Origin of the sequence: Rhodoferax sp. OV413 (genome assembly GCF_900104385.1) — a bacterium.
GTDB lineage: Bacteria > Pseudomonadota > Gammaproteobacteria > Burkholderiales > Burkholderiaceae_C > Rhodoferax_B.
The window spans coordinates 1,301,544-1,415,376 of sequence record NZ_FNJA01000001.1; the positions used below are offsets into that span (position 1 = coordinate 1,301,544).

A 113,833-nucleotide genomic window follows, 5' to 3' on the forward strand; every position below is an offset into this window, starting at 1 on the left:
CTCGCGCATATTAAATAAGCGCCAGAGGCACTTTTTCTATAAATTCCCCACCGCCTCAGGCCCCGCTGGCGCTGTGCGCGGCGCGCTCCACCAGATGGTCCACCATGCGCCGCACCGCCGGCTGCAGCCCATCCAGGTTCTGGAAGCACACGGCAAACTGGCGCTGGGCCCAGCTATCGGTCAACGGAATCACGTGTAGGCCCAGCAAGGCGGCAAATGGCCCGCCCACCTCCACCGGCACCACGCTGACCCCCAGGTTCGCCGCCACCCCCCGAAAAGCCGCGTCGAAGTTGGACACCACCACCCGGTACGACACGGTGCGGTCGGCCCGCGCCGCCGCCCGTTGCAGCATGGTGTGCACCGCCGTGGAGGGCGGCAAACCCACGTACTCGTAATCCAGCGTCTGCTCGAAGCGCAGGGACTTGCGCTGCGCCAGCGGATGATCAGGGTGCACGGCCAGCGCCAGCCGGTCTGTGCGGTAGGGCCGGTGCTGCAGCCCGTCCAGGTCCACGCTGTCCCAGCACACGCCCACCGACGCGCTGCCCTCGCGCACCAGGCGCACCAGGTCGCGCGACAGCCGCTCTTCGATATCCACCTTGATGTTGCGGTTGGCGGGCTCGCGCATGAACACCGCAATATCGTCCAGCAAGGACTCGGCAATCGCCGAGGCACTGGCAACCAGGCGCACATGGCCCTTCACCCCGCTGCCGAATGCCGCCACGTCGGTAGCGATGCGCTCCATGGTGAACAGCACATTGCGCGCGTGCTCCAGTAGCGTCACGCCGGCCGCCGTGGGCTGCACGCCGCGCCGGCCGCGCATCAGCAAGGGCGTGCCCAGGTCGGCCTCCAGCTGGCTGATGCGCTTGCTCACCGCCGAGGGTTCGATGTGTTCGTGCTCGGCCGCGCGGGCCATGTTCTGGTGGTCGCACACCGCCACAAACAGGCGCAGGGTCTTCAGGTCAAGGTCACGCATGGCGCCATGATGGCATGTTTTTGACATTCCAGTTTGGACACTCCGGTGTTCCAAAATGCCACTGGATAGTTTGAACGGCATGTCTAAAAATACCGCCAGAGCCAGCCTACTGGCGATTAGGAGACAACCATGCCCACCTTCCCATCCAGCGCCGTGGTCCGCGAAGTCGGTCTGCGCGATGGCCTGCAAAGCATACAAACCATCCTGCCCACGCCCCTCAAGCAGGCATGGATACGCCAGGCCTACGCTGCCGGTCAGCGCGAGATCGAAGTCGGCTCCTTCGTGCCTGCCCGGCTGCTGCCGCAGCTGGCCGACACCGCCGAGCTGCTGGCCTACGCCCAGACCCTGCCCGGCCTGCGCGCCTCGGTACTGGTGCCGAATCTGCGCGGCGCCGAGAGCGCCATCGCCCAGGCTGCGCACCTGATGATCGTGCCCTTGTCCGCCAGCCATATGCACAGCCAGGCCAACCTGCGCAAGACGCCCGACAAGGTGGTGGCCGAGGTGGCCCGCATCCGCGCGGCCCGCGATGCGGCGGGCAGCAAAACCCTGATCGAAGGCGGCGTGGGCACGGCCTTTGGCTGCACCCTGCAAGGCCGGGTTGAGCCCGCCGAAGTGCTGCGCCTGATGCAGGCCTTGCTGGACGCCGGCGCCGACCGCGTGAGCATCGCCGACACCGTGGGCTATGCCGACCCGCGCCAGGTCAGCGAACTGTTCGAGCAGGCGCTGAAGATCGCCGGCGACCGCTTTTGCTGCGGCCACTTCCACGATACCCGCGGCCTGGCGCTGGCCAATGTGTATGCCGCGCTGTCGCTGGGCGTGCAGCGCTTCGATGCCTCGCTGGCCGGCATCGGCGGCTGCCCGCACGCGCCCGGCGCCAGCGGCAATGCCGCCACCGAAGACCTGGCCTACATGCTGGCCAGCATGCGCGTGGACACCGGGATCAACCTGCAGCAACTGTTGAAACTGCGCGCCCAGGTCAGCGAATGGCTGGCCGGCGAAACCACCCACGGTGCGCTATGGCGCGCCGGCCTACCCAAAACCTTTCTGGAAACGACTGTATGACCCCCCTCCCCCTCGCGGGCATCCGCGTCATCGAATTCACCCACATGGTGATGGGCCCGACCTGCGGCATGATCCTGGCCGACCTGGGCGCCGAGGTCATCAAGATCGAGCCCCCGGGCGGCGACAAGACCCGCAATCTGCCGGGCCTGGGCATAGGCTTCTTCCGCAGCTTCAACCGCAACAAGAAAAGCGTGGTGCTGGACATCACCACGCCAGAGGGCCAGGCCACGGCCAAGGAGCTGGCGGCGCAATGCGATGTGGTGCTGGAGAACTTCCGCCCCGGCCTGATGAACAAGCTGGGCCTGAACTACGCCAGCCTGTCGACCCTTAACCCGCGGCTGATCTATGCCTCGCACAAGGGCTTCTTGCCCGGCCCCTACGAGAACCGGCTGGCGCTGGACGAGGTGGTGCAGATGATGGGCGGCCTGTCGTACATGACCGGGCCCGAAGGCCGGCCGCTGCGCGCCGGCACCTCGGTCAACGACATCATGGGCGGCATGTTTGGCGCCATCGGCATCCTGGCCGCACTGCGCGAGCGCGACAGCACCGGCAAGGGCCAGGAGATACAGAGCGCCCTGTTCGAGAACTGCGTGTTCCTCAGCGCCCAGCACATGCAGCAGTTCCTGATGACCCAGGAGCCGCCGCCGCCCATGCCCTCACGCGTCTCGGCCTGGAGCGTCTACGACGTGTTCACCCTGGCCAACGGCGAGCAGCTGTTCATAGGCGCGGTCAGCGAAAAGCAATGGCTGACCCTGTGCGATGTGCTCGAACGCCCCGATCTGGCCCGCGAACCGGCCTTCCTGACCAACGCCCAGCGCGTCGCCGTGCGCCCGGTCCTGCTGCAGCGGCTGGGCGAAATCTTGCAGCACCACGTTGCCGCCGAGCTGTCGCCCAAGCTGGAAGCGGCAGGCATTCCCTACGCGCCCATCATGCGGCCCGACCAGCTGGTCAACGACCCGCATCTCAAGGCCAGCGGCGGATTGGTACCTATGCAGACCGACGACGGCGGCAGCACCGAAGTGGTCTTGCTACCGCTGACCCTGGGTGGCCGCCGCCCCGGCGTGCGCATGCCGCTGGCGGCTATCGGCGAGCACACCAATGAAGTGCTGGGACAGCTACGCGGTCTATGAGCACATAAAAACACATGACAAAGGAGACAAACCCATGAACCCCACTCTGTCCCGCCGCGCCGCCCTGGCGCTGATCGCCTCGTCCTGCAGCCTGCCCACCTGGTCGCAAAGCGTGCCCGACAAGCCTTTGCGCGTGATTCTGCCCATAGGCGCAGGCTCGGGCGTGGATGCGATTGCACGGGCCGCGGTGTCGGCCCTCACCAAGGCCCTTGGCGGCCAGGCGGTGGTGATCGAAAACCTACCGGGTGCCGGTGGCATCACGGGCGCATCGGCGCTGGCCAAGGCCGCGCCCGACGGCCTGACCATCGGCCTGGTATCCAACAACCATGTGATCAACCCCAGCGTGTTCAAGAAGCTGCCCTACGACACCCTGGGCGACTTTACCCCCATCAGCGTGATGGGCTCAACGCCGTTCGTGCTGGTGGTGAACCCGGCCAAGGTGGCGGCCCACAACGTCAAGGAACTGGTGGCCCTGCTGAAAGCCAAGCCCGACGCCTACAACTACGCTTCCTCGGGCAATGGCACGGTGATCCACCTGGCTGGTGAGATGTTTGTCGACGAAGCCCAGGTGAAGATCCGCCACATCCCCTACAAGGGCACGGGCCCGATGGTGACCGACCTGATCGGCGGCCAGGTCGAGATGGGTGTTGTGGCCCTGCCCGCCGTACAGGCCCACCTGAAAAGCGGCGCGCTGCGGGCCATCGGCCTGTGCGGCAGCACGCGCACCCCGGCCGCCCCCGACATCCCGACGATTGCCGAGCAAGGCCTGCCCAACTACAGCATAGAAGGCTGGTTTGCAGTGGTCGGCCCGGCCAAGCTGCCCGCCGACCAGGTCAAACGCATCCACGACGCCTTTGTGGCCGCCTACACCTCACCCGAGGTCAAGGAAGCCATGGCCAAGCAAGGCAATGTGATCAACCCCACGACACCCGAAGCCGCGGTCCAGTATTTCCGTACAGAGATGGCGCGCTATGCGGTGCTGGCCAAAAAATCTGGTATCACCCTGGACTGAACTACAAGGACCACCATGCCCATCTACAGCCTAGGCCCCCACATCCCCGACATTGCCGCCAGCGCCTTCGTGGCCGCGGAAGCCACCCTCGTCGGACAGGTCAGCCTGGGCGAGCACAGCAGCGTCTGGTTTGGCGCGGTGATCCGCGCCGACAACGAACCCATCCGCATAGGCGCATCCAGCAATGTGCAGGAAGGCGCGGTGCTGCACGCCGACCCCGGCTTCCCGCTGACCGTGGGCGAACGCGTCACCGTAGGCCACCAGGCCATGCTGCACGGCTGCACCATCGGCGATGGTGCGCTGATCGGCATCCAGGCCGTGGTACTGAATGGCGCCATCATCGGCCAGCACTGCCTGGTCGGCGCCGGCGCGGTGGTCACCGAGGGCAAGGTGTTCCCCGACCGCTCGCTGATTTTGGGTGCGCCGGCCAAGGTGGTGCGCACGCTGAGCGACGAAGACGTGGCGAATCTGGAACGCGGTGCCGCCGGTTACGTGCAGCGCGCGGCCACATTCCGCACCGAGCTGAAACGCCTTGCCTAGCCAGCGCTGAAAACCTGCGCAGATACAAAAATCAGCGCAGCAAGTTGCATTAAAACTGCGCACGCTTTGCGAAATGATTGCGCCATCTATTTCTTCAAGGACACACACCGTGGCAGACCTATTCGACAACCCCATGGGCCTGATGGGCTTTGAATTCGTGGAATTCGCATCGCCCACCCCCGGCGTGCTGGAACCGGTGTTCGAACGCATGGGCTTCACCTTGGTGGCCAAGCACCGCTCCAAGGACGTGGTGCTGTACCGCCAGGGCGAGATCAACTTCATCGTCAACCGCGAACCCAAGAGCGTGGCTGGCTACTTTGCCGCCGAGCACGGCCCCAGCGCCTGCGGCATGGCCTTTCGGGTCAAGGATTCGCACCATGCCTACAAACGTGCGCTGGAACTCGGTGCCCAGCCGATCGAGCTCAACCCCGGCCCGATGGAGCTGAACCTGCCGGCCATCAAAGGCATAGGCGGCGCGCCGCTGTACCTGATCGACCGGTTTGAGGACGGCAAATCCATCTACGACATCGACTTCGACTTCATCGACGGCGTGGACCGGCATCCCGTAGGCCATGGCCTGCAGCTGATCGACCATCTGACGCACAACGTCTACCGCGGCCGCATGGCTTTCTGGGCCGGCTTCTACGAGCGCCTGTTCAACTTCCGCGAGATCCGCTTCTTCGATATCAAGGGCGAATACACCGGCCTGACCTCCAAGGCGCTGACCGCACCGGACGGCAAGATCCGCATCCCGCTGAACGAGGAGTCGCGCCAGGGCGGCGGCCAGATCGAAGAGTATTTGATGAAGTTCAACGGCGAAGGCATACAGCACATCGCCTTGATCTGCGACGACTTGCTGGGCACGGTGGACAAACTGGCCCTGGCCGGCGTGCCGCTGATGACAGCCCCCAACGAGGTGTACTACGAGATGCTCGACGGCCGCCTGCCCGGCCATGGCCAGCCGGTGGCCGAACTGCAGACCCGCGGCATCCTGATGGACGGCTCCACGGAGGGCGGCACGCCACGCCTGCTGTTGCAAATCTTCTCGCAAACCCAGCTGGGCCCGGTGTTCTTCGAGTTCATCCAGCGCAAAGGCGACGAAGGCTTTGGCGAAGGCAACTTCAAGGCGCTGTTCGAATCCATCGAGCGCGACCAGGTGCAACGCGGCGTACTGCAAACCGCTTGAGCCCTGCGGTGGTAGCCGGTTTTTTTAAGCCAAACAAGCCTCTAGCGCAAACAAAACCTGCGCTGGTAGCTATTAAAAAAGTAGCGCCTTACTACGCTGCCACATAGCCCAGCCGCCGCGATATGTCGGCGGCGGCTTGGCGCACTGCCACGGCCATCGTCGAATCCCAGTCCGCGTCAAAATTATCCGCATGGCCCAGCGCTGTGATCACCAGGGCTACATGGCCCTCGTGGTCAAAAGCCGCCGCGCCAAAGGCGTTCACACTGGGCACCGGCCGGCCCAGCGCACGGGTCACGCCATGCGCTTGCACCTCCTCGCTGGCCGAGCGCAGCTCCCGGTCCAGATGCTGGGCACCCAGCAGGTCCGCCGGGCTGAACTGCCCCATCGGCCCGGCCAGGGCTTCTTCCAGGATTTTCCGCGGCAATGCGGCTGCGAATGCGCGGCCGGTGGCCGTGCCCAGCACCGACATCACGGTGCCGGCCCGCATGTTCACATGCAGCGGCTGGCGCGCTTCGATCATGCGCACCACGGTCGGCCCCATATTGCCCCACAGGGCAATGATCACGCTTTGGTCAGTGCTGGCGGCCAGCCGCTCGGCCACCGGCACCGCCACCTTGATCGGGTCCAGCTGGTGCAGGCAGGTCAGCCCCAGCTGCAGCGCGGCCGGCCCCAGCGCGTAGCGGCCGGTGCCCAGGTCTTGCTCGATCAAGCCCAGCTTGCCAAAGCTGACCAGGTAGGGATGCGCCCGTGCGGCCGGCAGGCCGGCCCCGGCAGCCAAGTCTTTCAAGGTCATCGCACTGGGATGCGCCGCCAGCGTCAACAGCAGGCGTCCACCCACCTCGACCGACTGCACAGCGCGCTGGGCCTTGGCGTCGGGTAGGTCCGCGGTGGTATCTGCAGGAGGTTTGGAAAGCGGTTTTTTCATGCGTTGCTAAGAAAACAAAGTGTGTGGCTGGGCGGCATTGTGATTGGATTTTGCAACGCCCCTATGCCGATACGCAAATGACAAATGCATTTGACAAAGACAAATTTAAAAATAAAATTGCAAACTGATTTGCTCTAAGCAAACTTTCAATCATTGGAGACACCATGGCAAGCCTTTCCTTCGTATCCCGCGCCAGCCGCGCACTGGGCGCAGCAGCGCTGACTTTATGCACCCTGGGCGCTCTGGCACAGGACGGCAAACCCGTCGAATGGGTGCTCGGCTACGCGCCCGGAGGCGGCTCCGACGTGCTGGCCCGCTCACTGGCCGAAAGCATGGGCAAAAGCCTGGGCCAGCCGATCATCATCGTCAACAAACCCGGTGCCGCTACCAATATCGCAGCAGACTACGCAGCCAAGGCGCGCGATACCGAGCACACCATCCTCACAGCCGACTTCGCCACCCTGGCCGCCAACCCGGCCCTGTTCTCCAAACTGAGCTACAACGCCGAACGCGACTTCGCACCCATCGGGCTGCTGGGCCGCTTCCCCATGATCCTGGTGGTCGCGCCCAATGTGCCGGCCAAGAACTGGAAGGAGTTCCTGGCCTGGGCGCAGTCCCATGCCGAAGGCACCAACTACGCATCGGCCGGCATGGGCAGCCCGCACCATCTGGCGGTGGAGATGCTGGGCGACGCGGCCAAGCTCAAACTGACCCATGTGGCCTACCGCGGCGCAGCGCCTGCGGTGCAGGACGTGATCGGCGGCCAAGTGCCGTTCATGTTCATCGACTCGGCCGTCGGCTATCCGTTCATCGCCGCGGGCAAACTCAAGGCGATTGGCGTGGCCAGCCCCACACGCATCAAGACCATGGCCGAGATCCCTACCCTGGCCGAGCAAGGTCTGCCCAAGTTCGAGGCCTGGGCTTGGCAAGGCTTGGTAGCACCGGTGGCGGCTAAACCCGAGACCGTCGCCCGCTACAGCCGCGCACTGCAAGAGGCCCTGGCCAGTACGGCGATCAAGGCCCGCTTCCAGGCGCTGGGCGTCGAAGCCACCCCTGGCACACCGGGCCAGATGACCGCCTATGTGACAGCAGAACGCGAACGCTGGGGCCGCCTGATCCGCGCCAACAGCATCAAACTGGACTAAGGAACCCTGATGGAAACCGCTTTGCAGTACCAAGCCGGCTTCGGCAACAGCTTCGCCACCGAAGCCCTGGCCGGAGCCCTGCCGGTGGGCCGCAACTCGCCCCAGCGCTGCGCCTACGGCCTGTATGCCGAGCAGCTGACAGGCTCGGCATTTACCGCGCCGCGCGCCGAGAACCGCCGCTCCTGGCTGTACCGCATCCGCCCCTCGGCCATGCACACGCCGTTCCAGCCCCTGGCGGCCGCCGCCATGCGCAGCGACTTCGGCCCCACCCCACCGAACCAGCTGCGCTGGAACCCGCTGCCCGTGCTGCAGCAGCCTACCGACTTTGTCGACGGCCTGGTCTGCATGGCGGGCAATGGCGACCCGCATGCGCAGACCGGCAGCGCCATCTACCTGTATGCGGCCAACCGCTCCATGCAGCAACGGGTGTTCTACAGCGCCGACGGCGAGCTGCTGGTCGTGCTGCAGCAGGGCCGGCAGCGCTTCGTTACCGAACTCGGCGTGATCGAGGCCGAGCCGCAGGAAATCGTGGTGATTCCACGCGGCGTGCGTTTCAAAGTGGAGCTGCTGGACGCCGAGGCGCGTGGCTACATTTGCGAGAACTTTGGCGCCAACTTCCGCCTGCCGGACCTGGGCCCGATAGGCTCGAACGGCCTGGCGAATGCACGCGACTTTCTGACGCCGGTGGCCGCCTATGAAGACGTGGACCGCCCGCACGAACTGGTCGCCAAATTCATGGGCCAGCTATGGGCCGCGCAGATGGCGCATTCGCCGCTGGACGTGGTGGCCTGGCACGGCAATTACGCGCCCTACAAGTACGACCTGCGGCGCTTCAACGCCATAGGCTCGATCAGCTACGACCACCCGGACCCATCGATCTTTCTGGTGCTGCATTCGGCCAGTGACACGCCGGGCGTCAGCAATATCGACTTCGTGATCTTTCCACCGCGCATCCTGGCGATGCAGGACACCTTCCGCCCGCCCTGGTTCCACCGCAACATTGCCAGCGAATTCATGGGCCTGGTGCACGGCGCCTACGACGCCAAGGCCGATGGCTTTGTGCCCGGCGGCAGCAGCCTGCACAACTGCATGACCGGCCACGGCCCGGATGCCGAGACCTTCGAGAAAGCCAGCACCGCCGACATCTCCCAGCCGCACGTGATCACCGACACCATGGCCTTCATGTTCGAGACCCGTTGCGTGCTGCGCCCCACCCTGCAAGCCCTGGCCTCGCCGTCGCTGCAAACCGACTACCACCAATGCTGGCAAGGCCTGCAAAAACACTTTCACCCGGAACAGCTATGACGACCATCGACGCCACCCACGCCCCCACCTTGCAAAGCTGGGTCGCCTCCGCCAACGACCCGGCCAGCGACTTCCCACTGCAAAACCTGCCCTTCGGCCGCTTCCGGCTGGAGGAAGACGCCGACTGGCGCATAGGCGTGGCCATCGGCGACCAGGTGCTGGACCTGCGCGCCGCCGGCCTGATCGACAGCCACGACATGAACCGGCTGATGCGCCTGCTGCCCGAAGCCCGGCGCAGCCTGCGCCATGCCATGGTCGAGGGTTTGCGCGAAGGCAGCCCACAGCAGGCCAAGTTCCAGGCTGCGCTGCATGCCCAGGCCAATGTCGAGCTGGGCCTGCCTTGCGAGATCGGCGACTACACCGACTTCTACACCAGCATCCACCACGCCACCACCATCGGCAAGCAGCTGCGCCCCGACAACCCGCTGTTGCCCAACTACAAATGGGTGCCCATCGGCTACCACGGCCGGGCCTCCAGCATCCAGCCCAGCGGCACCAGCTTCCACCGACCGAACGGCCAGACCAAGGCGCCCGACCAGGACGTGCCCAGCTTCGGCCCGTGCCGCCGGCTCGACTACGAGCTGGAACTCGGCCTGGTGGTGGGCCGCCCGAATCCGCTGGGCCAGCCGATCGCCATGGCCCAGGCCGAAGACCATGTGTTCGGCGTCGCCCTGTTCAACGACTGGAGCGCGCGCGATGTGCAGGGCTGGGAATACCAGCCGCTGGGCCCGTTCCTGTCGAAGAACTTCGCCAGCACGCTGTCGCCCTGGGTGGTGACGATGGATGCGCTGGCCCCGTTCCGCGCGCCGTTCAGCCGGCCCGAGGGCGATCCAGAACCCTTGAATTACCTGGTATCGCCCGCCAATACTGCGCAGGGTGCTATCGATATTGAACTGGAGGTGTGGCTGCAGACGGCACAGATGCGGGCTGCCGGCCATGCGGGCGACAAGCTGTCGCAGTCCAACTACCGCGACGCCTACTGGACCGTGGCCCAGCTGGTCGCACACCACACGGTGAACGGCTGCAATCTGCGCGCCGGTGATCTGTTTGGTACCGGCACGCTGTCGGGCCCCAAGCCCGAGCAAGGTGGTTCGCTGATGGAACTCAGCACCGGCGGTAAAAAGCCCTTCACGCTGAGCAGCGGCGAAACCCGCACCTACCTGGAAGACGGCGACACGGTGATCCTGCGCGGCTACTGCGTGCGCGAAGGCTTCCGGCGCATCGGCTTTGGCGAATGCCGGGGCACGGTGCTGCCGGCGGTGCAGATCTGAGGCTGCCATGCTGGTCCTGCACACCTACTTCCGCAGCTCGGCGTCCTACCGGGTGCGGATTGCGCTGGAGCTAAAAGGCCTGGCCTACCAGTCCGTGCCGGTACACATGCTGCGCGACGGGGGTGAGCAACACGCGCCCGCCTTTGCCGCGCTGAACCCGGCCGAGCTGGTGCCGGTGCTGGTTGATGGCGATGTCACCCTGAGCCAGTCGCTACCCATCATCGAGTACCTGGACGAGCTGCATCCGACACCGCCGCTGCTGCCGGCCGATGCGGCTGGCCGGGCCCGGGTGCGGGCCATCGCCCAGGCCATCGCCTGCGAAATCCATCCGCTGAACAATCTGCGCGTCATGCAGTACCTGGAGACCACGCTGGGGGTGGCGGTCGAGGCCAGGCGCACCTGGTACGCGCACTGGATCGCACTGGGCTTCAAGACGGTGGAGGCGATGCTGCAGCAGAGCAGTGGCGTGTACTGCCATGGCGATACGCCGACCCTGGCCGATTGCTGCCTGGTGCCACAGCTGTACAACGCCGAGCGCTTCCACGTGGCGCTGGATGCGTATCCGCTGGTGCGGCGTATAGGAGAGGCCTGCCGGCAGCTGCCGACCTTTCAACGCGCTGCACCGGAGGTGCAGGCCGACGCGGCTTAGGCCGTGGCGAGCGCCGTGCGGCGCACCTTGCGCACATTGAAGGCGCTGGCGATCAGCACCGCCTGCACCAGGGCCAGGCCGACCAGCACACCCGCGTACTGGTGGTGGTCCATCAAGGTACCGAACACCAGGGGCGACAGCGCCTGGCCGATGTCCAGCCCCGAATACACCACGCCGTAGACGCGGCCGGTGGAATTGGCCGGTGTGGCGCGCTTGACGATCAGGTCACGCGACGGGCCACCGGTGCCGGCCGAAAAACCCATCAGGCCGAAGAACACCGGCACCGCCCAGGCTGGCACATCGGCCAGCGCCAGCACCAGGGCCAGCGACGCCGCCACGCCAAAACCTATGCCGACGATACGTTCGCAACGCGTCGGGTCCGACGCCAGAAAGCCGCCCAGCACCATGCCACCCGAGCTGCAGACCATGTAGATGGTCAGGCACATGGCCACCATGGCCAGGGGCACGTTGTGCAGCTGGCGCGCGGCCTCGGGCGCAAAGGCCTGCACCACGCTCAGGGCAATGGCGTAGAAAAAGAAGAAGCCAAAGCACATCCATACCGCCGGGATGCGCATGAAGCCGAAGCTGCCGCCCTCCATCACCGGGGCGCCGGCTTTGGCCACCGGCATGGCGGGCAAGGCCAGCTTGTCGCGGTTGATCCACAGCACCGCCAGCACCGCAAACGCCAAGGTGCCGGCCGAGGCCAGCGCGGTGCGCCAGGAGAACGCCAGGGCAATTGGCACCAGCATGGCCGGCGCCAGCGCCCAGCCCAGGCTGCCGGTGATGCCGTGCACGCTGTACGCATGGCCCAAGCGCGGTGCGCTGATCTTGCGGTTCAGCAAGGTGTAGTCCACCGGGTGGAACACGCCGTTGCCAATGCCCGCCACCACCGAGAACGCCGCCAGCATCGCGTAGCTATGGCTAGCCGAAAAGCCAAACGCCGCCAAGCCCAGCAGCGCCAGGCCGCCGAACAGGATGGGCCGCGGGCCGAACTTGTCGACCACAAAGCCCGAGGCCATCTGCACCGCGCAGGAGACCACGAAGAAGATCGACATCAGAAAGCCGAGTTCGGCGTAGCTGGCGTTGAAGTCGTCCTTCAGCCAGGGGAACAGTGGCGCCAGCAGCAGCTGGCTGAAATGGCTGATCATGTGTGCGCCGCCGACCAGGCCGATCACGCCGGCCTCCTGGCGCAGGCTGACGGGATTGGCAGTGGGGAGAGGGATGCTTGATGTGCTCATGCAGCTATCGTAGTATCGGCCTGCCATTTCCGGAATACGGCAAAAAGACAGTTTTCAGCGAATTTCAGCCAAACCAGCATGGTCCGCACATCCGTCCTCAAATTCACCGAACTGGAGAGCGCCGACAACTTCGCGCCGACGCCGCAGCGCCCGCTGCGCTGCCGTGCGCGTTCGCTGCCGGTGGACACCCATTTCGAGCCGCACCAGCACGCCTGGTCGCAGCTGGCCTACTGCGACCGCGGCCTGATGCAGGTGACCGCCATCGACCACGGGCAGCACAGCAGCTTCATCGTGCCGCCCTCGCGCGCGGTGTGGATTCCGGCGAATCTGCCGCATGCCGTGACCCTGTTGGAGAACGCCCATCTGCGCACCCTGTACATGGACGTGTCGGCCACGCCGCCCGGCTGGACCGGCTGCCGCACCCTGGTGGTGTCGAGCTTTCTGCGCGAGTTGATCCATGCGCTGGAAGACACCCAGCCCGGGCCACGCGAGGACGCGCTAATCTTGCTGACCCTGCATGAGGTCACCTGCGCCGACACCCACAACCTGCGCATCGCCCTGCCGCAGGACAAACGGCTGCGCGCACTGTGCGACGCGGTGCTGCGCGAGCCGTCCCGGCAGGCCACGCTGGCCGAATGGGCCGCGGACTTCGGCGCCAGCGAGCGCACGGTAGCTCGGCTGTTCCGCGACGAGCTGGGCACCAGCTATCTGCAATGGCGCCAGCAGGCGGTGCTGGCCCACGCCCTGCCCTTGCTGGCGCGTGGCGTGCCGGTGAGCCAGGTGGCAGCAGACTGCGGCTACGCCAGCGACAGCGCGTTTGCTGCCATGTTCAAAGCCGCCATGGGCCAGTCGCCCAGCCAGTTCCAGGGCGCGGCCCTGAAATTTATGAAAAACAAGGCTCCAGCGCAGTTTTAATCTGTGCGAGTAGCTATCAAATCCATAGTGAATCAGGCGTTAAAAAGCCCGCACGGAGCGGGCTTTTTGCACAGGCGAAACCCGGATCAGGCGACGGGGTTGCGCAAGCGGATGTGCAGTTCGCGCAGCTGCTTCTCGTCCACGGTCGAAGGCGCTTGCGTCAGCAAGTCCTGCGCGCGCTGGGTCTTGGGGAAGGCAATCACGTCGCGGATGGACTCGGCGCCGGTCATCAGCGTCACGATGCGGTCCAGGCCGAAAGCCAGGCCGCCGTGCGGGGGCGCGCCGTACTGCAGGGCGTCCAGCAGGAAGCCGAATTTGTCTTGGGCTTCTTCGGGCGTGATCTTCAGTGCGTCGAAAACCTTCTGCTGCACGTCGGCGCGGTGGATACGGACCGAGCCGCCACCCATTTCCCAGCCGTTCAGCACCATGTCGTAGCCCTTGGAGATGCACTTCTCCGGCGCAGTGACCATCCAGTCTTCGTGGCCGTCTTTGGGCGCGGTAAACGGGTGGTGCGTGGCGGTGTAGCGCTGTGCGTCTTCGTCGAACTCGAACATCGGGAAGTCGACCACCCACATTGGGCGCCAGCCTTTTTCGAACAGGCCGTTCTTCTTGCCGAACTCGCTGTGGCCGATCTTGATACGCAGCGCACCGATCGCGTCGTTGACGATCTTGGCCTTGTCGGCGCCAAAGAAGATCAGGTCGCCATCTTGCGCGCCGGTGCGGGCCAGCACTTCGGCCAGGGCCTTGTCGTGGATGTTCTTGACGATCGGGCTTTGCAGGCCGTCGCGGCCCTTGGCCAGCTCGTTGACCTTGATGTAGGCCAGGCCCTTGGCACCATAGATCTTGACGAACTCGGTATAGCCGTCGATGTCGCTGCGGCTCAGGCCGCCGACCTCCTTGGCGCCTCCGGGCACGCGCAGGCCGACCACGCGGCCGTTCTTCATCGTCGCGGCACCCGAGAACACCTTGAAGTCCACATCGGCCATCACGTCGGTGAGTTCGGTAAATTCGAGCTTGACGCGCAAATCGGGCTTGTCGGAGCCGTAGCGGTGCGCGGCTTCCTGGAAGGTCATGACCGGGAACTCGCCCAGGTCCACGCCCAGGGTGTTCTTGAACACGGTGATGATCATGCCCTGGAACATATCGCGGATTTCCTGTTCGGTAAGGAACGAGGTTTCGATATCGATCTGGGTGAATTCAGGCTGGCGGTCGGCGCGCAGGTCTTCGTCACGGAAGCACTTGGTGATCTGGTAGTAACGGTCGTAGCCGGCCACCATCAGCAGCTGCTTGAACAGCTGCGGGCTTTGCGGCAGCGCGAAGAACATGCCTTCGTGCACGCGGCTGGGCACCAGGTAGTCGCGCGCGCCTTCGGGCGTGGACTTGCCGAGCATCGGGGTTTCGATGTCGATGAAACCGTGCGTGTCCAGAAACTTGCGCACTTCCATGGCCACGCGGTAGCGCAGCATCAGGTTGTTTTGCATGTAGGGACGGCGCAGGTCCAGCACGCGGTGCGTCAGGCGGGTGGTTTCCGACAGGTTGTCATCGTCCAGCTGGAACGGGGGCGTGACCGAGGGGTTCAGCACCACCAGTTCGTGGCACAGAATTTCGATCTTGCCGCTTTTCAGGTTGTCGTTGACCGTGCCTTCGGGGCGCGCGCGCACCAGGCCCTTGATCTGCACGCAGAACTCGTTACGCAGGGTCTCAGACACGGCGAACATCTCGGCGCGGTCCGGGTCGCACACCACTTGCACATAGCCTTCACGGTCGCGCAAGTCGACAAAAATCACGCCACCGTGGTCACGGCGGCGGTTGACCCAACCGCAAAGGGTGACAGTCTGGCCCAGCAGGGCTTCGGTCACAAGACCGCAGTAGGTGGTACGCATTTGAGATTGCATGGCTATCGATTTCTGGCGCCGCTAAGGGGCGCAAAGGTTAACAAAGACGGCGGTGCCGGTGCGGCCCGCCAATACACATAAGTTTTTAGGAGTTTTGAGGCAGCTTGGCGGGGTGCGGTGCAACACCGTTAGGCACCACCACGCCCATGGAGACGATGTACTTCAGCGCCTCGTCCACACTCATCCGCAGTTCCACGCACTCGCTGGCGCGCAGCATGACGAAGTAGCCGCCGGTCGGGTTCGGCGTGGTCGGCACATAGACCGTCAGGTATTCGCCCTGCAGATAGTTGGCGGTATCGCCACCGGGCACGCCGGTCACGAAAGCAATCGTCCAGACGCCTTCGCGCGGCCACTGCACCAGCACCGCTTTGCGGAAAGCATTGCCGTTTTCGGAAAACAAGGTGTCGGACACCTGCTTCACGCCCGAGTAGATTGAGCTGACGATAGGAATACGGTGCAGCAGCAGATTCCACCAGTCAACCAGCTTGCGGCCCACAAAATTGCTGGCCACCGCGCCCACGATCAGCAGCGAGCCAAAAGCCAGCAGCACGCCGAAACCGGGGAGGTGGAAACCCAGCAGCTTGTCGGGGTGCCAGCTGGACGGCAGGATCAACAGGGTTTGGTCCAGCGTACTGATCACCCATTCCAGCACCCAGACGGTGATGGCCACGGGGACAATCACCAACAGGCCGGACAACAGCCATTTGCGGATAGCAGCCATCATGAATCAGGTCGCCGAGCCGGTGCCGCTGGAAGGAGCCGGCGCGGGCGCGGGGGCAGCTACGGCCGGCGCAGGCGCCGAGCTGCTGTCGGAAGACTTGGCAGCTCCGGCGTCGGTGGATGCGGCGGGCTTACCGTCGTCCACCTTGGGCGCGGGTGTGGTGGTAGCGGCTGCGCCACCGCCCTTGAAGTCGGTCACATACCAGCCCGAGCCCTTGAGCTGAAAACCGGCGGCGGTGACTTGTTTCTTGAATGCGGCGGCACCGCAAACGGGGCAGTCGGTCAGCGGCGCATCAGACATTTTCTGCAATACGTCTTTGCTGTGCCCGCAAGACTCGCATTTATAAGCGTAGATAGGCATGGCGTGGAAGGCTCGGGTTGAAGTCGCAAAACCTACGATTATAGTTTGACCGGGTAAAAACCCGGTCGGCACTAGAACAGGAACGGGGATAAGAAAAGCAGGCGCATCACCAGCAGCCCCAGGCCGAAACCAATCGCACCGAACACCAGGCCATGCAGCAGCCGGTTGGTACGCCGGTGTTCGAGCAGCAGCTCTTCCAGCAGCTTGCGCTGGTCGCCGCCACGGTCGGCCGCGCCCTGCTTCAAGAAATCGACCAGCAGGCGCGGCAGCTCGGGTAGCAGCTTGGCATAGCGTGGCGCCTCGTTTTTCAGCTGCTCGATGAAGGCCTTGGGGCCGATCTGCTCCAGCATCCACTTTTCCAGGAAGGGCTTGGCGGTGTTCCACAGGTCCAGCTCGGGGTCGAGTTCGCGGCCCAGGCCCTCGATATTCAGCAGGGTTTTCTGCAGCAGCACCAGCTGCGGCTGGATCTCGACCTGGAAGCGGCGCGAGGTCTGGAACAGGCGCATCAGGATGATGCCAAGCGAGATTTCCTTCAGCGGACGGTCGAAAACCGGCTCGCAGCAGGCGCGGATGGCAGCTTCCAGCTCGTCGACGCGGGTATTCGCGGGCACCCAGCCGGATTCGATGTGCAGCTCGGCGACGCGCTTGTAGTCGCGCCGGAAGAAGGCGGTGAAGTTCTGCGCCAGATACTCTTTGTCGAACTCGGTCAGGGTGCCGACGATGCCGAAGTCCAGCGAGATGTAGCGGCCAAAGGTGGCCGGCTCCACAGACACCTGGATATTGCCCGGGTGCATGTCGGCATGGAAGAAGCCGTCGCGGAACACCTGGGTGAAGAAGATGGTCACACCGTCGCGGGCCAGCTTTTGAAAGTCAACGCCCGCGGCGCGCAGCCGCTCGGTCTGGCTGATGGGAATGCCGGTCATGCGTTCCATCACGATGACCTCGGTGGCACAGTAGTCCCAGAACATCTCGGGGATCAGCACCAGGTTCAGCCCGTCCATATTGCGCCGCAGCTGCGCCGCGCTGGAGGCTTCGCGCACCAGGTCCAGCTCGTCGTGCAGGTATTTATCGAACTCGGCCACCACCTCCATGGGCTTCAGACGCTTGCCATCGGCCGACAGGCCTTGCACCCACCCAGCCATGGTGCGCATCAACCCCAGGTCGCTCTCGATAGCCGGCAGCATGCCGGGGCGCAGCACCTTGACTGCCACGTCGCGCAGGCGGCCGTTGCGGTCTTTCAGTACCGCAAAGTGCACCTGGGCGATGGACGCGCTGGCCACCGGCGTGTGGTCAAAGCTCTCAAAGATGTCGCCCACCGATTTGCGGAACGCGCGCTCGATGGTGGCGACCGCCACGGCCGATGGAAACGGCGGCACACGGTCCTGCAAACGGGCCAGCTCGTCGGCGATGTCGGGCGGCAGCAGGTCACGCCGGGTCGACAGCACCTGGCCGAACTTCACAAAGATCGGCCCTAGGCGCTCCAGCGCCTCGCGCAAGCGCACGCCGCGCGGCGCATCCAGCTTGCGGCCTACCGACAGCACGCGGGCCAGCACCCCCAGCCAGGGTTTCTGGAAGCTGGTCAGTACCAGCTCATCCAGCCCGTAGCGCAGTACGATCCAAACGATGTAGGCGCCGCGAAAAATCCGGCTCATGCGGGTGCCTTGTCGGCACCGGGACGCTGGCCTACGAACTGGCGCAGGGTCGCCGCGGCGCTGCGGACCACATTGCCCACGGTATGGGCGGCCGTGTCGCCCACCAGCTTCGACAGGTCTTCTTCCAGATCCCAGCGCACGTGGTCGACCAGCCAATTGACCTCGGCCGCCAGCTGCACATCGCCCTCGATGCGCACACCCGGCTTATCGGCCCGCAGGGCTTGCTGGGCCAACGCCAAGGGCGAGGTTTCGGTGATGGTCAAGGTAAGGTCGGCGCGCATGCCGGGAGTGGCCCGGTCCAGCAGGCCGGCGGGTGTAGCCACCAGGGACATGTGGAAGCTGCGCCACTGCACCAGAACCACACTGCCCTTTTGACGGACCAGGCGGGTCATGGCTTCAGGTTCTTGCTGCAGCACATGGTTGAGCAGCAGCACAACGCGGTTTTGCACCTCGTCCACAACCCAGGGTGGCGGCTGCAGCGTGGCGCTGGCGCGGTTGAAAAGGTCTTCGAGCAAAGAAAAGGGGGACTGTGTTGCCATAGTCCCCCATTATCCGGGATAGTTTCTCGACCTCGGGACGCAAGCGTCCTTGACCAATCGCTATTGCAGGGCTTGGACCCCAGCGACCAGCCAGCCGCTGCCGCCGTTCTTCGGTTTGGTCATGTTCCAGACTTCGCGGAACGGGCTCGGGCCGGCGGATGGCTCTTCGCGGATCATTCCGGAGAACTCGACGCTGGCCATGTAGTCGTTGCCCAGGTCTTCAATGCCCAGCAGCTTGGCTTCCAGCATCACCACGTCGGTCTTGTTGACCTGGCCGCCGGTATGGGTTTCGCGTTCGGTCAGTTGGGACTGGATCTCGCCCAGCATCGTGTCGGTCATCATCGCCCGCAGCGACGAAATGTCCGAACGGTCCCAGGCGGATTGCAGGGTGATGAAATTGTTCTTCGCGGCCTTCAGGAAGCCTTCGGAATCAAAGCCTGCGGGCACACCCCAGCTCTGCCCACCAGCCAGTGCCGAGCCGATCATCGAACCCGATGCGGCGCCATCCAAAGGCAGGGAATTGGTGCGCTCGAACGGACGGGCCGATGCGTCGTTGCCCACGTTTTCCACCCGGTAGGCGGGCGCTGTGGCCGGCGCCGCAGGGCTGGCCCCCTGGAAGGCGAACGGGCTATTGCCGGACGCTGACGCGCCGGTATTCTTGCGCGACCGCATGAACCAGCTGAACAAGACCATACCCACCAACACCACCAGGGCAATCAGCATGAACTGGCCCATGGCCGCGCCCAAGCCCAAGGAGCTGGCCAACCAGGCCAGGCCCAGGCCTGCAGCCAGGCCGCCGAGCATCGCACCCCAGGGGCGCTTGGGCGCCGCCGCAGCGGGTGCGGCCGTCGCCGGCTTGGCGGCGGCGTTGTTGGCGTTTTGGGCCGGTGCAGCAGGTGCTGCGGGAGCCGCCTGGCGCTGGGTCACATTGCTGGACTGCTGCCCGATGGATTTACCTCCACCCATGCGGCGTGCCGCTTCGGCATCGAAGCCCGCGCCCAAGGCGATGGTGGCCGCCAAAACTATTGCCCAGAATTTCATGGTATCTCCGTGTATTTATAAAGTATTAGACGCCAGGACCATCAGCACTTGATGCCAACGTGCAGCGCCACCATGCCACCGGTAAGGTTGTGGTAGTCCACATGGCCGAAGCCCGCGGCCTGCATCATGGTCTTCAGTTCCTTCTGGCCGGGGTGCATGCGGATCGACTCGGCCAGATAGCGGTAGCTGGCGTCGTCGCCTGCCACCAGCTTGCCCAGCTGCGGCAACACCTTGAACGAATACCAGTCGTAGGCCTTCTCCAGCGGCTGGGCGACCTTGGAAAACTCCAGCACCAGCAGCTTGCCGCCAGGCTTGAGCACCCGGCACATCTCGGCCAGGGCCACATCCTTGTGGGTCATATTGCGCAGGCCAAAGGCCACGCTGACGCGGTCAAACGACGCGTCTTCAAACGGCAGCTTCTCGGCATCGCAGACCATAGTCGGCAGCACCACGCCGGCATCTAGCAGGCGATCGCGGCCCGTACGCAGCATGGCTTCGTTGATGTCGGTATGCACCACGCGGCCACTGGCGCCGACCTTCTTGGCAAAGGCCATGGACAGGTCGCCGGTACCCCCGGCAATGTCCAGCACCTGGTGGCCTTCGCGGATATCGGCGACCAGCACGGTGTAGGCCTTCCAGGCGCGGTGCAGACCTGCCGACATCAGGTCGTTCATCAGATCGTATTTGGAAGCGACCGAGTCGAACACACCGCGCACATGGCGGGCTTTATCGCTCTCGTCGACCGACTGGAAACCAAAATGGGTAGTGCTCATGTTTTTTATACTAAGTCAGAAAGCTGACGCCGGGCACCGACAACCCTGCTCAGCCATGGGAGATTCAAAGAAAAAGGGCTTCTGGCGCACATTCCACCTGCGCCAGTAGCTATTTTATCTATAGCAGGCAGCTTAGTGGCTACCGCAGCCGTGCGCGGCCTTGCCCGGCATGGGGGCGTCGCGGTCGACGCCGGCGGCCGCCAGGCGGGCTTCGTAGTCAGCCCACAACTTCTGCTCTTGCGAACCCAGGAAGTACAGGTAGTCCCAGGTGAAGATGCCGGTGCTGTGGCCGTCGGAGAACGTGGGCTGCACGCCGTAGTTGCCTACCGGCTCCAGGCCCACCAGGGTGACTTCGCGCATGCCGGTCTGCAGGGTTTCCTGGCCCGGGCCGTGGCCTTGCACTTCGGCCGAAGGCGAATATACGCGCATCAACTCGAACGGAATGCGAAAGCTGGCGCCGTCCGAGAACGTGACTTCCAGCACCCGCGACTGGCCATGTACCGTGATGTCTTCCGGCGTCGGCGCGCCTTTGGTCAAGCCGGCCATCAGACCAACACCCGCTCAATACCACCGTTATTGGCTTGCGCCACATAGGTCGGCAGCCACTGGTCACCCAGGATCTGGTTCGCCATTTCGACCACGATGTAGTCGGCTTCCAGCAGGCCGTTCTGCAGGTCGTTGCCGTAGCGGCTCAGGCCTTGCAAGCAGCTGGGGCAGCTGGTCAGGATCTTCAGGTTGTCCTGCGGGCCCACCTGGCCGGACTCGCGCAGCGCGGTCTCGGACTTGCGCAGCTCTTCTTCCTTGCGGAAGCGGATTTGCGTGGAGATGTCGGGCCGGGTCACGCCCAGCGTACCGGACTCGCCGCAGCAGCGCTTGCTCTCGGTGACCTGGTCGCCCAGCAGCGCCTTCACCGTCTTCATCGGCTCCTGCAGCTTCATCGGCGTATGGCAGGGATCGTGGTACAGATAAGTACCGCCATTGTTCAAGGTGATGCCCTTTTCCAGCAGGTATTCGTGGATGTCGATGATGCGGCAACCGGGGAAGATCTTGTCGAACTCGTAGCCCTGCAGCTGGTCGTAGCAGGTGCCACAGCTGACCACCACGGTCTTGATGTCCAGGTAGTTCAGCGTGTTCGCCACACGGTGGAACAGTACCCGGTTGTCGGTGATGATCTTGTCGGCCTTGTCGAACTGGCCGCTGCCCTTTTGCGGGTAGCCGCAGCACAGGTAGCCGGGTGGCAGCACGGTCTGCACGCCGGCGTGCCAGAGCATGGCCTGCGTCGCCAGGCCGACCTGGCTGAAGAGACGCTCGGAGCCGCAGCCGGGGAAGTAAAACACCGCTTCCGACTCGCTGGTGGTGGCCACCGGATTGCGGATGATCGGCACGTAGTCCTTGTCCTCGATATCCAGCAGCGCGCGCGCCGTCTTCTTCGGCAGATTGCCCGGCATCTTCTTGTTGATGAAGTGGATCACCTGCTCTTTGATCGGCGCGGTGCCCAGGCTGGCGCGCGGCGCGGCGGTCTGCTTCTTGGCCGCGGGGCGCAGCAGGTCGTTGGCCAGGCGCTGGACCTTGAAGCCCACGTCGACCATGGCTGAGCGTACGAACTTGATGGTCTCGGGGTTGGTCGCGTTCAGGAAGAACATGGCCGCGGCATTGCCGGGGCGGAAGCTCTTTTTGCCCATCTTGCGCAGCAGGTTGCGCATGTTCATGGTCACGTCGCCGAAGTCGATCTTCACCGGGCACGGCGTCAGGCATTTGTGGCACACCGTGCAATGGTCGGCCACGTCCTCAAACTGCTCCCAATGCTTGATGGACACACCACGGCGGGTCTGCTCTTCGTACAGAAAAGCCTCGACCAGCAGCGAGGTGGCCAGGATCTTGTTGCGCGGGCTGTACAGCAGGTTGGCGCGCGGCACGTGGGTGGCGCACACCGGCTTGCATTTGCCGCAGCGCAGGCAGTCCTTCATGCTGTCGGCAATGGCGCCGATATCGCTCTGCTGCATGATCAGCGACTCGTGCCCCATCAACCCGAAGCTCGGGGTGTAGGCATTGGTCAAATCAGCGTCTAGCGCAATTCCCGCCTGCGCATGCAGCTGCGAATTTCGTAGCAACTTGCCTTTGTTGAAACGGCCTTCGGGGTCGATGCGTTGCTTGTAGTCGGTGAACGGCTGCATCTCGGCGTCGCTCAAAAACTCCAGCTTGGTGATGCCGATGCCGTGCTCGCCCGAGATCACGCCGTCCAGGCTGCGGGCCAGCGCCATGATGCGTTTCACCGCCTCGTGCGCGGTCTGCAGCATCTCGTAGTTGTCGCTGTTGACCGGCAGATTGGTGTGCACATTGCCGTCGCCGGCGTGCATGTGCAAGGCCACCCAGACCCGGCCCTTGAGCACCGTCTTGTGGATGGCGGTGCACTCGTCCAGGATGCCCTTGAAGCCAGCGCCGGTGAAGATGTTTTGCAGCTGGGCGCGAATCTGCGTCTTCCAGCTGGCGCGCAGGCTGTGGTCCTGCAGCTGGGGGAACAGGGTTTCCACGCCGTCCAGCCAGCCCTGCCACAAGGCGCGGGTCTCGGCGACCAGGCTCTGGGCCTGCACCACACGCTCTTCCAACAGCTCGGGGGACGGCACATCACCGTCTTCGTCGCCCTTGCCCAGCGGCAAGTTGCCGCGGCTGAAGAACTCTTGCAGTGCGTCGCACAGCTCCAGCTTGTTCTTCAGGCTGAGCTCGATGTTGATGCGCTCGATGCCATCGGTGTACTCGGCCATGCGCGGCAGCGGGATCACCACGTCTTCATTGATCTTGAAGGCGTTAGTGTGGCGGCTGATGGCGGCGGTCTTCTTCCGGTCCAGCCAGAATTTCTTGCGCGCCTCGGGGCTGATGGCGATAAAGCCTTCGCCGCTGCGCGAATTGGCGATGCGCACCACTTCACTGGTGGCGCGGGCCACGTCGTCGGCGTTGTCGCCTGCAATGTCGCCAAACAAGGCCATCTTGGGCAGGCCGCCGCGCTTGGACTTGGTGGTGTAGCCCACGGCCTTCAGGTAGCGGTCGTCCAGATGCTCGAGGCCCGCCAGCAACACGCCAGTGCGCTTTTGCTCGGCGAACATGAAGTCCTTGATCTCGACGATGCTGGGCACGGCATTCTTGGCGTCGCCAAAGAATTCCAGGCAGACAGTACGGGTGTGCGCCGGCATGCGGTGCACCACCCAGCGGCCGCTGGTGATCAGGCCGTCGCAGCCCTCTTTCTGGATGCCGGGCAGGCCGCTGAGGAACTTGTCGGTCACGTCCTTGCCCAGGCCTTCCTTGCGGAAGGTGCGGCCCGGGATGTCCAGGCGCTCGGTGCGGATCTTGGTCTTGCCGTCGGCTTCAAAGTACTGCAGCTCGAAGCTGGCCACTTCCACATCATGGATCTTGCCCAGGTTGTGGTTCAGGCGGGTGACTTCCAGCCACTGCGCGTCGGGCGTGACCATGCGCCAGGAGGCAAGGTTGTCCAGCGCCGTGCCCCAGAGCACGGCTTTCTTGCCGCCCGCATTCATGGCGATATTGCCGCCGATGCACGAAGCCTCGGCCGAAGTCGGATCGACCGCAAACACATAACCACCGCGCTCGGCTGCATCGGCCACGCGCTGGGTCACCACGCCGGCTTCGCTGTAGATGGTGGCCACCGGGTGGTCGACGCCGGGCAGAGTCACCATCTCCACCTCGGTCATGGCTTCGAGCTTTTCGGTGTTGATGACCGCGCTGTTCCAGGTCAACGGGATCGCGCCGCCGGTGTAGCCGGTGCCGCCGCCGCGCGGGATGATGGTCAGGCCAAGTTCGATGCAGCCTTTGACCAGGCCGGCCATTTCGGCCTCGGTGTCGGGGGTCAGCACCACGAACGGGTATTCGACGCGCCAGTCGGTGGCGTCGGTCACATGGCTGACGCGGCTCAGGCCGTCAAACTTGATGTTGTCCTTGGCGGTGAGCTTGCCCAGGACGCGCGCGGTCTTGCGGCGCAGATCCGCCACCTGGGTGAAAGTCTTGCCGAACTGGTCGACCGCGGCAGTGGCCGCCACCAGCAGCTCACCTACCAGCGCATCGCGTTCGCTATTGGCATCCGGCTTGCGGCGCTTGCCGACTTCGTCCAGCCGGTGGTGCAAGGCATCCACCAGCTGCTTGCGGCGTTTCGGGTTGTCCAGCAGGTCATCCTGCAGATAGGGATTGCGTTGCACCACCCAGATATCGCCCAGCACCTCGTACAGCATGCGGGCCGAACGGCCGGTTCGGCGCTCCTGGCGCAATCCATTCAGAACATCCCAGGCGCGCGCGCCCAGTAGGCGGATGACGATCTCACGGTCGGAAAACGAGGTGTAGTTGTACGGAATTTCGCGCAGGCGCACGGCTTCAGGGGCCTGCGCCAGCAGGGTGGACAACGCGGTGGGAGCATTCATGGAGAAATAACCTGGGGTGGGCAGCTGCGCCCATGGGCCTGGGAAGACAGATCGGGTAGCAATTTTAGGGCAGCGGACTTTCACCCCGCCGACAGCAGGTTGTCGGAAAGCGACGGCTCAATTAAAACAAGACGCGGCTGCGGATGGTGCCTGGCACGTGGGCCAGCTTTTCCAAGGCCAAATCAGAGGACGCAGCGTCGATATCGATCACCACGTAGCCAATCTTCTCGTTGGTCTGCAAGAACTGGGCAGCGATATTGATCTGGTTGTCGGTAAACACCTGGTTCACCGCCGACAGCACGCCCGGCACGTTGTGGTGGATGTGCAGCAAACGGTGCTTGCCCGAATGGCTGGACAAAGCGACTTCGGGGAAGTTGACCGACGAGGTGGAGGTGCCGTTGTCGCTGTACTTGACCAGCTTTTCCGCCACTTCCAGGCCGATATTGGCCTGCGCCTCCATGGTGGAGCCGCCGACGTGTGGGGTCAAGATCACGTTGTCCAGACCGCGCAAGGGCGACTGGAATTCATCCTTGTTGCTGCGCGGCTCCTCGGGGAATACGTCGATGGCGGCACCCAGCAGTTTCTTGGCTTTCAGGGCTGCAGCCAGGGCTTCGATATCCACCACCGTGCCGCGGGCGGCGTTGATCAGGATGCCGCCCTGCTTCATGGCCGCGATCTCGGCCGGGCCGATCATCCACTGGGTAGCCGCGGTTTCGGGCACATGCAACGTGACGATGTCGCTCTGGCCCAGCAGGTCGTGCAAGTTGCCCACCTGGCGCGCGTTGCCCAGCGGCAGCTTGGTCACCACGTCATAGAAGCAAACCTGCATGCCCAACGCCTCGGCCAGCACCGACAACTGGGTGCCGATGGAGCCGTAGCCGACGATGCCCAGGGTTTTGCCGCGGATCTCAAATGAATTCTCAGCCGACTTGAGCCAGCCGCCCCGATGCGCGACCGCGCTTTTCTCGGGGATGCCGCGCAGCAGCAAGATCGCCTCGGCCAGCACCAGCTCGGCGACCGAGCGGGTATTGGAAAACGGCGCGTTGAACACCGCAATGCCGCGTTCGCGGGCGGCTTCCAGGTCGACCTGGTTGGTGCCGATGCAGAAGCAGCCTACGGCGACCAGCTTGCTGGCGTGGGCAAACACCTCCGCGGTCAGCTGGGTGCGCGAGCGGATGCCTATGAAATGCGCGTCGGCGATCTTTTCCTTCAACTGCTCTTCGGGCAAAGCGCCAGGCAAGCTCTCGATCTGGGAGTAGCCGGCACTGCGCAGCACCTCCAGCGCGGAAGGGTGCACCCCCTCTAATAAGAGAAACTTGATCTTGCTTTTGTCCAGAGAAGTCTTGCGCATGCGGTGCCCGGCGTCAGAGGTGGAAAGGGGAAACAAGCTCCCCCAAGGGACGGCGATCCTAGCATGCTGCAACGCAGCAAACGGCACCCGCCAAGCACAGCATTGCTTACGTCAGGGGTTTAAGCACTCGCGCCCAAAACGCGGCGAAACGCATCAAAACGCATCCATACGAACGGGTTTTCCCGCTGGTGGACTTGTCAGCTAAGCGACAAAATTTCACTGTTCTGTCATAGCGTCCACCTAGCATCAGCCCTTTTGTCAACCGTTCTCCCAGGAGTTTCCATGCAAATCAACCGCTTGGCATTGGCTGCCGCCATCGCCGCAGCCACCGCCTTTTCTGCCCAGGCACAAACCGAGATCCAGTGGTGGCACTCCATGAATTCCGTCAACGGCGAATGGGTCAACGACCTGGCCAAGGACTTCAACGCCAGCCAGAAAGACTACAAGATCGTGCCAACCTACAAGGGCCAGTACGACGAATCGATGACCGCTGCGATTGCCGCCTTCCGCGCCGGCAATGCGCCGCACATCCTGCAGGTGTTTGAAGTGGGCACGGCCACCATGATGGCCAGCAAAAAAGCCATCATGCCGGTCGGCCAGATGATGAAGGACGCAGGCGAGAAGTTCGACCCCGCCGCCTACATCCCCGCCGTGGCCAGCTACTACACAGCGGCCAATGGCCAGATGATGAGCTTCCCGTTCAATAGCTCGACCACCGTGTTCTATTACAACAAGGACGCGTTCAAGGCTGCCGGCCTGGACCCCGAAAAGGCCCCCGGCACCTGGCCTGAAGTCGCCCTGGCCGCGGCCAAGCTGAAAGCCAGCGGCCACAAATGCCCGTTGACCCTGGCCTGGCAAGGCTGGACCCAGCTGGAGAGCTTCTCCACCTGGCACAACGTCGAGTTCGCCACCAAGGCCAACGGCCTGGGCGGCATGGACGCCCGCATGAAGATCAACTCGCCACTGCACGTGCGCCACATCGAAAACCTGGGCAACATGGCCAAGCAAGGCCTGTTCGTCTACAAGGGCCGGCAAAACATCCCCGAAGCCAGCTTTGTGTCGGGCGAGTGCGCCATGATCACCACCTCCAGCGGCTTCTACGGCAACGTGAAGAAGAACGCCAAGTTCGGCTTTGGCCTGGCCCCCCTGCCCTATTACCCCGACGTGCCCGGCGCGCCGCAGAACACCGTCATCGGCGGCGCCAGCCTGTGGGTTTTGGCTGGCAAGAAGCCCGATGAATACAAGGGCATCGCCAAGTTCTTCAGCTACCTGTCGCGCCCCGAAGTGCAGTCGGCCAGCCACAAGCGCACCGGCTACCTGCCGGTGACCACCGCCTCCTTCACGCTGACCGACAAGTCGGGCTTCTACAAAGAGAACCCCGGCACCGACGTGGCGCCGAACCAGATGATCCGCAAGACCACCACCAACTCGCGCGGCATCCGCCTGGGCAACTACCTGCAAGTGCGCGCCATCGAGGACGAAGAACTGGAACAGGTCTGGGGCGGCAAGAAGTCGGCCAAGGAAGCCCTGGACGCCATCGTGCTGCGCGGCAACGAGCAGCTTGAGCGCTTCGAAAAAGCCAACAAGGGCGGTTAAGCCGGAGCCCATTAGTCACTATGGAAAAACGCGTCGTCTTTCAATCGGGCTGGCTGCCCTGGGTCCTGATCACCCCGCAGGTCATCGTCATCACGGTGTTCTTCTTCTGGCCTGCGGGCCAGGCCATGCTGCAGTCTCTGCAGCAGTCGGACGCGTTTGGCACCTCGGTCGACTGGGTCGGGCTGGAGAACTTCCGCAACCTGTGGAACGACGCCAGCTACCTGGCCTCGTTCCAGACCACGGCGGTGTTCTCCATCCTGGTGGCGGTGCTGGGCATCGCCTTGTCGCTGATGCTGGCGGTATTTGCCGACCGTGTCATCAAGGGCGCCAGCTTCTACAAGACCCTGTTGATCTGGCCGTATGCGGTAGCCCCGGCCGTGGCCGGTGTGCTGTGGCTATTCATGTTCTCGCCCAGCATCGGCATCGTGGCCTATTGGCTAGGCCTGCTGGGGTTGGACTGGAACCATTTGCTGAACAGCACCCACGCCATGGCCCTGGTGGTGATGGCCGCGGTGTGGAAGCAGCTGTCGTACAACTTTTTGTTCTTTCTGGCGGGTTTGCAGTCGATCCCCAAGTCACTGATCGAAGCCGCCGCGATGGACGGCGCCCGGCCCTGGCGGCGCTTCTGGACCATCCAGTTCCCATTGCTGACGCCGACCAGCTTCTTCCTGCTGGTGATCAACATCGTCTACGCGTTTTTTGACACCTTCGCCATCATCGATGCGACCACCAAGGGCGGGCCAGGCAAGGACACCGCCATCCTGGTCTACAAGGTGTATTACGACGGCTTCAAGGCCATGGACCTGGGCGGCTCGGCTGCGCAGTCGGTGGTGCTGATGGTGATCGTGGTCGCACTCACGGTAGTGCAATTCAAGTTTGTCGAAAAGAAAGTGAACTACTGATGGCGGATATTTATGGTTGAGCGCCGTTCCTTTGCGGGCATGCTGGCCCATGTGATTCTGATTCTGGGCGTGATCATCGTGGCCTTCCCGGTCTACATCACCTTCGTCGCCTCCACCCATACCGCGAGCGAGATGGTGCAGATGCCCATCCCCATGCTGCCGGGCTCGCACTTTGTCGACAACTACGTGGCTGCGCTGAAGGGCGGCACCGGTAGCGGCGGCTCCAGCGCGTCGGTGGGCCGCATGATGGTGGTCAGCCTGGTGACGGCGCTGACGATTGCCATCGGCAAGATCGCCATCTCGCTGCTGTCGGCGTTTGCGCTGGTGTACTTCCGCTTTCCGTTCAAGCAGTTCTTCTTCTGGGCGATCTTCATCACGCTGATGCTGCCGGTCGAAGTGCGCATCGGCCCCACCTACAAAGTGGTGGCCGACCTGGGCATGCTGGACAGCTATGCCGGCCTGACGATTCCGCTGATTGCTTCGGCCACCGCCACCTTTTTGTTCCGCCAGTTCTTCATGAGCGTGCCGGATGAGCTGGTGGAGGCCGCGCGCATGGACGGCGCCGGGCCGATGCGCTTCTTCTGGGACATCCTGCTGCCGCTGTCGCGCACCAGCATGGCGGCGCTGTTCGTGATCCAGTTCATCTACGGCTGGAACCAGTACCTGTGGCCACTGCTGGTCACCACCAGCGAAGACATGTACCCGGTGGTGATCGGTATCAAACGCATGATCTCCGGCGGCGACGGCCAGACCGAATGGAACCTGGTGATGGCCACCGCCATTCTGGCCATGCTGCCGCCCGCGCTGGTGGTGATGCTGATGCAGAAGTGGTTCGTCAAGGGCCTTGTCGATACCGAGAAGTAGACCCGCAGATTTATAAAAAATAGGGCTCTGGCGCAGGTACTACTTGCGCCAGCAGCTATTAAAAAAGTAGCAACACAGTTTATGGCCGCCATCACACTCAAGAACGTCATCAAGCGCTACGGCAAGGGGCCTAGCGCCAACCAGGTGATCCACGGCGTCAACGCCGAGATCACCGACGGCGAATTCATCGTCATCGTCGGCCCCTCGGGCTGCGGCAAATCCACGCTGCTGCGCATGGTGGCCGGGCTGGAAGAAATCAGCGACGGCACCATCTCCATCGGCGGGCGCGTGGTCAACGACCTCGAACCCAGCGAACGTGACATCGCCATGGTGTTCCAGAACTACGCGCTGTACCCGCACATGACGGTGTTCGACAACATGGCCTACGGCCTGAAGATCGCCAAGGTGCCGGTGGACGAGATCAAGACCCGCGTCGACAAGGCCGCCAAGATATTGGAGCTGGGCCAGTTCCTGGCGCGCAAGCCACGCGAACTGTCGGGCGGCCAGCGCCAGCGCGTGGCCATGGGCCGGGCCATCGTGCGCCAGCCGCAGGTGTTTCTGTTCGACGAACCGCTCTCCAACCTGGACGCCAAGCTGCGCGCCCAGACCCGGCTGGAGATCCAGAAGCTGCACCGTGAACTCGGCATCACCTCGCTGTTCGTCACCCACGACCAGGTCGAGGCCATGACCCTGGCCCAGCGCATGGTGGTGATGAACGGCGGCGTGATGGAGCAGTTCGGCACGCCCGAAGAGGTCTACACCCGGCCCGCCAGCACCTTTGTGGCCAGCTTCATGGGCAGCCCGCCAATGAACCTGCTGCGCAAGGCGCCGAACACCGCCTTGGGCGGCCCGGCCGGCGCCACCCTGGGCATCCGCCCCGAGCACCTGCACCTCAGCCCGCAGAGCGGCAGCAGCTGGGCGCTACAGGTAGAAACCACCGAAATGCTGGGTGCCGAGCGCCTGGTCTACGCGCGCCTGGGCGAAGAGCTGCTGATCGTGCGCACCGACGAGAGCACGCCCTCCCCGGCCATCGGCAGCACCATCCACGCCACGCCGCGCCTCGACCGGCTGCACTGGTTTGATGGCGAAACCGGCAAGCGCCTGAACTAAGCAGTCCGGGCGACGCTGCGCCCGCGCTGTGGCTATAGTTTGGGTTTGATCCATTGCATTTTTAAATTCACAACCCATGCAAGTCACCGCACAACACTGGCCCTACCCGCGCTGGATCGCCCACCGCGGCGCGGGCAAACTGGCCCCTGAAAACACCTTGGCGGCGTTCCGCCTGGGCGCGCAGCATGGCTACCGCATGTTTGAATGCGACGTCAAACTCAGCGCCGACGGCGTGCCCTTCCTGCTGCACGACGACACTTTGGAACGCACCAGCACCGGCAAAGGCCTGGGCGGCGACCACGCCTGGGGCGCCCTGGCCCAGCTGGACGCCGGCAGCTGGCATTCGCGCAGCTACGCAGGCGAGACCCTGCCCACGCTGGACAACATCGCCGCCTTCTGCCTGCGCAACGGCCATTTTCTGAACATAGAGATTAAGCCAACCACCGGCTTGGAGCGACTGACCGGCGAAGCCGTGGCCCACCACGCATCCCGCCTGTGGCGCGGCCAGGCGGTACCGCCGCTGCTCAGTTCCTTCAGCACCGACGCCCTGCACGGCGCGCTGGCCGCCCAACCCGCCTTGCCGCGCGGCCTGCTACTCGACGAGCTGTGGGACGGCTGGCTTGAGGCCGCCCAACAGCTCGGCTGCGTGGCCGTCATCTGTAACTACCGGCTGTGGAACAGCGACACCGTCGGCCAGGTCAAGGCTGCCGGCATGCGCAGCCTGAGCTACACCGTGAACGACGCCGAAGCCGCCCAGCACCTGATCGCCCTGGAAACCGACGGCATCATCACTGACCGCGTCGACCTGTTCAGCCCTGCTGTCTGATACCGGGCTTCTTACTCGCTTCTTACTCGCTTCTTGCCCGCTTCTTGCTTGCCGGATCCGCATGCCCAGCCGCTCCGCCCCCCGCCATAAACGCAGTGATGCCCCGGTGCTGACACCGCTGCTGCAGCGCTGTTCGCGGGCGGTGGTGCGGCTGGGTGTGTGGCGCACCACCTTGCTGTTCAGCGCCATTATCTCGCTGATGTCGCTGGGGCTGACCTGGCTGTATATCCGTCTGATGGGTTACGGCGAAATGGGCGAGGCCTTCTATATCTCGCTGCTGGTGCCGCTGCCAATGACGCTGCTGCCCGGAGGCCTGATCTTCGCCCTGGTCGCAGCGCTGGAGCAGGCCCGGCACACAGCCCACACCTTAGCGATGACCGACAGCCTGACCAGCCTGCGCAACCGGCGCTACTTCATGCACACCGCGCAGCGCGAGCTGGACCTGGCCCAGCGCCACCAGCTGCCGCTGGCCCTACTGATCCTTGACATCGACCACTTCAAGCGCGTCAACGACCTGCACGGCCACGACATGGGCGACCAGGTGTTGGTCGAAGTCGCCCGGCGCTGCGAAAAAGTGCTGCGCACCACCGATGTGCTGGCCCGCTGGGGCGGTGAGGAATTTGTGGTGCTCTTGCCCAACACGCCGCTGGAACAAGCCCACCAGCTGGCCGAGCGCATGCGCGAAAGCGTGGCCTACTCGGCCCAGGTGTATGCATCGGACGACGCAGTGCGGGTCACCATCAGCATCGGGGTGGCCGCCACGACCACCGGCCAGGCCACCACGCTGGACGCGCTGGTGCAGGCCGCCGACCGGGCCTTGTTCGACGCCAAGCGGGCCGGCCGCAACCAGGTCTGGCTGGCGCCGCAACGCCATCCGGGGCTGGCCGCCGGGCCGGCCTTGGCAGGTTAGAGGCAGTTAGCCGCGCACCATCCACCACTGGCTGGAAGCGCAGGCCAGCACCAGGGCCGCGTAGGTCGCCATCTTGCCGTCGTGGCCAAAGAACCAGAGGCCACCCAGCAGCACCGCCAGGCAAACTACAAAATTAATAGCAGCTTGCGCATACAAAGACTGCGCTGCAGGCTTTTTTCTCATAAATACGCGGGCGGCGAGCGCCGTCAGCACGGCCACGGCCAGCGCGGGCGCGGCGAAATTCAGCAGGTGAATCAGTAAATCTATAGGTCCCATAGAGGCAATTTTCAGTCTTTAGGACCAGGTGGACGGTTTTGCTTCACACAAATTTTATAATCGGCGGATGGCAGTTTGGGCATTAGGCATTAACCACACCACCGCACCTCTGGATTTGCGCGGTCGGTTTGCGTTCGCCTTGGACCAGATCGGCCCGACCTTGCAAGGTTTGCGCTCGGCCCTGTCGGGGCCGGAAGCGGCCATCATTTCCACCTGCAACCGCACCGAAGTCTATTGTGCAGGCAGCCAGCAGGCGCTGGACCGCACCGTCGATTGGCTGGCGCACAGCGGCGGCGTATCGCCGGCCCTGCTGCGTTCGCACTCCTACACCTTGCAAGATGGCCCGGTCGCGCGCCACGCCTTCCGCGTCGCCAGCGGGCTGGATTCCATGGTGCTCGGCGAGCCGCAGATTTTGGGCCAGATGAAGGACGCGGTGCGCGTGGCCGAGCAGGCCGGCGCCCTGGGCACCACCCTGAACCAGCTGTTCCAACGCTCGTTCGCCGTGGCCAAAGAGGTGCGCACCTCGACCGAGATCGGCGCCCATTCCATCAGCATGGCGGCGGCCGCGGTGCGCCTGGCCAGCCAGCTGTTCGAAGACCTGGGCAAGGTGCGCATTCTGTTTGTCGGCGCTGGCGAGATGATCGAGCTGGCGGCCACCCACTTTGCGGCCAAGAACCCAAAATCCATCGCCATAGCCAACCGCACACTGGAGCGCGGCGAAAAGCTCGCCACCCGCTTCGGCGGCGAAGTCATGCGCCTGGCCGACCTGCCCAGCCGCCTGCACGAATTCGACGCGGTAGTCAGCTGCACCGCCAGCACCCTGCCCATCATCGGCCTGGGCGCGGTTGAGCGAGCCCTGAAGATCCGCAAACACCGGCCCATGTTCATGGTCGACCTGGCCGTGCCGCGCGACATCGAGCCCGAAGTCAAGGCGCTGCAAGACGTCTACCTGTACACCGTGGACGACCTCGCCCATGTGGTGCAAAGCGGCCAGGCGAATCGCCAAGCCGCGGTGGCGCAGGCCGAGGTCATCATCGACGCCGGCGTGCAAAGCTTTCTGCACTGGATGGACCAGCGCGATCCGGTGCATGGCGTGGTGCCGCTGATCCAGCAGTTGAACGCCCAGGCTGACGAATGGCGCGCCACCGAATTGGCCCGCGCGCGCCGCCTGCTGGCCAAGGGCGACGACATCGAAGCCGTGCTGGACATGCTCAGCAAAGGCCTGACGCAGAAGATGCTGCACGGCGCCATGGCCGAGCTGCGTGCCGGCGACGCCGACACGCGCGAGCACACGGTGCAGGCCATCCACAAGCTGTTTTTGCGCAAAGAGCGTTAGCGACGCTGCTGTCTGCGCCCTCCCCGTTGCACGGGGAATTCCACCCCGACCCGGGGTCGTCACCTTTTGAATTTTCCTGCCATGAAACCCTTTCTCCGCCAACAGCTTGAGCGCTACGCTTTCCGCCTTGCCGAACTCGACTTTCTGCTGTCCCGCGAGGACATCATGGGCGACATGAAGCAGTTTTTGCTGCTGTCGCGCGAGCACACCGACGTAGGCCAGGTAGCGGCGCGCTTTGCCCGCTACACCCAGCGCGAGGGCGATTTGGCCGCGGCGCTGGAGATGCAATCCGACCCCGAGATGGCCGAGATGGCCGAGGAAGAAATCGCCTCGGCCCAGGCCGAGCTGACGCGCTTGGAGGCCGAGCTGCAGCGCATGCTGCTGCCCAAGGACCCGGACGACGCACGCAATGCCTTCATGGAAATCCGCGCTGGCACGGGTGGCGATGAATCGGCACTGTTCGCCGCCGACCTGCTGCGCATGTACACCCGCTACGCCGAGCGCCAGGGCTGGAAGACCGAGATCATGAGCGAGTCGCCGAGCGAACTCGGCGGCTACAAGGAAGTGGTGCTGCGCATGGAAGGCGATGGCGTCTACGGCCAGCTGAAGTACGAGTCGGGCGGCCACCGTGTCCAGCGCGTGCCGGCGACTGAAACGCAAGGCCGCATCCACACCAGCGCCTGCACGGTAGCGGTGCTGGCCGAGCCGGACGAGCAGGAAGCCATCAAGATAAACCCCGCCGATCTGCGCATCGACACCTACCGCGCCAGCGGCGCCGGCGGCCAGCACATCAACAAGACCGACTCGGCGGTGCGCATCACCCACATCCCCACCGGCATCGTCGCCGAGTGCCAGGACGGCCGCAGCCAGCACAGCAACAAAGCGCAAGCGCTGAAGGTGCTGACAGCCCGCATCCATGAAAAAGATCGCTCGGAGCGCGCCGCCAAGGACGCCGCCGAACGCAAAGGCCTGATCGGCAGCGGCGACCGCAGCGACCGCATCCGCACCTACAACTTCCCGCAAGGCCGCTGGACCGACCACCGTATCAACCTCACGCTGTACAAGCTGCTGTTCATCATGGAAGGCGACCTGGCCGAAGTGCTGGGCGCCCTGCGTGCAGCGCAGGAAGCCGAGCAACTCGCCGAACTTGAAGTCGGCGCATAAACCCCAAGGACCCCATGGCACGCTCCATCAACAAAGGCCCCAAGCCCAGCGGCGGCTACGCCAAGGTCTCCAGCAAGTCGCTGAAAGACGCCCAAGAAAAAAGCGCCAAGCGCCTGGCGCCTCGGCCCGAACACCCGGGCCTGGGGAAAGCGGCGCGCGCCGCCAAACGCCCGCCGGCATCGGTGTACGGCGACGCAGCCAACAGCTTGCAGATCGCTCTGCTGGGCGCGCAAAAGCACGGCATCGACAAGCTGGACGCGCGCATGCTGCTGCTGCACGCACTGGGCAAAAATCCCTTGGATTCCGCCTGGCTGCTGGCCCACGGCCAGGACGCCCTGAGCCCCGCCCAGGCGGCCGCCTTTGGCAGCGCCTGCACCCGCCGCCGGGCCGGCGAGCCCGTGGCCTACATCACCGGCCACCGCGAGTTCTACGGCATGGATTTGCAGGTGGACCCGCGCGTGCTGGTGCCCCGGCCGGACACCGAAATCCTGGTCGACTGGGCGCTGGAGTTGCTGACTGGGAAAACGGCGCCGCAGGTGCTGGACCTGGGCACCGGCAGTGGCGCCATCGCCTTGGCAATCCAGAAAACCCGGCCGGATGCACGGGTCACGGCAGTGGACTTGAGCGCCGATGCCCTGGCCGTGGCGCAAGCCAATGCGGCGCGGCTGGCCTTGCCTGTGCAGTTCATCCAAAGCTCTTGGCTGGCGCAGGTGGAAGGCGTGTTCCAGCTGGTCGTTTCCAACCCGCCATACATCGTGGACACCGACCCGCATCTGCCCGCGCTGGCCCACGAGCCGCGCAGCGCCTTGACGGCGGGCAGCGATGGGCTGGAGGACATCCGCCAAATCATCACCCAGGCCGCACCGCAGCTGCAGGCCCAGGGCTGGCTGCTGCTGGAGCACGGCTATGACCAGGCTGCGTCGGTACGCGCCCTGCTGGAACAGGTGGGCTACTCCCAGGTGCAGTCGCGGCAGGATCTGGCCGGGATAGAACGCTGCAGCGGCGGGCAGAAAATATGAGTGTTTTAGGCCTCTAGCGCTTATTGAATATGCGCAAGCAGCTACAATATATGTAGCAAATCAAGATATCGGGCATCCCTGGTCAAAACGGGGACACCCACAGGCGTACGCCCCGTCGCCGCACCCGAGGTGAAATAATGGGAGTTTGCTTTCCAAGGAGTCTCATGATGAGCGACACACAACAACGCATCGATGCACTGGTCAAATCCAACGAAGTTCTGCTGTTCATGAAGGGCAATGCGAGCTTCCCGCAATGCGGTTTCTCTGGCCGTGCGATCCAGCTACTGAAGGCCAGCGGCGTGGATACCAAGACCATCAAGACCGTCAATGTGCTGGAAGACGACGAAATCCGCCAGGGCATCAAGGAATACAGCAATTGGCCGACGATTCCGCAGCTCTACGTCAAGGGCGAATTCGTTGGTGGCTCGGACATCATGATGGACATGTACGAATCTGGTGAACTGCAACAGGTACTGGGCACCACGCCCACCTGAGCCTGCACGCTTTTGTGCACCGCGCTGTGGCGCCCAGCCCACAGCCCACAAATAGCTCCGCTTAGCGGCACTATTCCACGTCTCCTGCCATGGTGCGCTGGCACGGCTTATGCTGAAATGAAGCTGTGCCAGCAACCAGGAGAAATCGATGGAATCCCGCAGCCTTGTACCGCATGCATCCTCGTTCCAATTGCCTGTCGCCAACGTGCGCAGCGTGTTCCAGCCGCACGACGTAGAGCGCAAGCTCGCCAAACTCCCCAGCCGAGAACACGAAAACCTGCGCAGCACCTACGAGCGCATGCTGGAGCGCGGACCCGACCGCTTTCAGGTCAAGCCATCCGGCATCCCTGAGATGTCGGCGCTGTACCAAACCCTGCCCAACTTCACCGAAGTGCTGGACGACGTAAAACGCCACGTCGCCCTGAGCCAGGACAGTCGTGACGGTTTGGAGGTCACGCCGATTCTGCTGCTCGGCCTGCCTGGCATCGGCAAGACCCATTTCGCCAAGAAGCTGGCCGACCTGCTGGGTACCGGCATGAACCTGGTACCCATGAGCTCCATGACCGCAGGCTGGCTGCTGTCGGGCTCCTCATCCCAATGGAAAGGCGCCAAGCCTGGCAAGGTGTTCGAGGCACTGGTGGACGGGGAATACGCCAACCCGGTGATCGTGGTCGACGAGATCGACAAAGCCAGCGCCGATGCGCAATACGACCCGCTGGGCGCGCTCTACAGCCTGCTGGAGCACGATACGGCGCAGAACTTCATGGATGAGTTCGCCGAGGTGGCCATCGATGCGAGCCAGGTGATCTGGATCACCACGGCCAACGACGCACGCGGCATCCCGGAGCCGATCCTGAACCGCATGAATGTGTTTGAGATCGAACCACCCTCGCCAGAAGCGGCACGGCAGATCGCCCGCAATCTCTACACGTCCATCCGTGCCGAGCATGGTTGGGGCGAACGCTTTGCACCAGATCTCCACAACGACCTGCAGGATGCCTTGTCGGAACTTGCACCTCGGGAAATGCGCCGGGCGCTGATGACCGGCTTTGGCAATGCCCGGCTCGACGGGCGCGACACCGTGCGGGTGGACGACCTGCCGCGCGCCACGCAGCACAAAGGCCGTATGGGCTTTATCCAGTAGCCGGGAGCTGCTTCAGTTGGCTTTGTGTCGCTGCAAAAGCTGCTTCACAAAGTTGGCTGGGATCGCGTAGGTAATGCCGGTGGGCTGGCTGATGGCCGATTCCTTGGTGCCTTTGATAAACACCATGTTGATGATGCCCACCACCTCACCAGTATCTACATCGAACAAGGGGCCTCCGCTGTTGCCGGGATAGGCGGTTCCGTCCAGCTGGAAGATGTCGAAACTGCCGTCTCGGAGGCTGCGAATGGACTTCTCCGTGAGCTGCTGGCCCGTAGGGGCTGGCAACACAATCGGGGTGATGGACGACACCACAGCCCGGTGCGTCACCGGAGAAAACCCGAGCGCGCCGCCTATCGGAAAACCCATCAGCGCCAGCGACTGGCCTTCGCGCACCGCGTCCGAATCTTTCAAGCGGATACCGACCACGGGGTCACCGCTGAACCGCAGCAGAGCCAGGTCGTGTAAGCGATCTACTTCCAGCACCTGGGCCTGCCGCGGTTGCAAGCTGCCCTTCGCATCGCGCACCTGGACCACCAACTCTGAGCCAGAACTGTCTTCCGCAGCGCCGTACAGAACATGGGCATTGGTGACAACAAAATTGGCGCCCAAGTTTTGGTCAGCGACAACGAACCCGGTCCCACGCATCGTGAAACGCGGGCTGTTCGTACTTTTGTAATAACCCACCACCGAAATGGAAGGCTTTACTTTGGTAATGGCATCTGCCAAATCCGCATTTGCCAGATTCACATGGCTGCCAATGAGCAAAGCAAAAACTGGTAGGAAAATATTCCAGGCAATATCTTTCAAGCTAGGCAATATCATTTTTACCGCCTTTCTGGAGCACCAGCTCCTTCAAATATCACATTCCCTTGAGCACGGCATCTACTTCGGCATGTTCAGAAAATTTATCGCCAAGCTTGGCAAGATCATCCAGCAATGGCTTGGCTTTGGTCTTGTCACCTGACTTCAAGTATATTTTTGCAATATTCAACTTGAATGTCATATTGGTAGGCTGCAGTGCAATCGCCTTATTTTGCCACTCCAGTGCTTTTGCATAATCCCCTTTTTCGGACAGGAGCATGGCCAAAGTATCCATGAACGGTGCTTGGTTAGGCGCCAACGCATTGGCTTTTTCCGCATAGGAAATTGCCGTATCTTTTTTCAGCTGACCATGTACCCAAGCTAGGTTGTTATAGGCAACTGCACTGGTCGGCTGAATTTGAACAACCGATGCATACAATTTCTCAGCTGCCGCATAGTCCTTTTTCAATAATGCAGCGTCTGCGATGTACATCATGAAATCGACATCCTTGGGATTGTCTTTCAACCAAGATACTGCAAACTTATCCGCCTCCGTCTTGTTTCCAGATGCAACAAAAACATTGTGGATTTTTATAGCTGGTTCCGACGATGTGCCCTGTTTCAGGGCTGTTCTAAACGCAGTTAAAGCGTTGTCCCATTTCTTCTGAACTACATTGACTTCACCCTCCAATATGTAACCAATAGCATCTTTAGGACGTTGCTTCTGTATCCCACGAGCGACAGTGATGGCATTTGAGTAGCGCTCAGCGGTAATATTCAGAGCAACCAGGCCACGCTGAGCCTCTAGCAAGTCAGGTTTCAGCTCCAAAGCCTTGGTGAGATTCTGTATTGCAGAATCTGTATTTTTGGCAACCACATTAATATTAGCCATGCGTAAAAATGGCTGCGGTGACGAAGGCTGAAGACCTGCAAGCTTGGTATAGGTTGAAAGTGCCTGATTGCTATCTCCCATTGCCTGCTGCGTTCTTCCCAATGCATCCAACAACTCAGGGCTTTCTGGCATTGCAGTAACTGCATTCTGTGCAGTAGTGAATGCTTGCTTGTACTCCTTATTTCGTAGGAGCAAGTCAATCAATAAAATACGGGGCCCCACTTCTGCAGGGCTAGCTGCCACCGCTTTACCGATCAACTCTGCTACCTCCTCCTTACTCCCGCCGGCCATCGACTTAAGTCCAGCCAAACCAATAAACGCTTGGCCATTTTTTGGATCTTTAGCCAGAACATTTTCAAATCTCTTTCGAGCATCATCTGGTTTTTTCTCTGACACATCCAGCGCGGCAAGACTCGCGATGGCAGGGAAATAATCCGGATTCATCACCAAGGCAGACTCAAAGCTCTTTCTTGCTGCGACCGCATCTTTTTGCGCATTCTGAATATTCCCGCGCAAATTGGCGATGAACGGATTTTTTGGCTTCTTCTTATCCATTACATCGATGGCCTTCATGGCCTTGTCGAACTCACGTCGACGTATATGTGCGCTGATCAACGCCAGATCTGCAGTAGTTCCACTATCCGACGCGGCAATATCTTGCAGTTCATTGAATGCAGTCTCCGTCTCGCCTGCCATCATATGAGCCAAAGCCAAAGACGTGCGTTTGCGCCCATCTTTCGGGTCTAACTTCGCCGCTTTTGAAAAGAATTCACTGGCTTTCTTAAAATCACCATTTTGCAAATAAACTTCGCCTGCAATTGAATACAGTGCGGTATCAATCGGCTCTGCCGTTAATGCCGGAGTTAAGGTTGCCAATGCTTTTGCAGGTTGACCTGAGCGCAAGTAGGTCAACGTCAGCAGTCGGCGCGCCATCACATATTCAGGCGCTGCGACCAATGCCTTGTTTAAATAAACTTCGGCCTGTACAAAAGAATTTAGTTGAAATTCAGTTGCTCCTGCCAACTGCAAAACCTTCGGAGCATCTGGTGCTATCTTTACAAGTTGCTGCGACAGCTCTCTGGCTAATTTAAAATCTTTCTTCTGGTATGCAAGTTGAACTTCAAAAAATTTAACCTGAGGATTATTTGGTGCAATCTTCTTTAAAATATCAAGCTGCTGCCCTCCCACATCAAGCTTATTTTGTTGCAGCAGCAAGGTTATCAAACCCATGTGCCCCAGCAAATAATCTGGCTTAATTTCTATCGATTTTTTATATAACTCAATTGCTCCATCCAAATCATTTTTAGAACGCAGGATAATATCGCCCTTTGTTTTAAAAAGATCTGGATTTTTAGGGGCCTTTGCAATCAACTTATCGATTTCCGTCAAAGCTCCCGCGTAATCTCCCTTGCCGGCCAACCTTCGAACAACAATAATTTGAGCCTCTATATTTTCAGGCTCCGCAGAAATAGCATCATTCAGATATTTTTGCGATTTATCTACAAGTCCTTGAACAGCATAAGCATTGCTCAAAGATATATTTAGATTCGCTTTAGCACTTGGTGAGCTTAGTTCAATTCCAGATAGCTCATCGGTAACCTTTTTGTAATTCCCTTGCAATAGCAAAACTTTAGCAAGCTCAGGAACAACCAAGTCATCCGAATATTTTAAACTGCGTGCTTTATCGAATTCAATTTCCGCACCAGCCAGGTTACCTTCATGCAAAAGTGCACGACCCAGTAGAAATCGCGCCTCCCCTATGTTGGGGTTGGCCTGTAATGCATTTTTTATCTGAATAATGGCAGTCTTTTGATCATTTTTAGCCAAACTCTCTTTCGCGGATGCAATCAGCACCTCTGGCTTCTCTTCCCCGCAGGCAGCGAGTAAAAGAGCCATAGTCAGCACAGAAACAGCGCCTCGTGCATAAGTATTTTTTAATATCATTTTTATCCCAATGCAAATCAGTCGTAAATTAATTACTTCAAACCTAAGCGGTACATCAAATCATATAAAGTAGGGCGACTTACGCCGAGCAATTCTGCGGCCTTGACAATATTTCCATTGACACGCCCTAACGCGGAAATAATTGCATTTTTCTCCGCATTATCACGAACCGCTCTTAAATCCAAAGAGCTATCACCAATCTCCAAATCGGATGATTCCAAGCCCACGTCTTCTGGCAAAATCTGATTGCTATCGGCCATAATTACTGCCCTCTTAATGCAATTCTCCAGCTCACGAATATTTCCTGGCCACGGGTGCCTTTCAATCGCGCGAACACTTTCTTCACTCAAATTCAAAGAACCTCTGTTTTGCTCACGCGCAAAGCGTCGCACAAACGAATAAGCCAGAAGTGCAGCGTCTCCTTTGCGTGAACGCAAGGGCGGGATATTGATAACGATCTCGGCAAGTCGGTAGTAGAGATCTTCTCGAAACCGACTTTCCTTGCTCAAGGCTTTCAAGTCTTGGTGGGTTGCACACACGATTCGTACATCCACCGGAATTTCTTGACGCCCGCCCACACGCTCGATGGTTCGTTCCTGAATGAAGCGCAGCAATTTGGCCTGCAGCGAAAATGGCAAGTCGCCGATTTCATCGAGCATCAAGGTGCCGCCGTTGGCAAGTTCAATTTTCCCAAGAGTGGTTTTGGCAGCCCCTGTAAAAGCGCCTTTTTCGTAGCCAAACAACTCGCTTTCGAGCAGATTCTCGGGAATAGCCGCGCAGTTAATGGCAACAAACTTCTCATTTTTACGCGATGAGGTTTGGTGTAAACCGCGCGCCAGCACCTCTTTACCTGTACCGCTCTCGCCCAGCAGCATTACCGTAGCAGTGGTGTTGGCCACTTTTTCAATCGTGCGGCAGACCCGCAGCATTTCAGGGTCTCGGGTTACCAGGCCGGCCAGCGCATCCGGCTGGTACATGGACTGCAGACGCCGATTCTCTTTCTGCAGCTCGAACATCCGGAACGCGCGCTCTATCGTCAGATTCAGCAGCTCAGGCTCGAAGGGCTTAGCAAAAAAGTCATAGGCCCCTAAAGCCACCGCACGCAAAGCATTTGCCTGGTCGTTTTGACCGGTCAAAACTATGACTTTGGTATCTGGCTCGACGGTCAGGATTTGCTCCAACAACTTGAAGCCCTCGGTCACACCATCTTGGTCGGGCGGCAGGCCCAGATCCATCGTCACGACAGCAGGACTGTGCCTACGCAACTGCACCATGGCACTATCGCGATCGTTGGCAGTCACCGACTCAAACTTGTCCACCGACCATTTAATCTGCTTCTGCAACGCTAGATCGTCTTCCACGATCAGCAGTGCACGTGCGCTATCAGAACTCATGAAGCCCCCAATACATTCAAATCCGACTCTTGCTGGACTTCAAACAAAGGCAATAACAATGTGACCAAAGTTCCTTTGTTAAGCGCACTTTTTACCAAAATCTTCCCCCCCAATTCCTGCACGTACTGAAAACTTTCATAAGCCCCTATACCCATGCCGGCCTGTTTGGTCGTCTGGAACGGCTTGAACAGTCGCTCTTGCATAAACTCTTCCGACATGCCATGACCGGTGTCACCTATCTCGATACGCGCCTGCCCGCTGGACCGATCCAGCGTGAGCCATACGCGCCCAGACGGGTCCGTGGCATCAAAAGCATTCTGCACGACATGCCCAATGATGCGTTCCAGGCGTTCTTCGTGTCCACGCGTGATCACCTTGTCGACCAAGGTCACCTCCAGCAGGCGCCCCCGCTTGGCTGCCACAGCCGAAATACGCTGAATGATGGCTCCCAAATCGACGCCTACGGCGGTACCCGGCGGCGTAGCCCCCTCGCGCAATTGGAGCATTAGCTGGCGCATCCTGTCTAATGAATTCTCTACCGTCATCAGCATGTCTTGCTGGAACTCCGGGTTGGCATGCAAGCGCTTAGCGTTCTTCAGCATCAACGACAACTGGGTCACGATATTTTTAAGGTCGTGGACCACGAATGCCGACATGCGGTTGAACGCATCAAACTTGCGCACCTCCAGCAATGCCTCCGTGGCCCGCATCTGAGCCAAATAGCTGGCGGCTTGCCGCCCTGCCGTTTTGAGCAAATCGTTGACCTCCCAGTTCACATCTATCGTGGTGCGAGCACGCGCCAGCACCACAAAACCAATCAGCTCACCCCCGGATGTCAGCGGCACCACTAGCCATGCCTGCGCAATACTGTGCAGCCACAGGGGCAAAGTCAGGTCGCCGTAGCGCTTGGAATAGGAGCGAAACTCCTCCAGATTGATCACCCAGCCGCTGACGGCCAAAAACTGGCATAGCGGGGAATCGGCATCCTCTTTGTCCAGCGTGGTCACCAGGTTCCAATGGGCGGTTTGGCGAAATACCGGTTCCCCGGTGCTCTTCATCCATAAACCACCGCCTGGGCTTTCCAGCATATCGGCAAGCGCCCGGACCACCTGCTGGCCCATGTCCTGAGGCGAATGGTTGCTGGACAAGGTCTGGGTAAATTTGAGCCACTCTTCGCGGTAGTCGTAGCGGTAGCGAAAAAAGTGTTTTCCCACCAGTACCCGCAACTTGGCCCGAAACGACCCCGACACCGCCAGCACCATCAACACGATCAGGGCAGAGAACACAACGCCCACTTGCAGCGCACGCCCCCACTCGCCACCAAAGTAGCGCACGTAGTAGCCTACCGCCGAAATAAACAGCAGATACGCCCCCGCTACCAGCAAGGTCGCCGAATGGAATGCCGCCTTTTGTGACACCCGGATGCTGGCAATCCAATCGTTGCGTCGTGTGGTCGACAGTAGCAGCAGCAACACCATCAAGGCATGCACTGCACCGCGGATACTCAGTACGTCAGCATCGAGGCGCTTAAACAGAACGGCCTGGGAATACAGGTACAGGTCAAACAAGAAGGTGCCCGCCAACCCCAGACTGAGAGGCTTGACGTTCCAACGAGAATCTTCTGTAACGTTGCGGTAGATCTGCTCTAGCAACACCATCGCCAGCACGGGAAGTGCCATGGCACTGATCAGCAGCAATCGCTCAGCATCACCTGCAACGACGACGTTGAACGCACCAATGAATGGCGCCAATATGCCAAAAATGATGATGCCCACCGCGAGCCAAGGTAACCACACCATGGCCTGAGGCAACTTCCCATTGCGGCTGGAGCGGCATAGCGTCAGCATAAAACCGTACCAGCATCCGTAACGCAAGACGTCGGCCCAAATACCCAACAACAGCCAATTCAAGGACCGTCCGTCCCGAACCACCAGTTCCAACCATCCCCATAGAGCAGTGAACGCGACTGCGCCAAATAGATAGACAGCGGAAGGATTACGTGGTGCCCGCAAGTAGCCGGTCAGCCACAGGCGCAGCACGAATGCGGTGTACGCCAGCCCCACCAAGGCGTAGCCCAGGGCAGTCAAAGTCACAGTTTGGCTATCCATGGGCGGGCACGCAGTGCAACGTGAAAGCGCGGTCGACTGCCACTAAGTGCGCGTCAGCGCGAACCCTTGGCCATCAGCACCACTCCCACGGTTTCAAACAGGATGACGATGTCCAGAAACAGCGAATGGTTCTTGACGTAGTACAGGTCGTACTGCAGCTTCTCGGCCGAGTCTTCCAGCGTAGAGCCATAGTGGTAGCGCACCTGGGCCCAGCCAGTCACGCCCGGCTTGACGCTTTGGCGCACCGCGTAATACGGGATCTGGCGTGTCAGCTGGTCGACAAAATAAGGGCGCTCTGGCCGCGGTCCGACCATGCTCATATCGCCGTTCAATACGCAAAACAGCTGGGGCAGCTCGTCGATACGGACCTTGCGGATGAACTTACCGACCTTCGTAATTCGGTCGTCTTGTGCAGCGGCCCAGCGCGGAGTTCCATCCTTCTCTGCATCGGTGCGCATACTGCGGAACTTGATGACATTGAACAAGCGGCCATTAAAACCCACGCGTTCCTGGCGGTAAAAAATAGGACCCGGACTCTCCAGCACAACCAGTAGCATGGTCACGAGCATGATGGGAAAGGTCAGCACAATCAATACCGCCGCACTTGCGATATCGAACAGACGCTTCACGGCGGTACGCAAACCACCCTGGCTAAAGCCGTCGCCAAAGATCAACCAGCCCGCATTCACGGAATCCAGCCGGATCTGGCCTTTGGTCTTCTCGAAATGGGTGGCTACGTCCACCACCCGCACGCCATGCAGTTTGCAGTCCAGCAGCTCACGCAAAGGCATGCTGCCGCCCCGGCGCTCCACCAAAGCCACCACGATCTCATCGACCTCCAGCTCCAGAGCGGTATCAGTCAAAGACTTGTGCTTTGACAGAATCCCCCAGGCTGACACCTCGGATTCGGCTTCATTGGGGCTGGCGTAGTAGCCCACCACATCCACATGGGGGTCTTCGTTCTTCAAGGTCTTGCCCACCAGTGCGGCACGCGGACCGGTACCGAAAACCAGTACCCGATGGCGCATCATGGACTGGGGCATGGAGTGCACCACATACACCCGGTGCAACAGCACGATCGCGAAACCCACCATGGCCGCCATGGCCAAGGTTTCCCCGTTGGCCGACTGGGGGAACAACGAGAACACAACATAAGTCAATGGCACTGCCAGCAGCAGCGACAGGGCTGCACGCGCACGCGATTGGTTCAAGGAACGGTTATGGATACGCTGGTAAAAGCCCAATGTGGAATTGATCACCAGCATCCCTAGCGACAACAGACTCGCATGCCCCAGCAAAGACACCACGGCCGTCAGGTCTTCGCCCTTCCATATGACCACGGCCATCACGGCAATGATGACCAGCCCCAAATCAAAAAATATCTGCTGCAGCGTCCGCCGATGCAGGTAATGGTTGAATATCTTGATCAAGCCGGAACTCCCGCTACAGGGCGACGGGCGTCCTGGAACAGCCCCCATGCCGCAGACTTATGGCATAAATCACCCACATGGGCCGCTACAAACAGTGTTTGGCGTGCAGACTTTTGAAAAAAAGGCATCGATTATCTTTAAATGCGTCTTGGTATATCTAAGAACTATACGGCTTGCTTGCGCGCGCCTCAAAGCGGCATGCACCGCCCCTCCCGCATAGCTTTTGCCACCGCATTATGGGCTTTTTTTGGTACAGATTAACCGGCTAAAGCCCGGCATTTCCCCTGGTTCTTGGCAAACTTCACGCTAGCATCGCCGCTTTATCCGGCGCGGCGGCGCGGCACAATCGACCGCATGGGAAAAAGATTACTCATCGCTGGTGCAGGAATCGGCGGCATGGCGGCGGCACTGGCAGGCGCCAAGGCGGGCTGGGAAGTCCAATTGATGGAGCGGGCGTCCATTTTCAGCGAGATCGGCGCGGGCATTCAGATCGGTCCCAACGTCACCCGGCTGCTGTACCGCTGGGGATTGCAGCACGCCGTGGATGCCGTCGCCGCCTTCCCACAGCGCCTGCAGGTGCGCGATGCGCTGTCGGCGCGCGAACTGGGGGTGCTCACCCTGGGTGTAAGCATCCAGCAACGCTATGGAGCCCCCTACGCCGCCATCCACCGCGCCGACCTGCATGCCCTGCTGCACAACGCTGTAGCGCGGCACAGCGGCACCACGCTGCTGCTGAACCAGGACTTGCAGCAGTTCGGCCAGGCCCGCAATACCGTTACCGTGCGCAGCGCCAGCATGGAGCAGTACGAAGGCGATGCCCTGGTCGGAGCCGATGGCCTGTGGAGCCCCGTGCGCCAATGGCTGCTCGGTGATAGCCCGCCCCGCCCCACCGGCCACCTGGCCTACCGGGCCTTGGTGCGCCAGGCCGATCTACCCGCCGCCCTGCGCTCGCAGCAAGTCACTGCCTGGCTCGGCCCCCGGCTGCACGCCATTCAGTATCCGGTGCGCGGCGGCGACTGGCTGAACCTGGTCGCGTTTGTGCAGGGCCAACTGCCCGGCCAGCCCACCCACCTGGACCATTGGGACCACAGCGCCAACGCCGCCGATCTGCGGGTCCACCTAGCCCAGGTATGCACGCCTTTGCAGGACATGCTGCATGCCGTCAACGCATGGCGCCTGTGGGTGCTGTACGACCGCCCGCCCATGCAGGGGCCGCACCAGCATGCCCAAGGCCGGGTCGCTCTGCTCGGCGATGCGGCCCACCCCATGCGCCCCTACCTCGCCCAAGGCGCGGGCATGGCCATCGAGGACGCCGCCACCCTCGGCCAGGTGCTGGAGCACAGCACAGACATTCCCGCAGCGCTGGCCCACTACGCCCAGCAGCGCTGGCAGCGCAATGCCCGGGTCCAGGCGCGGTCGCTGCGCAACGGCAAGATCTTCCATGCTCAAGGCCTGCTGCGCTGGGCCCGAAACCGCGCGATGCAGCTCGGTGGCGAACGCCTGATGGACCTGCCCTGGCTGTACGGAGGGGGACTGACTCCGCAGATTGCTACAAAATAAGTAGCTGCTTGCGCTGATGAAATAAGCGCTAAAGCCCTAAAAGACTTAAAGATTAGTGCGCAGGGTCCAGATTTCGGGGAACAGCACCACGTCCAGCATCTTGCGCAGATAGCTCACGCCGCCGGTGCCGCCGGTACCGCGCTTGAAGCCTATCACCCGCTCCACCGTGGTGACATGGCGGAAGCGCCAGAGGCGAAAGGTATCTTCTAGGTCGGTCAGCTTCTCGCCCAGCTGGTACAGGTCCCAGTGCTGCTTGGGGTCGCGGTAGACGACCAGCCAGGCCGCCTCTACCGCCGCGTCGGCTACATAGGGCTGGGTCCAGTCGCGCTGCAGATGGCTGGCCGGCAGCGCCAAACCGCGGCGTGCCAGCAAACGCAGCGATTCGTCGTACAAAGATGGCGCTTCAAACGCCGCCTGCACCTGGGCCAGCAGATCGGGGCGGTGCGCGTGCGGCTTGAGCATGGAGGCGTTCTTGTTGCCCAGCGCAAACTCGATACAGCGGTACTGCGCGCTCTGGAAGCCGCTGGAGCTGGCCAGATAAGGCCGCATGGCGCTGTACTCGGGCGGCGTCATGGTGGCCAGCACGTCCCAGGCATGGACCAGCTGGGCCATGATCTTGGACACACGGGCCAGCATCTTGAAGGCGCTGTGCAGATCGTCCGCCGCCACGCAGCGCATCGCCGCCTGCAGCTCATGCAGCATCAGCTTCATCCAGAGTTCGCTGGTCTGGTGCTGGACGATGAACAGCATCTCGTCGTGTGCCGGCGACAAGGGCTTTTGCGCCCCCAGCACCGCGTCCAGCTGCAGGTAGTCGCCGTAGCTCATGGACTGGCTGAAGTCCAGCTGGGCCTCTTCTTCCTGCACGATGTTTTCGCCGGAGTTCATGGGGCAGCTCATCTCAGGTCACCGCATGCTTCTGGTTGAACTCGGGCCGGCGCCATTCTTCGCTTTCCAGCACCTGCTGCAGCTGGTCCACCGCATTCCACACGTCTTCATAGCCCAGGTACAGCGGCGTGAAGCCAAAGCGCAGGATGTCCGGGTGCTGGGCGCCATTGCCTGCGCGGTAGTCGCCAATCACGCCACGGGCGATCAGCGCCTGGACGATGGCATAGGCGCCTTCGGACTTGCTCAGGCAGACCTGCGAGCCGCGTTGGGCGTGTTCGCGCGGGGTTGCCAGGCCGAGCCCGTGGCCGGCGCAGCGCTGCTCGACCAGTTCAATGAACAAATCGGTCAGGGCCAGCGACTTCTGGCGCAAGGTCTGCATGGCGCTCTGGTTTGGCACGATGCGGCCGGCCGCATCGAACACATCCAGCCCGCATTCCAGCGCCGCCAGGCTGATCATCGGCTGGGTGCCGCACAGGTAGCGCGTCACGCCGGGCGCCGGCCGGTAGTCAGGGGTGAACTCGAACGGCGTGGCGTGGCCCCACCAGCCCGCCAGGGGTTGCCAGAAGCGCTCGGCATGCGCGGGATTCACCCACACAAAAGCCGGCGCACCGGGGCCGCCGTTCAGGTATTTGTAGCCGCAACCCACTGCGAAGTCGGCCTTGGCGCCCGTCAGGTCTACCGGCACCGCACCCGCGCTGTGCGCCAGGTCCCAGACCATCAGCGCACCGGCGGCGTGGGCGGCCGCGGTCACTGCCGGCATGTCGTGCATGGCACCGGTGCGGTAGTTGACATGGGTCAGCATCAGCACCGCCACCTCGGGTGTTAGCGCTGCCGCAATTTCATCCGGCTCCACCAGTTGCAGCGTGAAGCCGTGTTGGCGGCACAACGATTCGGCGATATACAGGTCGGTAGGGAAGTTGCTGCGCTCGCTGACCACCCGCTTGCGCGTGGGTGCATCGGCCGCCGCCATGTGCAGCGCGGCGGTCAACACCTTGAACAGATTGATCGAGGTGCTGTCGGTAGCCACCACCTCGCCGGGCCCGGCGCCGATCAGGCGTGCGATCTGGTTGCCCAGGCGCTGCGGCATGTCGAACCAGCCGGCGCTGTTCCAGGATTGAATCAGGTCCGTACCCCATTCCTTGGTCACCACCTCGGCCACGCGGGCGGGGGTGGCCGCGGGCAGCACGCCCAGCGAATTGCCGTCCAGGTAAATCACGCCCGGCGGCAGGCTGAAATGGGCGCGCATCGGCGCCAAGGGGTCGAGCGCATCCAGGCGCAGGCAGTCATGCAAAGTCGTCACAGGGTTTCCTTCTCAGATTCAAAGTGAGCGCAAAACAGCGCGCACGGGGGATGCATCGGCGGTCATCAGCTTCAGCGGCAGGGCAATCAGTTCGTAGTCGCCCTCGGGCACGTCGTCGAGCACCAGGTTTTCCAACACGCGCAGGTTCAGGCGGCGGATGGTCTGGTGGCTGTCCAGGGACTTACTGTCGGCCGGGTCGATGCTGGCGGTGTCAATGCCGATCAGCGTCACGCCCATCGCGGCCAGGCGCTCGACAGTGTCCGGGGCGTAGGCCACCAGCGCGCCATCCCAGTGGTCTATCGGCATGTGCTGATAGGTGCGCACCAGCACGCGCGGCGGCAGATCCTGAAGCGCATGCGCCAGGTGCTCCCACAGCACCAGCGGGCCACGGCCTATGCAGTGGATGACGCGGCAAGGGCCGAGATACGGGGTGAGATCGACCGCGCCAATCGCCTGGCCCTGCGGGTCGTAGTGCAGCGGCGCATCGGCGTGGGCGCCGACATGGGGCGACAAGGTCAGCGCGCTGACGTTGACCGGACAGGCGGGTGAGATGGTCGCCGTCCACTGCTGTTGGTACGGCGTATCACCCGGAAACACCGGGCTGCCAGGGGCGATGGGGGGTGAAATATCCCAGAGGTTTTGCATAGTGCGGCGAAGTTATCACCGCTAAAAACCGCGTGGTGTCGGTTATTTCCAACAGCCCGGAAATTCAAATCGCCGGCAGGCCGTGGCGCATGCGCGCCTGCTGGCAGGCGGAGCTGCCAGCCTCGAATTCCCGGCACGGCGAAGGCCGCCATTCGTAGATGCCGCAGGCGACTTTTTCGCCCAGCGTGCCCATGAGGGCCGCGCAACGCGGTGGGCTGTAGTCGGTGCCGCGCATGCGGCAGGTGCTGGCTGTGACTTCGACCGACAGGCCTTCGGGTACCGAGCCGCCTTCGCTCTGGCTCTCGTACACCGAGAAATCCACGCGAAAGCTGGCGCAGCACACGCCGCAGCTTTGACAGGGATTTTCATGCATAAAAAAGGCCTCCAGCGCAGATAAACCATGCGCAAGCAGCTATACAAACAATAGCATCAAGCCTGGCGACCGAGCAGCAGGTATTCCATGAGCGCCTTTTGCACATGCATGCGGTTCTCGGCCTCGTCCCAGACCACAGACTGCGGGCCGTCGATCACATCGGCTTCGACCTCTTCGCCGCGGTGGGCGGGCAAGCAGTGCATGAACAGCGCGTCGGGCTTGGCTGTGCGCATCATTTCCGTATCCACACACCAGTCGGCAAAGGCTTTTTTACGCGCTTCGTTCTCGGCCTCGTAGCCCATGCTGGTCCACACATCGGTGGTGACCAGGTCTGCGCCGGCGCAGGCCTGCATCGGGTCTTTGAAGACCTTGTAGCTGTCGCTGGAACGCAGGCCGGCCACCGACTGGTCCACCTCGTAGCCGCTGGGCGTGCTGACGTGCACGGTAAAACCCAGAATCTCACTGGCCTGCAGCCAGGTGTTGGCCATGTTGTTGCCGTCACCCACCCAGGCCACCGTCTTGCCGGCGATGCTGCCGCGCTGTTCGATGTAGGTGAAGATGTCGGCCAGGATCTGGCAGGGGTGGAACTCGTTGGTCAGGCCGTTGATGACCGGCACACGCGAATGCTCGGCAAAGCGCTCGATCTTGGTCTGCTCGAAGGTGCGGATCATCACCAGGTCGACCATGCGGCTGATGACCTTGGCGCTGTCTTCGATCGGCTCGGCGCGGCCCAGCTGGCTGTCACCGGTGGTCAGGTGCACCACGCTGCCGCCCAACTGGTACATGCCGGCCTCGAAGCTCACGCGGGTGCGCGTCGAGGCCTTTTCAAAGATCATGGCCAGCGTACGGTCCACCAGGGAATGGTGTTTTTCGTAGGACTTGAACTTCTTCTTGATCAGCGCCGCACGCTCAAACAGGTAGGCGTATTCCTCGGCGCTGAAGTCGCTGAATTGCAGGTAGTGCTTCATACAGGTTCTGCCAAAAATTGCTTGACCAGGGGGCACAGAATGCCGACCAGCTCATCGGCCTCGGCGGCCGTCATGATCAGCGGCGGCACCAAGCGGATCACGCTGTCGGCGGTGACGCTGATCAGCAGGCCGGCATCCACCGCGCGCTGGGCCAACACGCCGCAGGGGCGGGCCAGTTGCACGCCAATCATCAGGCCCTGACCGCGCACTTCCACAAAGCCTTCCACACCCGCCAGCTCACGGCGCAGCGCGGCTTGCAGGTGGTCACCCACCGTAGCCGCGTTTTCCAGCAAGCCCTCTTCTTCCATGATGCGTATGGTTTCCACACCGGCGCGCATGGCCAGCGGGTTGCCGCCGAAGGTGGTGCCGTGGTTGCCGGGTTGGAAGATGTGGGCGGCCTTGGGGCCAGCCACCACCGCGCCCACCGGCACGCCCGAGCCCAGGCCTTTGGCCAGCGGCATCACATCGGGCTTGATGCCCGCCCATTGGTGGGCAAACCACTTGCCGGTACGGCCCATGCCGCACTGCACCTCGTCGATCATCAGCAGCCAGTCGCGCTCGTCGCAGAGCTTGCGCACCTGCTGCAGGTATTCGACGCGCATCGGGTTCACACCGCCCTCGCCCTGGATGGTCTCAAAGAACACCGCCGTCACATTGGGGTTGCCCTCGGTCGCCTTCTTCAAGGCCTCGATATCGTTCAGCGGCACGCGGATGAAGCCCTCGACCATGGGGCCAAAGCCCTTCTGGATCTTCTCGTTGCCGGTGGCGCTGAGCGTGGCAATGCTGCGGCCGTGGAAGGCTTTTTCGTAGACCACGATTTCGGGTCGCTCGATGCCTTTGTCATGGCCGAACTTGCGGGCCAGCTTCAGGGCAGCTTCGTTGGCTTCCAGGCCAGTGCAGCAGAAGAACACATTCGTCAAGCCCGACAGTTCGACCAACTTGGCGGCCAGCGCTTCCTGGTTGGGGATGTGGTAGTAATTGCAGCTGTGGATGATCTTGGCGATCTGGTCTTGCAGCGCTGGCACCAGTTTGGGGTGGTTATGGCCCAGGGTGTTGACCGCGATGCCGCCCAGACCGTCCAGATAGGACTTGCCGTTCACGTCCCACACACGCACACCTTGGCCATGCGACAGCGCAATCGGCAGTCGGCCATAGGTGTTCATGGTGTGGGGTGAGGAAGCCTCAATGAAAGCGGTCATGCAGTTCTCCAAAATAAACGGGGATTCAGGGTCAACAGAACCGCTGAAACGCAATTTTAGGCGCAGAGATTGCTTGGTTTTTTGACAATTGCGCATTACAGCGATGCGCTGATGCCGCCAGAACTCACCTGACAGCCCGCCCGAAAATAGCCAAGTCTTATATAAGATACAATTATTGTGCACTGCAGCAAGCCCACCCAACCAGTGCCATTGGCGCTATCATTAACGCATTGGTTGTGGCATGGACGGCCCCACGATGGGACTGCTCTAGGACACTCCAACCACCTCTGAAAAGCCCCACCCGATGGTTTCCAACTCAGCCAAAGAAGTATTTATCCAGGGTGTTACCTGCGACGGAAAAACTTTTCGCCCGAGTGACTGGGCCGAGCGACTCGCCGGTGTGTTGAGCCAGTTTCGTCCCGGTGGCGCACAGCCGGGCAGCCATCTCAGCTACTCCCCCTGGTGCGTCCCCACCACCATCAATGGCGTGAAATGCGTGGTCCTGCACCACGACCTGCGCGACTACGATGTAATGGCTTGGGACTTCGCGCTGAACTTCGCGCGGGACAATGGCTTGCAAGTGGTCGAGGCCTGCCTTATCCCGGATTGATCCGGCACGCCCTCGACGCCAAAGGCTTGCTGCGCCGCCCCCCGCGGACAAGCTCAGGATCGGCCGAGCATGAGGCACATAGGACGAGTAGCCTCAGGTCAGGGTCGTGCTTAGATACTTAGAAGCTATGCCGAATCCCAAAGTCAAAGCCCGTTCCGCTGCGACCAACCAGGTTGGTTCCATCCATGTTGTACTGCGCATTGCTGGTAGTAGCCAATGCATCCTGCTTGATGCGCGCGGCGCTGGCGTACACCGCTGTGCGCTTGGAAAGACTGTGGATGTATTGCACCGCAAACTGCTTGGCGTCCTGCGCATCGCTACCCAGACCCGAACGGTTCGCGTGGGTGTAGGCAACATTCAGTGAGCCGCTGCCGATGGGCACCATGGCGCCAATGTTGTAGGTAAATTGTTTGCGCGAACCGGCTACCGCCTCGGCCGAATTCCAGTTGATCAACGAGCCCATCAGCTTGGCTCGACCAAAGTCATAGGAACTGCCCAGCACCGCGTATGTAAAACTCCCGGACGCCGCGGTGGCCGTGCTGGCGCCCGTAATGGTGTTCACGACAGCCACACTGTCCACATGGGTCCGTCCATAGGTAAACCGGGTTTCCAGAGGCCCGTCCTTGTAGCCCAGCGCAAATGCAGAGTGCTTGGCCCCGATCACACCTTCGCCTGGGGCCAGCTGGACTTGGCCATAAAACCCGCCCAGCACATTGGGCAACAAATACGACACGGCGTTGTTGACGCGTGTAAATGTGGTGGCATTGGAGAAGTTGCGCGGAGTGGCGAGATTCATCACATTGCCCACGCCTTTGCCGTTGAATGCATCGAAGTCACCGGGGCCGGAGTTCTGCAACGCGGCATCACGGCCCAGCCGCAATTCACCGAAAGAGCCCAACAAGCTGACGGTGGAGCGGCGCTCCCAGAACACCGACGCCCCCGTGCCATCGTCCGCACGCACGGGCATATCCAGCCAGAAGCCAGCCTTCAAGCCACCGCCCAGGTCTTCAGTGCCGATGAAGCGTAGCCGGGAGCTGTTGATGCCGTCGCGCACCATCTGGGTTTGTTTGACAGCACCGTTGTCCACGCTACGCACGGCCAGATCGACCGTACCGGAAATAGAAACCGTGGATTGCGCAAATGCAGCCGATGTGCATGCCGCCATGGACAAAATGATGGGTAGCTTCTTCATGGATAAAAGTCCTTTGCAGAGGGAAAGTCGAGGAGAGTTCAAGCGGAAAAACTTCTGCGCTGCTGGAACGCGATGGGCGGAAGTCTAGGAACGGGCCTCCTTCTCGCCACAGCCGACTTCATATAACCGGCATAAGAATTGCTTTTCCTGCAGACCCCTAAAAGAAGAGCACCATGGCACGCCCCAATGACCCGCTAGATACCTATCTGCTGCGTGTACTGGTGACCCTGCTGTCAGAGCGCAATCTGACCCGCGTGGCGATCCGCATGAACCAGTCGCAACCAGCCATCAGCGCGGCACTGCGGAAACTTCGGTTGGTTTTTCAGGATGAATTGCTGGTACGCAGCGGCAACGCCATGGTGCCTACGCCGCGCGGCTTGGAAGTACTGGGGTCCGCCCGCACCGCGCTGGCGGAAATCGACCAGCTATTCACCGTGGGTGAAAGGTTCGACCCCCAGAGTACCCAGCAGGTTTTCAAGATTGGCTGCCCAGACTATCTGTCTACCGTGTTTCTGGCTGGCGTGACCCGCAGCCTGCGGCGCCAGGCGCCCAATGCACGCTTGACCGTGCATCCTCTGGGGCCAGGCTATGACTTCGAGCAGGCATTGGCCAATGGCGAACTGGACGTGGTCATTGGCAACTGGCCCGAGCCGCCAGAACATCTGCACATGGCGCCCTTGCTGGAGGATGACATTGTCTGCCTGCTCGCCACAGAGCATCCGCTGGCGCGCGAACGCATGAGCCGCGAGCAATACCTGCACGCTCCGCATGTCGTACCACTACCCTATTCCTCCGCGCACCGGGGCGTTATCGACAAGCATCTTGCCCACCTGCGGGTAACGCGCAACGCCCGCGTCACAGTGCCATTTTTCAGTATGGCCCCCCATTTGCTGCCTGGCACCGATCTGATCTTTACCATCAGCCGCCATTTCGCGGAACACTATGCCCGCATCCTGCCGCTGGTCGTGGTGCCATGCCCTATCGACTTTCCCCCGCTGCGCTTCTACCAAATCTGGCATAGCCGCAACCACCACGCTGAGGCTCAGCGCTGGATGCGCGGGGTGTTGAAGGAGGTAGCCCTGCGTACGCTGTGCACGCCCCGCCAAAACACCGAAGAAAGCGCCGTCCAGCACGACGCGTTGGCATGCACTTTGTAATGCCGGTTCCACGATCTGGGAGCACAAAATAAAAAACCACCCTTGACACTACCGTGCAGAAATGCTACTAATCCAGCAAAAGCAAGCATTGATATTGTTTTTTAAATAGTAAGCCAACTAAAGACTCAAGAGTTTGCTTCGGCTTCCATTGGTTTAACCGTCTTGTTCTGGGTTGAGCGTTTTCTCCAAGAAAAGGCAGGTCAGTGCGCCCATCCTCATTTGAAATCCCGACTAGCCGTATCCAGCCCACCCAGAAGCGATGTCAGAACCGCAAACTTCTGCGCAATCAGGTTCATCACGCCCCCTTCCCGCTACCAGCGCCCATGGACCGCCAGCAACCGCGATCGCAGAACCACCACGCGCTGTGCCTTGCGCACACTTTTCCAGCAGATAACCTGCCCCTCCCCAGTTTCATCTTCCAACGAGTTGAATAGGACTCCCCTGATGAACCGAACAGTCGATGACATGAATCGCGACCATCCGCCGCTCTTCCTCCGTCAATCTAGCCTCCAGCATCATCTCAAGTTCCTGCGGCGTCGTGGGACGGGTGGCGGAAGGCGAAACAGGGATATTTGATGGCTGGCCGAACCAGAACACCACGTAAATGCCGTGTCCTTTGGCCCGTGGATCGCTTGCATAGCGCGCCATTAGCTGACCTTTGGTCGCCGTCCACAACGCGAGGTGGTGATCTTTCTTCGCCTCAATCGGTACACCCGGCAATCCGACGGTGCACCATAGGTCTGAGCGCTTTCCGTCGACATGTTGGGTTTCCGGCAGGCAAACCGTAGACTTTGGCCGGGCCATCGCGTCTCGTACGATCAAGTTACAGGGGGACTCGCCGTGTCGAAATTGAGAATGATCGAGTTGAGCTTTGCCGCGCTTTTGGCGCTGGTGTTGTGCGGCTCTCTCGCAGATTTGAACAAGTCCGAGTGGGCAAGCTGGGTTCAGGCGGTCGGATCGATCGGCGCAATCGTCGGTGCCGTGTTCGTTACCCGAATGCAGATTGCAGCGTCCCAACGCTTGGAGGAGGAGAGGATGCATCGAGGTCGGGCCGGTCTCGCATTTGTGCTTGTCGACGTCTTCGCGAACATAGCTGAGGTTCGAAACTACCTCATGGATCCTCGGCTTCAACGGCGCTATTTCGCCGCCATCCACCGCGCAGAAGTTTTCCAACGATCGCTCGATAGGCTGGACTCCACCCTGCTCTCGATGGCAAATGAACCGATCGTGGCTCACCATTTTGAGAAGCTTCGGATGCTGTTCAAGAAATTGATCGAGCAAATTGCCTCGATTCAAGCCTGTGGTGAAGAGACTGACAGTCAGCGTGCTGCGCTTGAGGCGCTGAACTTGACCATCGAATCGCTTGAGAAGGAGCGGTACTCCGCAGAGCTTTTGATCAGCGGATTATTTGAGCGGGATCACGCTCGCGAGAGCGAAGGCTGATCCATCGCTGTACGCTGTGTTGACTCATTCGGTACCAGTCCAGGCCGATATTGAGTTCCTTGACTTCGGTGCGTGGCAAATGGCTACACGATGGACGAGGGATGCTTGGCCAGCGCGGTGACCGTGATCTGCATGAACGGGAATAGCGGCAGATTGCTGAGCGCCTCGTGCAATTCGTCGTTGCTGGCCACGTCAAACACGCTGTAGTTGGCGTATTCGCCCACCACGCGCCACAGGTGCGGCCATTTGCCGGAGCGTTGCAGCTGCTGCGAGTAAGTCTTCTCTTCGGCCTTGATGCGTGCAGCCTCTTCGGGCGCGAGGGTGGACGGGATGTTGACGATCATGTGAACGAGATACAGCATGGGGAAATCCTTGTCGGTCAGGAAGCGGGTTGTGGATTGGCGAGGAAGTGAAGCACAGCCTGGTCGAACGCGCGGGGTGCCTCCAGGTTGGAAAGATGGGACGCAGGTACCACCGCCAGCTGCGCACCGGCAATCTCCGCCTGCATGGCCTGGGCATCGGCCACGGTCGTGACCGGATCAAATGAGCCCGCCAGTAACAGCGTGGGCGTGGTGATGCGGTCCAGTTCGTGGCGCAAATCCGATACCGCCAGGGCCTCGCAGCAGGCGGCATAGCCTTGCGGCGCGATGCCGGCGATCCAGGCCTGTGCGCGTTGCACCTCCGCAGGATGCGCGCTGACAAAATCCGCGCTGAACCACCGGCCGGGTGACGACTCAGCCAGCGCCTGCATACTGGCCTGACCGCCTTCGCGGACCATCGCCGCCCGCTCGTTCCACCCTTGTGGCGTGCCGATCCTGGCGGCACTGTTGCAGACCGCGATGGCGCTAAACCGGCTGGCCGCATAGATGCCCAGCCACAGGCCGGTGTGGCCCCCCATCGAGATGCCGCAGAACGCCGCCCGTCCAATGCCCAAGGCGTCCAGTACGGCCAGAACGTCCTGCCCCAGGTCCGCGAAGCTGTAGGGGCCTGGCGTAACCGGGCTACCACCGTGGCCGCGCGCGTCGTAACGGATCAGCCGGTACTTCTCTGAGAACGCGGCCACCTGCTGATCCCACATCTCCAGCGTGGTTCCCAGCGAGTTGGACAGGATCAGCGCAGGAGCGGCGGCATCGCCGTCGACGGCAACGCGGAACGTGCCGCGCGTGGTGTCCAGCGAGATAGGTGGCGAATGGTTGGGTTGCGGCATGGCTTTGACTTTCAAACTCGTTCGACGATCAAGGCGATACCCTGCCCCACACCGATGCACATGGTGCACAGTGCGTAGCGGCCGCCCGTGCGGTGCAACTGCTGGATGGCGGTGGTCACCAGGCGTGCGCCGCTGGCGCCCAGCGGGTGACCCAGCGCGATGGCACCGCCATAGGTATTCACGCGGGCGTCGTCATCGGCCAGGCCCAACTGGCGCAGCACGGCCAGGCCCTGCGAGGCGAAGGCCTCATTAAGCTCGATCACATCCATCTGCGCGAGGGTCAGGCCGGTCTGCGCCAGCAGCTTCTGCGTAGCGGGCGCGGGGCCGATGCCCATGATGCGCGGCGCCACGCCGGCCGTGGCCATGCCGACCACGCGGGCACGCGGCGTGAGGCCGTGCCGCCTGGCTGCTGCCTCGCTTGCCAGCAGCACGGCGCAAGCGCCATCATTGACGCCACTGGCATTGCCCGCCGTGACGGTGCCACCCGGCCGCACCACGGGCTTGAGCTTGGCTAGCGCTTCGAGAGTGGTTTCGCGCGGATGCTCGTCCACGCTCACCAGCAGCGGCTCGCCTTTGCGCTGCGGCACAGCCACCGGCACGATCTCGGCGGCGAACAGGCCGGCCTTCTGCGCCGCGGCAGCCTTGGCCTGGCTGCGCCAGGCAAACAGGTCTTGGTCTTCGCGGGACACGTTGAAGTCTCCGGCCACGTTCTCGGCCGTCTCCGGCATGGCGTCGACACCATGCAGTGCCTCCATCTTTGGGTTGACGAAGCGCCAGCCGATGGTGGTGTCCTGAATGGAGTTGGCACGCGAAAAAGGCGAGTCCGCCTTGGGCACGACAAACGGGGCGCGGCTCATGCTTTCGACGCCGCCGGCGATCATCAGGCCGGTTTCGCCGGACTTGATGGCCCGCGCCGCGATGCCGATGGCGTCCATGCCGGAGCCGCACAGGCGGTTGACGGTGCTGCCGGGCACCTGCAGCGGCAGGCCGGCCAGCAGCAACGACATGCGGGCCACGTTGCGGTTGTCTTCGCCAGCCTGGTTGGCGCAGCCGAAGATCACGTCGTCGACAGCGCTCCAGTTCACACCGGCGTTGCGCTCGGTCAATGCTTTGAGCACGATGGCGCCCAGATCGTCTGGCCGCACGGAGGACAAAGCGCCGCCGTATTTGCCGAAGGGGGTGCGAACGGCGTCGCAGATGAACACGGGTTCAGTCATGGCTTTTTCTTTTGTTAGCGAGTGTCGGGTTTAAGCGCGCCGGGGCAGCGGGCGCAATAGGCGCGATCGGCAGGCCCACGATGCCTTCCAGCGCTTCGCGGCTGAGCCCTTCGACGGCGTCGATCAGCTGCAGCCCCTGCGGCGTGCAGGCGAAGGTCGCCAGATCCGTGTAGACGCGCTTGACACAGGCCAGGCCGGTCAAGGGGTAGCTGCACTTGTCGACCAACTTGCTTTCGTTCTGCTTGGTGAGCAGGTCCATCATCACCCAGGTCTGCTTGGCGCCGATGGCCAGGTCCATGGCGCCGCCCACCGCCGGGATGGCGCCGGGCGCACCGGTGCTCCAGTTGGCCAGGTCGCCATCGGCCGAGACCTGGAAGGCGCCCAGCACGCAGATGTCCAAATGGCCGCCGCGCATCATCGCGAAGCTGTCGGCATGGTGGAAGAAGGCACCGCCGGCCAGCAGCGTCACCGGCTGCTTGCCGGCGTTGATGAGGTCGTAGTCCTCCTGGCCCTCGGCTGGCGCCGGGCCCATGCCCAGCACGCCGTTCTCGCTGTGCAGCACCACCTCCACCTCGGCGGGCAGGTGGTTGGCCACCAGCGTGGGCTGGCCGATGCCCAGGTTGACGACGGCGCCGTCGAAGATGTCCCGGGCCACCCGCGCGGCGAGCTGGTCCTTGGTGCGACGTTGGTAGGCCATGGTCATGCTGCTTTCTTGAAGCCGCCCGCCTGGGTGGCGACACGGTCGATCTGGACGATCTTGCTGACGAAGATGCCGGGCGTGACGATGGTCTCCGGATCCAGCGCGCCCAGCCCCACGATGTCGTGCACCGTGGCGATGGTGCGCTGCGCAGCCATCGCCATCACGGGGCCGAAGTTGCGCGCGGCCTTACGATAGACCAGGTTGCCCCAGCGGTCGCCAGTCTCAGCCTTGATCAGAGCCACGTCGCCATGGATTGGATATTCCAGCACGTAGTGCTTACCATCGATCTCACGCGTCTCGCGGTCCCCTGCAAGCTCGGTACCGAACCCCGTGGGGCAGAAGAACGCCCCTATGCCGGCGCCAGCCGCACGGATGCGCTCGGCCAGATTGCCCTGCGGCACAAGTTCGAGCTCCAGCTTTCCAGCGCGGTACAGACCGTCGAAAACCTGGCTGTCGGCCTGCCGCGGGAAGCTGCAGATGATCTTGCGCACACGGCCCGCCTGCAGCAGCGCGGCGAGCCCGGCCTCGGCATTGCCTGCGTTGTTGTTGACGACGGTGAGGTCCTTCGCGCCTTGCGCAATCAGGCCGTCAATGAGTTCGTTGGGAATCCCGGCCGTGCCGAAGCCACCGATCAGGACGGTGGCGCCGTCCTGGATACCAGCCATGGCCTCGGCAACCGAGTTGGCGATCTTGTTGATCATGAAAACGTCTCTTTCAGGGAAATTTGGCGTTGCGTTGAAGCTGCTGGGTCACTTGGCGGCGACTGCGGGGTGGCCCGGCGTCACGGCACTATCTGCTCCATGCGCTTGCGCGGCACGACCGTGCTGGATGCAGAACACCGCCACCGCCGCGATCACCGCCGGCAACCCGATGGCCAGGAAGTTTCGCTCCAGCGGCAGCGCCATGGCGACTAGGCTACCGATCACGATCGGCGCCAGGATCGCGCCACTGCGCCCGACGCCGGAAGCCCAGCCGATGCCCGTCGCGCGCACCGCCATGGGATAGAACTGGCCGACATAGGCGTAGGTCACGATCTGCGTGCCGATGGTGGAAGCGCCCGCCAGGCCGACGAGCAGAAACAGGACCGACGTGGGCACCGGGTGGCCCAACAAACTGATGGATACTGCGGCCAACGCATACATGCCCACCAGCACGTACTTAATATGGAAGCGGTCGGCCAACCAGCCACCGCCAATGGCACCGACCATACCGCCGAAGTTCAGGACCAGCACGAACGTCAGCGCCGAGCCCAGCGTGTAGCCGGCGCCGGCCATCAACTTGGTGAGCCACGAACTGAGTGCATAGACCATGAACAGGCACATAAAGAAGGCGATCCAGAACATCACGGTGCTGAAGCCACGGCCGTCCTGAAACAGCTTGCCGATAGGCGCTCCCGCATCGCGGTCCTGCTGCGGCAGATCGAAGAAGTCGCCCGACTGTGGCCGATAGCTTGGGTCCAGCCGCCCCGCGATCTCCTGCAAGCGCACCAGCTGCTGCGTCTTGATGAGATAGGGCATGGACTCGGGCATGGCTTTAAGGATCACTGGGATCAGCAGCACCGGCAGGCCTGCAGCCAAGAACACGGACTGCCAGCCGTAGCTCTCGATCAGGCCCTTGCCCACCGCGGCGGCCAACATGCCGCCGACCGCATAGCCGCTGAACATCAGCGTAACCATGGTGCTGCGGATCTTGCGCGGCGAGTATTCCGTCATTTGCGCCACCACGTTCGGCATCACGCCACCGATACCCAGACCGGCCAGAAAGCGCATCACGCTGAAGGTAACCGGGTCGCTGGTGAGGCCTGCCGCGGCGGTAAACACGCTGAACAGCCCGATGCAGATCGCGATCGCGCGCCGCCGGCCAATCCTGTCGGCAATGGTGCCCAGAAAGATCGCGCCGACCATCATGCCGAACAGCGCCGAGCTGACCATGAAGCCCGCGTTGGTCGGGCTCACGCCCATCTCTTTCATGATCGATGGCAGGGCGATGCCGGCGACGGCCAGGTCGTAACCGTCGAAGATGATAATCAGGGCGCACCAGAGCAGGACGCCCCTGTGGAAGCCATTGAAGCTGGCCTTGTCCGCCAGCTTGTGCAGATCGATGTGTTTCATGTCTTGTCTCCGTTGTGTTGTCGTGGGGTTCGTTCGTAGCTTCTCAGCCCTGGTCGCCGCCGGCGACGGCCAGTACCGAGCCGGTGATGTACGAGGATTCGTCGGACGCGAAGAACAGGATCGGGGCCACCTGCTCGTCTATCGTTCCGTAGCGGTGCATCAGGCTGGAGTCCTTGGTCTGGTCGACGACGCCCTGGTACCACTGCGCCTCGATCGCGGTCGGCTGACTCGCCGGTGCCTGGTTGCGCGGCACGCGCCGCGGTGGCGCGTCGGTGCCGCCAGGTGCCGTGGCGTTGATGCGGATGCCGTTGTGGGTATGTTCCATCGCCAGCGACGCGGTCAGCGCGTTCACACCGCCCTTGGCCGCCGAGTACGGCACCCGGTGCACGCCCCGCGTGGCTACCGACGACACGTTGACGATCACGCCTCGCTTACGCTCCACCATGTGCGGCAGCACCGCGCGGCAGCACCACAGCGTGGGGAACAGGGAGCGGCGAATTTCAGCCTCGATCTGCTGCTCTTCGTAGTGCTCGTAGGGCTTGGCCCAGATCGTGCCGCCCACGTTGTTGACAAGCACGTCGACGCGGCCGAAGCGCGCCAAGCATTGCGCTACGGCATGCTGCGCGCCAGCATAGGTCTCGAGATCGGCCTGCACCGCGGCGACGGCTCCACCGACCACGCGGATCTGCGTCACGACCTCGTTCACAATATCCGATCGGTCCACGGCGAATACCTGGCCGCCTTCGGCCGCAATACCGAGCGCTACCCCGCGTCCGATGCCTTGGGCCGCGCCGGTGACCAAAACCACCTTGTCTTGAAAGCGTTGTGCGGTTTTCATACGGTCACCATCTGGTTGGGTGTGAATTTTTCGTAGTGGAAACTGGCCGGCGTGATGTCTGCGGCCTTGAAGTGCTTCTGCACGGCGTCCACCATGGGCGGTGGGCCGCACAGGTACACGTCGACGTTGCCGCTGTGCAGCACCTGTGCGGGCATGTGCTGCGTCACATAGCCCTGGTGCTCATGCACCGTTTGTGGGTCTGCGACACAGGTGCCGAACGTGAAGCCTGGAATACGGCGCGCGTATTCGACCAGCCGGTCCACCATTACCAGGTCCTGGTCGCGCGTGACGCCGTAGATCAGGTGCACGGGTTGCTGCGTACCCTGCTGTACGAGGACCTCGAGCATAGACAGGAACGGCGCCAGCCCCGTGCCGCCCGCCAGGAACAGCAAGGGCCGCGTGACGGCCCGCAGATAGAAGCTGCCCAGCGGACCGGTCATCTGCAGCGGCTGCCCAGCCTGCGCGCCACTGAGCCAGCCACTCATGAGGCCACAAGGAACCTGCTTGATCATGAACGTCATGCGCTTGTTGCCCGGCGCCGAGCTGAACGAGTAGGAGCGGTGCTGGCCACTGCCCGGTACGTCGATGTTGACGTACTGGCCGGGCAGGAATACGGGTGCCTCGGCTGCAACGTCGAGCACCAGCTCATAGGCGGCGTCACCGAACGGCGTCACCTCACCGACGGCGGCGCTGAACTGCGCGGTGCCGGTCTTACAGGCGGTCGACGGCACGGGCACGGAGATCACGCAGTCCGACTTGGGAATCATCTGGCAGGTCAGCACCAGGCCTTCGTCGGCCTCGTCCTGCGTCAGCGCCTCGTCGATGTAGTTGTCACCGAGCTCGTAGCTGCCGTTCTCAGCGCGACACTTGCAGGTGCCGCAAACACCGTCGGAACAATCCATCGGCAGGTTGATGCGGTTGCGGAATGCGGCGTCCAGCACCTTCTCGTTGGCGCCGCAGTCCACGAAGCGGGTGACGCCGTCCTCGAAGTTCAAGGCGATATGGTAGTTTTTCATCGTGTGTCTCCCCGCATCTCAGAGGTGATAGATGTCGACGACCTGGCGGATGTAGTCATCCTTCAGCACGATCTTCTTGCGCGCAACCAGGTAGCCGGCTTCGCCGCCTTGGCGCAACGTCACGTAGATCGTGCCGAAGTAGTGGTCAGTCTTCTTGTAACGGTGACTTAGCGTGTGGAAGTTGTAGCGAATGTCCACCGCGTCGCCACGGTCCTCCAGCACCTCTACATTAGTGAGCATGTGGTTGGTGCGCGGCTCAGGCATGGACGCACTTGAGCGTTCCGTCTTGATGCGGAATACCCGGTCTTCCAGCCCGTTGCGGTTCGGGTAGTAGATGAGCGAGATCTGGCTGTGCGGGTCTTCGGTGAGCTGGTCGTCATCGTCCCAGGCCGGCATCCAGTATTCAACATCGAGAGCGTAGAGTTCGAGCCAAGGCTCGAACTCGCGATCGTCCAGATGGCGCGCCTCGCGGTACAGGAAAGCGCAGATGGCTGCAAGGTTTGCGCTCATGACTGCGCTCCTTCACGTTCCTGCTGCACACCCTTGTGCATGGCCTTGGCCCAGTAGTCGTGCTGGCATACAAACAAGCCTTCGTCCTCGCTGCGCGCTCCGCTGATCAAGGGCTTCATGCCCATCTTTTTGGCGTTCTCGTCGGGCCCCTCGACCCACAGCGGCGCACCGCGGCTGAGGTCGTTCCATGGTGCGGCCTTGCCGGCGTAGCCGGTCTGGCAGGAGCGAAACTCTTCCAGGTCATCGGCAGTTCCCATGCCTGACACGTTAAAAAAATCTTCGTACTGGCGGATGCGCACGGCACGGTCTTCTGCGCTCTCGCCTTTGGGGCCGAAGCAGTAGATGGTGATCTCGGTCTTGTCCACGCTGATGGGTCGCGTCACGCGGATCTGCGTGGAGAACTGGTCCATGAGGTACACATTGGGGTAAAGGCACAGGTTGCGTGTCTGGCTGACGATGAACTCTGCCTTGCTCTCGCCCAGACGCTCCTTGAGCTCTTCGCGGCGGTTGTAGACCGGGCGTACTTCCGGGTTCATGGTTTTGGTCCACAACAGGATGTGGCCGTTCTCGAAGCCGTAGACACCGCCCACGCTCTTGCTCCAGCCGTTGGCATCAACGGCCTTGGTGCCACCCTCAGCACGGCGCCCCATGGTGGCGGCGTAGTTCCAGTGCACGGAGCTGACGTGGTAGCCGTCGCTGCCGTTTTCCATCTGCAGCTTCCAGTTGCCGTCGTAGGTGTAGGAGGAGCTGCCGCGCAGCACCTCCAGCCCATCGGGCGCCTGGTCGACGATCTGGTCGATGATGACCTTGGTCTCGCCCAGGTAATCTTCCAGCGACTGCACGTCGGCGTTCAGGCTGCCGAACAGGAAACCCTTGTAGCTGTCGAAGCGCGCCACCTTTTTCAGGTCGTGCGAACCTTCCTTGTTGAACTGCACTGGGTATTCGGTGGTCTTTTCGTCCTTGACCTTGAGCAGCTTGCCGGTGTTATTGAAGGTCCAGCCGTGGAAGGGGCAGGTGAAGCTGCCCTTGTTGCCGTGCTTCTTGCGGCATAGCATTGCGCCGCGGTGCGCGCAGGCGTTGATCACCGCGTTGAGCTTGCCGTCCTTGCCGCGTGTGATGACGATGGGCTGGCGGCCGATGGTGGTGGTGAAGTAGTCGTTGATTGCGGGGATCTGGCTCTCGTGCGCCAGGTAGACCCAGTTGCTTTCGAAGATGTGTTTCATCTCCAGCTCGAACAGCGTGGGGTCGGTGAAGATGTCGCGGCGGCAGCGGTAGACGCCGGCGTCCTTGTCGTCCTGCAAGGCGCTGTCCAGCAGCTTTTCGACATCGCCGTAGGTGTCGGTGGTTGCGGTCGTGTTCATGGTGTGAGCTCTCTTTGGGCTGAGGTCATCCCCCACGACGCACGTCGCGGTTCTGACCAACGGGAATGGGGGGGGGCGACTGCTGCGGCGGCCTGCGCCGCAGCGGGTCCGCGCTTAGGCGGCCAGGCGGGGGCGGTCGACGATCTGGTTGTCCACGCCCTGCACCAGTGCGCTGAGCCGGATGTCGAACACGATCTCGGCGAACGGTCCGGCGAGGCCATTGGCCTGGATGCTGGCAGCGTCCGTGCGCTCCACCAGCGGAGGCACAAGGCCTTCGCGCGTGGCGTAGGCGAAGTCATCGAACACCAGCGGATCGCCGTCGATGTTGATTTGCGTGGTCAGCTTGCGGTGCCCGTCGGCGGTGACGAATAAGTGGATGTGCGCCGGACGGTTGCCGTGGCGGCCCAACTGGTTGAGCAGCGCCTGCGTGGGGCCGTCCGGTGGGCAGCCATAGCCCACGGGCACGATGCTTTGGAACTTGTAGCGGCCCTGCGCGTCGGTGACGATGGTACGGCGCATGTTGAAGGGCTGTTGCTCACCGGTGGGATCGAAATGCGAGTAGAAGCCCTTGGTGTTGGCATGCCAGACCTCGACCGTGGCGTTGGGAGCCGGCTTGCCATTGGCGCCGTAGACCGTGCCATGCATGACGAGCGTGTGGCCGGCCTTGTCGCTGCCATCGTCCAGCCGTGCGAAGCCCTTCTCCACGGGTGCGCCTGCCACGTACAGCGGTCCCTCGATAGTGCGCGGCGTGCCGTTCTCGACACCTAACACCGCGTCTTGCGCATCCATGCGCATGTCGAAGTACCGGTCCAGGCCCAGGCCCGGCGACAGCAGGCCCGCCTCGCCGCGGGCACCGAGCTGGTTTAGATAAGCAATGCCAGCCCAGTATTCGTCGGGGGTGACGTCCAAGTCTTCGATGGCCTTGAACAGATCGGAAAGAATGCGGTGGACTATCTTTTTGGTCCGGGGACTGCCACCATCCTGGTCCAGTCCGGTGGCCAGACGCAGGAATTCCTGCACTTCCGATGTATTGAAGATTTGAGCGCTCATGGATGTCTCCGTTTCGTGGGGTGGTTGGTAATGGTTCGCGCGGGATACGCTCTGCGGCGCTGAATCCTGCTCAGGTCAGCGAGGTTGCGGCTGGGCCGACGGTTGTGCGTGTGCGGTCGCGGCGGAAGTGCTGGACTCGGTCTTCGTCCAATACGATGCCCAGTCCGGGCAGCGTGGGCACGGTGAGGTGGAAGTCCTTGTATTCAAGCGGCTGTGCCAGGATTTCTTCGGTCAGCAGCAGCGGGCCGAACAGTTCGGTACCCCAATGCAACTCGCGGAAAGTCGAGAACGCGTGGGCCGAGGCGATCGTGCCGACCGCCCCCTCCAGCATCGTGCCGCCGTACAACTCGATGTGCGCCGCATCGGCAATGGCCGCCACGCGCTGGGCCGCCTGCAAGCCACCAGATTGTTCGGTCTTGATGGCAAACACGTTGGCACCGGCGACCTGCGCGAGTGCAAAGGCGGTTTCCGGCCCCATGAGCGACTCATCGGCCATCACCGCGATCGGGTACTTGCCGGTGAGTCGTGCCAATGCATCGACGCTAGCCACAGGTTGCTCTACCAGTTCACAGCCGGCGTCTACCAGGCCTGCAAGTCCGTGCTGGGCCTCCAGCTCGCTCCAGGCCATATTCACATCCACGCGCACCGAAGCCAGGTCGCCCAACGCCTTCTTGATTGCTGCGACATGCGCAACGTCTTCGCGAACCGAACGGCGACCGATCTTGAGCTTGAAAATCTGGTGCCGGCGCAACTGCAGCATGCGCTGCGCTTCGTCGATGTCGCGGCCGGTATCGCCAGAAGCCAGGGTCCACGCCACCGGCAACCGGTCACGCAGCCGTCCGCCTAGCAGCTCTGAAACAGGAAGACCCGTGCGGTGACCCAGCGCGTCGAACAACGCGGTCTCGATCGCGCACTTGGCAAAGCGGTTGTCGCGGAAGGCGGTGTTCAGGCGATTCATCAACGCGGGCACGCGATTGGCGTCCGCGCCGATGAGTTGGGGGGCGAAGTAGGTGTCAATGGCCAGCTTCATCCCCTCGGGAGATTCAGCACCGTAGGCCAGACCACCGATGGTCGTGCCCTCGCCGATGCCGACCGTGCCATCCGAGCAGCGCACGCGCACAAGCATCAGCGTCTGTCCGTTCATGACGGCCATCGACAGTTTGTGCGGACGGATCGTCGGCAGATCGACCAGCATCGTCTCGACACGTTCGATGACGACGGGGCTGGCGGCGGCTTGTTGACAGGAAGTATGTTGCATGGGCTGTATTGGACGATTACAGGCGTTGGCAGGCCAACACCGAATTCATCTGATGTGATACCTAATAGGTATAATAGGCAAAATTTTCATTTAAAAACAATGACTTAGAGTTCTTCATGCATAAATAGGTATGGTTTTCCCCTATGGATTTGCGCCAACTCCGATACTTCGTGGCGGTGGCCACCACCAAGAACTTCACGCGCGCTGCGGAGCAGATGCATATTGCGCAGCCGCCGCTCAGCCGCCAGATCCAGCTGCTAGAAGAGGAACTGGAAGTCCAGCTCATCCAGCGCAACAGCCGCCCGGTGCGACTGACCGAGGCAGGCCGGTTGTTCTACGAGCAGTCGCTGCAGGTGCTGCACCGGGTCGACCAGATGAAGAACACGGCGCGGCAGGCGAGCCGCAACCAGCGGCAATCGATTTCCATCGGCTACGTCCCATCCACCCTTTACGGCGGCTTGCCCATGCTGGTGCGGATGTTTCGCCAGCGTTACCCCGATACCGACGTCCACCTGGTCGATCTGGGGTCGATCCAGCAGATCAGTGAGCTCAAGTCCGGGCGCATCGACCTGGGGTTCGGTCGCATTCGAAGCAACGACACCTCGGTGGCACGCACGGTGCTGCGCGAGGAACGGCTGGTGCTGGCCATCCCGCCCGCCTGGCCGTTGGCGGCTGAGAAGGAGCCGGTGAACCTGGAGGACCTGGAGTCCCCCAAACTGATCGTGTTTCCAAAGGAGCCCCGCCCCAGCTTTGCAGACCACGTTCTGGGCATGCTGCATGAGAAGGGCGTCAAGCTGGCCGAAGTTCATGAAGTGCGCGAGCTGCATGCCGCGTTGGGCCTAGTCGCAGCAGAGGTGGGGTTGTGCATCGTGCCGGCCGCCGCGCGGCTACGCTCGGACCTCGTCTACCGGTTGATTGCCGACGAGAAAGCGACCTCGCCCATCATCCTCAGCCACCGGCTCAACGACGACTCGTGGTATCTCGTGGCGATCAAACAGCTCATCGCTGAGATGTATGCCCAGAACCCGCCGTGGCTCGACTTCCAGACCAATGCCTTCCCGTCCAGTCTGGCGACTGACGCGGAAGCACCATCCGCAAACAACGGTACCGACCTAAATAGCTGACCTGCAAGAGCGGCCCCATTTTGTTGGAAACGAGGCAGGTGCTAGCGATGCTGACCCAACCTACCCTACACCCTGTGCCTCGTGGCCGAATATCTGGCGGCCTCAGGCAATGGTCAGGAACTCGACGAGCCGCCTTTTTCGGTGAATCCGGGTGCGGTAGGCTGGAATGGTCATCACGGCGCTGACGCCCGGCGGTGACTATTCAAAGGTGAACGAACTTCAGAGAGTCAGTTCAAACCCTCGATGCTTCAATTAAAAGGGTAAAAGCGCCTTGATCTTAAAGCTTGAGCCTTCCGCACGGTTAACGACGCCAAATTCCTGCTCAAATTTGGCTGTCAGGAACCAACCCTTGCCACTGTCGTATTTGACGGAGGGACCGAAAGCATACGCCCGGCCCTTGTTATTGGAAACGGCTGCACCATTCTGTCGGTCGTCCGTGGTCTGCTGATAGATATAGCCGCCAACACCGACAGTCCATCCGTTGCCCAAGGCCCACCCTGCGGCAAAGTCGGCATGCAGCTCTTGTCCGGAACGGTAGTTGGTTGCGTTGTTAACTCCATTGAAGTCATACATGATCTTTACGTCCCCATTGAAACCCATTGGCTGAACATAGGTCAGCGCAAATACCGGCTCAATGTTCCAGTAGTTCCGACTAAGATTGGCTAGCTTGTTACTGTCATAGCTGCCCGTTGGCGCTGTGACATCCACAGCCCACACATAGTGCAACTTGTCCGATGCGTGGTAGCCCAGTCCCGTACCGAACACTATGTCCGCGAGACCGGTGGTACTGTTGTTAGCAGCCCCCACCTGCACCTTAAGGTTGACCAAGGGAGCAATCGCGTGAAACAGCAACTGCCCACCCAATATCTGCTGTTGCGTGACATGCACCGCCCGCAAGGCCAGCGCGTCCGCCCGCACATTGAAATTCAGCGGAATCTTGTTTCCGCTGTTATCGCGTAACGTCGATGCTTCATAGTGGGATGCATACGTTAAAAAATAGGTACCGGGGGGTGGCAATGCGCCTGCCAAATAGCTTTCATTGCCATTGGGGTAGACACCACCACCGCCCTCGGTAGCATGTGCCGCACCACCCAAGGTCGATAGCATGATCGCAGTGGCCAGTGTTGCCAACTTTAGATTGTTGTAAGTATTCACTTGTGTCTCCTGTTAGTTTTGAAAAGTTAACCCCCTCGCCCGCCTTGGGACGATGGATCAATGACAGCCAATGTGCTGCTGGAATGGATGGGGCCGTGGAGCCCGAGCGCCCCACCGCTAACCCCCAGTTAGACCGGATAGTTCTGCATCGACGGCTCAATGGTGATCCACTTGAGTTCGGTGAATTCGTCGATCACCGCTCGTCCATCAAACTTGCCATATCCGCTGTTCTTGGTTCCACCGTAAGGGGCCTGGGCTTCGTTTTGCACGGTAGATCCATTGACGTGCACCGAACCCGACTCAATGCGCATAGCCACATCTAGTGCCCGAGTCACATCGCGCCCGAAAACGGCCGCCGACAGGCCATAGTCGCTGTCGTTGGCAACGGCAATAGCCTCTTCCACGCCTTTGACACGCACCACGGTGGTAATAGGGCCGAAGGTTTCATCGCCATAAATACTCATGCCGGGCTTGACGTGGTCCATGATGGTGGCCGGCATGATGGCGCCTTCGGCCTTACCACCACACGCCAGGATTGCGCCCTTGGACAAGGCGTCGTCAATCATGGCATTCAAGCGGACGCCCGATTCGCTGGACACCATCGGGCCGATCACGCAGGCGGGGTTCACACGAGGGTCATCCATGACCAGTTCCTTGGCGCGGGCCGCAAACTTTGCGACAAACTCGTCGGCAACGGCCTCGTCCACCACCAGGCGTTCGGTGGACATGCAAATCTGGCCCTGGTACAGGAAGGAGCCAAACACTGCGGCCTTCACGGCTTCGTCAATGTTGGCATCGTCCAGTACCACCTGGGGCGACTTGCCGCCCAACTCCAGCAGGCAGCGTTTCAACTGGGTGGCCGCTTTTTGCGCAATGATCCGGCCGACACGGGTGGAACCGGTGAAGTTGATGCGGCGCACGGCCTTGTGCGCAATCAGCGCATCAATCACTTCCGGTGCGTCTTGGGGTGCGTTGGTCAGCACATTCAACACGCCCGGTGGGAAGCCCGCTTCCACCAGCGCATCGGCCACCAGCGTGTGAGTCTTAGGGCTGGCTTCCGAAGCACGGAACACCACGGTATTGCCACAGGCGATCGGGTAAGCAATGGCACGGGCGGCCAGCACTACAGGCCCATTCCAGGGCACGATGCTCAATACCACACCGACGGGCTGGCGCACGGTCATGGACAGTGCACCTGGCTTGTCGGTGGGAATCGTTTCACCCTGGATTTGGGTCACCATGCCGGCGGCCTCGCGGAACAGGTTGGCGGCCAGGTACACGTTGAAACCGGCCCATAGCCCGGAAGCCCCCACTTCCGCGCCCATGGCTTCGATGAATTGCGGTGTCTTGGACTCCAGCACGTCGGCGGCCTTGAGCAGCAAGCGGCGGCGCTCGGACGGCGCGCTCTTGCGCCAACTCAGGAAGGCGGTCTGAGCCGAGTTGACTGCGGCCAACGCATCTTCTACGCCACCTGCAGCGGCACGGGTCACCACTTCTCCGGTTTGGGGGTGACTGCGGGTGAAGGTGGCCCCTGACTTGGCGGCGACCGACTGGTTGTCAATAATGAGTTGGGATTCCATGTTGTCTTCCTTGGTTGAATGATGCAAAAGTGTTCAGTTGATCTATGCGACTTCAGCCGCGCTCGGTCAGGATGTCGGCCATACGTTCACCAATCAGGGCACAGGTCGCCATCGTGGCCACCCCGGCAATGCGCGGCATGATGGAGCTATCGGCAATGCGCAGGCCCTGCACACCGTTGACGCGCAGCTTGGAGTCCACCACGGCCTCGGCATCCTTGCCCATACGGCAGGTGCCAGACTGGTGGAAATAGGTGGTGGCACCATTGCGCACAAAGTCTTCCATGGCCTTGCCCGTCAATTTCTTGCCGGGTGCCACTTCGCGTTTGACGAACTCCTTCATGGCGGCCGAATTGCCTATCTCGCGGCAGACTTCGATGCCAAAAGCCAAAGCCTTGACGTCATCCGGATGGCTCATGAAGCGGGCATCAACTACCGGGCGATCAGCCGGGTTAGCCGAGCTCAAGCGGATCTCGCCACGACTCTTGGGTGCCACCAGGCCAGCGCACAGCGCCCAGCTTGTGCCTGGAGGTGCATATTCCTTGCCGACCACATCGCTGGCATAAGGCAGCTCGATCTGCACCAGGTTGACGTCTGGCGATACGAGTGACGCTTGGCTCTTGAGAAAGCCGGCTGCATTGGCCCCGCTATTGCGGTGTGGAATGTGCTCTTTAGGCTCCCAGATACAGCCGCCATGCAGAATGTGGTCCTGAAAGTTACGCCCTACTTCCTTGGCATCGACCAAGGTCTTAATACCGTGCTGGTTCAGCTTCGCATCGTCGCCAATACCGCTGAGCATCAGCAACTTAGGTGTGTTGATACCACCGGCACTGACGATCACTTCGGTGTTAGCACCAATGTTTTTCGGCCCAGCTGCGGTGGCAATCTGAACGCCCGTGACCTTGGTGCCGGAAAAGGTCAAACGATCCACATGGGTGTTGACCATGACGGTGACATTGGGACGCGACAGAATCGGGTAGAGGTAAGAGCGGGCCATGCTCTGGCGACGGCCGTCGCGAATGATCTGATTCATCAGCGCGAAGCCAATGCCGCCCTCTTCGCGCACGCCATTCTGGTCGGAAAACACCGGATAGCCCAGGGAACGGCAAGCCTCCAGCATGGCAGGTGCTGCGGGGTGCGGGTTTTTGGCCGGTTGGCACCAGACAGGTCCGTTCTTGCCGCGGTAGCGGGCATCTGGCGCACCTTGCCAGTTTTCCATACGCCGGTAGATTTCGAGCCCGGACTCGTAGCCCCAGGCGGGGTCGCCGCTGGCTTCGGCCCAAAACTCTAGATCGGCTTTGAAAGGGCGGGCCCAGACGGTTGCATTGATGCTGCTGCCGCCCCCTACCACTCGGCCCATGTGTTCAGGAATGGCGCGGTTGTTGGTGCTGGGTGCGGCCAGGGCTACGTCCTTCCAGTCGCGCTCGGAGCCGAGGTTGGTAAACCAGACGGTCGGGTCCATCACCGAGGGGGCGACATCCCAGTCGCCCGCCTCGATCATGAGAATGGAGGCTTCCTTGCGGGTTGCCAACCGGCCTACCAGCGCGCAGGCGGCAGAGCCCGTTCCCACAACTACATAGTCGTAGGATAGTTGCGGTTTAGCGCTGCGTTCATTCTGGTTGGCGCGAATGGCGTCCAGCTCGTCCGCCAAGGCGCTGAGTCCTACGGTGGAGAAGCCAGCGACAGCGGCAGCACGCATAAAGCCGCGGCGGCTCATGCGGCCTGCAATGAGGGCACGTTCCAGGTGCTCCAGCAAGCCGTCCGAGGGGGCATTCGGGTCGATTGGATGGGTATTCATAGTCATGCAAGTTGAAGGAATAGTGGTTAAAAATGTTGTCTCCAGTGGCACTTGCCATGCGCACACACTGCGCCACTGAAGCCAACTTTAGAAACTTGCTAAAGATTCAAATACATCGGGATTTCCCTAGACGCGGGTTGTTCCATATAAGAACAACTGCCGCCCAAACGGTAGTGAGCACCGGGCCCGCAGGCCGTGTGCTATTGCGGTTTACGCCACCTGAATCCGGCGGTAAATCAGTCCGCGAGACACCCGCAGTTTTTTAGCCGCTGCAGATACATTGCCACCACACTCTTTGAGCGTTCTGGCAATCAAATCCACATCGGCATCACGCAGGCTTGCCGGCTCCACTGGTGCTACCGAAGGCGGCACCGACGTGTCCTCCGGCGCGCTCACTGCTGGCAGCACAACATCCGTACGGGTGTACTCTGCCCGCGCGACTGGTGCAGAGTTCCCGACAGCAAACACTTGCGGGCGTCCGTCACGCGCCTGTAGTTCGCAACGGACATGCACCTGCAGCCCATTGGGCAGACGCAACAAGGAATGGCTGGAACCACGGACGGAGGCCAGTTCCGCAAAGCTGCTTTGCAAAATCTCGTCCACTTTGCTGTGCCCGGTCTGTTCGCCCTCTGGTCGCATACCCAAGAGCCTGGAGGCAGCAGCATTGCGCCAGACGATGTGCCCCTGCATGTCCACGCCCATCAGACCGGCCAAGGGGGTATCCAGCATGGCAGGGGAAATCTGGAAGCGCACGATCAGGTGCTCATTGGACTGCGACACCAGCAGACGGTTTTCGATCGAAGACGCGTAAAGACCCACTACCGATGCCACATCAAAATTAAAGGCAATTCCTTCGCTAGAGATGTCCAGCACACCGGCCAGATTGCCATGGATGTCACGTATCGGAGCTGCCGCACAATGCATAAAGTTGACACTCTCGGAGAAGTGCTCTGCACCCTGTACACACGCCTGCTTGCCGGTCCGCGCAACAATACCGGGCGCAGTAGTGCCGACGGCCTCTTCTGCGAAATTGACACCGATGCGATGAGCCACCGGCGTGATCTTTTCATGTACACGCCGGGAACAGGTCGCCCCGATCAGCACGCCGCTGGGGTCGGCCAACATGGCACCACAGTTCGTAGCCCCCAACACTGCGTCCAGCTCGCTGGCTTCTGCCAGCCAGGCATCGCGCAGCAGGCGGTTCTTTTGCAGCGCCAGCTGCGACCGGCTGGCGGAGACTGGTTGAAACTCCAGCTGCGCGCGCGGGTCCTGTTTTTGCCGCAGACATCGGGCCCAGGACTGGAACACGGCATCACTAACTATGCCCGAGGGCAACTCACCCTCTTCAAAATAGCGCTGACGCGCCAGTGCAATCCGATCCGCCTGGGTGGAAAAGAAGAGGGATTGCATGGCTGATCCTTCAAGAAGAGGCAGATGCTAAGCCAATTGCTAGGCGTCGGGTTGCGCCATGGGTGCTGCCCGCTGGAAGGCCTCCAGGGCGTTGCAGGTCGCATCCACCTCCATGATCAGCGGCCAGCGTCCCAAATCCACCTTGAAGCGGCGCGCGCTCTCAATTTGTGGGATCAGGTAGGCATCTGCAATTGTTGGGGTACCGCCAAAGCTGTAACCTGCACGCTGGGTACCTGCCGCCAGTAGGGCTTCATACGCATCAAAGCCATCGCTGATCCAGGTGCCACACCAGTGGTTGATGGCTGCATCGTCTGCACCAAAACTGGTGCGCAGTGTGTCCAGAATGCGCTTGTTGTTAACCGGGTGGATGTCGCAGCCCACCACCGCTGCCAACGCCCGCACACGGGCCCTGTCGTACCGATCGGTGGGCAGCAGCGCAGGCGTGGGGTAGCGCTCTTCCAGCCACTCGATGATGGCCACGGACTGTGTCAGCACCTGGTCTGCATCTACCAGCGCGGGCACCAGACCCTGCGGATTCAGGCTTTTGAAGGCCGCTCCCTGGTGTTCGTTCTTGCGCAAATCCACCGCCACGTAGTCGTAGTCCAGGCCCTTGAGGTTGAGCGCAATGCGCAGCCGGTGCGAGGTGCCGCTACGGAAAAAGTTATAGAGTTTCATGTTCATCAATCCAGAGAGATTTTGGCGCGTTTGACGATTTCACTGAACATGCGCGAATCGCGTTCCATGGCCTTGGTGAGTTCGCCGGGCGCACCGACGAAAGGTTCGAAGCCGAAGGTGGCCAGGCGTTCCTTGACCTCAGCGGTTGCCATCACCTTGCCCACGTCGGCATTCATCTTGTCGATGGCCGCCTTGGGGGTGCCGGTGGGGGCGAACAGGCCGACCCAAGTCTTCACCTCGAACCCGGCCGGGCCGCCTGCCTCGCTGACCGTCGGCACATCGGCGTAGCCCGGCAGCCGCTTTGGTGCGGCAAACGCCAGAAACTTGACCTTCTTCGCTTGGTACATCGGCCCGGCGGTCGCTGCCGTACCGAACGCCCACTTGATATCACCGGTCGCGACAGAGGTGTAGACATTGCCCATGTCCTTGAATGGGACGTGCACCATCTTCGTGTCTGTCGCCGCCTCCAGCATGGCTGCACCGACGTGGGCAACACTGCCGATGCCCCATGAGCCGTAGGTGATGTCGCCGGGCGCGGCCTTGGCCGCCTTGATCAGGTCGCCCATATCCTTCCACGGCGAATTGGCGGCCACAACTACGAAGAAGTTGGTGAAGTAGACCGGTGCAACCGGCTCGAAGTCCTTCACCGGGTCATAGGGCAACTGCTTGAACAGGTGCGGTGCCAGGGCCATGTGCGTGTTGTCCACCTGCAGCACGGTATAGCCGTCTGGTGTGGCCCGTTTGGCGTCTGCTATCGCGATGAAGCCATTGGCACCGGGCTTGTTGTCGATCACAAGTTGCTGGCCCCAGCTGCGCGACAACCGGTCGCTGAGAATGCGCATCACCGCGTCGGGGCCACTGCCGGGCGAGTACGGTGCCACCGACCGGACCGGCTTGGTGGGGAAGGTCTGCGCCATGGCGCTAGACAGGCACGTGGTGCCCATGAGGAAAGCGGCGCAAAGCGGAATGGCAGAACGAAAAATCTGTGTACGAACGGTGGTGTGCATGGCTGTGTCTCTTTTTGAAGTGGTGACCGAACTCGGCCGGTTGAAAGATGGCTGGGGTTGGGTTGGATATTCGATGGATGTGCGCGTTGCAGGTCGCTTTTCAGCCGGTAACTTCGGCCCGATGCGCATGCAGCGCCTCGAAGATGGGCGCGTCACCGAAGCGGAACAGGTCCAGCGCGCCATCGTTGGATGCATGTGCCGAGAACCGTTGCCACGAGGGCACGACGAACAGGTCGCCACGTTCCACCTGCCAGGTGCGCTCACCCACCGTGACGCTGCCGCCACCATCGAACACCTGGAACACGGACGAGCCCACTTCGCGCTGCACCCGCGTCGCAGCGCCCGCACGCACGCGGTGCATCTCGGTGCGCATGGTCGGCAGCACATCGCCACCGGTGGTCGGATTCGTGAAACGCACGGCCGCGTGGCCGGGGCTCAGCGTGCCGGCCTGGCCCTCAGCCTCCAGCGCAAGCTGGTCGGCCAGCGCACGGTCGGTATCGACCCAGCGGTAGGCCAGGAGTGGCGTAGAGGGCTGGGCTGTCGTGGCCGAGACCGGACGCAGCCCGGGGTGGCCCCAAAGCCGCTCGGAGAACGAACGCTCGGCCGTAGTGCGCTCGGCCGGTGAGATCTTCTCGCGGCCCACCTCGAAGAACTGGCTCTCCGTGTAGTACGAGAACGGGATGTCCAGGCCATCGATCCAGGCCATCGGCTCGGTGGCGGCATTGTGGTGGGCGTGCCAATTCCAACCGGCCTGCGGAAGGAAGTCGCCGCGCGACATGCGCACGGCGTCGCCATTGACCACCGTCCACACACCTTCGCCCTCCACCACGAAGCGGAAAGCATGCTGCGTGTGGCGATGCTCCGGCGCATCTTCCCCCGGCATCAGGTACTGGATGGCGGCCCACAGCGTGGGCGTGGCGAAGGGCCTGCCGCCCAGGGCCGGGTTGGCCAGCGCGATGGCGCGGCGCTCGCCGCCACGGCCCACGGGCACGATTTCGCCGGCCTGCGCTGCCAGGGCCTTCAGCCGATCCCAGCGCCACAAGTGCGGCACGGCCTTGGACTTCGGGTGCCGGGGCATCAGGTCTCCGATCTCGGTCCACAGCGGCACGAGCAGCTCCTGTTCGAAGCCGCGGTACAACTGCTCCAATGCGGGTGTCGGGTCGGGTTGACCGTGGCCCGCAACGGCATGCAGTCGCACGGGGGAAGGTGTCAGGTCGGTGGTCATGGTGGGCTTGCCTCCTCTTTGTTCAGCGATGTGTCACTCGGCCGAGCCGACGTTCAGTACGATGCTGCCTACGCCTTCGATCTGGCCCTCGATGCGGTCGCCCGCCTGCACGGCGCTCACGCCTTCAGGCGTGCCGGTAAAGATCAGGTCGCCGGGCAGCAGGTGGTAGAACTTGGACAGGTCGGCGATCAGTTCAGGGATGTTCCAGATCAGCTTGGACAGGTCGGACTTCTGCCGCACCTTGCCGTTCACCGACATCGACAAGTCACCCTGGCTCAGCACGGTATGCGGCAGGGGCACGATCTCGGAGACGATGGAGGACTCTTCCACGTCTTTGCCCAGGTCCCAGGGCCGGCCCTTCTCACGGGCCACCAACTGCAAGTCACGCCGGGTCATGTCCAAACCGCATGCATAGCCGTAAATGAGCTTGGGTGCATCGGCTTCGCTCACGCGAAAACCCGCAGCGCCGATGGCCAGCACCAGTTCCATCTCGTGGTGATAGTCCTGGGTGCCGGGTGGATAGGCCACTGTGGCACCGGACTCGACCAGGGTCGAAGGTGCCTTGGTGAAGTAAAACGGCACCTCGACAGACTTGTCCACGGGGCGGCCCATCTCCACCGCGTGAGCGTGGTAGTTGCGGCCGACAAAGAACAGTCGGTTGATGGGCAGACGCTCGCTGCGGCCGCGCACAGGTAGGGAATAAACGGGAGGCGGGGTCCAGAGGTAGGTGGTCGCGGTCATAGGATTTCCTTTTAGGGTGGGTGGGAGAAAAAAGTAACTAGCGAATGCTGCGCGGCTAGGAGTCATTGCCGAATCGGTACGTAGAGATGGGCGCTACGCCGTGACCGATTTGCGGTGATCGATCACAAACACGGCCAGCTGAGCCCATGGAAGCGGTTGAAGCGGGCATTGTTCGTACGTTGGTGAACGTCGATTTAGCGCATGGTGTTTGTTTCATGAAATTTTTATGGATGGGGCCAGCGCTATCAGAACTTGGACATGGGGGTGTTCGAATCGGCCAGGCGCTCGGGATCCACAGGTTTTCGCTGCTCGATCAGCCGACGCGCAAATCGCAGGTCGCGTGCGGCGTTGGGTCCAATGGCGGCCTGGATTACATCGTCAGCAAGATAGAACAACACAAAGCTGCCGGACGCCGGATCGCCGCGCCGCACAACCCGGTGGGTAGGCATGGGCATGCCGTAGATCTGCAGGTTCATACCGTACTGGTCGGACCAGAACCAGGGCAGCGGTTGATAGTCCACCGCAAGCCCCAAGGCTGAACGTGCGGCAGCGATACTCTGCTCTTGGGCGTTTTGCCAGGATTCGAGCCGAAGCCGACGCCCGGCCCAGGGGTTGACGGCCACAGCGACATCGCCTGCGGCCAAGATATCCGGATCGGAGCTCTGGCAGCGCGCATCGACCAGCACACCGCCATCGCAGTCCAGGCCAGCCTCCCGTGCCAGTTCGTCGTTCGGCACCAGGCCGATGCCCAGCACGATGGCATCACAGGCCAAAGCGCTACCGTCAGCGAGCTCGACGACCGAGCTACCATCGGCATTCTTCGCAAAACCACTGACACCCGCGCCAAGCAACACCCGCGTCCCTTGGGCACCATGCAGCGCCAACAAGTGTTCCGATATCTCGGCCGGCACCGTTCTTTCGCACAGGCGGCTCTGGGTTTCGACGACGACTACCTCGGCACCACGTAGGCGTGCAGTTGCGGCGACCTCCAGGCCTATCCAGCCGCCGCCGATCACCACCACGCTGTGCCCCGGTGTCAAGACCGGCGACAAGGCTAGCGCATCCTCAATGGTGCGCAAGGTATGCAGCTTCACCTTGTCTGCGCCAGGAAGGGAAATTCGACGTGCCCGACCACCGGTACACAGGATCAGCTTGTCGTAGGCCAACGCCGTACCGTCGGTCAACACCACCAGCTTGCCTGCCCGGTCGATGCGGCCGACCTGAGCACCAGGTCTCCAATCAAGGGCCAGTGCATCGAAGGCCTCGGGCTTCATCAGCCGTGTGCTCTCGGGCAATGCCTCACCGGACAGAACCGCCTTGGATAGAGGCGGCCGCTCGTGCGGTGGGTGAGACTCGTCGCCGATCAAGACCACACGGCCGGTGAATCCCTCCTTTCGCAGTGTCTGGGCAGCCCAGCCACCGGCTTGCCCTGCGCCAGCGATCACGATGGTGGAAATCGGGCGCGCAGCGGCTGCGACCTCGGGTCGCTCAGAAGCATTCATATGTGTCTCCTGGTGAAGTGGGCGATGTGTCAGTCGAAGGCCAGCCAAACACGGCCGCCCACAATCTTCACGGGATAGCTGCGCAGCGCTTCGGTCACCGGGGCACAGGTTGGCTGGCCCGAGCGCACGTCGAATTTGCCCTGGTGCAACGGACATTCGATTTCATGGCCATCCAGGAAACCATCGCACAGCCTTGCGTGGCCGTGCGTGCAGATGTTGTCGGTGGCAAAGACTTCACCATCCACGCCATACAACGCAATATCGCGGCCCGCAATGGCCAGGCCAATGACGTCGTCCTGCGGCACGTCGTCCTGGGCGGCCGCGTCAATCCAGTTTGTGGTCATAGCGGCTCCTTAGATGGGGTAGATCAGCGAGTTGGGGATCATCTCGCTGTCGTAGATGACCAGACGAGAGGCAAACTTCAGGCCCTGCGGCGTGGAGACCACAACATCCAGCGTGCGACCGACATTGAACACGGTCGATTCCTTGGACAGGCGGGTGCGGAACACCGCGTAGTTGGCTTCGCAGTGGATGCGACCGTCTGCGTCCACCTTGCGCACGACCGGAGAACCAACTACATGGCGTTGGTAATAGGGGTCGTGAAACAGCGTCTCCCGGATGCCATAGACACGGTCCTTGAGCATTCCTTTGCTGTCGAAGGCCAGCGTCGACAACGGGAACCCACGGTCGTAGTTTTCACGTGGCTGCAGTTTGTACACGCAGTCTTCAATGAAGAACTCGGGCCAGGCATCCCAGTCGGCTGCGTCCAAGGCCGAGGCGTATTGGCCGTATAGCTGGGTCAATTCGAAGTAGTTCTGTAAGTCCATCATCATGCCTCCATCACTTTGCGCCAGTACTCGTACATGCCACGGATTAGCGTCTCAGTGACCATGTGGTCCGCATCGCCCACCTCACGCCCCCCAAGCTCGACGAGCGTGCGGTGCGAGGGCTTGGTCTCGAAGCCTTCCTGCGACCATTCGATGACCTCGCCGTCATCTGCCGATACAAACCCTGCCGGGCCGAACAGGTTGGCCTGGCGCAGGCGGCGCTGCGTCATCTCCTCGCTGTCGTCCTCGAAGCCGAAGTGCGTCCAAACGAAGTTGAAGGCACCATGGCCATCGGGCTGGATATGGCGTGTAGACACGCTGTTGACCTGCTGTTGAAAGATGACACTCGGGAAGACCGTCATCATCACAGCGGTCGGCCCACCCCACCAAGGCTCTTGCACGATGTCCAGGAAGCGCGGATCGTTCAGCTCCATGTTGGCCTTGAAACTCGAAACCTGCGTCACGTCGGAGGCCTTGCCGGCAGCACCCCGCGTGGACACCATGGCGGCATGGCGGTGGTGCGCATCCATCAGCAGCTGCGACTTGTTGTCGGCGCGCCAGAGCCCGAAGGTGACGAACCAGGTGTGCAGCAGCCCTGGGTGGTAGGGGTCCTTGATGTTCTCCTGCATCAGCTTCCAGTTGCCCGGAATGCGCTGGCGGTTGTAGCCTAGGATCTTCAGCTTGCGGCCATCAAACAACCGGTCGAAGTAGCCGGTTATCACCGGGCCGAGGAAGTCCTCCAGCGGCTCCACGCCGTGGTCGAACGAGGCGAAAACCACGCCGCCGCGCGTGGCGACCTTGAGCTTGGTCAAGTTATGGTCAGATGGCTTGAAGTCCGCCGGCATACCTCCATTGACCTTGCCGTCCTGCTTGACACCGCGGCGAAACGGCACGCCCTGCAGATCGCCCGACAGCGTGTAGTTCCACTGGTGGTAAGGGCAGGTCAGGCTCTCGCGGTTGCCATGTCGTTCGCGGCAGAAAGCCATACCGCGGTGTGCGCAGACGTTCTCAACCACATGGATGGAGCCATCTTTTTCACGCACCAGCAGTACCGAGCGCTCGCCTATGACGGTGCGCTTGAAGTCGCCCGCATTCGGGACCTCCGCTTCCAGGCCAACGTAGCACCAGTGGTTTTTGTAGAACAGCCGATCCAGCTCCTTCTTGTATAAATCCTCTTGGGTATAGGCCCAGAACGGCACACGGCTGTTTCCCTCTTCCGGCCACGTGGGGCCTTCGGGGAACACGGTGTTGGTTTCACTCATTACTTGTCTCCTTTGGTTTCTTGGGTTTCGATAAATCTGGTGCGATTCAGACACCGCTGGGATAGAAGGCTTCCGCATGGACATGGCCGGGCTCTATGCCCATGCGGGTCGCGAACAGGTTGAGGGCATCGACCAAAGCCGGAGGGCCGCACAGGTAAGCCCGCCAGCCCTTCAGGGTTCCAAGGTCCTTTCCAATGGCATCGGTGACCAAGCCGCTGCGTTGGCCCGTGCGGGCAGCGCCGGTGGCTACTAGGATGTGAACTTTCAGATTCGGATGCGCAGCGGCCAGTGCTTGCATGCGATCGGCGTCGTAAACGTCTTTTGCACTGCGCACGCCAAAGTACAAGTGAATAGGGTTATGCATGCCAGCAGCCAATGCACCCCGCACGATGGACAGGGCGGGAGCCAGGCCAGTACCCGCACAGGCACAGAGCATGGGGCCGGTGTGCTGTGTGCGCAGGTAGCCAGTACCCATTGGGCCGCTGATGCGAAGACTTGCCCCCACCTTCAATTCGTCAAAGATGAAGGCTGTCACCCGGCCATCGGGAACGCGGCGAATCTGGAACTCCCATTCACCATCGTCGTGCAAACCGGCCATGGAGTAAGGCCGAATGTGTTCAGGCGTGAATTCGACCATGGCAAACTGACCTGCGCTGAATTCAATCGGCTTAGCCAATTTCACGCGGATACGTCGGATGTCATGGGTAGCCGCTTCGATGGCAGTGACTGTGCCCTTCACAATGCGGGCGGTGTGGACCACAACCTCGTCCACCTCGGGCAATTCGATGGTGCAGTCATCCGTGAGCACCGCCTGGCAGGCCAACACGTAGTCGGCCTTGCCCGAATGGGGCCTACCCGCCTCGGGGCCGCTATTACGCACCTGGCCAGACAGTACTCGGCAACGGCAAATGCCGCAGCGGCCCGACATGCAGCTGTAGGAAATCGGATACTGACCCGCCCTGAGTACGTCCAGCAAATTGCTTCCGCGATCTACATTCAAGCGCACGTTGAGGGGTTCTAGAACGAGTTCCATGTTTTGAAGGCTGATGCCTTTGTCTCCTGTTTGTAGCGATTCTGGAGACTTGCGTTATATAAGTCGATAACGCCAAACCAATAGATAAAATCACCAGCGTGAATAATGAGGTGCTCTATGGAACTGCGTGAAATTGACCTGAACCTGCTGCTGGTCTTCAACCAGTTGCTGCTAGACCGCAGCGTGTCCATCGCTGCCGAGAAGCTGGGCTTAACGCAACCCGCTGTCAGCAATGCGCTTAAGCGCCTACGCGCCGTGCTGAAGGACGAACTATTTTTGCGGACCTCCCGCGGCATGGAGCCCACGCCTTATGCCCTGCATCTGGCAGAACCCGTGATCTACGCTTTGAATGCGCTACAGACGGCGTTCACCACGCGCGACACGTTTGATCCGCTTACAAGTACCCGCAGCTTCCAACTGGCCATGACCGATATTGGCGAGATGTACTTCATGCCACCCTTGATGGTGGCCCTGTCCAAGGTTGCGCCCCATGTGCGGGTCAGCACGGTGCGCCCCTACTCCGCTAACCTGAAGGAGGACATGGAGTCCGGCACAGTCGACCTGGCATTAGGACTGCTACCCAATCTGCAGGCGGGCTTCTTTCAGCGCCGTCTGTTTCGCCACAGGTATGTGTGCGTCTTTCGCAAGGATCACCCCCTGGCCAGATCACCTATGACGCTCAAGCAATTTTCGGAGTTAGACCATGTGGGCGTCGTGGCGGCAAATACGGGGCACGGCGAAGTGGATAGCCTGCTGGAGCGCGCCGGCATCAAACGCAAAATGCGGTTAATGTTGCCGCATTTCATTGCAGTGGGCCACGTACTACAGAGCACTGATCTCATCGCCACCCTGCCGGAGCGCTTCGCCGAACGCTGCGAGTCTCCGTTTGGCCTGGTCACTTCACCGCATCCAGCGCGCCTTCCCGACATTGCAATAAACCTTTTCTGGCATGCGAAGTTCAACCGAGACCCTGCCAACATGTGGATCAGGCAGCTCTTTGTGGAGCTTTTTGCCGATCGCGATGGCGATAAATCAACTCCACTCGCGGCACGCAGAAAATCGCCATCCAAGTGACCACAGTTGCCCGGGGCATCTGATATTCTCGACGCCCACGGTGTGCGTCGCGGGCAATGCATTTACATAGAAGTTGAACGCCAACAGGATGTGTTGAGGTCCAAAGCGCGCATGGATATGCCCGTCCCTCGGGCAGTTACAACACATACAGCGACCTCCATGACTTCCACCTCCGAGCACGCCGTAACCGTTTTGATCAGTCGGCAAGTCAAGCAAGGTTGTGAGGCGGACTTTGAACGCGTGATGGAACAAATCATCACCGTTGCGTCAACCTTCAAGGGGCATCTGGGCGCTCAGTTGGTACGCCCAGGGGATGAACAGGGGGTCAACGACAGCCTCTACCACGTCGTCCTCGCATTCGACAGCGACTCCAACCTCAAAAATTGGCAGAACTCGCCAGCCCGCTCACTCGGGTTGGCTGCAGCAGCCCCCTTCATAGAGGGGCAGGAATTGGTCCGGCGGGTGTCCGGCCTCGCGCATTGGTTCCAGACACCAAGCGGTCCTAAACAATTAGCACCGCCGAAATGGAAGATTGCGGTTGTGACGTGGCTGGGTATCTTCCCTACTGTCTACCTGCTGTTCGTTATGCTGGGTGGCCTGCTAGCGCCCTGGCCGCTACTACCCCGCCTGATGCTTTTGACGATGCTGGTTGTTGGCTTTATGACTTGGGTTGTTGCGCCGCAGTTGACGCGCTTGCTCAAACCTTGGCTTTACGCTGCTTCGAATAGGTAGGGCATGTGGAAAGCCAGAGGTATCAAATGTCTGCTTTATGACTCTCCGAGCTACCTCGTCGGCCGCCGTCTTGGGCACAGTGGAGGTACTCCCCAATGACTGAATGTTGATGCCAACGCCAGAATGACCAACGGATGCTTGTGGGCCTGAAACCAGAAAACCGGCACGCGCTTAATAAGAAACTAAAACAGTTCGTTTAGTGTGTGTAAGAGAGAACAGCACACTAATGATGGATTGAAGTTTCATGAACCTCCTGCTTGTAGAAGATGACCAAATGCTGAGCGAGACCATTTGCGATGGCGCTCGCCAAAGCGGATGGAACATCGAGCATGTATACGATGCGCAAGCAGCGCGCGTTGCCTTGCTCGATCACACCTACGCGGCGGTGTTGCTCGACATTGGTCTCCCCGGTGACTCAGGATTTACGGTATTGCGTTTCATGCGAGGCCGCTACGACGCCACGCCCGTGCTGATCCTGACAGCACGAGGACAGCTCAGTGAACGGATATCCGGCCTGGACGCGGGCGCTGACGACTACCTGGTGAAGCCGTTTCAGTTCGACGAACTTTGGGCTCGTGTGCGTTCGGTCATACGCCGAAGCCAGGGGCGGGTTGTTGCTGTGTTCACTCACGGGGATGTCCGGATCGATCGCAGCCGTCGCGTCGTTACGAAGGCGAACGTCGAGGTCGTCCTGAGCGCCCATGAGTATCGTACGCTACTCGCGCTGGTGGAGCGCCCTGGCCATGTGGTTACGCGTGACCATTTGCACGACATCGTCTATGGCACGGTCAGCAGCGTGGAGAGCAACACCATTGCCGTCTTCATCCACCAGCTGCGCCGCAAATTGGGCGACGATCTGATTCGGACCGTTCACGGGCTCGGCTATGTTGTCGGGCAACCGACCGCATGAAGTCGCGATCCTTCAACGCGCAGTTGATTCTTGTAATTGTCGGGGTCATCGCCCTCTGTTGGACGGTCGTGCTCGTGATCGTTCTTACCCAGCTCTCGCTCAACCGCACCAGTACCTGGGACGAGAAGCTCGCGGCGATTGCCACCCAACTTCTGGTCACAATTCCAGCCGACAGCCATTTCGACGGGCGAGCGAGGCCAGGCCTGCAGCTACGGGACTCGCCAGGTGCCGAACGCGCGCCACTGGCCTTTCAGATATGGGTTGATCGCAGCAGGCTGGTTGCCCGCACGCCTGGTGCGTCCGAGTTCCCGCTCCAACCGGACTTCTCCGAGGGCTCAGCCTCGACCCTCGTCGAAGGGGAGAAGTGGCGCGTGTACTCCGTTTCGGACAGTACAGGGCGGGTAACCGTTCAGGTCGGCAATTTGCAAAGTGTCGTAGATGCGGACATGCGCCACGAAGCGGCGCATGCGCTCATCCTGGCGACCGTGCTACTTGTGGTCGCGGGCTTCGTCATGTGGTTTGTGACCCTTGGCGCGCTCAGGCCCGTGCGCGCCCTTGGTCTGGCCATGCGCCGTCGACGCAGCTTCGATTTCACTGCCTTGCCGCTGGACCGACTGCCGCGAGAGTTGCATCCGCTGGTCGACTCGTTTAACCACGTGCTGCGACAGCTGGACGAAGCCATCGAAGGCGAGCGCCGATTCATAGGCGACGCAGCCCATGAACTCCGCACACCGCTGTCGGCCTTGCAGGCTCAGGCCGAAATTGCTCTGCGCGCGACAGATCCTCAAGACAAGGAAGTCGCCCTCAAGAAGCTGCTGGTAGTGGCCATGCGCATTACCCGGCTGTCCGAACAATTGCTGGATATGGCCCGCATCAATGCCGGTGCCAAGGCGCCCTTGCGTACGCAGGCCGACCTGAGCAAGCTCGTGCAACACGTCGCGCAGGAGTTCGAGATGTACGCCAGCCAACATCAGCGATCGCTGTTTCTGGATGTGCTTCCCTGCACGATTCAGTGCGATATCGATGAAATCGGCATTTTGCTGCGCAACCTGATACACAACGCGATGCGATACACCGCGGAAGGCGGGAACGTGCTTGTGCGCTGTGGCTATCAGTCCCATGCACAAGCCGCAGCGGTGCCTTCGGTGTATCTGGAGGTTGTCGACGATGGCCCAGGCGTTCCGGACGCAGAGCGTGAAGCCATCTTCAAGCGTTTTCATAGGGTCGCGGGTACACCGGTTCGAGGCAGTGGCATAGGCCTGTCCTTGGTCGCAGGCATTGCCGAGTCGCACAACGCCAACGTCGAAACCGACACCGGACTCGACGGGCGGGGACTTATGGTGCGTGTCGTGTTCCCCGGCATTCCTTTGCTTCGGCGCTTGGACTGATCCAGACCCATACCGCCATCGAGTGGGCAAGGGGAGTCGCACGGAGTTTGATGCCCCTTACTCGACGCATTTTTCGCACCAGAGTTGATGCCTTAAAGAAATCCTAAGAACTCTAAAAATCGGCTAAATCCGCTTGGGCACTATCCGGTCTCACAGGTATGTCGTTTCGACGCGCCACGAGAACGGAAAGTCTAATGCTGGATCCCGAAGCCAACCTGGGCACACCGCTGCTCCTGATCTGCTTTCTGCGTGCCAAGCGTTCGGGGTGTCTGGGCCGCACAGTCATATGGCTTGGGGCGGAGCATCGCCTCGCCCAGGCGACTACCCGGGTGGAAGAGGCCAGCGCCTTGCTCGACGCCATTGCGGAACAGTACACACCGTCAGCGGACATTGCTGTACGGCTATTGGCGCCGTGTTCGCCATTCTCGATGGTCGCCCGTCTTACCACTCCGGTCATGGCGGCCAAGCTGGTTGGCTGCACAACAACGATTTCCCCCAATGTGTCATAGAAAGGACCAACCCATGTCTCAACATAAATTTCCCCGTCATTCGAGGGCTCCTGCCAACCTGGGCTTCATCGCGGCCATTGTGATCTCTGTGGCGTGGACACCGTCGGCGTTTTCGCAGAGCACCGACTCTAAGGACGGTGGCGGCCAATGGTCACTGGGCCTGGGCGCCGCGGTCGTCGACAAGGCCTACCGCGACTTCGAACGCGAGGTCAAGCTTCTACCGGTCGTGTCGTACGAGAACAAATGGGTTAGCGCCTCCATCCCGACCTTCGATGTCAAGCTGTACTCGAACGACACTTTTTCGTTCCGTCTGCGTGCCCGCTGGGCAGGTGACGGCTACGAAGCGAAGGATTCCCCGGCTCTGGCCGACATGGATGAACGCAAGTCCAGCATTTGGGCAGGTGGTGCGGTCATTTGGAAGGCGGATTTCGCGAACATCTCCGGCGAAATGCTTTCCGATGCAATGGGCAATAGCAAGGGCATGCGTGCCAAAGTGCAAATTGATCGGCGCTTCGCCGCCGGAAAATTTGGCTTCACGCCTCGGCTGGCCGCGGAATGGATCAACGACAAGTACGTCGATTACTACTACGGCGTGAGGCCGTCGGAGGTCCAGGCCGGCCGTGCCTCGTATGAAGGTAAGGCCACCACGAATATGCAGGTCGGCCTGCGCACGGATTACAACTGGGCGCGCAATCAAACGGTATTCCTCGATGTCGGGGCCACGCGCTTCGGTAGTTCCGTCAAAGACAGCCCGTTGGTCAACAAGGCCAATCAGACCTCGATCGCACTCGGTTACGTCTATCGCTTCTAACGTCGCCATCCATCCAATCCGCCATAGGTACTGAATGCCTATGGCGTAGGAGATATCCGAATGAAAACTATCCAATCCCTTGTTCTCGCTGCCATCGTGCTCGGCACCAGCGCATGCGCCAGCAATGCCGCCAAGCCTCAGCCCGCGGCTGCGTTGACCGGTGATCCGGCCCCGGCGTTGATTGCGCGAAGCGATGCCATCACCGGGGCTGTCGTCGATGCTAATGCTTTTCTTGCTGACACTTCCGTCCAAGAGCTGGCGCCTAGTCGCACCATGTCCGAGTTGGCGGCACCGCCTTCGCGGCCACCCGTGTCCGATCCTTGGGAAGGCTTCAATCGCAAAATGCACGGCTTCAACAACGTGCTAGACCGGTTCGTGCTTCGCCCCGTGGCCACGGCCTACGAAAAAGTCGTTCCAGACCCGGTGCAATCGGGTGTGACACGCTTCTTTGTCAACCTGCGTCTGCCGGTCACCGCCGTCAACCAGGCGCTGCAAGGGCGGCCGACCCAAGCAGGGCAGTCGCTCGGCCGGTTCGCCGTTAACACCACGGTGGGCATCGCCGGCGTGTTTGACCCTGCAACCAGTCTAGGCGTGCCCAAATGGGAAGGCGAGGACTTCGGGCAGACGCTCGCAACCTGGGGCTGGCAGGATTCTCGCTACTTGGTAATGCCCTTGCTCGGGCCGCGTACGGTACGAGACGCCGTCGCCATCGTGGGCGACATGCCACTGTCTCCCATCGGCAAAATCGACAGCGCCAGCGTGGCCGACAAGCTACAGATCCTGCAGATGGTCGACGGCCGTACACAAATGCTGCCCATGGACCGGTTCCGCAAGGACGCGCTCGACGACTACCTGTTCGTACGTGATGCCTGGGCGCAAAGGCGCAACCGTCAGATTTACCAGGATCTGACGGTTAGCCTTGAATGACTCGGTCAGCAATGCCTGTGGCGATGGGAGCAAAGTCCTGGCCTGAAAAGCTGGGCGAGTTGTGGTGCTACGACCCACGTCTTCAACAACACAACGGCAAGAAATAGGACATCAAAACCACGGTGCGTGGCATCAGCTACCACGACCTCATTACATCCTATCGGACACTGCGTTGTTCACATCCACCACTTCTACGCCATGCGCCATCTTGATGGCTGCCGCCACCAGTCCCCCGGACATGGTTCCGCAGCGGATTAGTATCTATTTTTGTCAGCCGCCTTCAGTTGAACCGTCCCTTGCCCGCATACGCCACCAGTTCATCCACCACGTAGCGCACCCGAGGGCTGAGCTGGGCCCGCTTGGGCCACACCGCGTGGATGTCGACACCGACGCTGGAGTACGTGGGAAGCACCGCTTGCAATCGTCCGCTCTCAAGATGCTGACGCACCAAAGACAGGGCGAACTGTCCCAGTCCGAGCCCGCTGACGGCCGCGTCGACCATGGCTTCACCGTCGGTCAACTGGTGCGTCGGCGGCGGAGTGAGGCGCCTCTCGACACCGTCCTCCTGCACCACCCATACCAGTGGTGGCCCTTTCAGGGAACCGACGATGCAACGGTGCTGGCGAATGTCGGCCAGGGTGGTCGGCTCGCCCATGGCGCGCAGGTACCCGGGTGCCGCGCAGATCACCCTGTCCTGGGTCGCCAAATGCCTGGCCACCAGATGATCCGAGTCCTTCAATGCTCCGAAACGGATTGCGATGTCGACGTCGTCCTGTAGCAGATCGCTGGTCGCGTCGGTAAAGGTCAGGCTGAGGCTCAGGCCTGGATGGGGCCGTGTGATCTCGACCAGCGCAGGCAACAGCACACGGCGGCCAAATGCCACCGGCATGTCGATGTGGATGCGGCCGCTGAGCACCCGGTTGCTCGACGACAGCGCAGCCTGAGCAGCCGTGATTTCGTCCAGCGCGGACGTGCAAGCGGCCAGGTAGGCCTCTCCATCCGCCGTGAGCCGCGTCAGTCGCGTCGTGCGATGGAACAGCTTGATGCCCAGCGATTGCTCCAGGCGGGCAATGGTCTTACCCACCGACGACTTGGTCAGCCCGATGCGGTCTGCCGCCTGGGTGAAGTTATCAGCACGGGCCGCAGCCACAAAAACAGCCACGCCCCAGAAGGGATCAGGCACCTCGGGTGTATCCATAATTTCTACTCAATAGATATTTTAATTACGCAGTTGTCCATATTTTCTACTCTACCATGGCATCAGTGATCGCCATGGCAACCGTTCTTGGCGACGCTTAACACCGAAGGAGTTCCCCATGCCTGTAGTTCGCGTTAGCTGGTTCGAAGGTAAAGACCACGACCAAAAGGCCAAAGTGGCCGCCGAAATCACCGAAAGCATCGTGCGCAACACAGCGACCGATCCCGCCTACATCTACGTCATCTTTGAAGATGTCAAAGCGTCAGACTGGGCCGGTGCGGGCAAGTTGTACGGTGAAGCAACCACAAGCTAACAGCAACCGTCGGCGGCTTCAGCCGCTGGTGCTCGGCGCCAATCAAGGTAATCAACATGCGTAAGACCCTCCGCGCCATCGGCGCTTCTGTGTTCCTGGCTGTCCTCTCGAATTGGGTAGCAGCTGCACCCGCGATCTCCGTGCTGGGACGTGATTTCACGTTCCCTACTGCGATTGACGGCATGCCGCAAAAGCTCTCGGACTTCCAAGGACTACAAATCAACACGTTCACGACCAACGACGGTGTGAAGCTTTCCTACTGGGAAGCAGGCCAGGGCAAGCCTCTGATCTTTGTACCTGGCTGGTCGGCGAACGGGGCGCAGTACATCAACATCCTGTACCTGCTGGCGCGTCACTACCATGTCTACGTGCTGGACCCGCGCAACCAAGGGCTGTCGCAAAAAGTCGATTTCGGCAACCGGATTGCGCGCCATGCGATGGACCTGCGCCAATTCGGCGAGCATCTTAGCGTCCCGTCTGCGGCCTACGTCGGACATTCGATGGGGGCCGCTATTTTGTGGAGCTACATCGACCTTTTTGGCACCTCGGCGATGAGTAAGGTGGCCTTTGTCGATGAGCCCATCAGTATTTACGCGCACTCGGACTGGTCGGAGCAGGAGCGCCAGGATGCCGGTGGTACCACCACATCGCCTGAGCGCATGGTTGCCGCCTTCACCACGGGCGGCCCGGTGAACGCCCTAGTGACCGACCTGAAGGTGTTCCAGCGTGCGCAACTCACCGATTCACCCTACTACCGCAACTCGGAGGCCTTCGCCTCGGCTTTCATCAAGAACGACCCGGCAGCACTGGCCCGGGTTCTGTTCAACCACACGGTCAACGACTGGCGCGATGTGGTACGCCGCAAGATCAACATTCCCTCGGCGATCTTCTCCGGCGAGCAAAGCAACAACCTGCCCAGCCAGCGGTGGGCGCAGTCGGTGGTGCCCGGCGCAACGCTTTTTTCTTACACGACAGAAGAACAAGGCGACCACTTCCTGATGTTCAAGAACCCACTGAAGTTCAAGCAAGACCTGCAGTTGTTCCTGGCGCGCTGATCTTTATCCTGCCACCCACTCAACACGAAAATCAAAATGACAGTCTTTTCTGAACTCATTAAGAGCCGGACATCCGCCAACAACTACGACTCCGTCCGCAAACTTGCGAGCGACGAGATCACCCAACTGATCGCGTTGGCGACGCACGCGCCATCGGCATTCAACTTCCAGAATTGGAAGTTTGTAGCGGTACACAGCGATGCCGCCAAGGCGCGTCTCTTGCCACTGGCTTTCAATCAGCCGAAGGTGACTGACGCTGCCGTTACGTTCATCGTGTGCGGCACCCTGGAGCCCCACCTGGCTTTACCCGCAACACTCAAGCCCTCGCTCGACGCCGGCATCATTGATGAACCCACCTATAAAGGTTGGATTGGTGCAGCAAACAGCATGTACCAAGAGAACGCCACGCTCCAACGCGATGAAGCGGTGCGCTCAGCAGCCATGGCGGCTATGACCCTGATGTTGGCAGCACAAAGCCACGGATTAGTGTCCTGCCCCATGATCGGGTTCGACCAGGCAGGCGTTGCCGCAGAGTTTGGGCTGCATGCCACCGACGTACCCGTGATGCTTGTCACGGTCGGGTATGCGGCGAAAGCCAATTGGCCGCAGAAGCCGCGCAAGGCCGTGGCCGAAGTTCTGTCTTTTGCATGATGCAGACGCTGCCTGGATAGATGCACTCTGAACGCCCGGGCCACCAGAATGGCTTCGCAGTTCACGGTACGCCTGGCGCGCTCCCGCTAGTCTGATCAGGCGGCCCAGGGCGGCACCTGCAACGCCTCTACCAAAAAATCCACCAGCCGCCGCACCTTCAGCGGTAACTGCTTGCGCGTGGCATACACCGCGAAAATGCCCAGCTCTACCGCCTTGAACTGCGGCATCAGCTCGACCAGTGCGCCGCTGCGCAGATCGGCGTAGACCAGAAAGTCGGGCTGCATCACGATGCCCTGGTCGGCCAGCGCGGCAGCGCGGCAAGTGTCTCCGTTATTGGCGTGGATGCGCGAATGCGTGCGCACCGATACCTCGCCCCTCTCGCCCTGAAAGCTCCACACGTCGCCCGATGACCAATAGGTGTAAGACACCACGTCGTGCTGCGCCAGCGCGTGGGGATGCGTGGGCGTGCCACGCTGCGCTAGGTAACGCGGCGACGCACACAGCACCATGCGTGTGCGGGCCAGCGGGCGGCTGACCAGGCTCGAATCGGGCAAACGCGCGATGCGGATCACTAGGTCGTAGCCTTCCTCCACCAAGTCCACTACCCGGTCCGACAAGACGATATCCAGGCTGACCTGCGGGTTCTGCGCCGCAAAGCGGCCCCACAGCGCGGCCAGGTGCAGCGCGCCAAACGTCTGCGGCGCACCGATGCGCAAACGCCCCTGGGCCTGCACAGTGCTGGACGCCACCTCGGCCTCGGCCTCCTGCACGGCCTGCAGCACCTCCTTGCAGCGTTGGTAATAGGCCTGGCCTTCGCTGGTCAGCGATAGGCGGCGCGTGGTGCGCTGCAGCAGCCGCGTGCCCAGGTGCGCCTCCAGATCGCTGACCTGGCGCGACACGGCGGGCTTGGACAGCGCCGTAGCGTCCATCGCGCCCACGAAGCTGCCAGCCTCGACCACAGCCGTAAAGGTCTTCATTGCTTGTAATACATCCATAGTCTCGATTATCAGAACAAATTGAATCACCAACTAATATTTATCTCTCCAATCAATCCTAATACAGTCCATTCCACGCCAGCAAACCTGTCGGCGAATGGGCAACAAGCCACCTCACACCACCAAAGGAAAGCATCATGAACATCACCATCGTAGGCGCCGGAAACATGGGCGCAGGTTTCGTCAAACAACTGACCGCCGTCGGCCACAAGGTCACCGTGACGGCTCGCGATCTGGCCAAGGCCCAGGCCGTGGCCGGCGCCCACACCGGCGCCTCGGTTGCCGCGCCAGCCGAGGCTCTCGGCGACGCGCAAGTCGTCATCCTGGCCACCGGCTACGCCGATGCCGTGCCGGCGCTGCAAGGTCTGGGTTCGCTGGAAGGCCGCATCGTGGTCGACATCACCAACCCGCTGACGGCCGACTACATGGGCCTGACGCTGGGTTTCGACACCTCGGCCGCCGAAGAGATCGCCAAGGCCCTGCCCGGCGCACTGGTGGTCAAGGCCTTCAACACCGTGCTGGCCCAGGTGCTGGCCGAAGGCCCTGCCTTTGCCGACGGCCAGATCGTGCCCGTGTTCTACGCCGGAGACGACGAGCGGGCCAAGCAGACCGTGCGCGCTCTGGTCGAGAGCATCGGCTTCACCCCCGTTGATGCCGGTGGCCTGAAAAACGCACGTTACCTGGAACCGGTGGCCGGCCTGAACATTTACTTCGCCTACGGCGCTGGCCAGGGCACGCAGATCGCACCGACCTGGATTCGCCGCGCCTGAAGACCATTTACCCACATCGAGAAAACATCATGCACAAACTGACCCGTATCACCGCCGCCCTCGCCCTCGCGGGTGCCGCCACACTGACCCTCGCACAAGAGCGCGCGGCCGACATCGTGAGCCCGATCACCGACAAGGCCTTGGCCACGAGGATTAGCCCGGCGGACGCCCGTAAGGCTGGCCGCGCGGCTTATGAGAAGCCCACGCCCGACAACAGCATCATGCTGTTCATCGACCACCAGGTCGGCCTGATGGCCAGCGTGCGTGACTTCGCACAGGCCTCGGGCTACAAGGCCAACGTGGTAGCGCTGGCACAGATGGCCAAGGCGCTGAAGATTCCCGTGCTGCTGTCCTCGTCGAATGCCCAGTGGCAGAACGGTGACCTGCTGCCCGAGTTGAAGGACACCTTCAAGGACCAGCCGATCTACCGCCGCACCGGCATCATCAACGCCTACGAAGACCCGAGCTTTCGCAAGGCGCTCGAAGACCTAGTGGCCAAGACGGGCCGCAAGCACATCATCATCTCGGGCGTGACCCTGGGCACCTGCGTGACCTTGCCGACGCTGGCGATGGTCAACGACGGCTATGTCGTGCACCCGGTGGTCGATGCGTCGGGCGCCTGGAGCAAGTACGAAGCCGAGGCCGCGATGCAGCGCATGAGCGCAGCTGGCGCGCAGCTCAACACCGTATACGCGCTGGGTGCGGAGCTACAGGCCGACTGGAAGCTGCCGTCCGCCAATGACATGCTGCCGCCGTTCATCAACGGCCTGCCCGAATACGGCTGGATCGTGCAGCAGTTCTGGAACAACGCCGATCCGACGAAGCGGCCAGTGAAGGACCCGTTCGGTCTCGTCAAGTAAGCAGCCGACTTACCGCGCCGCAGGGCGCGGGAACCAGATCAAGGAGCACAATCACGAAGATTTCTGCCCTGTTCGTTGTTAGTGCCACTCCAAAACTGACCAGCCGGTGGTCAGGATTGGATTGCCTCTAACACGCACTGCGGGCAGTGGAGGCGTAGTCGCGTCCACTCCCAGTCGCGACGTTCGCTGGCATGAACCCTGCCAGGATGAGAATACTTCAACCCTCTGGCGAATTGACCGGTTTCTTAAGTACCCGAGGTGGGCCGGCTTTCAAAATATGGCAACAATGCCTGCGCCGCCTGAATTCTCAGGTGCAGTTCTATGCTTGTGTCACCCATGACGTCGAGCAAAAACCGTTTTGGATCAAGACTGTCTACAGAAGGTGCTTCAGCAGTCGCGCCCTGCTCTCCGCTACGGACACCACCGTCGGTAGTTGCCGACGTCATATCCGATGTGGCGGTTTTGGCGGCACTGTCGAGCTGGGCCAAGCGCATTTGAAAATCTGCCGCCTTGATACTCACCAAGCGAGACAGAACATCGGCTTGGGCATCAGGGCTGGGACAGATGTCGAGCCAGGGCTCATCAGAGAACACCGCGGCCAAGTCAGGTGCAACGTAGGCAGACCAACGACCTGTTTCATCCCTCAAACCAGGCACTACTCTGGCTTGTCTGATATGTCCAACGGCAGCCGTATCCACAGCAGGCATGATGCCAATGCGTCCGAGGGCAATATGGCCCAAGTAGCGCAGGCGGAGAGATTCAAGAAAGCGCCTTGCATCAACGGCAGGCACGGGCTCCAAAAGTGAGAACCAGAGTTGGTAACCGTCGGAGCCGGAAATAGCGATGGCCGGTGCAGGCAGCTCCAAATCGGCCTGAACCCCTCGCCAAACTGTCGATAGAGCATTCCAGTCCGCAGGCCGAGCAAGTTCCAGCACCATCGCCCGCACGCCCCCTTCGGGGCTTACCAAGCCGACTTCTTCGGCATCAGAGCCATCATCCGTTGGGTGACCAAAGAGGTATAGGCGACGCAATTCAGCTTGCAGTCTGTTCATGGCTGGAAATTGACAATGACTTGTCACAAAGGACCAACTTTACTTGATAGAAACACCACAGGCTAACTGGCCGGCCAACACGGACTCGCAACTGAAGAAGGCGGCTGCGCCGCGAGTGATGCAGTTCGGTTGCCTCGGACGTTAGGCCGCAATGCACCCATGCAGACTCTCACAAACAGCGACTGGATTGCCCTGACGCGTTTGCCGAGCTTGACGTAGAGCTCGACGGCTCGAATTCTGTCTTCGTAGGAATACATGGACTACCTCCTGATAGTCCAAGTTTTTGTCCGCATCCCCTTGCGGGTCAGGTTTGCGTGGAAATCAACAGGCACTGGCGCCGAACAGCTGGTACAGCGGCTCTGGGCCACCTTGTCCTTGATGTCCTAAAGCGCCATGTCCACGCCCGAGATGGCGGCGGATAGATTTATGCAAGGGACGCTGGATCGGTAGCACGGTGTGTAATGCAGCAACCATACGACTCAAGATGGAGCCAAGAGATGCCCAGCAATCGCTGTCGCGGCTGAGCGTGTCTCCACCCCGAGCTTCTCAAATATGTGCTCAAGATGTTTGTTCACCGTGCGCGGACTCATACCCAGGATATCGGCAATATCGCGATTGGTTTTACCTTTGGCCAACCACGACAGCACCTCGGTTTCACGCGGGGTCAGCGGTACATCCGGCTGACGCAACACGGTATCTGCCGGCACCACACGCAACAGCAACATGGCTTCAGAAAAGCCACTTTGCCCCATGTGGCGCGCCACCAGACGACGACCGCCTGGCAGCGCTGCAAATACCTCGCCGCTCCCCTGGGTGGACTGCAACCAGGCGGAGCCCTGCTCAGCCGCGTCGGCACCAAACGCACTGTCGAGCCAGCGTGTGGCCTGCGGTGAACGCCAGGCGACGCGGCCCTGCCCATCTAGTACCACGGCGCCCATACCCGCCACATCCACCGCCTCACGCGCCAGCCGTGTGGCCTGGGCGTTGCGCACATGGGTTGCCAGGCGCGCCAATACCTCGGGAATGCGCAACGGCTTGACCACGTAGTCCACGCCGCCACTGGCAAACCCCTGCAGAATCTGCTCGGTTTCTGACAAGCCCGTCATGAACACCACCGGCACATGCGACCAGGGCGGCGTGGCCTTCAACTGCAGACACAACGCAAAGCCGTCCATGCCCGGCATCACCGCATCGAGCAGCACTCCGTCGGGTACAGCGATCTCGAAGCGCTGCAGCGCTTCTTCCGCATCGCGCGCCACCAGCACCGCATACCCCTCTGCAGCCAGTGCATCGCACAGCATACGCAAGGTATCGAGCGCATCATCCACAACCAGGATTACCCGGCGTGCAGAGAGTGCTGTTGGGTCAGGGGGTTGGGTCATGTTCAGGTTCTCGGAGATGGTGGACCAGGGCCTGGAAGTCAAAGCGGTCGGCACAGGCCTGCAGCAGATGCAAAGTAGCCGCGTGCGCGGGCCACGCAGCATGGGCCTGCCGCAACAGATCCCGCAAAGCGGTCGCCTGTCCCTGGTGCGCCAAGCGAACAAGGTCTTCGCGCAGCGGTTCTGGCAGCACCGTGAGCGTGCCGCCTTCGGTACTGCGCAGCAGGGGCGAAGTCAACAGCGACAAAGGCGTGTTGTCTCGCACCCACTCTAGTTGCAGTGCCCGCTCCAGCGCATCCAGCAGCTCGGATTCAATAACGGGTTTACCCACAAAGCCTTGGGATTCCAGTGCCGCCAGCCGCTCGGGGTTCTGGTCAAATAAATTGGCGGATACAAAAACAATGGGCAGGCTTGCAGCAGGCCGCAACCCACGCAGCATTTCGGCGGTCTGCCAACCATCCAGGTCGTCCATGGTGATGTCCAGCAACACCAGGTCGGGCGGATCGTTTTGCACAATCTCCAGGCATTCACGGCCACTGGCAGCCTCGCGTACGGTGAAACCCATGGGCACTAGCAGTCCGGCCAGCAACTGGCGCTGCAGCGGCTGGTCGTCCACCACCAGCAGCGTGCGGCGTGGTGCGATGTAGCCAATCACAGGGCGCAATGCCGCAGCACGCAAAGGTGGCCGCGTCGGGTCGGGTGGAATACCTGGTAGGTAGAGCCGCACGGTAAATATGCTGCCTTGGCCAGGCGTGCTGGTCAGCGTGAGTTCGCCGCCCATCAATTGGGTCAGCAGATGGGTGATTGTCAACCCCAGGCCGGTACCCGTCTCACTGGCACGGCGCCCCGCACTGCCGCGCTCAAACGGCAGAAAGATGCGCTCCTGGTCTTGCGGTGCAATGCCGATGCCGGTGTCTATCACCTCGATACGCGAAACATGCTGGCGAAAGTCGATGCGCAGCCGCACCTCACCCTGGGTAGTGAAGCGTACCGCATTGGCTAGCAGATTGATCAGAATCTGCCGCAGGCGCTTGGCATCGGCCCGAATCCACTCCGGCGCCGAGCCCTCCACCTGCACGGTAAAGCGCAGGCCTTTGGCCTCGGCTTGCGGACGCAACATGCCCTCCACATCGGCCAGCAACTCTGCCAATGGCAGCGGTGCCGGGTCCAGCCGCAAACGGCCAGCCTCAATGCGGGCCAGCTCCAAAGAACCGTCAATCAGCGCGTGCATATGCTGGCCGCTGTGCTGCATGGTGGCAAGGGTTTCGCGCATCCAGCTGTCGGTTTGCGGATTCTTCAGCAGAATCTGGGTGTAGCCAAGAATGCTGTTGAGCGGCGAACGTAGCTCATGCGTCATACCGGCCACGTAACGGGTCTTGGCCAGGCTGGCCGACTCGGCCTGGTCCTTGGCTGCCTGCAGCTCTGCATCGGTACGGCGGTGGGCGTCGATTTCGTGCAGCAGCAACTGGGTTTGCCGCTCGGACTCGTCTTGCGCCATGCGGCGGCTATCGGTGCTAAGCACCACCCACCACGCGCACACCGCAGCCATCAAGGCCAGCAGCGCAAACACCTTGAAGAAGGGCATACGCAAAAACTGCGCGGGTGTGGCCAGACTCTCCTGCACATACACCACCCCCACCAGAAAAGCCATCGCCGCACACAGCGAGACCATCACCACCAGATACTGGCCAAGACGGAAGTTCACCTTGAGTGCCCACTGGGGCGGCAACACGCGCGCAGCCACAGCACGCAGTTGCTCAGATGCACGCGAGCCGGTCTTGCAGCGGTCGTGGCAGCGCGATTCCAGCGAACAGCACAGCGAGCAAATAGGGGCACCATAGGCCGGACAGCGGGCCATGTCCTCCGATTCAAACTGGTTCTCGCACACCGTGCAGCGCACACTCTCACCGGGCTGCCAATCGGTATCCGGCGAACGCGCCAGGTAGTAGCGCCCGCCCGTAGCCCAGGCCAGCAGCGGTGCCAGCGCCATCGACACCGCCAGGGCGATAAAAGGCGAGAATGCCGCCGCCGTCTCGCCCAGCAGGCCCGCGTAGGCACAGCACGCCACCAAGGCAGCCAACAGCATGGCGCCCAGGCCTACGGGATTGAAGTCGTACAGATGGGCGCGCCGAAATTCAATGCCCGGTGGGCTCAGGCCCAGCGGCTTGTTGATCACCAGGTCGGCCACCAGCGCGCCTACCCAGGCAATTGCCACATTGCTGTAGACCGCCAGCACTTTCTCCAATGCACCAAAAACGCCCAGCGTCATCAGTAGCAAGGCGATGCCAACGTTGAATACCAGCCATACCACCCGGCCCGGATGGCTGCGCGTGATCCGTGCAAAAAAGTTGGACCAGGCTAGCGAGCCGGCATAGGCATTGGTGATATTGATCTTGATCTGCGACACCACGACGAAGACCACCGTCATGGCTACCGCCAAGCTAGGCTGGCCCACAGCCTGGGTAAAGCCGGCCAGGAACATCTGGGTGGGTTCGGCAGCGCGCTGCACACCGACCTCGAACTGCAGTGCCGCAAACGCCAAGAACGCACCGCCCGCCATTTTCAGCATGCCCATGACGATCCAGCCCGGGCCAGCCACCAGCACAGCACCCCACCAGCGCAGCCGATTGGCGGAAGTACGCTGGGGCAGGAAACGCAAGAAATCCACCTGCTCGCCGATCTGCACCACCAGCGAAAAAATCACTGCGGTGGCGGCACCGAACATCAAGGGATTGAAGCTGCTGCTACCACTGCTCAAGCCCGACAGCCCTGCAAAGTCGCGGTACAGCTGGGGCTTGGAAATCGCGATCCACACAAAAGGCAGCAGCAGTAAAAAAAGCCACAAGGGCTGGGTCCAGGCCTGCAGCTTAGAGATCAAAGTGATGCCGCGCATAGCCAGCGGCAAAACCACCAGGGACGACAGCACGTAACACCACTCCAGCGGCCAGTCGACCACCATTTGCAAGGCCAGCGCCATGATGGCGGCTTCCAGCGCGAAGAAGATGAAAGTGAACACCGCATAGATCAACGAGGTGATGGTCGAACCCAGATAGCCAAAGCCCGCACCGCGCGTCAGCAGATCCATGTCCAGGCCATAACGGGCCGCGTAGTATGCAATCGGCAGCCCGGTGAGAAAGATCACCAGGCCTACGGTAAGAATGGCCCACATGGCATTGCTAAAGCCGTAGTTCAGCGCGATGGCCCCGCCAATCGCCTCCAGCGCCAAGAAAGACAGCGAGCCAAACGCGGTATTGGCCACACGGAACTCGCTCCAGCGCCTAAAGCTCTTGGGCGTGTAGCGCAGCGCGTAATCCTCCATCGTCTCATCGGCCACCCAGGCGTTGTACTCGCGGCGAAAGCGAAAAATCGTTTGCTGCGCAACCTGTGGACTGGGAGGGGGTATGGACGACATGCCATAGACGCATGCAAGAAACGTTCTAAGCCTGTCTACGTTAATTGACGTATGGGACGGAATGAGGGTTGTCCCTAGGATCCGTTTCAGCCCGGCACAGGCCCTTCACCTATGCCGAACTAACAACGATCACCCTCAACCCGCCTGCTGCAAGGAGCGCCTTCATGAAGCACCATTCCGACGCCAACGTCTCTTCCCTTCCCACCACAGACGCAGGCCGCCGCCGCATGCTGCAGGCACTGGGCGCTGCATCCATCGCCGGTGTACCTGGTTGGGCCATGGCCCAGCCGACAGCCTCGGTCAACACCACCAAGTTGGCGGTGACCGATACCGAAGTGACCGTGGGTCAGCTGCACTCGGCCACCGGCACCATGGCGATCTCGGAGACAGGCTCGATCCAGGCCGAACAGCTCGCCATCGACCAAATCAACGCCATGGGCGGCATCCTGGGCCGCAAGATCAAGGTGATCAAGGAAGACGGTGCATCCGATTGGCCCACCTTCGCCGAAAAATCCAAGAAGCTACTGATCAACGACCACTGTGCCGCCGTGTTCGGCTGCTGGACTTCGGCCTCGCGCAAAGCCGTGCTACCCGTATTCGAGAAAGAAAATGGCTTGCTCTACTACCCCACCTTCTACGAAGGCCTGGAACAGTCAAAGAACGTCATTTACACCGGCCAGGAAGCCACCCAGCAAATTCTGTACAGCCTGGACTGGGCGAAAAATGAGAAGAAAGCCAAGACCTTCTTCCTGATCGGCTCCGACTACATCTGGCCGCGCACCTCGATGAAGATCGCACGCAAGCACGTAGAAGCCTTCCAAAAGGGCAAGATCGTCGGCGAGGAGTACTACCCATTGGGCAGCACCAACTTCGGTTCGTTGATGAACAAAATCAAGCTGCAAAAGCCCGACTGCATTTTTGCCGCGGTGGTGGGTGGCTCGAATGTAGCTTTCTACAAAGCCCTCAAGGCCGCAGGCATCACCGGTGACAAGCAACTGCTGGTCACACTGGCGGTAACCGAGGACGAAATGACTGGTGTAGGTGGTGAGAACTTCGCCGGCTTCTATTCCTCAATGAAATACTTCCAGTCGCTCGATAACGAAAATAACAAGAAGTTCGTTGCTGCCTTCAAAGCCAAGTATGGCCCCAACTCGGTAATTGGCGACGTTACGCAAGCGGGCTACCTCGGCCCCTGGCTGTGGAAGGCCGCGGTTGAAAAGGCGAAGAGCTTTGACGTGGACAAGGTCGTCGCCGCATCCCCTGGTATCGAGCTCAAAACTGCACCCGAAGGCTATGTAAAGCTGGACGCCAACCACCACCTGTGGAGCAAGTCGCGCATTGCCATGGGCATGCCGGATGCCAGCTTCAAAGTGGTGTCCGAGTCCCCCGAGCTGATCAAACCCGATCCGTTCCCCAAAGGCTACCAGTAACGCTAAGCACGCCCCTGGCTTTCCGCCAGGGGGCAGACCTGACATCCCTTACGCCCTGCATTGATTCTTGCTTGTTCTGGAGTACGCCCTATGTCTTTTTCTGACCTGCTGAACATCGGCCTGATGCAGGGCTTTGCAGGCCTGAGCCTGTTTGCCGTACTGCTCCTGATGGGTCTGGGCCTGGCGATTATTTTTGGCCAGATGGGTGTCATCAACATGGCACATGGCGAGTTCATGACCATCGGGGCGTACACCATCTACCTGGGCTCCGAGTTGGCGGCCACCCACGCCCCGCAACTGCTGCCTTACTACTTTCCGCTGGCCATCATCGCCGCCTTCGGCTTTGCCTTTGTGGCTGGCTGGCTGGTGGAATGGGCACTGATCCGCCACCTCTACAAGCGCCCACTCGACACCCTGCTGGCCACGTGGGGCGTCAGTCTGGCACTGCAGCAGATGTTCCGCACCTTTATCGGCCCCAAAGAAGTCAGCCCCACCCTGCCCGACTGGCTGCTAGGCTCCTGGGCGCCATCGGTGGGTCTGGACATTCCGATCAACGGTCTATTCGTGCTCGGACTCACCGCCGTGATGACCGGTGGGGTGCTGCTGGCCCTGCATAAAAGCCGCTGGGGTCTGCGGGTGCGTGCCACCGTCAGCAACCGCACCATGGCCAACGCCATCGGCATCAATACCCAGAAGACCGACCGCTTGACCTTCGCCATCGGTTGCGGCATTGCCGGTGTGGCGGGTGCCGCCTTCACCACCATCGGCTCCACCGGGCCTACCTCGGGTTCGCTCTATATCGTGGATGCATTCCTGGTCGTGACCTTTGGCGGTGCCGCCAGCCTGCTGGGCACCGTGGTGTCGGCCTTCAGCATTGCCCAGACGCAATCCATTACCGAGTTCTTCCTGGCCGGGTCCATGGCCAAAGTCATCACGCTATCGCTCATCGTACTGATCTTGATGGTGCGCCCACAAGGCTTGTTCGCCAGCAAAGTCCGCCGCTGATCCCCCTCGGAGAAACTTCCCATGAATGCCTTTAAAGCCTGGATCCTGCGCTACCAGCTTGCCAGCCTGATGCTGCTGGTCGTGCTGCTCGCGGTAGTGCTGCCACTGACGCTCGACATCTTCCGCCTCAACCTGGTGGGCAAATACCTCACCTATGCCTTTGTGGCGATCGGCCTGGTGATGGTCTGGGGCTACGGCGGCGTGCTGAGCCTGGGACAAGGCGTGTTCTTTGGCCTGGGCGGTTATGCCATGGCCATGTTCCTCAAGCTCGAAGCATCTGACCCGATCAGCACCAAGATCCAGTCCACCCCCGGCATTCCCGACTTCATGGACTGGAACCAGATCACCGCACTGCCCGTGTTCTGGGCGCCGTTCAAAAGTCTGCCGTTTGCACTGGCCGCCGTTGTGCTGGTACCCATGCTGCTGGCCTGGATTGTGAGTTTTGCGATGTTCAAGCGGCGCGTTGGCGGCGTCTACTTTGCCATCATCACCCAGGCCGTTGCGTTGATACTGACCGTGCTGATCATTGGCCAACAGGGCTATACCGGCGGCGTCAACGGCATGACCGACCTGAAAACCGTTTTGGGCTGGGACACCCGCACCGACAGCGCCAAATACATCCTCTACTACGTCTGCGTTGCCTTGTTGGTGGCAGGAATTTTGCTGTGCCGCTGGGTACAGACCAGCAAACTAGGCACCCTGCTGCTGGCCATGCGCGACAAGGAAGACCGGGTGCGCTTCTCGGGCTACGACGTAGCCAACTTCAAGATATTCACCTTCTGCCTGGCGGCAGGCCTGTCGGGCATAGGCGGTGCGCTGTTCTCGCTGCAAGTGGGATTCATGTCGCCCAGCTTTGTCGGCATCGTGCCGTCTATCGAGATGGTGATCTATGCCGCTGTGGGCGGGCGCATGAGCCTGGTGGGTGCGGTCTACGGCACTTTGCTGGTGAATGCCGGCAAGACCTTTTTCTCGGAGAGCTTCCCCGACCTCTGGCTGTTTCTGATGGCCGGGCTGTTCATCGGCGTGACCATGGCCTTCCCGATGGGATTGGCGGGCCTGTGGGAGAGTCACATCGTGCCCTGGTGGACCGGCCGCCGCGAGGCGCTACGCCGCGCCGCCGTGCCTGCCAAGCGCCCGGCTGACGCAGCTACCACGGCAGTGGTAGACCCGGTACTGCCCGATGGCGTACGCAGCCAAAACGTCTGAAGCCAAGGAAACAACACCATGAGCAATACCGACTTTGCCCTGGCGGTAGAAGACCTGACCGTCTCCTTTGACGGCTTCAAAGCCATAGACGCGCTGACCCTGTATGTAGACAAGAAGGAGATGCGCGTGATCATCGGCCCCAACGGGGCGGGCAAGACCACCCTGCTGGACCTGATCTGCGGCAAAACCCAGGCCAGCGCGGGCAGCATCAAATTCAAGAACACCGAACTCACCAAGCTGGCCGAACACAAGCGCGTACGGCTAGGCATTGGCCGTAAGTTCCAGACACCGTCAATCTACGAAAACCTGTCAGTGTTCCAGAACCTGGAGGTGTCGTTTCCCGCCGGCCGCTCGGTGTTCGGCGCACTGGCCTTCCAATGCACCGACGAGGTCAAAGCCAGAGTGCAAGAAGTGGCCACCGACATCCATCTGGCCGACCGCCTCGATACCGAGGCCGGCCTGCTCAGCCACGGCCAGAAGCAATGGCTGGAAATCGGCATGCTGCTGATGCAGGAGCCCGAGCTGCTGCTACTGGACGAGCCAATCGCCGGCATGAGCGCCCGCGAGCGCGAGCTGACAGCCGAGCTGCTGCAACGTATCTGCGCCAACCGCGCGGTCATCGTGATCGAACATGACATGGAGTTCGTCAAGCGCATCGCCCACAAGGTCACCGTCATGCACCAAGGAAAGATCCTGGCCGAGGGGCCGATGGAGCAAGTCCAGGCCGACCCGAAGGTCATCGACGTTTACCTCGGCCACTAAAGGAACACCATGCTGCAAGTCAAAGACCTGTTTGTCGCCTACGGGCAAAGCGAAGCGCTGCACGGCATCTCGTTCGAGGGCCGGGCCAACGAAACGGTGGCCATCATGGGCCGCAACGGCATGGGCAAGACCACGTTGTTCAAAAGCCTGATGGGCATCCTGCCGCTGAAGAGCGGAAGCATCAGCGTGGCCGGGCAGGATATCTCCACAGACGCAAGTTATGTGCGGGTAGCCAAAGGCATTGCCTACGTGCCCCAGGGCCGCATGGTCTTCCCCACGCTGACAGTCGAAGAAAACATCCAGACCGGCCTGGAGAATGCCGTGCACAAACGCATTCCCGACGAGATTTACGCGCTGTTCCCCGTGCTGTGGGACATGCGCAGGCGCAAGGGCGGCAACCTGTCTGGCGGGCAACAGCAGCAGTTGGCAATTGCCCGTGCGCTGGTCACCGACCCCAAGGTGCTGCTGCTCGACGAGCCCACCGAAGGCATCCAGCCGTCCATCATTAAGGACATCGCCAAGGCCCTGAACGAGATCCGCAAGATGCGCAAGATCACCATCATCGTGTCGGAGCAGGTGCTGTCTTTTGCCATGGACGTGGCCGACCGGCTGTTCGTCATCGAAGGTGGGCAACTGGTGCACGCAACCGCCCGCGCCGACACCGACCAGCAGCGCATCAAAGCCTATTTGTCGGTCTGATTTTTCCGTTTCATTTTCCCCTGCTATCCACCCAAACCCAGGAGCACGCCATGGCCGATACCCTCATAAAAGTTGATCTGAACCAGTCCCCGTACGACAACCCGCACATACACAACCGCTGGCACCCGGACATTCCGATGGCCGTGTGGGTCGAACCCGGTGCCGAATTCAAACTGGAAACCTACGACTGGACCGGCGGTGCCATAAAGAACAACGACAGCGCCGACGACGTGCGCGATGTGGACCTATCCACGGTGCACTTCCTGTCCGGCCCCATCGGCATAAAAGGTGCCGAACCCGGCGACCTGCTGGTGGTAGACCTGCTGGACATCGGCGCCCGCGACGACAGCCTGTGGGGCTTCAACGGATTCTTCTCCAAGAAGAATGGCGGCGGCTTCCTGACCGAGCACTACCCGCTGGCGCAAAAATCGATCTGGGACTTCCACGGCATGTTCACCAACAGCCGCCACATCCCGGGCGTGAACTTCGCCGGCCTGATCCACCCCGGCCTGATCGGCTGCCTGCCCGACCAGAAGATGCTGGATGCCTGGAACGCCCGCGAGGCCGAGCTCATCGCCACCGATCCGCTGAGGGTTCCCGGCCTGGCCAATCCGCCCTCGCCCGGCACCGCCCACATGGGCAAACTGCAAGGCGAAGCCAGGGCCAAGGCAGCCGCCGAAGGCGCGCGCACCGTGCCACCGCGCGAACACGGCGGCAACTGCGATATCAAAGACCTGTCACGCGGCTCCAAGGTCTACTTCCCGGTGTATGTGGAAGGCGCGGGCTTGTCGGTCGGCGACCTGCACTTCAGCCAGGGCGACGGTGAAATCACCTTCTGCGGCGCCATCGAGATGGCCGGCTGGGTGCATATGAAGGTCAGCCTGATCAAGGGCGGCATGGCCAAGTACGGCATCAAGAATCCGATCTTCAAACCCAGTCCCATCACCCCCAACTACAAGGACTACCTGATCTTCGAAGGCATCTCGGTGGACGAGGCCGGCAAACAACATTACCTGGACGTAACCGTCGCCTACCGCCAGGCCTGCCTGAACGCCATCGAGTACCTGAAAAAGTTTGGCTACAGCGGCGCACAGGCCTACTCCATCCTCGGAACCGCACCGGTGCAAGGCCATATCAGTGGTGTGGTGGACGTACCCAATGCCTGCGCCACGCTGTGGTTACCCACGGAGATTTTCGACTTCGACATCAACCCCACTGCTGCAGGTCCGATCAAGATGCTCGACGGCAGCATCGACATGCCGATCTCGCAGGACAAGTAGCCGCCATGCCCACCTACGACTATGCCTGTAGCGCTTGCGGTGGGTTCGATGCGATCCGCAGCCTGGCCGACCGCAACGAACCCTGTGCTTGCCCGGAATGCGGTAGCGCCGCCCCCCGTGTATTTGCCCACGCGCCACGCCTGGCCTGCACCACCTCGGAGCAGCGCCGTGCGTTCGACACCAATGAGCGGGCCCAGCATGCCCCGCGCTCGTCACGCGATGGCGCAGGCAGCTATGGCCGCCTGGGCCACCCTTCAAGTTGTGGCTGTTGCGGCACCAGCAAGAAGCGCGGCAGCACCGTCACCGCAGCCAACGGCGCCAAAGCCTTCCCCAGCAAACGGCCCTGGATGATCAGCCACTGAACAGGAGCACCCCATGGTCCACGGAGATATCTCCAGCAGCAACGACACGGTTGGCGTAGCCGTCGTCAATTACAAGATGCCGCGCCTGCACAGCACCGCCGAGGTGCTGGACAACGTGCGCAAGATTGCCACCATGCTGGTCGGCATGAAGAAGGGTCTGCCCGGCATGGACCTGGTGATATTCCCCGAGTACAGCACCCACGGCATCATGTACGACACCCAGGAAATGATGGACACCGCAGTCACCATTCCCGGTGCCGAAACGGCCATCTTTGCCGAGGCCTGCCGCCAGGCCAAGGTCTGGGGCGTGTTCTCGCTCACCGGCGAGCGGCACGAAGAGCACCCGCACAAGGTGCCCTACAACACGCTGATTCTGATGAACGACCAGGGCGAGATCGTGCAAAAGTACCGCAAGATCATGCCCTGGACACCGATCGAAGGCTGGTACCCCGGCAACACCACGTTTGTGAGCGAAGGCCCCAAGGGCCTCAAGATCAGCCTGATCATCTGCGACGACGGCAACTACCCCGAAATCTGGCGCGACTGTGCCATGAAAGGCGCGGAATTGATCGTGCGCTGCCAGGGCTATATGTACCCTGCCAAGGAGCAGCAAATCCTCATCAGCAAAGCCATGGCCTTTGCCAACAACACCTATGTGGCCGTGGCCAATGCGGCAGGCTTTGACGGTGTCTACAGCTACTTTGGCCACTCGGCGCTGATCGGCTTTGATGGCCGCACGCTGGGCGAATGCGGGGAGGAAGAATATGGCGTGCAGTACGCCGCGCTGTCCACCCGCCTGATCCGAGACTTCCGCAAAAACGGCCAGTCGGAAAACCATCTGTTCAAGCTGCTGCACCGCGGCTATACCGGCATCATGAATTCAGGCGATGGTGACAAAGGAGTGGCCACCTGTCCGTTTGATTTTTACACCCGCTGGGTCAACGACCCGGATGGTGCCCGCCAAGCCGTGGAAGCCATCACCCGTCCCTCCGCAGGCACAGAAGAATGCCCTATCGAAGGAATTCCACACGCGTGACGCTAATACTCTCCGCATGAGGGGTGGCAGAAATCTTGGCCTGATTTATGCCACTCCCGCGGGCATTCGGTTGGCCTTCGATTTCCGGCTCATCTAGTCAAACAGGCATCCGCAGCGACGAGCTTGGAGTAAAACACTGCCACGTCGCGCAAAACCTGGTCTTCCAAATCCTCGACACTGATTATGCGGTTGCAAACGTGACTGTTGTTGGCCAATATTTTGCGGCGTCAAACCTCAATCTGAAATATATCTAGGTCGTGCGTTAACAGCCATGAGTCACAAACCAGTCTTTCAAAAATGCCACGCAAACCGAAACCTTATGTGGAGTCAGACGCCGTTCAGGGTACATGGCGTACAGCACCAGCGGCGGACGCTCCACATCAGTGAATAGTGCTACCAGCGCCCCCATGTCGATCTCGGGCTGAGCGACAAAGCTGGGCAACACCGCGATCCCCAGATTCGCCATGACCAAGCGCTTCAAAAACTGCGTGTTGTTAGCGCGCATGCGCGGCGTAAGCGCAATATGTGTCTGACCTCCCCAGCGCAATGGCCAACGGGCTCCCGCCGAGGCGTAGGCATATGCAAAACAGGCATGCTGTGTCAGTTCGTCCGGCGATACAGGATGGCCGTGGCGCGCAAGATAGGCAGGGGTTGCGCATACGTGCAGAGCAAACGCAGCGATGCGCTGCGCGGTGTAGCTGGAGTCCTTAGGGTCGGTGGTGGCACGTAAGCCAAGGTCGAAACCATCGGCGCGCAAATCAATATGTCGGTCGCCCAGCTCCACATCCATATCCACCTGCGGGTGCGCCGCAGCAAAGTCGGCTAGCGCCGCCCCTAGATCCGCCAAACCCAATGCCATCGGCACGTTCAAGCGCAATCGACCTGATGCGGCAGTAGCCAAGCCCGAGGCTTCGGCATCGGCCTCTTCGACATCGAGCAATACAGCGCGCGCTCGCTCGATATAGCGCACACCAGCTTCGGTCAAGGACACGCGACGCGTCGTTCGGTGTACGAGCCGTACTCCCAACGAGGTCTCCAACTGATTAATCGCCTTGCTGGCTGCCGACGGCGACATGCCCAGCTCGGCAGCAGCTGCAGAAAAACTGCCCAGTTCAATCAATCGGATGAACAAGCGAAAAGTGTCAAATCGATCCATGGAAGCCGTCTTATTGTTTCTCTGGGGTGCAGTATCTATGCATTTTTACCCAATTTATCTATTTCTTTGTTCTGAATATCGTTGCATCTTGTTTTACTTTTCCCGTTGCAACATGCTTCATCACCTACTCCGTGCCACTGCTTTCACCGTGGCCTCTTTAGTTCTATCCCAGGCCACCCACGCTAGCGAAGGCCCGCAACTCGAGCGCTGGCGCTCCTATGCCGGTGTCACCTGGGAACAGCCAAAAGACAGCCAGCTACCCGCGCCCTTCGCTGCCTCGGTCAGCGCACCGATTGCCGGGTTGCACTTCGACGCCCGTGGTACCGCCTATGTCAGCACACCGCGTCTCGTGGCACCTGGTGCACCGGCAACGCTCAGTCGGCTAAACACTGCCGTAAAGGCAGGGCCGGCTCAACTCACAGCGTTTCCGTCGATAGAACGCAATGCCGTGGACGGTCCGCCGGAGCTGAGCCTACGCAACGTGCTCGGCTTTTATGTAGACCAGCACAATGGTTGGCTTTGGGCCTTGGATATGGGGTTTGTCGCTGGCGAATCAGAGGCTCCCAAAGGTGCCCAAAAAGTGCTGGTGCTGGATCTAGCATCGGGGCGAACCGTAAAAAGCTTTTCGTTGGACAGCGTGGCGGACCGCGCCGGCAGCTTTCTCAACGACATTGCCGTGGACGAGCGTCGGCGCATGGCCTACATCGCTGACAGCGGTATGCGCAGCGCTCCACACAACCAGGTCGGTTTAATCGTGCTCGATTTCGATTCCGGCAAGGTCCGCCGGGTGCTAGACCGTCACGCTAAGCTGCAGGTCGAAGCAGGTGTACACGTTGTGTCCCACGGAGCCGAAGTCTGGCCGGGCCAGCCCTTGTTGATCGGCATCAATGGCATCGCTCTGGCACCCACTGGCGATACGCTGTACTGGACGGTAACCACCGGCAGGCATGCGTATGCGCTATCCACGGCTCTGCTGCGCCAGCCCGGCGCAAGCGAAGCGCAGATCGCAGCCCAGATCGTGAACCTGGGCGCGGTAGGAGGCAATACCGATGGCATCGTAACCAACGCGCTTGGCAACCTGTTCATCACCGATGTCAGCCGCAATGGAATCGTGCAATACCAGCCCAGCACGGGGAAGATGTCGCTGCTGGCTGCCGACGATGGAGTATTCTGGCCCGATACACCGGCCATCGGCCCAGACGGAGATTTGTTCTTTACCTCCAGTGCCTTGAACCAGCATTTCGCTGGAAAGGTAAAGAGTGGCGACGAACGCTATGAGATCTGGCGGCTACAGCTGAAACGGTAAAAACTGTACTTCTCGCCAGCGTTGTTTACGGCGCTCGAGTGAAGGCGATCACCGGAAGTCCATCTAGATAGATGTACATACACTACAAGCTATCTTCCATTGGGCTTCCAAATACAGAGATTTTTTTCTCTGTCTTTGGAAGCATTTGTCAACGAGCCTACCGCAACTACTTATGCGGCGCTTGGAATGCCAGGCATGGGTATGAAGCCCTTCAGGTGTTTCATGCGCTCAATCCAGGCGACTACGTTTTTGTATGGTGACAAATCAATTCCACCTTCACCAGCCAATGCCGTGTAAGGGAAGCAAGCAATGTCGGCGATTGTGGGACGCTCCAGCTCCAGGAATTGACGATTGGCAAGATGGTCGTCCATGATCTTGAACACACGATTGGCACCTGCATGGAGCTTCTCGATATCCATGGGGTAGTTCAGAACCTTGACCAACCGCGCACCGGCAGCGTTCATGATTTCACCGCCACCAGTGGAGAGCCATTGGGCAATCTGCCCCTGTGCTTTCGCGTCTTTGGGAAACCACGATCCTGAAGGATCATATTTGCCTGCGATATAGATCAAGATGGCTTGTGCATCCCGCAGGCGCAGGTCTCCATCCTCAAAAATTGGAATTTCACCGAAGGCGTTCAAAGCCAGATAGCTTGGGTTCTTGTGCTCCTTATTCACAAAGTCAACTTTCACAGCATCGTAGGAGACACCGAGAATGTTCAGAAAAAGGCGAATCTTGTAGCAACTACCAGAGATATCGCAGTCATAGAGTTTTGGCATAGTCATTTCAGGGTTGTAGTTAAAGGGAACTGGTTTCGGCTGTGCACGATTCAGCCAGGGAGCGGTAGTGGTGCTTCAGGTGATCGGCAATAAAACTTTGAATGAAGTAGTAGCCGTGGTCATATCCGGTGTGCTTTCGCAGTGTGAGTGGCTGGTTGACGGCTGCACAGGCCTCGTCAAACAGATCAGGATGCAGTTGGTCTGTTAGGAACTTGTCGGCTAGGCCTTGGTCGATCAAGATGCCATGCGGATATGGCGGCTCAGATTGCAAATGCATGAGAGCGGTTGCGTCATGTCCCCTCCAAGATGTGCGGTCGGAGCCTAGGTAATGGGTGAAGGCTTTCTCACCCCATGGGCACTGAGTAGGGGCGCAGATCGGTGCAAACGCTGACAAGGACTTGAACAGGCCCGGGTACTTGAGCGCCAAAGTCAGCGCGCCATGCCCTCCCATCGAATGCCCCAAGAGTCCAATCCTTTCGCCATCGACTGGAAATGCTTGCACCAACAAGGGCAGCAATTCATG

At 61.3% G+C, this 113,833-nt stretch carries 107 protein-coding genes (1 of these 107 running past the window's edge); 47 read left to right on the forward strand and 60 right to left on the reverse strand.

Annotated features, from left to right (window positions below; genetic code table 11):
- Positions 1-55 precede the first annotated feature (55 nt).
- On the reverse strand, positions 56-973 hold the full coding sequence (locus BLT66_RS05960; RefSeq protein ID WP_092756624.1) for a LysR family transcriptional regulator: 918 nt from the start codon (positions 971-973) through the stop codon (positions 56-58).
- Between the two features lie 129 nt (positions 974-1,102).
- Here BLT66_RS05960 and BLT66_RS05965 point away from each other — a divergent pair, with 129 nt between their 5' ends.
- The 5 genes from BLT66_RS05965 to hppD all read left to right on the forward strand — a co-directional run bounded on the left by BLT66_RS05965 (position 1,103) and on the right by hppD (position 5,903).
- Positions 1,103-2,035, forward strand: coding sequence for a hydroxymethylglutaryl-CoA lyase (locus tag BLT66_RS05965; protein ID WP_092756626.1), 933 nt, complete (start codon positions 1,103-1,105; stop codon positions 2,033-2,035).
- On the forward strand, positions 2,032-3,165 hold the full coding sequence (locus tag BLT66_RS05970) for a CaiB/BaiF CoA transferase family protein (RefSeq protein WP_092756628.1): 1,134 nt from the start codon (positions 2,032-2,034) through the stop codon (positions 3,163-3,165). Before BLT66_RS05965 ends, BLT66_RS05970 begins: the two co-directional genes overlap by 4 nt.
- A gap of 34 nt (positions 3,166-3,199) precedes the next feature.
- A complete protein-coding gene (locus BLT66_RS05975; RefSeq protein ID WP_092756630.1) occupies positions 3,200-4,177 on the forward strand; it encodes a Bug family tripartite tricarboxylate transporter substrate binding protein in 978 nt (325 codons plus the stop codon).
- 15 nt (positions 4,178-4,192) lie between these two features.
- On the forward strand, positions 4,193-4,717 hold the full coding sequence (locus BLT66_RS05980; protein WP_092756632.1) for a gamma carbonic anhydrase family protein: 525 nt from the start codon (positions 4,193-4,195) through the stop codon (positions 4,715-4,717).
- A 109-nt stretch (positions 4,718-4,826) separates the two neighbouring features.
- Entirely contained in the window at positions 4,827-5,903 is a 1,077-nt protein-coding gene (gene hppD, locus BLT66_RS05985) for a 4-hydroxyphenylpyruvate dioxygenase (protein WP_176954977.1), read from the forward strand.
- 91 nt (positions 5,904-5,994) lie between these two features.
- Here the strand turns inward: hppD and BLT66_RS05990 are convergent, their stop codons facing one another.
- The gene (locus tag BLT66_RS05990; RefSeq protein WP_092756636.1) at positions 5,995-6,828 is read right to left on the reverse strand and encodes an IclR family transcriptional regulator; all 834 of its coding nucleotides are present in this window, start codon (positions 6,826-6,828) and stop codon (positions 5,995-5,997) included.
- 164 nt (positions 6,829-6,992) lie between these two features.
- On the opposite strand from BLT66_RS05990, the gene BLT66_RS05995 reads away from it, so the two are divergent.
- Genes BLT66_RS05995 through maiA (BLT66_RS06010) form a run of 4 tightly spaced genes read left to right on the forward strand, consistent with a single transcriptional unit; the run spans position 6,993 to position 11,198 of the window.
- A complete protein-coding gene (locus BLT66_RS05995; protein ID WP_092756638.1) occupies positions 6,993-7,973 on the forward strand; it encodes a Bug family tripartite tricarboxylate transporter substrate binding protein in 981 nt (326 codons plus the stop codon).
- A 9-nt stretch (positions 7,974-7,982) separates the two neighbouring features.
- Positions 7,983-9,278, forward strand: coding sequence for a homogentisate 1,2-dioxygenase (gene hmgA, locus BLT66_RS06000; RefSeq protein ID WP_092756640.1), 1,296 nt, complete (start codon positions 7,983-7,985; stop codon positions 9,276-9,278).
- Positions 9,275-10,549, forward strand: coding sequence for a fumarylacetoacetase (gene fahA, locus BLT66_RS06005; RefSeq protein WP_092756642.1), 1,275 nt, complete (start codon positions 9,275-9,277; stop codon positions 10,547-10,549). The genes hmgA and fahA overlap by 4 nt, the downstream gene beginning before the upstream one ends.
- 7 nt (positions 10,550-10,556) lie before the next feature.
- A complete protein-coding gene (maiA, locus tag BLT66_RS06010; protein WP_218922558.1) occupies positions 10,557-11,198 on the forward strand; it encodes a maleylacetoacetate isomerase in 642 nt (213 codons plus the stop codon).
- Here maiA (BLT66_RS06010) and BLT66_RS06015 read toward each other — a convergent pair.
- The gene (locus tag BLT66_RS06015) at positions 11,195-12,436 is read right to left on the reverse strand and encodes an MFS transporter (protein ID WP_092756644.1); all 1,242 of its coding nucleotides are present in this window, start codon (positions 12,434-12,436) and stop codon (positions 11,195-11,197) included. The two genes, maiA (BLT66_RS06010) and BLT66_RS06015, sit on opposite strands and share 4 nt — an antisense overlap.
- 78 nt (positions 12,437-12,514) lie before the next feature.
- Between BLT66_RS06015 and BLT66_RS06020 the strand changes: the two genes are divergently transcribed.
- Positions 12,515-13,351 (forward strand): AraC family transcriptional regulator, encoded by an 837-nt coding sequence (locus BLT66_RS06020; protein ID WP_092756646.1) that lies wholly within the window; start codon positions 12,515-12,517, stop codon positions 13,349-13,351.
- An 86-nt stretch (positions 13,352-13,437) separates the two neighbouring features.
- On the opposite strand, the gene aspS is transcribed toward BLT66_RS06020, so the two are convergent.
- The 10 genes from aspS to serA all read right to left on the reverse strand — a co-directional run bounded on the left by aspS (position 13,438) and on the right by serA (position 26,107).
- Positions 13,438-15,246 (reverse strand): aspartate--tRNA ligase, encoded by a 1,809-nt coding sequence (aspS, locus tag BLT66_RS06025; protein ID WP_255406786.1) that lies wholly within the window; start codon positions 15,244-15,246, stop codon positions 13,438-13,440.
- An 85-nt stretch (positions 15,247-15,331) separates the two neighbouring features.
- Positions 15,332-15,967 carry a DUF502 domain-containing protein gene (locus BLT66_RS06030; RefSeq protein ID WP_092757043.1) on the reverse strand — a complete coding sequence of 212 codons (636 nt, stop codon included), beginning with the start codon at positions 15,965-15,967 and terminating at the stop codon, positions 15,332-15,334.
- 6 nt (positions 15,968-15,973) lie between these two features.
- Entirely contained in the window at positions 15,974-16,327 is a 354-nt protein-coding gene (locus BLT66_RS06035) for an FmdB family zinc ribbon protein (protein WP_092756650.1), read from the reverse strand.
- A 71-nt stretch (positions 16,328-16,398) separates the two neighbouring features.
- A complete protein-coding gene (ubiB, locus tag BLT66_RS06040; RefSeq protein WP_092756652.1) occupies positions 16,399-17,979 on the reverse strand; it encodes a ubiquinone biosynthesis regulatory protein kinase UbiB in 1,581 nt (526 codons plus the stop codon).
- Positions 17,976-18,518: a hypothetical protein gene (locus BLT66_RS06045; RefSeq protein ID WP_092756654.1), complete on the reverse strand. Its 543-nt coding sequence runs from the start codon at positions 18,516-18,518 to the stop codon at positions 17,976-17,978. The genes ubiB and BLT66_RS06045 overlap by 4 nt, the downstream gene beginning before the upstream one ends.
- A gap of 60 nt (positions 18,519-18,578) precedes the next feature.
- A complete protein-coding gene (locus tag BLT66_RS06050; RefSeq protein WP_092756656.1) occupies positions 18,579-19,559 on the reverse strand; it encodes a Tim44 domain-containing protein in 981 nt (326 codons plus the stop codon).
- 41 nt (positions 19,560-19,600) lie between these two features.
- A complete protein-coding gene (gene ubiE, locus BLT66_RS06055) occupies positions 19,601-20,332 on the reverse strand; it encodes a bifunctional demethylmenaquinone methyltransferase/2-methoxy-6-polyprenyl-1,4-benzoquinol methylase UbiE (RefSeq protein WP_092756658.1) in 732 nt (243 codons plus the stop codon).
- A 132-nt stretch (positions 20,333-20,464) separates the two neighbouring features.
- Positions 20,465-20,878: a gamma-butyrobetaine hydroxylase family protein gene (locus tag BLT66_RS06060; RefSeq protein ID WP_092756660.1), complete on the reverse strand. Its 414-nt coding sequence runs from the start codon at positions 20,876-20,878 to the stop codon at positions 20,465-20,467.
- Positions 20,878-24,756: a DUF3683 domain-containing protein gene (locus BLT66_RS06065; RefSeq protein WP_092756662.1), complete on the reverse strand. Its 3,879-nt coding sequence runs from the start codon at positions 24,754-24,756 to the stop codon at positions 20,878-20,880. The genes BLT66_RS06060 and BLT66_RS06065 overlap by 1 nt, the downstream gene beginning before the upstream one ends.
- Before the next feature lie 121 nt (positions 24,757-24,877).
- Complete coding sequence (gene serA / locus BLT66_RS06070) at positions 24,878-26,107, reverse strand: phosphoglycerate dehydrogenase (RefSeq protein ID WP_092756664.1); 1,230 nt, start codon at positions 26,105-26,107, stop codon at positions 24,878-24,880.
- A 282-nt stretch (positions 26,108-26,389) separates the two neighbouring features.
- Here serA and ugpB point away from each other — a divergent pair, with 282 nt between their 5' ends.
- The 6 genes from ugpB to BLT66_RS06100 all read left to right on the forward strand — a co-directional run bounded on the left by ugpB (position 26,390) and on the right by BLT66_RS06100 (position 32,315).
- Entirely contained in the window at positions 26,390-27,703 is a 1,314-nt protein-coding gene (gene ugpB / locus BLT66_RS06075; protein ID WP_092756666.1) for a sn-glycerol-3-phosphate ABC transporter substrate-binding protein UgpB, read from the forward strand.
- A gap of 20 nt (positions 27,704-27,723) precedes the next feature.
- A complete protein-coding gene (gene ugpA / locus BLT66_RS06080) occupies positions 27,724-28,605 on the forward strand; it encodes a sn-glycerol-3-phosphate ABC transporter permease UgpA (RefSeq protein ID WP_092756668.1) in 882 nt (293 codons plus the stop codon).
- Positions 28,606-28,617: 12 nt separating this feature from the next.
- Positions 28,618-29,469 carry a sn-glycerol-3-phosphate ABC transporter permease UgpE gene (gene ugpE, locus BLT66_RS06085; protein WP_092756670.1) on the forward strand — a complete coding sequence of 284 codons (852 nt, stop codon included), beginning with the start codon at positions 28,618-28,620 and terminating at the stop codon, positions 29,467-29,469.
- A gap of 81 nt (positions 29,470-29,550) precedes the next feature.
- Positions 29,551-30,579: a sn-glycerol-3-phosphate import ATP-binding protein UgpC gene (locus BLT66_RS06090; RefSeq protein WP_092756672.1), complete on the forward strand. Its 1,029-nt coding sequence runs from the start codon at positions 29,551-29,553 to the stop codon at positions 30,577-30,579.
- A 76-nt stretch (positions 30,580-30,655) separates the two neighbouring features.
- Complete coding sequence (ugpQ, locus tag BLT66_RS06095; RefSeq protein WP_092756674.1) at positions 30,656-31,405, forward strand: glycerophosphodiester phosphodiesterase; 750 nt, start codon at positions 30,656-30,658, stop codon at positions 31,403-31,405.
- A gap of 61 nt (positions 31,406-31,466) precedes the next feature.
- The gene (locus BLT66_RS06100) at positions 31,467-32,315 is read left to right on the forward strand and encodes a GGDEF domain-containing protein (RefSeq protein ID WP_092756676.1); all 849 of its coding nucleotides are present in this window, start codon (positions 31,467-31,469) and stop codon (positions 32,313-32,315) included.
- A gap of 6 nt (positions 32,316-32,321) precedes the next feature.
- Here BLT66_RS06100 and BLT66_RS06105 read toward each other — a convergent pair whose 3' ends face one another.
- A complete protein-coding gene (locus BLT66_RS06105) occupies positions 32,322-32,591 on the reverse strand; it encodes a hypothetical protein (protein ID WP_092756678.1) in 270 nt (89 codons plus the stop codon).
- A 67-nt stretch (positions 32,592-32,658) separates the two neighbouring features.
- Between BLT66_RS06105 and hemA the strand changes: the two genes are divergently transcribed.
- The 5 genes from hemA (at position 32,659) to BLT66_RS06130 (ending at position 37,748) form a co-directional block, all read left to right on the forward strand.
- Entirely contained in the window at positions 32,659-33,927 is a 1,269-nt protein-coding gene (hemA, locus tag BLT66_RS06110) for a glutamyl-tRNA reductase (protein ID WP_092756680.1), read from the forward strand.
- An 81-nt stretch (positions 33,928-34,008) separates the two neighbouring features.
- Positions 34,009-35,091 (forward strand): peptide chain release factor 1, encoded by a 1,083-nt coding sequence (gene prfA, locus BLT66_RS06115; RefSeq protein WP_092756682.1) that lies wholly within the window; start codon positions 34,009-34,011, stop codon positions 35,089-35,091.
- Positions 35,092-35,105: 14 nt separating this feature from the next.
- Positions 35,106-36,110, forward strand: a complete 1,005-nt coding sequence (gene prmC / locus BLT66_RS06120; RefSeq protein WP_092756684.1) for a peptide chain release factor N(5)-glutamine methyltransferase — start codon at positions 35,106-35,108, stop codon at positions 36,108-36,110.
- 167 nt (positions 36,111-36,277) lie between these two features.
- On the forward strand, positions 36,278-36,604 hold the full coding sequence (gene grxD, locus BLT66_RS06125) for a Grx4 family monothiol glutaredoxin (protein ID WP_092757044.1): 327 nt from the start codon (positions 36,278-36,280) through the stop codon (positions 36,602-36,604).
- Between the two features lie 148 nt (positions 36,605-36,752).
- Positions 36,753-37,748 (forward strand): AAA family ATPase, encoded by a 996-nt coding sequence (locus BLT66_RS06130; protein WP_092756686.1) that lies wholly within the window; start codon positions 36,753-36,755, stop codon positions 37,746-37,748.
- Between the two features lie 12 nt (positions 37,749-37,760).
- Here BLT66_RS06130 and BLT66_RS06135 read toward each other — a convergent pair whose 3' ends face one another.
- The 5 genes from BLT66_RS06135 to BLT66_RS06155 form a co-directional block, all read right to left on the reverse strand.
- Positions 37,761-38,555 carry a S1C family serine protease gene (locus BLT66_RS06135; protein ID WP_255406787.1) on the reverse strand — a complete coding sequence of 265 codons (795 nt, stop codon included), beginning with the start codon at positions 38,553-38,555 and terminating at the stop codon, positions 37,761-37,763.
- A gap of 52 nt (positions 38,556-38,607) precedes the next feature.
- Positions 38,608-41,337 carry an XrtA/PEP-CTERM system TPR-repeat protein PrsT gene (gene prsT, locus BLT66_RS06140; protein WP_255406788.1) on the reverse strand — a complete coding sequence of 910 codons (2,730 nt, stop codon included), beginning with the start codon at positions 41,335-41,337 and terminating at the stop codon, positions 38,608-38,610.
- Positions 41,338-41,417: 80 nt separating this feature from the next.
- Positions 41,418-42,779 carry a PEP-CTERM-box response regulator transcription factor gene (gene prsR / locus BLT66_RS06145; RefSeq protein ID WP_092756692.1) on the reverse strand — a complete coding sequence of 454 codons (1,362 nt, stop codon included), beginning with the start codon at positions 42,777-42,779 and terminating at the stop codon, positions 41,418-41,420.
- Positions 42,776-44,872: an XrtA/PEP-CTERM system histidine kinase PrsK gene (gene prsK / locus BLT66_RS06150; RefSeq protein WP_255406789.1), complete on the reverse strand. Its 2,097-nt coding sequence runs from the start codon at positions 44,870-44,872 to the stop codon at positions 42,776-42,778. The genes prsR and prsK overlap by 4 nt, the downstream gene beginning before the upstream one ends.
- A gap of 68 nt (positions 44,873-44,940) precedes the next feature.
- Positions 44,941-46,317 carry a TIGR03013 family XrtA/PEP-CTERM system glycosyltransferase gene (locus BLT66_RS06155; protein WP_092756696.1) on the reverse strand — a complete coding sequence of 459 codons (1,377 nt, stop codon included), beginning with the start codon at positions 46,315-46,317 and terminating at the stop codon, positions 44,941-44,943.
- Between the two features lie 354 nt (positions 46,318-46,671).
- Here BLT66_RS06155 and BLT66_RS06160 point away from each other — a divergent pair, with 354 nt between their 5' ends.
- A complete protein-coding gene (locus BLT66_RS06160; protein ID WP_092756698.1) occupies positions 46,672-47,877 on the forward strand; it encodes an FAD-dependent monooxygenase in 1,206 nt (401 codons plus the stop codon).
- Positions 47,878-47,922: 45 nt separating this feature from the next.
- Here BLT66_RS06160 and kynA read toward each other — a convergent pair whose 3' ends face one another.
- The 6 genes from kynA to BLT66_RS06190 form a co-directional block, all read right to left on the reverse strand.
- The gene (kynA, locus tag BLT66_RS06165; RefSeq protein WP_176954978.1) at positions 47,923-48,762 is read right to left on the reverse strand and encodes a tryptophan 2,3-dioxygenase; all 840 of its coding nucleotides are present in this window, start codon (positions 48,760-48,762) and stop codon (positions 47,923-47,925) included.
- 13 nt (positions 48,763-48,775) lie between these two features.
- Positions 48,776-50,062, reverse strand: coding sequence for a kynureninase (gene kynU, locus BLT66_RS06170; protein ID WP_092756702.1), 1,287 nt, complete (start codon positions 50,060-50,062; stop codon positions 48,776-48,778).
- An 18-nt stretch (positions 50,063-50,080) separates the two neighbouring features.
- The gene (gene kynB, locus BLT66_RS06175; RefSeq protein ID WP_092756704.1) at positions 50,081-50,707 is read right to left on the reverse strand and encodes an arylformamidase; all 627 of its coding nucleotides are present in this window, start codon (positions 50,705-50,707) and stop codon (positions 50,081-50,083) included.
- A 64-nt stretch (positions 50,708-50,771) separates the two neighbouring features.
- Positions 50,772-51,080 (reverse strand): YkgJ family cysteine cluster protein, encoded by a 309-nt coding sequence (locus tag BLT66_RS06180; protein ID WP_092756706.1) that lies wholly within the window; start codon positions 51,078-51,080, stop codon positions 50,772-50,774.
- Positions 51,081-51,136: 56 nt separating this feature from the next.
- Positions 51,137-52,048 carry an ornithine carbamoyltransferase gene (gene argF / locus BLT66_RS06185; RefSeq protein ID WP_092756708.1) on the reverse strand — a complete coding sequence of 304 codons (912 nt, stop codon included), beginning with the start codon at positions 52,046-52,048 and terminating at the stop codon, positions 51,137-51,139.
- Entirely contained in the window at positions 52,045-53,247 is a 1,203-nt protein-coding gene (locus BLT66_RS06190; RefSeq protein WP_092756710.1) for an aspartate aminotransferase family protein, read from the reverse strand. The genes argF and BLT66_RS06190 overlap by 4 nt, the downstream gene beginning before the upstream one ends.
- Positions 53,248-53,551: 304 nt before the next feature.
- Between BLT66_RS06190 and BLT66_RS06195 the strand changes: the two genes are divergently transcribed.
- Positions 53,552-53,857, forward strand: coding sequence for a DUF3579 domain-containing protein (locus tag BLT66_RS06195; RefSeq protein ID WP_092756712.1), 306 nt, complete (start codon positions 53,552-53,554; stop codon positions 53,855-53,857).
- A 118-nt stretch (positions 53,858-53,975) separates the two neighbouring features.
- On the opposite strand, the gene BLT66_RS06200 is transcribed toward BLT66_RS06195, so the two are convergent.
- On the reverse strand, positions 53,976-55,049 hold the full coding sequence (locus BLT66_RS06200) for a porin (RefSeq protein WP_092756713.1): 1,074 nt from the start codon (positions 55,047-55,049) through the stop codon (positions 53,976-53,978).
- Positions 55,050-55,222: 173 nt separating this feature from the next.
- Here BLT66_RS06200 and BLT66_RS06205 point away from each other — a divergent pair, with 173 nt between their 5' ends.
- Positions 55,223-56,206 carry a LysR substrate-binding domain-containing protein gene (locus tag BLT66_RS06205; protein ID WP_092756714.1) on the forward strand — a complete coding sequence of 328 codons (984 nt, stop codon included), beginning with the start codon at positions 55,223-55,225 and terminating at the stop codon, positions 56,204-56,206.
- A 411-nt stretch (positions 56,207-56,617) separates the two neighbouring features.
- Here the strand turns inward: BLT66_RS06205 and BLT66_RS06210 are convergent, their stop codons facing one another.
- Positions 56,618-57,010 carry a hypothetical protein gene (locus tag BLT66_RS06210; protein WP_143029149.1) on the reverse strand — a complete coding sequence of 131 codons (393 nt, stop codon included), beginning with the start codon at positions 57,008-57,010 and terminating at the stop codon, positions 56,618-56,620.
- A gap of 51 nt (positions 57,011-57,061) precedes the next feature.
- Between BLT66_RS06210 and BLT66_RS06215 the strand changes: the two genes are divergently transcribed.
- Positions 57,062-57,649, forward strand: a complete 588-nt coding sequence (locus BLT66_RS06215; RefSeq protein ID WP_092756716.1) for a hypothetical protein — start codon at positions 57,062-57,064, stop codon at positions 57,647-57,649.
- An 83-nt stretch (positions 57,650-57,732) separates the two neighbouring features.
- Here the strand turns inward: BLT66_RS06215 and catC are convergent, their stop codons facing one another.
- From catC to BLT66_RS06275, 12 genes are all read right to left on the reverse strand, one after another.
- On the reverse strand, positions 57,733-58,011 hold the full coding sequence (gene catC / locus BLT66_RS06220; RefSeq protein WP_092756717.1) for a muconolactone Delta-isomerase: 279 nt from the start codon (positions 58,009-58,011) through the stop codon (positions 57,733-57,735).
- Positions 58,012-58,028: 17 nt separating this feature from the next.
- Positions 58,029-58,856 (reverse strand): 3-oxoadipate enol-lactonase, encoded by an 828-nt coding sequence (pcaD, locus tag BLT66_RS06225; RefSeq protein WP_092756718.1) that lies wholly within the window; start codon positions 58,854-58,856, stop codon positions 58,029-58,031.
- 11 nt (positions 58,857-58,867) lie between these two features.
- Entirely contained in the window at positions 58,868-60,073 is a 1,206-nt protein-coding gene (gene pcaF, locus BLT66_RS06230; RefSeq protein WP_092756719.1) for a 3-oxoadipyl-CoA thiolase, read from the reverse strand.
- A complete protein-coding gene (locus BLT66_RS06235) occupies positions 60,066-60,776 on the reverse strand; it encodes a 3-oxoacid CoA-transferase subunit B (RefSeq protein ID WP_092756720.1) in 711 nt (236 codons plus the stop codon). Before BLT66_RS06235 ends, pcaF begins: the two co-directional genes overlap by 8 nt.
- Positions 60,773-61,474 carry a 3-oxoacid CoA-transferase subunit A gene (locus BLT66_RS06240; RefSeq protein ID WP_092756721.1) on the reverse strand — a complete coding sequence of 234 codons (702 nt, stop codon included), beginning with the start codon at positions 61,472-61,474 and terminating at the stop codon, positions 60,773-60,775. The genes BLT66_RS06235 and BLT66_RS06240 overlap by 4 nt, the downstream gene beginning before the upstream one ends.
- A gap of 48 nt (positions 61,475-61,522) precedes the next feature.
- Positions 61,523-62,884 (reverse strand): MFS transporter, encoded by a 1,362-nt coding sequence (locus BLT66_RS06245; RefSeq protein WP_092756722.1) that lies wholly within the window; start codon positions 62,882-62,884, stop codon positions 61,523-61,525.
- Between the two features lie 43 nt (positions 62,885-62,927).
- Positions 62,928-63,722 carry a benzoate diol dehydrogenase BenD gene (benD, locus tag BLT66_RS06250; RefSeq protein ID WP_092756723.1) on the reverse strand — a complete coding sequence of 265 codons (795 nt, stop codon included), beginning with the start codon at positions 63,720-63,722 and terminating at the stop codon, positions 62,928-62,930.
- Positions 63,719-64,738 (reverse strand): benzoate 1,2-dioxygenase electron transfer component BenC, encoded by a 1,020-nt coding sequence (benC, locus tag BLT66_RS06255; protein ID WP_092756724.1) that lies wholly within the window; start codon positions 64,736-64,738, stop codon positions 63,719-63,721. The genes benD and benC overlap by 4 nt, the downstream gene beginning before the upstream one ends.
- An 18-nt stretch (positions 64,739-64,756) precedes the next feature.
- On the reverse strand, positions 64,757-65,248 hold the full coding sequence (benB, locus tag BLT66_RS06260; RefSeq protein ID WP_092756725.1) for a benzoate 1,2-dioxygenase small subunit: 492 nt from the start codon (positions 65,246-65,248) through the stop codon (positions 64,757-64,759).
- Positions 65,245-66,609, reverse strand: coding sequence for a Rieske 2Fe-2S domain-containing protein (locus BLT66_RS06265; RefSeq protein WP_092756726.1), 1,365 nt, complete (start codon positions 66,607-66,609; stop codon positions 65,245-65,247). Before BLT66_RS06265 ends, benB begins: the two co-directional genes overlap by 4 nt.
- Before the next feature lie 114 nt (positions 66,610-66,723).
- Positions 66,724-67,659, reverse strand: coding sequence for a catechol 1,2-dioxygenase (catA, locus tag BLT66_RS06270; protein WP_092756727.1), 936 nt, complete (start codon positions 67,657-67,659; stop codon positions 66,724-66,726).
- Between the two features lie 70 nt (positions 67,660-67,729).
- Positions 67,730-68,917 carry a muconate/chloromuconate family cycloisomerase gene (locus BLT66_RS06275; protein ID WP_092756728.1) on the reverse strand — a complete coding sequence of 396 codons (1,188 nt, stop codon included), beginning with the start codon at positions 68,915-68,917 and terminating at the stop codon, positions 67,730-67,732.
- 143 nt (positions 68,918-69,060) lie between these two features.
- Here BLT66_RS06275 and BLT66_RS06280 point away from each other — a divergent pair, with 143 nt between their 5' ends.
- A complete protein-coding gene (locus BLT66_RS06280; RefSeq protein ID WP_092756729.1) occupies positions 69,061-70,041 on the forward strand; it encodes a LysR family transcriptional regulator in 981 nt (326 codons plus the stop codon).
- Positions 70,042-70,293: 252 nt separating this feature from the next.
- On the opposite strand, the gene BLT66_RS06285 is transcribed toward BLT66_RS06280, so the two are convergent.
- The 13 genes from BLT66_RS06285 to BLT66_RS06345 all read right to left on the reverse strand — a co-directional run bounded on the left by BLT66_RS06285 (position 70,294) and on the right by BLT66_RS06345 (position 84,253).
- Positions 70,294-71,196 (reverse strand): SphA family protein, encoded by a 903-nt coding sequence (locus BLT66_RS06285; RefSeq protein ID WP_255406790.1) that lies wholly within the window; start codon positions 71,194-71,196, stop codon positions 70,294-70,296.
- Between the two features lie 128 nt (positions 71,197-71,324).
- Positions 71,325-72,776: an aldehyde dehydrogenase gene (locus BLT66_RS06290; RefSeq protein WP_092756730.1), complete on the reverse strand. Its 1,452-nt coding sequence runs from the start codon at positions 72,774-72,776 to the stop codon at positions 71,325-71,327.
- A gap of 52 nt (positions 72,777-72,828) precedes the next feature.
- Entirely contained in the window at positions 72,829-74,571 is a 1,743-nt protein-coding gene (locus BLT66_RS06295) for a GMC family oxidoreductase (protein ID WP_092756731.1), read from the reverse strand.
- Positions 74,572-74,781: 210 nt separating this feature from the next.
- Positions 74,782-75,981, reverse strand: coding sequence for a helix-turn-helix domain-containing protein (locus BLT66_RS06300; RefSeq protein WP_092756732.1), 1,200 nt, complete (start codon positions 75,979-75,981; stop codon positions 74,782-74,784).
- A gap of 39 nt (positions 75,982-76,020) precedes the next feature.
- Positions 76,021-76,656 carry a maleylacetoacetate isomerase gene (maiA, locus tag BLT66_RS06305; protein ID WP_092757046.1) on the reverse strand — a complete coding sequence of 212 codons (636 nt, stop codon included), beginning with the start codon at positions 76,654-76,656 and terminating at the stop codon, positions 76,021-76,023.
- A 5-nt stretch (positions 76,657-76,661) separates the two neighbouring features.
- Positions 76,662-77,663, reverse strand: coding sequence for a Bug family tripartite tricarboxylate transporter substrate binding protein (locus BLT66_RS06310; protein ID WP_255406791.1), 1,002 nt, complete (start codon positions 77,661-77,663; stop codon positions 76,662-76,664).
- Between the two features lie 100 nt (positions 77,664-77,763).
- On the reverse strand, positions 77,764-78,888 hold the full coding sequence (locus BLT66_RS06315) for a cupin domain-containing protein (RefSeq protein ID WP_092756734.1): 1,125 nt from the start codon (positions 78,886-78,888) through the stop codon (positions 77,764-77,766).
- A 33-nt stretch (positions 78,889-78,921) separates the two neighbouring features.
- The gene (locus BLT66_RS06320) at positions 78,922-79,629 is read right to left on the reverse strand and encodes a fumarylacetoacetate hydrolase family protein (RefSeq protein ID WP_092756735.1); all 708 of its coding nucleotides are present in this window, start codon (positions 79,627-79,629) and stop codon (positions 78,922-78,924) included.
- A 245-nt stretch (positions 79,630-79,874) separates the two neighbouring features.
- Positions 79,875-81,131 (reverse strand): NAD(P)/FAD-dependent oxidoreductase, encoded by a 1,257-nt coding sequence (locus BLT66_RS06325; RefSeq protein ID WP_092756736.1) that lies wholly within the window; start codon positions 81,129-81,131, stop codon positions 79,875-79,877.
- 29 nt (positions 81,132-81,160) lie between these two features.
- The gene (locus tag BLT66_RS06330) at positions 81,161-81,475 is read right to left on the reverse strand and encodes a non-heme iron oxygenase ferredoxin subunit (RefSeq protein WP_092756737.1); all 315 of its coding nucleotides are present in this window, start codon (positions 81,473-81,475) and stop codon (positions 81,161-81,163) included.
- A 9-nt stretch (positions 81,476-81,484) separates the two neighbouring features.
- Positions 81,485-81,958, reverse strand: coding sequence for an aromatic-ring-hydroxylating dioxygenase subunit beta (locus BLT66_RS06335; RefSeq protein WP_092757047.1), 474 nt, complete (start codon positions 81,956-81,958; stop codon positions 81,485-81,487).
- A gap of 2 nt (positions 81,959-81,960) precedes the next feature.
- Positions 81,961-83,220, reverse strand: a complete 1,260-nt coding sequence (locus BLT66_RS06340; protein ID WP_092756738.1) for an aromatic ring-hydroxylating dioxygenase subunit alpha — start codon at positions 83,218-83,220, stop codon at positions 81,961-81,963.
- Between the two features lie 46 nt (positions 83,221-83,266).
- Positions 83,267-84,253 (reverse strand): 2Fe-2S iron-sulfur cluster-binding protein, encoded by a 987-nt coding sequence (locus BLT66_RS06345; RefSeq protein ID WP_092756739.1) that lies wholly within the window; start codon positions 84,251-84,253, stop codon positions 83,267-83,269.
- A 117-nt stretch (positions 84,254-84,370) separates the two neighbouring features.
- Here BLT66_RS06345 and BLT66_RS06350 point away from each other — a divergent pair, with 117 nt between their 5' ends.
- The 7 genes from BLT66_RS06350 (at position 84,371) to BLT66_RS06380 (ending at position 90,604) form a co-directional block, all read left to right on the forward strand.
- Positions 84,371-85,327 (forward strand): LysR family transcriptional regulator, encoded by a 957-nt coding sequence (locus tag BLT66_RS06350; protein WP_092756740.1) that lies wholly within the window; start codon positions 84,371-84,373, stop codon positions 85,325-85,327.
- Positions 85,328-85,486: 159 nt separating this feature from the next.
- Entirely contained in the window at positions 85,487-86,059 is a 573-nt protein-coding gene (locus tag BLT66_RS06355; protein WP_092757048.1) for an antibiotic biosynthesis monooxygenase, read from the forward strand.
- A 244-nt stretch (positions 86,060-86,303) separates the two neighbouring features.
- Positions 86,304-86,969 carry a response regulator transcription factor gene (locus tag BLT66_RS06360; protein ID WP_092756741.1) on the forward strand — a complete coding sequence of 222 codons (666 nt, stop codon included), beginning with the start codon at positions 86,304-86,306 and terminating at the stop codon, positions 86,967-86,969.
- Positions 86,966-88,357: a sensor histidine kinase gene (locus tag BLT66_RS06365; RefSeq protein ID WP_092756742.1), complete on the forward strand. Its 1,392-nt coding sequence runs from the start codon at positions 86,966-86,968 to the stop codon at positions 88,355-88,357. The genes BLT66_RS06360 and BLT66_RS06365 overlap by 4 nt, the downstream gene beginning before the upstream one ends.
- Before the next feature lie 194 nt (positions 88,358-88,551).
- Positions 88,552-88,866, forward strand: a complete 315-nt coding sequence (locus BLT66_RS06370; protein ID WP_092756743.1) for a hypothetical protein — start codon at positions 88,552-88,554, stop codon at positions 88,864-88,866.
- Positions 88,867-88,879: 13 nt separating this feature from the next.
- Positions 88,880-89,677, forward strand: coding sequence for a MipA/OmpV family protein (locus tag BLT66_RS06375; protein ID WP_092756744.1), 798 nt, complete (start codon positions 88,880-88,882; stop codon positions 89,675-89,677).
- 60 nt (positions 89,678-89,737) lie between these two features.
- The gene (locus BLT66_RS06380) at positions 89,738-90,604 is read left to right on the forward strand and encodes an MlaA family lipoprotein (protein WP_092756745.1); all 867 of its coding nucleotides are present in this window, start codon (positions 89,738-89,740) and stop codon (positions 90,602-90,604) included.
- A 280-nt stretch (positions 90,605-90,884) separates the two neighbouring features.
- Here the strand turns inward: BLT66_RS06380 and BLT66_RS06385 are convergent, their stop codons facing one another.
- The gene (locus tag BLT66_RS06385) at positions 90,885-91,802 is read right to left on the reverse strand and encodes a LysR family transcriptional regulator (RefSeq protein ID WP_092756746.1); all 918 of its coding nucleotides are present in this window, start codon (positions 91,800-91,802) and stop codon (positions 90,885-90,887) included.
- Positions 91,803-91,920: 118 nt separating this feature from the next.
- Between BLT66_RS06385 and BLT66_RS06390 the strand changes: the two genes are divergently transcribed.
- The 3 genes from BLT66_RS06390 to BLT66_RS06400 are packed head-to-tail and all read left to right on the forward strand — an operon-like array spanning position 91,921 to position 93,821.
- On the forward strand, positions 91,921-92,115 hold the full coding sequence (locus BLT66_RS06390; protein ID WP_092756747.1) for a tautomerase family protein: 195 nt from the start codon (positions 91,921-91,923) through the stop codon (positions 92,113-92,115).
- A gap of 56 nt (positions 92,116-92,171) precedes the next feature.
- Positions 92,172-93,170, forward strand: coding sequence for an alpha/beta fold hydrolase (locus BLT66_RS06395; protein WP_092756748.1), 999 nt, complete (start codon positions 92,172-92,174; stop codon positions 93,168-93,170).
- A 36-nt stretch (positions 93,171-93,206) separates the two neighbouring features.
- A complete protein-coding gene (locus BLT66_RS06400; RefSeq protein ID WP_092756749.1) occupies positions 93,207-93,821 on the forward strand; it encodes a nitroreductase family protein in 615 nt (204 codons plus the stop codon).
- A gap of 95 nt (positions 93,822-93,916) precedes the next feature.
- Here the strand turns inward: BLT66_RS06400 and BLT66_RS06405 are convergent, their stop codons facing one another.
- Positions 93,917-94,816 (reverse strand): LysR family transcriptional regulator, encoded by a 900-nt coding sequence (locus tag BLT66_RS06405; protein ID WP_092756750.1) that lies wholly within the window; start codon positions 94,814-94,816, stop codon positions 93,917-93,919.
- Between the two features lie 137 nt (positions 94,817-94,953).
- Here BLT66_RS06405 and BLT66_RS06410 point away from each other — a divergent pair, with 137 nt between their 5' ends.
- Both BLT66_RS06410 and BLT66_RS06415 read left to right on the forward strand, forming a co-directional pair.
- On the forward strand, positions 94,954-95,586 hold the full coding sequence (locus BLT66_RS06410) for an NADPH-dependent F420 reductase (RefSeq protein ID WP_092756751.1): 633 nt from the start codon (positions 94,954-94,956) through the stop codon (positions 95,584-95,586).
- A 29-nt stretch (positions 95,587-95,615) separates the two neighbouring features.
- A complete protein-coding gene (locus tag BLT66_RS06415) occupies positions 95,616-96,446 on the forward strand; it encodes an isochorismatase family protein (RefSeq protein WP_092756752.1) in 831 nt (276 codons plus the stop codon).
- Positions 96,447-96,691: 245 nt separating this feature from the next.
- Here the strand turns inward: BLT66_RS06415 and BLT66_RS06420 are convergent, their stop codons facing one another.
- From BLT66_RS06420 to BLT66_RS06430, 3 genes are all read right to left on the reverse strand, one after another.
- Positions 96,692-97,498, reverse strand: coding sequence for a hypothetical protein (locus tag BLT66_RS06420; RefSeq protein ID WP_092756753.1), 807 nt, complete (start codon positions 97,496-97,498; stop codon positions 96,692-96,694).
- 479 nt (positions 97,499-97,977) lie between these two features.
- A complete protein-coding gene (locus BLT66_RS06425; RefSeq protein ID WP_092756754.1) occupies positions 97,978-98,880 on the reverse strand; it encodes a response regulator transcription factor in 903 nt (300 codons plus the stop codon).
- Positions 98,864-102,289: a hybrid sensor histidine kinase/response regulator gene (locus BLT66_RS06430; protein ID WP_092756755.1), complete on the reverse strand. Its 3,426-nt coding sequence runs from the start codon at positions 102,287-102,289 to the stop codon at positions 98,864-98,866. The genes BLT66_RS06425 and BLT66_RS06430 overlap by 17 nt, the downstream gene beginning before the upstream one ends.
- 164 nt (positions 102,290-102,453) lie before the next feature.
- On the opposite strand from BLT66_RS06430, the gene urtA reads away from it, so the two are divergent.
- From urtA to BLT66_RS06470, 8 genes are all read left to right on the forward strand, one after another.
- Positions 102,454-103,719 carry an urea ABC transporter substrate-binding protein gene (gene urtA / locus BLT66_RS06435; protein WP_092756756.1) on the forward strand — a complete coding sequence of 422 codons (1,266 nt, stop codon included), beginning with the start codon at positions 102,454-102,456 and terminating at the stop codon, positions 103,717-103,719.
- 90 nt (positions 103,720-103,809) lie between these two features.
- On the forward strand, positions 103,810-104,724 hold the full coding sequence (gene urtB, locus BLT66_RS06440) for an urea ABC transporter permease subunit UrtB (RefSeq protein ID WP_092756757.1): 915 nt from the start codon (positions 103,810-103,812) through the stop codon (positions 104,722-104,724).
- Positions 104,725-104,745: 21 nt separating this feature from the next.
- Positions 104,746-105,930: an urea ABC transporter permease subunit UrtC gene (urtC, locus tag BLT66_RS06445; RefSeq protein ID WP_092756758.1), complete on the forward strand. Its 1,185-nt coding sequence runs from the start codon at positions 104,746-104,748 to the stop codon at positions 105,928-105,930.
- An 18-nt stretch (positions 105,931-105,948) separates the two neighbouring features.
- Complete coding sequence (gene urtD / locus BLT66_RS06450; RefSeq protein ID WP_092756759.1) at positions 105,949-106,692, forward strand: urea ABC transporter ATP-binding protein UrtD; 744 nt, start codon at positions 105,949-105,951, stop codon at positions 106,690-106,692.
- Positions 106,693-106,701: 9 nt separating this feature from the next.
- A complete protein-coding gene (gene urtE, locus BLT66_RS06455) occupies positions 106,702-107,391 on the forward strand; it encodes an urea ABC transporter ATP-binding subunit UrtE (protein ID WP_092756760.1) in 690 nt (229 codons plus the stop codon).
- A 50-nt stretch (positions 107,392-107,441) separates the two neighbouring features.
- Complete coding sequence (gene fmdA, locus BLT66_RS06460) at positions 107,442-108,671, forward strand: formamidase (protein WP_092756761.1); 1,230 nt, start codon at positions 107,442-107,444, stop codon at positions 108,669-108,671.
- A gap of 5 nt (positions 108,672-108,676) precedes the next feature.
- Entirely contained in the window at positions 108,677-109,033 is a 357-nt protein-coding gene (locus tag BLT66_RS06465; protein WP_092756762.1) for a zinc ribbon domain-containing protein, read from the forward strand.
- Positions 109,034-109,046: 13 nt separating this feature from the next.
- On the forward strand, positions 109,047-110,069 hold the full coding sequence (locus BLT66_RS06470) for an aliphatic amidase (protein ID WP_092756763.1): 1,023 nt from the start codon (positions 109,047-109,049) through the stop codon (positions 110,067-110,069).
- 262 nt (positions 110,070-110,331) lie between these two features.
- On the opposite strand, the gene BLT66_RS06475 is transcribed toward BLT66_RS06470, so the two are convergent.
- On the reverse strand, positions 110,332-111,225 hold the full coding sequence (locus BLT66_RS06475) for a LysR family transcriptional regulator (RefSeq protein WP_092756764.1): 894 nt from the start codon (positions 111,223-111,225) through the stop codon (positions 110,332-110,334).
- Between BLT66_RS06475 and BLT66_RS06480 the strand changes: the two genes are divergently transcribed.
- Positions 111,224-112,531 (forward strand): L-dopachrome tautomerase-related protein, encoded by a 1,308-nt coding sequence (locus BLT66_RS06480; RefSeq protein ID WP_369821577.1) that lies wholly within the window; start codon positions 111,224-111,226, stop codon positions 112,529-112,531. The genes BLT66_RS06475 and BLT66_RS06480 overlap by 2 nt on opposite strands.
- Positions 112,532-112,701: 170 nt before the next feature.
- Here BLT66_RS06480 and BLT66_RS06485 read toward each other — a convergent pair whose 3' ends face one another.
- Positions 112,702-113,310 carry a glutathione S-transferase family protein gene (locus BLT66_RS06485; protein ID WP_092756766.1) on the reverse strand — a complete coding sequence of 203 codons (609 nt, stop codon included), beginning with the start codon at positions 113,308-113,310 and terminating at the stop codon, positions 112,702-112,704.
- Positions 113,311-113,329: 19 nt separating this feature from the next.
- Positions 113,330-113,833: the 3' portion of an S-formylglutathione hydrolase gene (gene fghA, locus BLT66_RS06490; RefSeq protein WP_176954979.1), read on the reverse strand. Its footprint extends 387 nt past the window's final position; only the last 504 of its 891 coding nucleotides appear in the window; its start codon lies off the right edge, out of view; it ends in the stop codon at positions 113,330-113,332.

Bases quoted from the DNA above. Each gene is read 5' to 3' on its own strand.
- maiA (WP_092757046.1), bottom strand. From the start codon at position 76,656: ATGAAACTCTATAACTTTTTCCGTAGCGGCACCTCGCACCGGCTGCGC.
- BLT66_RS05965 (WP_092756626.1), top strand. From the start codon at position 1,103: ATGCCCACCTTCCCATCCAGCGCCGTGGTCCGCGAAGTCGGTCTGCGC.
- BLT66_RS06265 (WP_092756726.1), bottom strand. From the start codon at position 66,609: ATGAACACGACCGCAACCACCGACACCTACGGCGATGTCGAAAAGCTG.
- BLT66_RS06190 (WP_092756710.1), bottom strand. From the start codon at position 53,247: ATGACCGCTTTCATTGAGGCTTCCTCACCCCACACCATGAACACCTAT.
- urtE (WP_092756760.1), top strand. From the start codon at position 106,702: ATGCTGCAAGTCAAAGACCTGTTTGTCGCCTACGGGCAAAGCGAAGCG.
- BLT66_RS06090 (WP_092756672.1), top strand. From the start codon at position 29,551: ATGGCCGCCATCACACTCAAGAACGTCATCAAGCGCTACGGCAAGGGG.
- BLT66_RS06375 (WP_092756744.1), top strand. From the start codon at position 88,880: ATGTCTCAACATAAATTTCCCCGTCATTCGAGGGCTCCTGCCAACCTG.
- catA (WP_092756727.1), bottom strand. From the start codon at position 67,659: ATGAGCGCTCAAATCTTCAATACATCGGAAGTGCAGGAATTCCTGCGT.
- BLT66_RS06420 (WP_092756753.1), bottom strand. From the start codon at position 97,498: ATGAACAGACTGCAAGCTGAATTGCGTCGCCTATACCTCTTTGGTCAC.
- BLT66_RS06180 (WP_092756706.1), bottom strand. From the start codon at position 51,080: ATGCATGAAAATCCCTGTCAAAGCTGCGGCGTGTGCTGCGCCAGCTTT.
- BLT66_RS06360 (WP_092756741.1), top strand. From the start codon at position 86,304: ATGAACCTCCTGCTTGTAGAAGATGACCAAATGCTGAGCGAGACCATT.
- BLT66_RS06200 (WP_092756713.1), bottom strand. From the start codon at position 55,049: ATGAAGAAGCTACCCATCATTTTGTCCATGGCGGCATGCACATCGGCT.
- fahA (WP_092756642.1), top strand. From the start codon at position 9,275: ATGACGACCATCGACGCCACCCACGCCCCCACCTTGCAAAGCTGGGTC.
- benB (WP_092756725.1), bottom strand. From the start codon at position 65,248: ATGAGCGCAAACCTTGCAGCCATCTGCGCTTTCCTGTACCGCGAGGCG.
- prmC (WP_092756684.1), top strand. From the start codon at position 35,106: ATGGCACGCTCCATCAACAAAGGCCCCAAGCCCAGCGGCGGCTACGCC.
- BLT66_RS06210 (WP_143029149.1), bottom strand. From the start codon at position 57,010: ATGGCCCGGCCAAAGTCTACGGTTTGCCTGCCGGAAACCCAACATGTC.
- BLT66_RS06350 (WP_092756740.1), top strand. From the start codon at position 84,371: ATGGAACTGCGTGAAATTGACCTGAACCTGCTGCTGGTCTTCAACCAG.
- BLT66_RS06470 (WP_092756763.1), top strand. From the start codon at position 109,047: ATGGTCCACGGAGATATCTCCAGCAGCAACGACACGGTTGGCGTAGCC.
- BLT66_RS06045 (WP_092756654.1), bottom strand. From the start codon at position 18,518: ATGGCAACACAGTCCCCCTTTTCTTTGCTCGAAGACCTTTTCAACCGC.
- BLT66_RS06365 (WP_092756742.1), top strand. From the start codon at position 86,966: ATGAAGTCGCGATCCTTCAACGCGCAGTTGATTCTTGTAATTGTCGGG.
- BLT66_RS06300 (WP_092756732.1), bottom strand. From the start codon at position 75,981: ATGCAATCCCTCTTCTTTTCCACCCAGGCGGATCGGATTGCACTGGCG.
- BLT66_RS06130 (WP_092756686.1), top strand. From the start codon at position 36,753: ATGGAATCCCGCAGCCTTGTACCGCATGCATCCTCGTTCCAATTGCCT.
- prfA (WP_092756682.1), top strand. From the start codon at position 34,009: ATGAAACCCTTTCTCCGCCAACAGCTTGAGCGCTACGCTTTCCGCCTT.
- BLT66_RS05960 (WP_092756624.1), bottom strand. From the start codon at position 973: ATGCGTGACCTTGACCTGAAGACCCTGCGCCTGTTTGTGGCGGTGTGC.
- urtB (WP_092756757.1), top strand. From the start codon at position 103,810: ATGTCTTTTTCTGACCTGCTGAACATCGGCCTGATGCAGGGCTTTGCA.
- BLT66_RS06240 (WP_092756721.1), bottom strand. From the start codon at position 61,474: ATGATCAACAAGATCGCCAACTCGGTTGCCGAGGCCATGGCTGGTATC.
- serA (WP_092756664.1), bottom strand. From the start codon at position 26,107: ATGCGCAAGACTTCTCTGGACAAAAGCAAGATCAAGTTTCTCTTATTA.
- BLT66_RS06035 (WP_092756650.1), bottom strand. From the start codon at position 16,327: ATGCCTATCTACGCTTATAAATGCGAGTCTTGCGGGCACAGCAAAGAC.
- ugpA (WP_092756668.1), top strand. From the start codon at position 27,724: ATGGAAAAACGCGTCGTCTTTCAATCGGGCTGGCTGCCCTGGGTCCTG.
- BLT66_RS06475 (WP_092756764.1), bottom strand. From the start codon at position 111,225: ATGGATCGATTTGACACTTTTCGCTTGTTCATCCGATTGATTGAACTG.
- BLT66_RS06020 (WP_092756646.1), top strand. From the start codon at position 12,515: ATGGTCCGCACATCCGTCCTCAAATTCACCGAACTGGAGAGCGCCGAC.
- BLT66_RS06280 (WP_092756729.1), top strand. From the start codon at position 69,061: ATGGATTTGCGCCAACTCCGATACTTCGTGGCGGTGGCCACCACCAAG.
- BLT66_RS06430 (WP_092756755.1), bottom strand. From the start codon at position 102,289: ATGTCGTCCATACCCCCTCCCAGTCCACAGGTTGCGCAGCAAACGATT.
- BLT66_RS06390 (WP_092756747.1), top strand. From the start codon at position 91,921: ATGCCTGTAGTTCGCGTTAGCTGGTTCGAAGGTAAAGACCACGACCAA.
- ubiE (WP_092756658.1), bottom strand. From the start codon at position 20,332: ATGAGCACTACCCATTTTGGTTTCCAGTCGGTCGACGAGAGCGATAAA.
- BLT66_RS06330 (WP_092756737.1), bottom strand. From the start codon at position 81,475: ATGACCACAAACTGGATTGACGCGGCCGCCCAGGACGACGTGCCGCAG.
- BLT66_RS05970 (WP_092756628.1), top strand. From the start codon at position 2,032: ATGACCCCCCTCCCCCTCGCGGGCATCCGCGTCATCGAATTCACCCAC.
- BLT66_RS06340 (WP_092756738.1), bottom strand. From the start codon at position 83,220: ATGAGTGAAACCAACACCGTGTTCCCCGAAGGCCCCACGTGGCCGGAA.
- BLT66_RS06325 (WP_092756736.1), bottom strand. From the start codon at position 81,131: ATGAATGCTTCTGAGCGACCCGAGGTCGCAGCCGCTGCGCGCCCGATT.
- BLT66_RS06205 (WP_092756714.1), top strand. From the start codon at position 55,223: ATGGCACGCCCCAATGACCCGCTAGATACCTATCTGCTGCGTGTACTG.
- BLT66_RS06385 (WP_092756746.1), bottom strand. From the start codon at position 91,802: ATGGATACACCCGAGGTGCCTGATCCCTTCTGGGGCGTGGCTGTTTTT.
- BLT66_RS06275 (WP_092756728.1), bottom strand. From the start codon at position 68,917: ATGCAACATACTTCCTGTCAACAAGCCGCCGCCAGCCCCGTCGTCATC.
- BLT66_RS06395 (WP_092756748.1), top strand. From the start codon at position 92,172: ATGCGTAAGACCCTCCGCGCCATCGGCGCTTCTGTGTTCCTGGCTGTC.
- BLT66_RS06355 (WP_092757048.1), top strand. From the start codon at position 85,487: ATGACTTCCACCTCCGAGCACGCCGTAACCGTTTTGATCAGTCGGCAA.
- kynA (WP_176954978.1), bottom strand. From the start codon at position 48,762: ATGAACTCCGGCGAAAACATCGTGCAGGAAGAAGAGGCCCAGCTGGAC.
- BLT66_RS06320 (WP_092756735.1), bottom strand. From the start codon at position 79,629: ATGACCGCGACCACCTACCTCTGGACCCCGCCTCCCGTTTATTCCCTA.
- BLT66_RS06405 (WP_092756750.1), bottom strand. From the start codon at position 94,816: ATGGATGTATTACAAGCAATGAAGACCTTTACGGCTGTGGTCGAGGCT.
- BLT66_RS06100 (WP_092756676.1), top strand. From the start codon at position 31,467: ATGCCCAGCCGCTCCGCCCCCCGCCATAAACGCAGTGATGCCCCGGTG.
- BLT66_RS06015 (WP_092756644.1), bottom strand. From the start codon at position 12,436: ATGAGCACATCAAGCATCCCTCTCCCCACTGCCAATCCCGTCAGCCTG.
- prsT (WP_255406788.1), bottom strand. From the start codon at position 41,337: ATGGCTCTTTTACTCGCTGCCTGCGGGGAAGAGAAGCCAGAGGTGCTG.
- BLT66_RS06480 (WP_369821577.1), top strand. From the start codon at position 111,224: ATGGAAGCCGTCTTATTGTTTCTCTGGGGTGCAGTATCTATGCATTTT.
- BLT66_RS06465 (WP_092756762.1), top strand. From the start codon at position 108,677: ATGCCCACCTACGACTATGCCTGTAGCGCTTGCGGTGGGTTCGATGCG.
- prsR (WP_092756692.1), bottom strand. From the start codon at position 42,779: ATGAGTTCTGATAGCGCACGTGCACTGCTGATCGTGGAAGACGATCTA.
- BLT66_RS06400 (WP_092756749.1), top strand. From the start codon at position 93,207: ATGACAGTCTTTTCTGAACTCATTAAGAGCCGGACATCCGCCAACAAC.
- BLT66_RS06380 (WP_092756745.1), top strand. From the start codon at position 89,738: ATGAAAACTATCCAATCCCTTGTTCTCGCTGCCATCGTGCTCGGCACC.
- BLT66_RS06485 (WP_092756766.1), bottom strand. From the start codon at position 113,310: ATGCCAAAACTCTATGACTGCGATATCTCTGGTAGTTGCTACAAGATT.
- BLT66_RS06160 (WP_092756698.1), top strand. From the start codon at position 46,672: ATGGGAAAAAGATTACTCATCGCTGGTGCAGGAATCGGCGGCATGGCG.
- pcaF (WP_092756719.1), bottom strand. From the start codon at position 60,073: ATGACTGAACCCGTGTTCATCTGCGACGCCGTTCGCACCCCCTTCGGC.
- BLT66_RS06345 (WP_092756739.1), bottom strand. From the start codon at position 84,253: ATGGAACTCGTTCTAGAACCCCTCAACGTGCGCTTGAATGTAGATCGC.
- BLT66_RS06030 (WP_092757043.1), bottom strand. From the start codon at position 15,967: ATGGCTGCTATCCGCAAATGGCTGTTGTCCGGCCTGTTGGTGATTGTC.
- maiA (WP_218922558.1), top strand. From the start codon at position 10,557: ATGCTGGTCCTGCACACCTACTTCCGCAGCTCGGCGTCCTACCGGGTG.
- aspS (WP_255406786.1), bottom strand. From the start codon at position 15,246: ATGCAATCTCAAATGCGTACCACCTACTGCGGTCTTGTGACCGAAGCC.
- BLT66_RS05990 (WP_092756636.1), bottom strand. From the start codon at position 6,828: ATGAAAAAACCGCTTTCCAAACCTCCTGCAGATACCACCGCGGACCTA.
- catC (WP_092756717.1), bottom strand. From the start codon at position 58,011: ATGCTGTATCTCGTTCACATGATCGTCAACATCCCGTCCACCCTCGCG.
- BLT66_RS06050 (WP_092756656.1), bottom strand. From the start codon at position 19,559: ATGAAATTCTGGGCAATAGTTTTGGCGGCCACCATCGCCTTGGGCGCG.
- kynB (WP_092756704.1), bottom strand. From the start codon at position 50,707: ATGCAAAACCTCTGGGATATTTCACCCCCCATCGCCCCTGGCAGCCCG.
- pcaD (WP_092756718.1), bottom strand. From the start codon at position 58,856: ATGCCGCAACCCAACCATTCGCCACCTATCTCGCTGGACACCACGCGC.
- hmgA (WP_092756640.1), top strand. From the start codon at position 7,983: ATGGAAACCGCTTTGCAGTACCAAGCCGGCTTCGGCAACAGCTTCGCC.
- BLT66_RS06215 (WP_092756716.1), top strand. From the start codon at position 57,062: ATGATCGAGTTGAGCTTTGCCGCGCTTTTGGCGCTGGTGTTGTGCGGC.
- BLT66_RS06295 (WP_092756731.1), bottom strand. From the start codon at position 74,571: ATGAATACCCATCCAATCGACCCGAATGCCCCCTCGGACGGCTTGCTG.
- BLT66_RS06245 (WP_092756722.1), bottom strand. From the start codon at position 62,884: ATGAAACACATCGATCTGCACAAGCTGGCGGACAAGGCCAGCTTCAAT.
- BLT66_RS06370 (WP_092756743.1), top strand. From the start codon at position 88,552: ATGCTGGATCCCGAAGCCAACCTGGGCACACCGCTGCTCCTGATCTGC.
- ugpQ (WP_092756674.1), top strand. From the start codon at position 30,656: ATGCAAGTCACCGCACAACACTGGCCCTACCCGCGCTGGATCGCCCAC.
- benC (WP_092756724.1), bottom strand. From the start codon at position 64,738: ATGAAAAACTACCATATCGCCTTGAACTTCGAGGACGGCGTCACCCGC.
- BLT66_RS05995 (WP_092756638.1), top strand. From the start codon at position 6,993: ATGGCAAGCCTTTCCTTCGTATCCCGCGCCAGCCGCGCACTGGGCGCA.
- fmdA (WP_092756761.1), top strand. From the start codon at position 107,442: ATGGCCGATACCCTCATAAAAGTTGATCTGAACCAGTCCCCGTACGAC.
- hemA (WP_092756680.1), top strand. From the start codon at position 32,659: ATGGCAGTTTGGGCATTAGGCATTAACCACACCACCGCACCTCTGGAT.
- grxD (WP_092757044.1), top strand. From the start codon at position 36,278: ATGAGCGACACACAACAACGCATCGATGCACTGGTCAAATCCAACGAA.
- benD (WP_092756723.1), bottom strand. From the start codon at position 63,722: ATGAAAACCGCACAACGCTTTCAAGACAAGGTGGTTTTGGTCACCGGC.
- BLT66_RS05975 (WP_092756630.1), top strand. From the start codon at position 3,200: ATGAACCCCACTCTGTCCCGCCGCGCCGCCCTGGCGCTGATCGCCTCG.
- BLT66_RS06335 (WP_092757047.1), bottom strand. From the start codon at position 81,958: ATGGACTTACAGAACTACTTCGAATTGACCCAGCTATACGGCCAATAC.
- BLT66_RS06315 (WP_092756734.1), bottom strand. From the start codon at position 78,888: ATGACCACCGACCTGACACCTTCCCCCGTGCGACTGCATGCCGTTGCG.
- BLT66_RS06105 (WP_092756678.1), bottom strand. From the start codon at position 32,591: ATGGGACCTATAGATTTACTGATTCACCTGCTGAATTTCGCCGCGCCC.
- BLT66_RS06290 (WP_092756730.1), bottom strand. From the start codon at position 72,776: ATGGAATCCCAACTCATTATTGACAACCAGTCGGTCGCCGCCAAGTCA.
- urtC (WP_092756758.1), top strand. From the start codon at position 104,746: ATGAATGCCTTTAAAGCCTGGATCCTGCGCTACCAGCTTGCCAGCCTG.
- BLT66_RS06060 (WP_092756660.1), bottom strand. From the start codon at position 20,878: ATGGCCGGCTTGACCAAAGGCGCGCCGACGCCGGAAGACATCACGGTA.
- argF (WP_092756708.1), bottom strand. From the start codon at position 52,048: ATGAAGCACTACCTGCAATTCAGCGACTTCAGCGCCGAGGAATACGCC.
- urtD (WP_092756759.1), top strand. From the start codon at position 105,949: ATGAGCAATACCGACTTTGCCCTGGCGGTAGAAGACCTGACCGTCTCC.
- ugpE (WP_092756670.1), top strand. From the start codon at position 28,618: ATGGTTGAGCGCCGTTCCTTTGCGGGCATGCTGGCCCATGTGATTCTG.
- BLT66_RS06415 (WP_092756752.1), top strand. From the start codon at position 95,616: ATGCACAAACTGACCCGTATCACCGCCGCCCTCGCCCTCGCGGGTGCC.
- BLT66_RS06425 (WP_092756754.1), bottom strand. From the start codon at position 98,880: ATGACCCAACCCCCTGACCCAACAGCACTCTCTGCACGCCGGGTAATC.
- BLT66_RS06195 (WP_092756712.1), top strand. From the start codon at position 53,552: ATGGTTTCCAACTCAGCCAAAGAAGTATTTATCCAGGGTGTTACCTGC.
- ubiB (WP_092756652.1), bottom strand. From the start codon at position 17,979: ATGAGCCGGATTTTTCGCGGCGCCTACATCGTTTGGATCGTACTGCGC.
- urtA (WP_092756756.1), top strand. From the start codon at position 102,454: ATGAAGCACCATTCCGACGCCAACGTCTCTTCCCTTCCCACCACAGAC.
- BLT66_RS06235 (WP_092756720.1), bottom strand. From the start codon at position 60,776: ATGACCATGGCCTACCAACGTCGCACCAAGGACCAGCTCGCCGCGCGG.
- BLT66_RS06065 (WP_092756662.1), bottom strand. From the start codon at position 24,756: ATGAATGCTCCCACCGCGTTGTCCACCCTGCTGGCGCAGGCCCCTGAA.
- BLT66_RS05980 (WP_092756632.1), top strand. From the start codon at position 4,193: ATGCCCATCTACAGCCTAGGCCCCCACATCCCCGACATTGCCGCCAGC.
- BLT66_RS06410 (WP_092756751.1), top strand. From the start codon at position 94,954: ATGAACATCACCATCGTAGGCGCCGGAAACATGGGCGCAGGTTTCGTC.
- ugpB (WP_092756666.1), top strand. From the start codon at position 26,390: ATGCAAATCAACCGCTTGGCATTGGCTGCCGCCATCGCCGCAGCCACC.
- BLT66_RS06310 (WP_255406791.1), bottom strand. From the start codon at position 77,663: ATGCACACCACCGTTCGTACACAGATTTTTCGTTCTGCCATTCCGCTT.